Annotated in this window: 97 protein-coding genes, 1 tRNA gene, 1 rRNA gene and 1 other annotated feature (2 of these 100 cut by a window edge); of the genes, 71 read left to right on the forward strand and 28 right to left on the reverse strand. The window is 44.4% G+C overall.

Going from position 1 to position 115,343, the window contains the following annotated elements; translation table 11 throughout:
• Both BK026_RS15755 and BK026_RS15760 read right to left on the reverse strand, forming a co-directional pair.
• Nucleotides 1-148, reverse strand: the start of a protein-coding gene (locus tag BK026_RS15755) for a hypothetical protein (RefSeq protein WP_071816699.1). Its footprint begins 338 nt before the window's first position; only the first 148 of its 486 coding nucleotides appear in the window; its start codon is at nucleotides 146-148; its stop codon lies off the left edge, out of view.
• A 64-nt stretch (nucleotides 149-212) separates the two neighbouring features.
• Complete coding sequence (locus BK026_RS15760) at nucleotides 213-1,274, reverse strand: endonuclease/exonuclease/phosphatase family protein (RefSeq protein ID WP_083575104.1); 1,062 nt, start codon at nucleotides 1,272-1,274, stop codon at nucleotides 213-215.
• A 272-nt stretch (nucleotides 1,275-1,546) separates the two neighbouring features.
• Here BK026_RS15760 and BK026_RS15765 point away from each other — a divergent pair, with 272 nt between their 5' ends.
• Nucleotides 1,547-2,815, forward strand: coding sequence for a dienelactone hydrolase family protein (locus tag BK026_RS15765; RefSeq protein ID WP_071816700.1), 1,269 nt, complete (start codon nucleotides 1,547-1,549; stop codon nucleotides 2,813-2,815).
• Nucleotides 2,816-2,967: 152 nt separating this feature from the next.
• Nucleotides 2,968-4,065, forward strand: a complete 1,098-nt coding sequence (locus BK026_RS15770) for a lipopolysaccharide assembly protein LapB (protein ID WP_071816701.1) — start codon at nucleotides 2,968-2,970, stop codon at nucleotides 4,063-4,065.
• Nucleotides 4,066-4,113: 48 nt separating this feature from the next.
• Here BK026_RS15770 and BK026_RS15775 read toward each other — a convergent pair whose 3' ends face one another.
• From BK026_RS15775 to glpK, 6 genes are all read right to left on the reverse strand, one after another.
• Complete coding sequence (locus tag BK026_RS15775) at nucleotides 4,114-6,243, reverse strand: alpha-galactosidase (protein ID WP_071816702.1); 2,130 nt, start codon at nucleotides 6,241-6,243, stop codon at nucleotides 4,114-4,116.
• 270 nt (nucleotides 6,244-6,513) lie between these two features.
• Nucleotides 6,514-7,971 (reverse strand): SLC5 family protein, encoded by a 1,458-nt coding sequence (locus BK026_RS15780; protein ID WP_071816703.1) that lies wholly within the window; start codon nucleotides 7,969-7,971, stop codon nucleotides 6,514-6,516.
• 20 nt (nucleotides 7,972-7,991) lie between these two features.
• Entirely contained in the window at nucleotides 7,992-8,741 is a 750-nt protein-coding gene (locus BK026_RS15785) for a SapC family protein (RefSeq protein ID WP_071816704.1), read from the reverse strand.
• 13 nt (nucleotides 8,742-8,754) lie between these two features.
• Entirely contained in the window at nucleotides 8,755-10,287 is a 1,533-nt protein-coding gene (locus BK026_RS15790; RefSeq protein WP_071816705.1) for a tryptophan halogenase family protein, read from the reverse strand.
• A gap of 123 nt (nucleotides 10,288-10,410) precedes the next feature.
• The gene (locus tag BK026_RS15795) at nucleotides 10,411-13,221 is read right to left on the reverse strand and encodes a TonB-dependent receptor (RefSeq protein WP_256253858.1); all 2,811 of its coding nucleotides are present in this window, start codon (nucleotides 13,219-13,221) and stop codon (nucleotides 10,411-10,413) included.
• A 306-nt stretch (nucleotides 13,222-13,527) separates the two neighbouring features.
• Nucleotides 13,528-15,012, reverse strand: coding sequence for a glycerol kinase GlpK (gene glpK, locus BK026_RS15800; protein ID WP_071816706.1), 1,485 nt, complete (start codon nucleotides 15,010-15,012; stop codon nucleotides 13,528-13,530).
• A 161-nt stretch (nucleotides 15,013-15,173) separates the two neighbouring features.
• Here glpK and BK026_RS15805 point away from each other — a divergent pair, with 161 nt between their 5' ends.
• The 28 genes from BK026_RS15805 (at nucleotide 15,174) to tldD (ending at nucleotide 46,727) form a co-directional block, all read left to right on the forward strand.
• The gene (locus BK026_RS15805) at nucleotides 15,174-15,932 is read left to right on the forward strand and encodes a DeoR/GlpR family transcriptional regulator (protein ID WP_071816707.1); all 759 of its coding nucleotides are present in this window, start codon (nucleotides 15,174-15,176) and stop codon (nucleotides 15,930-15,932) included.
• A 433-nt stretch (nucleotides 15,933-16,365) separates the two neighbouring features.
• Nucleotides 16,366-17,901 carry a glycerol-3-phosphate dehydrogenase gene (gene glpD / locus BK026_RS15810; protein WP_071816708.1) on the forward strand — a complete coding sequence of 512 codons (1,536 nt, stop codon included), beginning with the start codon at nucleotides 16,366-16,368 and terminating at the stop codon, nucleotides 17,899-17,901.
• A gap of 265 nt (nucleotides 17,902-18,166) precedes the next feature.
• Nucleotides 18,167-18,673, forward strand: coding sequence for a hypothetical protein (locus tag BK026_RS15815; RefSeq protein WP_071817715.1), 507 nt, complete (start codon nucleotides 18,167-18,169; stop codon nucleotides 18,671-18,673).
• 180 nt (nucleotides 18,674-18,853) lie between these two features.
• Nucleotides 18,854-19,726, forward strand: coding sequence for an agglutinin biogenesis protein MshI (locus tag BK026_RS15820; protein WP_256253860.1), 873 nt, complete (start codon nucleotides 18,854-18,856; stop codon nucleotides 19,724-19,726).
• Entirely contained in the window at nucleotides 19,723-20,331 is a 609-nt protein-coding gene (locus BK026_RS15825; RefSeq protein ID WP_071816710.1) for a PilN domain-containing protein, read from the forward strand. The genes BK026_RS15820 and BK026_RS15825 overlap by 4 nt, the downstream gene beginning before the upstream one ends.
• Entirely contained in the window at nucleotides 20,324-20,971 is a 648-nt protein-coding gene (gspM, locus tag BK026_RS15830; RefSeq protein WP_071816711.1) for a type II secretion system protein GspM, read from the forward strand. The genes BK026_RS15825 and gspM overlap by 8 nt, the downstream gene beginning before the upstream one ends.
• 9 nt (nucleotides 20,972-20,980) lie before the next feature.
• Complete coding sequence (locus BK026_RS15835) at nucleotides 20,981-21,301, forward strand: agglutinin biogenesis protein MshK (RefSeq protein ID WP_143142135.1); 321 nt, start codon at nucleotides 20,981-20,983, stop codon at nucleotides 21,299-21,301.
• A complete protein-coding gene (gene mshL, locus BK026_RS15840; RefSeq protein WP_071816713.1) occupies nucleotides 21,285-23,033 on the forward strand; it encodes a pilus (MSHA type) biogenesis protein MshL in 1,749 nt (582 codons plus the stop codon). The genes BK026_RS15835 and mshL overlap by 17 nt, the downstream gene beginning before the upstream one ends.
• Before the next feature lie 2 nt (nucleotides 23,034-23,035).
• Nucleotides 23,036-23,938, forward strand: a complete 903-nt coding sequence (locus tag BK026_RS15845; RefSeq protein WP_071816714.1) for an ExeA family protein — start codon at nucleotides 23,036-23,038, stop codon at nucleotides 23,936-23,938.
• The gene (locus tag BK026_RS15850; RefSeq protein ID WP_071816715.1) at nucleotides 23,935-25,149 is read left to right on the forward strand and encodes a lipopolysaccharide assembly protein LapB; all 1,215 of its coding nucleotides are present in this window, start codon (nucleotides 23,935-23,937) and stop codon (nucleotides 25,147-25,149) included. The genes BK026_RS15845 and BK026_RS15850 overlap by 4 nt, the downstream gene beginning before the upstream one ends.
• Nucleotides 25,149-26,861 carry a GspE/PulE family protein gene (locus tag BK026_RS15855; RefSeq protein WP_071816716.1) on the forward strand — a complete coding sequence of 571 codons (1,713 nt, stop codon included), beginning with the start codon at nucleotides 25,149-25,151 and terminating at the stop codon, nucleotides 26,859-26,861. Before BK026_RS15850 ends, BK026_RS15855 begins: the two co-directional genes overlap by 1 nt.
• A complete protein-coding gene (locus BK026_RS15860) occupies nucleotides 26,861-28,093 on the forward strand; it encodes a type II secretion system F family protein (RefSeq protein ID WP_071816717.1) in 1,233 nt (410 codons plus the stop codon). The genes BK026_RS15855 and BK026_RS15860 overlap by 1 nt, the downstream gene beginning before the upstream one ends.
• Nucleotides 28,094-28,113: 20 nt before the next feature.
• The gene (locus tag BK026_RS15865; RefSeq protein ID WP_071816718.1) at nucleotides 28,114-28,599 is read left to right on the forward strand and encodes a hypothetical protein; all 486 of its coding nucleotides are present in this window, start codon (nucleotides 28,114-28,116) and stop codon (nucleotides 28,597-28,599) included.
• 47 nt (nucleotides 28,600-28,646) lie between these two features.
• Nucleotides 28,647-29,234 (forward strand): prepilin-type N-terminal cleavage/methylation domain-containing protein, encoded by a 588-nt coding sequence (locus tag BK026_RS15870; protein WP_071816719.1) that lies wholly within the window; start codon nucleotides 28,647-28,649, stop codon nucleotides 29,232-29,234.
• Nucleotides 29,235-29,256: 22 nt separating this feature from the next.
• Nucleotides 29,257-29,754 carry a prepilin-type N-terminal cleavage/methylation domain-containing protein gene (locus tag BK026_RS15875; protein WP_071817716.1) on the forward strand — a complete coding sequence of 166 codons (498 nt, stop codon included), beginning with the start codon at nucleotides 29,257-29,259 and terminating at the stop codon, nucleotides 29,752-29,754.
• A 4-nt stretch (nucleotides 29,755-29,758) separates the two neighbouring features.
• Entirely contained in the window at nucleotides 29,759-30,220 is a 462-nt protein-coding gene (locus BK026_RS15880) for a type II secretion system protein (RefSeq protein WP_071816720.1), read from the forward strand.
• Nucleotides 30,210-30,713, forward strand: coding sequence for an agglutinin biogenesis protein MshD (locus BK026_RS15885; RefSeq protein ID WP_071816721.1), 504 nt, complete (start codon nucleotides 30,210-30,212; stop codon nucleotides 30,711-30,713). The genes BK026_RS15880 and BK026_RS15885 overlap by 11 nt, the downstream gene beginning before the upstream one ends.
• On the forward strand, nucleotides 30,713-31,450 hold the full coding sequence (locus BK026_RS15890) for a type II secretion system protein J (RefSeq protein WP_071816722.1): 738 nt from the start codon (nucleotides 30,713-30,715) through the stop codon (nucleotides 31,448-31,450). Before BK026_RS15885 ends, BK026_RS15890 begins: the two co-directional genes overlap by 1 nt.
• Nucleotides 31,440-31,898, forward strand: coding sequence for an agglutinin biogenesis protein MshP (locus tag BK026_RS15895; RefSeq protein ID WP_071816723.1), 459 nt, complete (start codon nucleotides 31,440-31,442; stop codon nucleotides 31,896-31,898). Before BK026_RS15890 ends, BK026_RS15895 begins: the two co-directional genes overlap by 11 nt.
• Nucleotides 31,898-35,647, forward strand: coding sequence for an H-type lectin domain-containing protein (locus BK026_RS15900; RefSeq protein WP_143142136.1), 3,750 nt, complete (start codon nucleotides 31,898-31,900; stop codon nucleotides 35,645-35,647). The genes BK026_RS15895 and BK026_RS15900 overlap by 1 nt, the downstream gene beginning before the upstream one ends.
• Nucleotides 35,648-35,907: 260 nt before the next feature.
• The gene (locus BK026_RS15905; RefSeq protein WP_071816724.1) at nucleotides 35,908-36,951 is read left to right on the forward strand and encodes a rod shape-determining protein; all 1,044 of its coding nucleotides are present in this window, start codon (nucleotides 35,908-35,910) and stop codon (nucleotides 36,949-36,951) included.
• A gap of 36 nt (nucleotides 36,952-36,987) precedes the next feature.
• Entirely contained in the window at nucleotides 36,988-37,893 is a 906-nt protein-coding gene (gene mreC / locus BK026_RS15910; RefSeq protein WP_071817718.1) for a rod shape-determining protein MreC, read from the forward strand.
• The gene (gene mreD / locus BK026_RS15915) at nucleotides 37,886-38,362 is read left to right on the forward strand and encodes a rod shape-determining protein MreD (protein ID WP_071816725.1); all 477 of its coding nucleotides are present in this window, start codon (nucleotides 37,886-37,888) and stop codon (nucleotides 38,360-38,362) included. Before mreC ends, mreD begins: the two co-directional genes overlap by 8 nt.
• A gap of 36 nt (nucleotides 38,363-38,398) precedes the next feature.
• Nucleotides 38,399-38,989, forward strand: a complete 591-nt coding sequence (locus tag BK026_RS15920) for a nucleoside triphosphate pyrophosphatase (RefSeq protein WP_071816726.1) — start codon at nucleotides 38,399-38,401, stop codon at nucleotides 38,987-38,989.
• Nucleotides 38,986-40,452: a ribonuclease G gene (gene rng, locus BK026_RS15925; RefSeq protein WP_071816727.1), complete on the forward strand. Its 1,467-nt coding sequence runs from the start codon at nucleotides 38,986-38,988 to the stop codon at nucleotides 40,450-40,452. Before BK026_RS15920 ends, rng begins: the two co-directional genes overlap by 4 nt.
• 27 nt (nucleotides 40,453-40,479) lie before the next feature.
• Nucleotides 40,480-44,481 carry a YhdP family protein gene (locus BK026_RS15930; protein WP_071816728.1) on the forward strand — a complete coding sequence of 1,334 codons (4,002 nt, stop codon included), beginning with the start codon at nucleotides 40,480-40,482 and terminating at the stop codon, nucleotides 44,479-44,481.
• Nucleotides 44,474-45,292, forward strand: coding sequence for a carbon-nitrogen hydrolase family protein (locus tag BK026_RS15935; protein ID WP_071816729.1), 819 nt, complete (start codon nucleotides 44,474-44,476; stop codon nucleotides 45,290-45,292). Before BK026_RS15930 ends, BK026_RS15935 begins: the two co-directional genes overlap by 8 nt.
• Nucleotides 45,285-46,727, forward strand: a complete 1,443-nt coding sequence (tldD, locus tag BK026_RS15940; RefSeq protein WP_071816730.1) for a metalloprotease TldD — start codon at nucleotides 45,285-45,287, stop codon at nucleotides 46,725-46,727. Before BK026_RS15935 ends, tldD begins: the two co-directional genes overlap by 8 nt.
• A 105-nt stretch (nucleotides 46,728-46,832) precedes the next feature.
• On the opposite strand, the gene BK026_RS15945 is transcribed toward tldD, so the two are convergent.
• Complete coding sequence (locus tag BK026_RS15945) at nucleotides 46,833-47,261, reverse strand: hypothetical protein (RefSeq protein WP_071816731.1); 429 nt, start codon at nucleotides 47,259-47,261, stop codon at nucleotides 46,833-46,835.
• Between the two features lie 63 nt (nucleotides 47,262-47,324).
• Nucleotides 47,325-47,882, reverse strand: a complete 558-nt coding sequence (gene yjgA, locus BK026_RS15950; protein WP_071816732.1) for a ribosome biogenesis factor YjgA — start codon at nucleotides 47,880-47,882, stop codon at nucleotides 47,325-47,327.
• Nucleotides 47,883-47,954: 72 nt separating this feature from the next.
• Here yjgA and pmbA point away from each other — a divergent pair, with 72 nt between their 5' ends.
• Complete coding sequence (gene pmbA / locus BK026_RS15955) at nucleotides 47,955-49,286, forward strand: metalloprotease PmbA (RefSeq protein ID WP_071816733.1); 1,332 nt, start codon at nucleotides 47,955-47,957, stop codon at nucleotides 49,284-49,286.
• Here the strand turns inward: pmbA and BK026_RS15960 are convergent.
• A complete protein-coding gene (locus BK026_RS15960) occupies nucleotides 49,283-50,137 on the reverse strand; it encodes an AraC family transcriptional regulator (protein WP_071816734.1) in 855 nt (284 codons plus the stop codon). The genes pmbA and BK026_RS15960 overlap by 4 nt on opposite strands.
• A 104-nt stretch (nucleotides 50,138-50,241) precedes the next feature.
• Here BK026_RS15960 and BK026_RS15965 point away from each other — a divergent pair, with 104 nt between their 5' ends.
• The gene (locus tag BK026_RS15965; protein WP_071816735.1) at nucleotides 50,242-53,361 is read left to right on the forward strand and encodes a beta-galactosidase; all 3,120 of its coding nucleotides are present in this window, start codon (nucleotides 50,242-50,244) and stop codon (nucleotides 53,359-53,361) included.
• 210 nt (nucleotides 53,362-53,571) lie between these two features.
• Here the strand turns inward: BK026_RS15965 and arcA are convergent, their stop codons facing one another.
• The 6 genes from arcA to BK026_RS15995 form a co-directional block, all read right to left on the reverse strand.
• The gene (arcA, locus tag BK026_RS15970; RefSeq protein ID WP_071816736.1) at nucleotides 53,572-54,279 is read right to left on the reverse strand and encodes a two-component system response regulator ArcA; all 708 of its coding nucleotides are present in this window, start codon (nucleotides 54,277-54,279) and stop codon (nucleotides 53,572-53,574) included.
• 155 nt (nucleotides 54,280-54,434) lie between these two features.
• Nucleotides 54,435-56,081: a sensor histidine kinase gene (locus tag BK026_RS15975; RefSeq protein ID WP_071817719.1), complete on the reverse strand. Its 1,647-nt coding sequence runs from the start codon at nucleotides 56,079-56,081 to the stop codon at nucleotides 54,435-54,437.
• Nucleotides 56,082-56,198: 117 nt separating this feature from the next.
• Nucleotides 56,199-57,620: a glycogen synthase GlgA gene (glgA, locus tag BK026_RS15980; RefSeq protein ID WP_071816737.1), complete on the reverse strand. Its 1,422-nt coding sequence runs from the start codon at nucleotides 57,618-57,620 to the stop codon at nucleotides 56,199-56,201.
• Nucleotides 57,621-57,701: 81 nt separating this feature from the next.
• Entirely contained in the window at nucleotides 57,702-58,787 is a 1,086-nt protein-coding gene (locus BK026_RS15985) for a methyltransferase (RefSeq protein WP_256253862.1), read from the reverse strand.
• Entirely contained in the window at nucleotides 58,784-59,503 is a 720-nt protein-coding gene (gene trmB / locus BK026_RS15990) for a tRNA (guanosine(46)-N7)-methyltransferase TrmB (protein ID WP_071817720.1), read from the reverse strand. Before trmB ends, BK026_RS15985 begins: the two co-directional genes overlap by 4 nt.
• Before the next feature lie 91 nt (nucleotides 59,504-59,594).
• Nucleotides 59,595-60,299 (reverse strand): alpha/beta fold hydrolase, encoded by a 705-nt coding sequence (locus BK026_RS15995; protein WP_071816739.1) that lies wholly within the window; start codon nucleotides 60,297-60,299, stop codon nucleotides 59,595-59,597.
• A 132-nt stretch (nucleotides 60,300-60,431) separates the two neighbouring features.
• On the opposite strand from BK026_RS15995, the gene mutY reads away from it, so the two are divergent.
• The 3 genes from mutY (at nucleotide 60,432) to BK026_RS16010 (ending at nucleotide 62,058) form a co-directional block, all read left to right on the forward strand.
• On the forward strand, nucleotides 60,432-61,499 hold the full coding sequence (gene mutY, locus BK026_RS16000) for an A/G-specific adenine glycosylase (RefSeq protein WP_071816740.1): 1,068 nt from the start codon (nucleotides 60,432-60,434) through the stop codon (nucleotides 61,497-61,499).
• Between the two features lie 59 nt (nucleotides 61,500-61,558).
• Complete coding sequence (locus BK026_RS16005; protein WP_071816741.1) at nucleotides 61,559-61,831, forward strand: oxidative damage protection protein; 273 nt, start codon at nucleotides 61,559-61,561, stop codon at nucleotides 61,829-61,831.
• A gap of 151 nt (nucleotides 61,832-61,982) precedes the next feature.
• Nucleotides 61,983-62,058: transfer RNA gene (locus BK026_RS16010), tRNA-Phe, on the forward strand.
• A gap of 166 nt (nucleotides 62,059-62,224) precedes the next feature.
• Here BK026_RS16010 and BK026_RS16015 read toward each other — a convergent pair.
• Nucleotides 62,225-63,043 (reverse strand): hypothetical protein, encoded by an 819-nt coding sequence (locus BK026_RS16015; RefSeq protein WP_071816742.1) that lies wholly within the window; start codon nucleotides 63,041-63,043, stop codon nucleotides 62,225-62,227.
• 319 nt (nucleotides 63,044-63,362) lie between these two features.
• Here BK026_RS16015 and BK026_RS16020 point away from each other — a divergent pair, with 319 nt between their 5' ends.
• From BK026_RS16020 to BK026_RS16115, 19 genes are all read left to right on the forward strand, one after another.
• Nucleotides 63,363-64,049 carry a hypothetical protein gene (locus BK026_RS16020; RefSeq protein ID WP_071816743.1) on the forward strand — a complete coding sequence of 229 codons (687 nt, stop codon included), beginning with the start codon at nucleotides 63,363-63,365 and terminating at the stop codon, nucleotides 64,047-64,049.
• A gap of 867 nt (nucleotides 64,050-64,916) precedes the next feature.
• On the forward strand, nucleotides 64,917-65,588 hold the full coding sequence (locus BK026_RS19970; RefSeq protein WP_256253943.1) for a methyl-accepting chemotaxis protein: 672 nt from the start codon (nucleotides 64,917-64,919) through the stop codon (nucleotides 65,586-65,588).
• A gap of 56 nt (nucleotides 65,589-65,644) precedes the next feature.
• Nucleotides 65,645-66,010: a response regulator gene (locus BK026_RS16030; protein WP_071816745.1), complete on the forward strand. Its 366-nt coding sequence runs from the start codon at nucleotides 65,645-65,647 to the stop codon at nucleotides 66,008-66,010.
• A gap of 38 nt (nucleotides 66,011-66,048) precedes the next feature.
• Complete coding sequence (locus BK026_RS16035; RefSeq protein ID WP_071816746.1) at nucleotides 66,049-68,223, forward strand: chemotaxis protein CheA; 2,175 nt, start codon at nucleotides 66,049-66,051, stop codon at nucleotides 68,221-68,223.
• The gene (locus tag BK026_RS16040) at nucleotides 68,220-68,723 is read left to right on the forward strand and encodes a chemotaxis protein CheW (protein ID WP_071816747.1); all 504 of its coding nucleotides are present in this window, start codon (nucleotides 68,220-68,222) and stop codon (nucleotides 68,721-68,723) included. Before BK026_RS16035 ends, BK026_RS16040 begins: the two co-directional genes overlap by 4 nt.
• Nucleotides 68,724-68,774: 51 nt before the next feature.
• Complete coding sequence (locus BK026_RS19920; protein ID WP_083575105.1) at nucleotides 68,775-71,678, forward strand: methyl-accepting chemotaxis protein; 2,904 nt, start codon at nucleotides 68,775-68,777, stop codon at nucleotides 71,676-71,678.
• Nucleotides 71,679-71,681: 3 nt separating this feature from the next.
• The gene (locus tag BK026_RS16050) at nucleotides 71,682-72,512 is read left to right on the forward strand and encodes a CheR family methyltransferase (RefSeq protein WP_071816748.1); all 831 of its coding nucleotides are present in this window, start codon (nucleotides 71,682-71,684) and stop codon (nucleotides 72,510-72,512) included.
• 13 nt (nucleotides 72,513-72,525) lie between these two features.
• Nucleotides 72,526-73,155, forward strand: a complete 630-nt coding sequence (gene cheD / locus BK026_RS16055; protein WP_071816749.1) for a chemoreceptor glutamine deamidase CheD — start codon at nucleotides 72,526-72,528, stop codon at nucleotides 73,153-73,155.
• Nucleotides 73,130-74,176 carry a chemotaxis response regulator protein-glutamate methylesterase gene (locus BK026_RS16060; RefSeq protein ID WP_071816750.1) on the forward strand — a complete coding sequence of 349 codons (1,047 nt, stop codon included), beginning with the start codon at nucleotides 73,130-73,132 and terminating at the stop codon, nucleotides 74,174-74,176. Before cheD (BK026_RS16055) ends, BK026_RS16060 begins: the two co-directional genes overlap by 26 nt.
• Before the next feature lie 167 nt (nucleotides 74,177-74,343).
• Nucleotides 74,344-75,555, forward strand: a complete 1,212-nt coding sequence (locus BK026_RS19925) for a methyl-accepting chemotaxis protein (protein WP_071817722.1) — start codon at nucleotides 74,344-74,346, stop codon at nucleotides 75,553-75,555.
• Between the two features lie 64 nt (nucleotides 75,556-75,619).
• Entirely contained in the window at nucleotides 75,620-75,985 is a 366-nt protein-coding gene (locus BK026_RS16070; protein ID WP_071816751.1) for a response regulator, read from the forward strand.
• Between the two features lie 38 nt (nucleotides 75,986-76,023).
• Nucleotides 76,024-77,946 carry a chemotaxis protein CheA gene (locus tag BK026_RS16075; RefSeq protein ID WP_071816752.1) on the forward strand — a complete coding sequence of 641 codons (1,923 nt, stop codon included), beginning with the start codon at nucleotides 76,024-76,026 and terminating at the stop codon, nucleotides 77,944-77,946.
• Complete coding sequence (locus tag BK026_RS16080) at nucleotides 77,943-78,446, forward strand: chemotaxis protein CheW (protein ID WP_071816753.1); 504 nt, start codon at nucleotides 77,943-77,945, stop codon at nucleotides 78,444-78,446. The genes BK026_RS16075 and BK026_RS16080 overlap by 4 nt, the downstream gene beginning before the upstream one ends.
• Nucleotides 78,447-78,450: 4 nt before the next feature.
• Nucleotides 78,451-80,757 carry a methyl-accepting chemotaxis protein gene (locus BK026_RS16085; RefSeq protein WP_071816754.1) on the forward strand — a complete coding sequence of 769 codons (2,307 nt, stop codon included), beginning with the start codon at nucleotides 78,451-78,453 and terminating at the stop codon, nucleotides 80,755-80,757.
• 100 nt (nucleotides 80,758-80,857) lie between these two features.
• A complete protein-coding gene (locus tag BK026_RS19930) occupies nucleotides 80,858-83,773 on the forward strand; it encodes a methyl-accepting chemotaxis protein (protein ID WP_071817723.1) in 2,916 nt (971 codons plus the stop codon).
• Complete coding sequence (locus BK026_RS16095) at nucleotides 83,773-84,603, forward strand: CheR family methyltransferase (RefSeq protein WP_071816755.1); 831 nt, start codon at nucleotides 83,773-83,775, stop codon at nucleotides 84,601-84,603. The genes BK026_RS19930 and BK026_RS16095 overlap by 1 nt, the downstream gene beginning before the upstream one ends.
• A gap of 8 nt (nucleotides 84,604-84,611) precedes the next feature.
• Nucleotides 84,612-85,229 carry a chemoreceptor glutamine deamidase CheD gene (gene cheD / locus BK026_RS16100; protein ID WP_071816756.1) on the forward strand — a complete coding sequence of 206 codons (618 nt, stop codon included), beginning with the start codon at nucleotides 84,612-84,614 and terminating at the stop codon, nucleotides 85,227-85,229.
• Nucleotides 85,230-85,231: 2 nt separating this feature from the next.
• Complete coding sequence (locus BK026_RS16105; RefSeq protein WP_071816757.1) at nucleotides 85,232-86,278, forward strand: chemotaxis response regulator protein-glutamate methylesterase; 1,047 nt, start codon at nucleotides 85,232-85,234, stop codon at nucleotides 86,276-86,278.
• A gap of 399 nt (nucleotides 86,279-86,677) precedes the next feature.
• Complete coding sequence (locus BK026_RS16115) at nucleotides 86,678-86,938, forward strand: hypothetical protein (protein ID WP_071816759.1); 261 nt, start codon at nucleotides 86,678-86,680, stop codon at nucleotides 86,936-86,938.
• A gap of 69 nt (nucleotides 86,939-87,007) precedes the next feature.
• Here the strand turns inward: BK026_RS16115 and BK026_RS16120 are convergent, their stop codons facing one another.
• The 3 genes from BK026_RS16120 to BK026_RS16130 all read right to left on the reverse strand — a co-directional run bounded on the left by BK026_RS16120 (nucleotide 87,008) and on the right by BK026_RS16130 (nucleotide 90,626).
• Nucleotides 87,008-87,688: a haloacid dehalogenase type II gene (locus tag BK026_RS16120; protein WP_071816760.1), complete on the reverse strand. Its 681-nt coding sequence runs from the start codon at nucleotides 87,686-87,688 to the stop codon at nucleotides 87,008-87,010.
• 151 nt (nucleotides 87,689-87,839) lie between these two features.
• Entirely contained in the window at nucleotides 87,840-89,633 is a 1,794-nt protein-coding gene (locus tag BK026_RS16125; protein WP_071816761.1) for a diguanylate cyclase domain-containing protein, read from the reverse strand.
• Between the two features lie 108 nt (nucleotides 89,634-89,741).
• The gene (locus tag BK026_RS16130; RefSeq protein WP_071816762.1) at nucleotides 89,742-90,626 is read right to left on the reverse strand and encodes a DMT family transporter; all 885 of its coding nucleotides are present in this window, start codon (nucleotides 90,624-90,626) and stop codon (nucleotides 89,742-89,744) included.
• Nucleotides 90,627-90,797: 171 nt separating this feature from the next.
• Between BK026_RS16130 and BK026_RS16135 the strand changes: the two genes are divergently transcribed.
• The gene (locus tag BK026_RS16135; protein ID WP_071816763.1) at nucleotides 90,798-91,301 is read left to right on the forward strand and encodes an HAD family hydrolase; all 504 of its coding nucleotides are present in this window, start codon (nucleotides 90,798-90,800) and stop codon (nucleotides 91,299-91,301) included.
• Here the strand turns inward: BK026_RS16135 and BK026_RS19710 are convergent.
• The gene (locus BK026_RS19710) at nucleotides 91,298-91,462 is read right to left on the reverse strand and encodes a hypothetical protein (RefSeq protein WP_177247922.1); all 165 of its coding nucleotides are present in this window, start codon (nucleotides 91,460-91,462) and stop codon (nucleotides 91,298-91,300) included. The two genes, BK026_RS16135 and BK026_RS19710, sit on opposite strands and share 4 nt — an antisense overlap.
• Nucleotides 91,463-91,532: 70 nt before the next feature.
• On the opposite strand from BK026_RS19710, the gene BK026_RS16140 reads away from it, so the two are divergent.
• A complete protein-coding gene (locus BK026_RS16140) occupies nucleotides 91,533-95,384 on the forward strand; it encodes an ATP-binding protein (protein WP_071816764.1) in 3,852 nt (1,283 codons plus the stop codon).
• 182 nt (nucleotides 95,385-95,566) lie between these two features.
• On the opposite strand, the gene BK026_RS16145 is transcribed toward BK026_RS16140, so the two are convergent.
• Nucleotides 95,567-96,715, reverse strand: a complete 1,149-nt coding sequence (locus BK026_RS16145; RefSeq protein ID WP_071816765.1) for an iron-containing alcohol dehydrogenase — start codon at nucleotides 96,713-96,715, stop codon at nucleotides 95,567-95,569.
• 541 nt (nucleotides 96,716-97,256) lie between these two features.
• Nucleotides 97,257-98,914: a sequence feature (23S ribosomal RNA rRNA prediction is too short), on the forward strand.
• A gap of 118 nt (nucleotides 98,915-99,032) precedes the next feature.
• Between BK026_RS16145 and rrf the strand changes: the two genes are divergently transcribed.
• A 5S ribosomal RNA gene (gene rrf, locus BK026_RS16150) occupies nucleotides 99,033-99,148 on the forward strand.
• A 289-nt stretch (nucleotides 99,149-99,437) separates the two neighbouring features.
• On the forward strand, nucleotides 99,438-100,439 hold the full coding sequence (locus BK026_RS16155; RefSeq protein ID WP_071816766.1) for a branched-chain amino acid aminotransferase: 1,002 nt from the start codon (nucleotides 99,438-99,440) through the stop codon (nucleotides 100,437-100,439).
• Nucleotides 100,440-100,509: 70 nt separating this feature from the next.
• On the opposite strand, the gene gpmA is transcribed toward BK026_RS16155, so the two are convergent.
• Entirely contained in the window at nucleotides 100,510-101,256 is a 747-nt protein-coding gene (gene gpmA, locus BK026_RS16160) for a 2,3-diphosphoglycerate-dependent phosphoglycerate mutase (protein ID WP_071816767.1), read from the reverse strand.
• Between the two features lie 178 nt (nucleotides 101,257-101,434).
• Complete coding sequence (locus tag BK026_RS16165; RefSeq protein ID WP_071816768.1) at nucleotides 101,435-101,896, reverse strand: cupin domain-containing protein; 462 nt, start codon at nucleotides 101,894-101,896, stop codon at nucleotides 101,435-101,437.
• Nucleotides 101,897-102,311: 415 nt separating this feature from the next.
• Between BK026_RS16165 and acnA the strand changes: the two genes are divergently transcribed.
• Nucleotides 102,312-105,029, forward strand: coding sequence for an aconitate hydratase AcnA (acnA, locus tag BK026_RS16170; RefSeq protein WP_071816769.1), 2,718 nt, complete (start codon nucleotides 102,312-102,314; stop codon nucleotides 105,027-105,029).
• Between the two features lie 68 nt (nucleotides 105,030-105,097).
• On the opposite strand, the gene BK026_RS16175 is transcribed toward acnA, so the two are convergent.
• Nucleotides 105,098-107,314: a GspE/PulE family protein gene (locus BK026_RS16175; RefSeq protein WP_083575106.1), complete on the reverse strand. Its 2,217-nt coding sequence runs from the start codon at nucleotides 107,312-107,314 to the stop codon at nucleotides 105,098-105,100.
• A gap of 432 nt (nucleotides 107,315-107,746) precedes the next feature.
• Here BK026_RS16175 and rpsJ point away from each other — a divergent pair, with 432 nt between their 5' ends.
• Genes rpsJ through rpsQ form a run of 11 tightly spaced genes read left to right on the forward strand, consistent with a single transcriptional unit; the run spans nucleotide 107,747 to nucleotide 112,684 of the window.
• Entirely contained in the window at nucleotides 107,747-108,058 is a 312-nt protein-coding gene (gene rpsJ / locus BK026_RS16180; protein WP_010179497.1) for a 30S ribosomal protein S10, read from the forward strand.
• 18 nt (nucleotides 108,059-108,076) lie between these two features.
• Entirely contained in the window at nucleotides 108,077-108,715 is a 639-nt protein-coding gene (rplC, locus tag BK026_RS16185) for a 50S ribosomal protein L3 (RefSeq protein ID WP_014947975.1), read from the forward strand.
• A gap of 18 nt (nucleotides 108,716-108,733) precedes the next feature.
• On the forward strand, nucleotides 108,734-109,339 hold the full coding sequence (rplD, locus tag BK026_RS16190) for a 50S ribosomal protein L4 (protein ID WP_012516958.1): 606 nt from the start codon (nucleotides 108,734-108,736) through the stop codon (nucleotides 109,337-109,339).
• The gene (gene rplW, locus BK026_RS16195; protein ID WP_012516959.1) at nucleotides 109,336-109,635 is read left to right on the forward strand and encodes a 50S ribosomal protein L23; all 300 of its coding nucleotides are present in this window, start codon (nucleotides 109,336-109,338) and stop codon (nucleotides 109,633-109,635) included. The genes rplD and rplW overlap by 4 nt, the downstream gene beginning before the upstream one ends.
• Before the next feature lie 14 nt (nucleotides 109,636-109,649).
• Nucleotides 109,650-110,474 (forward strand): 50S ribosomal protein L2, encoded by an 825-nt coding sequence (gene rplB / locus BK026_RS16200; RefSeq protein ID WP_071816770.1) that lies wholly within the window; start codon nucleotides 109,650-109,652, stop codon nucleotides 110,472-110,474.
• Nucleotides 110,475-110,489: 15 nt separating this feature from the next.
• Nucleotides 110,490-110,765, forward strand: coding sequence for a 30S ribosomal protein S19 (gene rpsS / locus BK026_RS16205; RefSeq protein WP_012516961.1), 276 nt, complete (start codon nucleotides 110,490-110,492; stop codon nucleotides 110,763-110,765).
• An 11-nt stretch (nucleotides 110,766-110,776) separates the two neighbouring features.
• Nucleotides 110,777-111,109 (forward strand): 50S ribosomal protein L22, encoded by a 333-nt coding sequence (gene rplV, locus BK026_RS16210; protein ID WP_071816771.1) that lies wholly within the window; start codon nucleotides 110,777-110,779, stop codon nucleotides 111,107-111,109.
• 9 nt (nucleotides 111,110-111,118) lie between these two features.
• A complete protein-coding gene (gene rpsC, locus BK026_RS16215) occupies nucleotides 111,119-111,823 on the forward strand; it encodes a 30S ribosomal protein S3 (RefSeq protein ID WP_014947978.1) in 705 nt (234 codons plus the stop codon).
• A gap of 2 nt (nucleotides 111,824-111,825) precedes the next feature.
• Nucleotides 111,826-112,236 (forward strand): 50S ribosomal protein L16, encoded by a 411-nt coding sequence (gene rplP / locus BK026_RS16220; RefSeq protein ID WP_014947979.1) that lies wholly within the window; start codon nucleotides 111,826-111,828, stop codon nucleotides 112,234-112,236.
• Nucleotides 112,236-112,427: a 50S ribosomal protein L29 gene (rpmC, locus tag BK026_RS16225; protein WP_014947980.1), complete on the forward strand. Its 192-nt coding sequence runs from the start codon at nucleotides 112,236-112,238 to the stop codon at nucleotides 112,425-112,427. Before rplP ends, rpmC begins: the two co-directional genes overlap by 1 nt.
• Nucleotides 112,427-112,684, forward strand: coding sequence for a 30S ribosomal protein S17 (rpsQ, locus tag BK026_RS16230; RefSeq protein WP_014975444.1), 258 nt, complete (start codon nucleotides 112,427-112,429; stop codon nucleotides 112,682-112,684). The genes rpmC and rpsQ overlap by 1 nt, the downstream gene beginning before the upstream one ends.
• Before the next feature lie 69 nt (nucleotides 112,685-112,753).
• Here the strand turns inward: rpsQ and BK026_RS16235 are convergent, their stop codons facing one another.
• Both BK026_RS16235 and BK026_RS16240 read right to left on the reverse strand, forming a co-directional pair.
• The gene (locus tag BK026_RS16235) at nucleotides 112,754-113,839 is read right to left on the reverse strand and encodes a glycosyltransferase family 4 protein (RefSeq protein ID WP_143142137.1); all 1,086 of its coding nucleotides are present in this window, start codon (nucleotides 113,837-113,839) and stop codon (nucleotides 112,754-112,756) included.
• 16 nt (nucleotides 113,840-113,855) lie between these two features.
• The gene (locus BK026_RS16240; protein WP_071816772.1) at nucleotides 113,856-114,923 is read right to left on the reverse strand and encodes a glycosyltransferase family 9 protein; all 1,068 of its coding nucleotides are present in this window, start codon (nucleotides 114,921-114,923) and stop codon (nucleotides 113,856-113,858) included.
• Between the two features lie 129 nt (nucleotides 114,924-115,052).
• Between BK026_RS16240 and waaA the strand changes: the two genes are divergently transcribed.
• Nucleotides 115,053-115,343, forward strand: partial view of a lipid IV(A) 3-deoxy-D-manno-octulosonic acid transferase gene (gene waaA / locus BK026_RS16245; RefSeq protein ID WP_071816773.1) — the 5' end (the start) only. It continues 1,020 nt past the right edge of the window; 291 of the gene's 1,311 nt are visible here — the first part of the coding sequence; the start codon lies at nucleotides 115,053-115,055; its stop codon lies beyond the right edge, outside the window.

Below are 115,343 nucleotides of genomic sequence, written 5' to 3' on the forward strand. Positions count from 1 at the left end.
ATGAATGACAGTGAGCGGTAGCGGCGTACCAAGAAATGTAGGGGAACACCCACTTGTTGTGTGTCACAACAACAAAAGCGGCTAAGAGTAAACCTAGAATGGTTCGCTTAAGTTTCTCACTGTTCGTATATTCTTCAGCATAGTCCATTATAACAACCTCAAATGCTGATCATCTTTTCGCTTGTGTAGATGCGCGATAACGTGGCCATTTTTTATAGCTTGAACGACGCGACAATGGGCAAATGATCAGACAGCGCTAATGCTTCGCCTCTCAACACGTTGCCATGCGTATTTTCTAACGTCGGTGAGTAGAAAATATAGTCAATAGTCCGGCTAGGTAGCTTTTCTGGGCTGCTAGGGGATATATAAGTAAACCAAGGCTCAGGATCACGCTGGATGTTCTCTAGCGAGGGAATGGATGAGTATGTTGTTATGAGTGGCGTTAACTCCGTGCCCTGTTCATTGTAATGGCTTCGCTGTTCAGTAAAGCTTGCTATGGCTGCGTCATTAGGGAGCAGGTTGAAATCACCGCCTATTATCCAATGTGCATCTGAACCAAGTGAAGTTAGCTGCTCCATGACTTTTGCAACCTGCAAAGTCATAGTATTGCTACCTTTAGCGAATGCACTTAAATGGGTGTTAATAACCACAAGCTCTCCACCACCTTCTATTGGTAGATGTACCTGTTGCATAGCTCTTTTTAAATTAAATTGACGGCGAAGTATGTCATCTGTAGTTATGGCCGGAAGTGCTATCCGCGTTGCTTGGCTCAATGCGTATTTTGAGAGCACAACCAGTTTCATACCTACCCGTCCGTTTATATCGGGGTGCGGTACATAAGCGGCTTTCCAGTAAAAAGTTTGGGTAAACGCCGTATAGTCGGGAAGTCGAGATAGCAGGGCTTGTGTTTGATCTTGCCTATGCGTTCTGCTTGCAACATCGTCCACTTCCTGCAATAACACAATATCTGGGGCTTGCTGTTGAATGACGCGGGCAATACCATCTAGGGTCTGTTCTATGCTCTCTTTGCTCGGCCACGGATCAGTGCCATCATCGTAAAAAAAATGATTGTTGTGATTTCCAGCCATGAACTGCACGTTCCAATTCATTATTTTTATTGTTTGGCCTGGCTGGATTCTTGGGATTTGTTTTGGGCTATATACTTCCTGTATTTCAATCTCGCTAGGGTGGTAGGTGGTAAAATAAATCAAAAGCGATAGCAGTAAAGCGAGAGATACACACATCACTAAAAGTATTCTTATTATTTTCATCATTGGCGTTTGTTAAGTGGTGCATTGTTGAATTTCGTGTAAGTCAACATATCACATACCGTTGTAATTACCACTTAAGCGCAGATTCGTTCTAGCACGCCTAATTCTTCTGATACTTTTCTAAATAGTTATTTGTGTTGAAGGTTATACGTTTGCCCTTTTTATCATTCTTTTTTATTCACCTTAATTACCATTCTAAATGTCGTTATTCTTGTTTAGACCTTATGAAGGGGTATTATTAGTTTTGTTATAAATCTTACAAAGCCACCTTAAATATGAAAACGTTATCCCTGTTTTTTGGCATTGCCGCTCTTGCGTCTACGTCAGCCTTTTCCGCTCAAAAACTCTACAAACCCTTTCCCTCTGATGTCATGCCATCGCTCAGCGAATCAGGTTCGTTTAATGTTGGTGTGAAAACGCTGCGAGTTTCATATCCAGATGGAGCCAAAAATGTAGTGGGTGAACTTGGCGAACGTGAGTTAACTCTTGAGGTCTGGTATCCGTCTGAAAAGGGAGATGCCACAGCTGTTTATATCAACGAGACGCGAAGCGGCCAAGAGTTCGAAATTCAGGGAGATGCCTATCGAGATGCTCCTGTTGCAAAAAACGATTCTCGATATCCGGTTATCGTTGTATCGCATGGGTACACAGGGTATCGCACGCTGATGTATTACCTAGGAGAGCATTTAGCTTCCCACGGTTACGTGGTAGCTGCTATTGATCATACCGATTCAACCAATAAAGATGTCGACTTCGCTGTAAATCCTTTTTCGGGCTTTCCGAGTACGCTTTTGAATCGTTCACGTGACCAAGTCTTCACACTAAAAAGTATTGAGGCTCATGCGTTTTTCAAAGATAGCGTGGATGCTGAAAAGGCGGGAATTATAGGTTATTCAATGGGTGGGTATGGTGCAGTGAGTACTGTTGGCGGGTGTTATGCGTTCAACGAAAATCAAGCTGCAACGTTCACGGGAACACAAGAGCCAGCCACTATACCGTCAGTGAAGAAAGCGTTGAACACGTGTGCGGGTGGAAACACCACTCCTGAAGCGACATTACCGGCATGGAAAGCTGCGCTGGCACTTGCTCCATGGGGGGGGCAGCACCAGCTCTTTGATGTAGCGTCGTTAAACAATATTTCTGTACCTATTCTTTATGTAGCTGGTGATAACGATGATATTTCCGGTTACGAGGGTATTAAGTGGTTATTTGATAACACCGGCAGTAAAGATTCCAAACTCCTTACAGTTAAAAACGCCCGTCATAATGTTGCCCCACACCCAGCTCCCAAAGAAGCTTACAACAGTGAGTTTGATTTAGGCAGCTACATTGAACCGGCTTGGGAAGTGCAAAAGCTTAACGCCATAAATGAGCACTTTGCATTGGCACTTATGAACTGTCATGTAAAAGCGATGTCTGACGCTTGTGAACTTCTGAACGTTGAAGGCTCTAGTGCACAAGAGCCGATTGATGGCAAGAAACCTGAACCGTGGAAAGGCTTTGATGACCGATGGGCATTAGGCCTAGAAATGCAGGGCAAATAACGATTCAAAAGGGCGCTACGCGCCCTTTTTTATTTCTTGTTACATATTTGCGCAGAAATTCACATGTTACTGGTTTAACGTAGATTTTTAGCATTTCCTTTCGGCATTGCTTGACCAATGCTGTTACCTATTTAAATACATAAGGACTTGAAATGAAGATAAGCAACCTTGCTGCAATAGCGTTGTGTACGGTGTCGTTTTTAACCCCTGCTTCCTCCCCCTATGCTTACGCTAATGAAGATGAGCGTGCTGCTATTGAAAACACAACTGCGCAGGATGAAGCGCTAAAACAAAGTTTTGAGCGTGGTGAATTTTCAAAAATTGTTGAGACTCTTCAGCCCTTAAAGAATAAGACACCGAAACAGTACAATATGCTTATTTCAGCGCTAATGAATATAGATTTAGATGAAGCCGAAGAGGCCGCTGAGGATTTCATACATGTGCACGGTAACAATTTTAAAGCCTACCATATGCATGCAAGCGTGATGGGAGCGCAGGCATCCAGCAGTATTTTTTCCGCGTTGGGCTATGCCAAAAAAGCGAAGAAAAGCCTAGAAAAAGCGGTTGAGATTGCGCCTGACAATATCGCGGTGTACCAAGCGTTAATGCAATTTCATTTAATGGCGCCATCTATTGCTGGTGGCGATATGGATGAAGCGGTAAAGCTTACGCAAAAGATTGCTGAGCTAGATGCTACTGAGGGTCAGTTTGCGCTCGCTCGAGTTTATCTGGAAGACGGTAAAGAGACAGAGGCTAAAGCTGTATTCGAAAAGCTAATTGAAGATGAAGCTACGCAAATTCGAGGGCGCGTTGAATTAGGCAGCTTCTATCTGGGTGATAAACAGTATGCCTCTTCGTATGACATATTGACCCCCCTCGCAGATGTTGAAATAGCCGAAGTGGAAAAGAAAGAAAGCGAAGCATGGGAGGCTTATCAGGAAACCAAAAGCAATCTACTGTATGGAAAATATCGCTTAGGGCAGGTTGCGGTTGAAAGCGGCAAATATACGACTGTCGGCATTAATGCACTAGAAGGATATTTAGAAGACTATGCCACTACCAACATAGATAGAAAAAGCCTGCCGTCAACTAAGTGGGCGCAGCTGCGTTTGGCGGAACTTTACTTAAATGCCAATAGAATAGATGAAGCACAGCGCATGGTTAATTTGCTAGACGGTGAGCACGACGAACGGTTTTCAAAGATCCTTAAAAAAATTAATAAGGCAATAAAAAAACGAGCCGCGGTGTAGCACCGCAAAGCTCGATTTTTCGCATCTTTTAATCTAAGCGTTTATGCGCTAAAGCGCTTTAACGGTATAAATTAACGCTGTCTGAGGGAAAAGTACCGGCAGCTGCATACCGTATTTCATTAACACTTCGCCAGAGAACACTTGCCCGTCTGTTTGTTGCAAAATAGACGGGGTGTATTCTTTTAGCTTTTCAGGCCATACGCGTTCGATGGTGTATTGCTTGTTAGCATCAAGCCCCGCAAAGTAGAAACGGTTCGGCGTGGTGCGTACGGTTTCTGTAACGCTGTTATACGCAAAAATGCCTTCCTGCTTGTCTTTCGACACATAACCAAATTTCACGTTCATACCGTCATCGTCCATTCGGAATAGGTCGCCGCCGTGGGTAATATGTCGATACTTCTTATAAAGCGCAATAGCATTGGTGAGCACTTTTTGTTCGTGATCTGTTAGTTCACGTGGGTCCATTTCTATGCCCATGTGACCAAACAACGCCACCGCTGAGCGAATTTCGATAGGTAGGTTTCTACCCGTAATATGACAATCGCGCGGGCCTACGTGGGCGCCCATTACTTCTGATGGGAAGAAGTAAGAACAGCCGCGCTGAATGTACAAACGATCTAGTGCGTCGTTAGAGTCTGACGTCCAGAATCGGTCTGTATGTGGCAAAATACCCAAATCTACACGGCCACCGCCTGAACAGCAGCTTTCAATCTCAATGCCTGGTTTGGCCGCTTTAACGCGGTCAATTAAACTATACAGTGCAGCCATTTGACCGTGCATAGCAGGTTTACCGTGAAGATTTCCTGGATGGTTTACGTCGCGGTTCATGTCCCATTTGATGTAGCTTATTTTTGGATAGGCTTTCAGTACATCAGTAATCACTTTATACAGGTACTCAACCACTTCAGGGTTGGTTAAGTCCAATACATATTGGTTTCTGAATGGCACATGAGGGTTGTTTTCAGTTTGAAGTGCCCACTCAGGATGCGCGCGATATAAGTCGCTATCTGGGTTAACCATTTCTGGCTCAAACCAAATGCCGAATTCCATGCCAAGACCAGTAACATGGTCAATTAATCCATCTAGTCCTTCTGGGTAGATGGCTTCATCTACAAACCAGTCACCAAGCCCAGCTTTGTCGTTTCTGCGGCCTTTAAACCAACCATCGTCTAGAACGAAGCGCTCAATACCTAGCGGCGCTACCTTATCAGCCAAAGCTTTAAGCTCATCTTCGTTATGGTCGAAATAGATTCCTTCCCATGTGTTGTAGTGCACTGGGCGAGGCTTTGATTCAGCGGTATGGTTTAGCACATTACTGCGAATGAAATTGTGAAACTGTTGCGACAGTGAAGAAAAACCCTCACAGCCATAGCCAGTATATAGCACTGGCGACGTATAGCTTTCTCCGGCATTAAGTACCACTTCACCCGGGAAGAGTAATTCACCGAACTGAACATAGCTTCTACCGTCAGCCATTAGCTCTGCGCGAAGCTTATGGTTTGCTGAGGCACCAAGGTGGTAACCATAGCACTCACCGTTTAGTTCACCCGTTCCTTGAGGGAATGCAATCAGGCCAGGAAAGGTGTCGTGAGAGGTTTTGCCGCGGCGATTTTCACGTACATAACTTCCAAAGAAGAGGTCGTGATCTTTGGTTTGAAATTCAGCAGACCAACGACCTTCAAATGTTTTAATTTTACTCACCGTTGTAGGAAGTGGAAGGCTAGCGGCATTTAGGTAATTTAAGTTAAGTGGGGTATCACCACTATTTTCAATACGAGAAACGTATTTAACCACACTGGTATCTGCATCGAGTTCGGCAGTTGTAATAAGGCGCATACCGCGATGCGCATCTTCAGCAATGAAGGCAACCGATTGAGCGTCTTCATTTATCTCTACTAAGCTAAAGCCTGCTGACCACTGGTCCGCATCACCGGAAACTTCCAGGCCTGGCTGTCCTGTCCAACCTTCACCATGGGTTGGTACTAAAGTAATGGGTGGCTCGATTACTGGCGCACACTTAGCTTCTTGGCGTGTGTTTAAAACGCTAAGCATTTCAGGCGTTGTGCTGTCACTTAATGGCGCACCATAGTAAATGACTTTTGGCATACGACCCTGACAGTCGAATATTAAGGTGACTTTTTCGTTCGACAGGCGTACGAATTGAGAAAGTGACGACATAAAAACCTCAGCGTTAATAAAACGTAAATTAGGTGGTGATACAACTTTTTTACAACGTAAGCAGCGTCTTCTTACGCCATAATTTTGTATATTAAATCACGTTAACTATACCTATTCTACAATTTTAGGGTAAACGTTTTACTTTCAATGGTAGTCTGCATTGTGAAGGAAATGAAGTCTGACCAATAGTTGTAAAATATAGACAATATTAATTGTTAAAAACAAAAAAGGATGTCAAAAGACATCCTTATTCGACATGTTACTAATTTGTTAGGCTTCTTTTTTATAAAGCTCTAACGAAAACTCTGCCTTTTGGTTAAACACCACGCGGTTAACAATAAGCGCAAAGGCTACGCAGCCAATAAGGGTTGCAAACATAAGGTGTATATAATGAAGGCCAAACGGTGCATATAAAGGTGAAGCTTCAAAGCTCATTAATGCATAAATGGAAACGCCGAACAACACTGCACCAATGGCCGCAAACGCATGCACGTTTCTAAACAGTAGGCCAACAATGAATACCGAAAGAATAGGCATACTTAATAGACCGTAAAGCTTCTGCACTAGGTTAATAATACTATCAGCTTGTTGGTATACGGGGATTAGTGCTAGCGATACTAAGCACAATAAAATAGTCACGTAGCCACTTAGCTTAGACACATTAGGTGTTTTGTTAATATAGCTTTCGTGAATGTCGCACACATAGAGCGCCGTGGCTGAATTCAAGTTACTGTTGAATGTGGTTAATACCGCAGCTGCCATGGCCGCTGCGAATACGCCAGAAAGCCAATCGGGCAATACCGTGGCAACAATTTTTCCGTAAGCACTATCGCCAATATCTCCAAATAGCTTGTATGAAACGATACCTGGAATAACAATAATGGCAGGTACAATAAGCAAGCGGATGCCGGCTGCAGCGAATACACCTTTTTGTGCCTCTTTTAATGAGGGGGCCGCCATAGCGCGCTGAGTAATAACCTGGTTAGTTCCCCAGTAGAACATTTGAATGAAAATCATACCGGTAAGCAAGGTATGCCAAGGGATCGGAGATTCATCATCGCCAATTAACGTAAGGCGCTCCTGCGGAATGCCATCAAAGTTATAGTCGATGGCTTGAAGCGCCAGAATAACCACCAGTACGGCCATAGTTAAAAGAAGCACGCCCGAATAGGTATCAGATACAGCAACAGCTCGTAGACCGCCGAAGATAGCGTAAAGGGCGCCAACGATAACAAAGATAACCGCAATGTACATAAGCGGTAGTTCAACGTTAAACATAGACTGCATGAACAATGACCCAGAATAAATTACCGCTGGGCAGAAAATGAGTGCACTACCGGCGAAAAACAAAGCACTAATTACTGCTCGGATATGCTTGTCGTGATAGCGCTGCTCTAGTAGTTCTGTTGTGGTTGTACACTTGAACTTGTAGTACACAGGCAGAAATACTTTTGCCAGTACGAAAAGGCCTACGACGGCTGCTAGTTCCCATAGGGCTAACAAGGCCATTTGGTTACCGTTCATCCCTACTAGCTGATCGGTACTTAAGTTGGTGAGCGTAATACTACCTGCAACGAAATACCAAGCTAGACCACCGCCTGCAAGAAAGTATTCGCGGTTTTGGTTTTGTGCATTTCTATTTTGTCCGCGGCAACTTAAATAGGTTAGAAAACCAATTAAAGCAGTCACAAAGACAAAAACAGACACCTGAATAGTGCTGGAAAACATGTTTTACTCCTAGAGGACAGTTATGACTTGCTGGTTTCGAACTTAATGTTGTTTACAGCGCGATCAGGGAATTTAGTGTTATGAAGACGAATAACGCGGTTCACTTGCAAAATAGAGCCGAGAATATTGAAAAGCACGTTGAGCAGGCCCTTTTGATTCAAACTAGCCAGCTCTTCACCCGTAAGGCTTTGCAAGCGTTGTTCATTCACCGTAGCTAGCCCGCCTACACGCTGATTGGTGTTGTCTTTGTACTCTATAATCAAGTCAACGGTATGAATAAGCCCCATCTCGCTAATTTGATTCATCATTACAGCGGTTTGCTGCATGGCGGCAACGCGTTCTTCTAGCAATTTCTTTTTATTATCTAAGTATGCAGTAGGGCGCTTGGAAGGTAAAAAAAGTGCTTCACCGTTCTGAGAAGAAACAGCTGGCGAGTCGACATCAACTAATACTTCTTGCTGCTGAGCATCATTTCCCAATCGTACGATAAAAGGTAAGGTGCGAAGACTAAGCGGTGCATAGTGACCAAGCCATGTACCTTGTGTTTCAAACACGTTTTCTTGGGGAGCTAGGCCGCACAGGGCCGAAATTGTCCAATACTGTGCTTCAGTAGATTTACTGAAAAACAGAGGGAAGTCACTAGATGCTTGAACGGCCTCCTTTATCTCAATGTTGAGAAGATGAAATTTCGAATAAGTACTAGCAAGCTTGCTCTCATCAATAGTAAGAGCACTGTGGGTATCAGCCGATAAGGTTTCAAATGTTGGCATATTATAGTTCTCGTTAGCTTGCTAACCACTGCTCAATGTAGTCGCGGTGATTAGGTAAGCTGCTCAGTTTTTGCTGCGTGATTAGCTGATTTTGCTGGATGACCTTGTCAGCTAGGTCACGGTCGTTGTAGAAATGAGACTGCAAAGAAAAGTCTGGAGAAAATCCCATTCCATATAGTACGTACTGATAGCTGGCGGCAGGAAAAAGCTCTATTGCCGCTGAAAAATCAGCAATTTGAGGGCCGCGATACTTCCAAATTTCCAAATCTTCTTTTAAAGAGTCGGGGATAGAAGCCGCATCGCGATTGGCAACCCAGTAAGGTTCACTGCGTTGGTTGAAAATATAATGGAGTTTTAAAAAGTCGATAATGCGCTGCCAGCGATAGTTCATTTGCTTGTTAAAGCGCTGGCTAACGATAGGCATCGCTGATTCTGGCAATGGCATTTGCTCTGCAATATAACGTGCTGAAATCTCGATAAGCATTAGGGCTGTTGCCTCTAATGGCTCTACAAACCCTGCGGAAAGACCCACGCCAATGCAGTTGCCTTTCCAAATACGCTTTTTGTAACCAGAGTTAAAGCGAATTGTGCGCGCTTTTAAATCACCGTGTTTGTCACCCACGTACTCACGCAATACTTCTTCCGCTCGTTCGTCGGTAGTAAATTCGGTGGAATAAACATGGCCTACACCTCTTCGAGAAGATAAACCAATATCCCAAATCCAGCCTGCTTCTTGCGCTGTTGCTTGGGTATAGGGCTTTATTTCGAAGTCTTCTTCGTGGGGTACATGAAGGGCAAGTGCAGAGTTATTAAATAGCACATCGTCTGTGGAGACAACGCTTTCACCGAGGGTTTCGCCAAGCAATAGTGAGCGAAAACCAGAACAGTCGACAAATAAATCAGCTTTCAGAGCCATGCCGTTGTTAAGGGTAACGCTTTCAATATGTTCGTTTGAGGTTGCGGCTACGTTTTCTACCGTGGCGACAATGTGTTTAACGCCTAGCTCCGTTTTGCTGAAGTCTCGTAACATGTCAGCAAATGCACCAGCATCTAAATGGTACGCATAGTTAGACTGCGCGCTGCTGTATTCCTGTTCATTAAGCGTGCGAGGCGCCATGTTGCGCTCACAGACGTGCTGCTGAAAGTTAGTGGCGTTGGCAAAATTTGCAATATCGCCTACGTAGGGGGCCATCTCAACACGTCCATAGCCTAGCGGAACGGTAAAAGGGTGGTAATAAAAGTCACCGTCGCCATTTACCCAATTAACAAATTTACCGCCCTGCTTGAATGCAGCACTGCAGCGTCTGAATACTTCTTTTTCAGAAAGGCCAATGTCTTTTAGCGTGTTGCGCATTGTTGGCCACGTACCTTCACCTACGCCGACAGTAGGAATGTCACTGGATTCGACTAAAGTTATGTCTAAGCCACATTCACCCGCTGCTACCTTGTGTTTAGCCGCGACGATAGCGGCTGTAAGCCAGCCAGCGGTGCCGCCACCAACAATGACGATACGCTGTTTTTGAGATGTATGAGATGAATGGTTCATGAAACAACACTGCTTAAATGGAATTATGACTGTTTTCTACATTTATCCATAAACGTACTCGTTTTGCCAATAGGTTTATGGATAAATGGCAGGGTTTTACCCCTGCCAAAACACACACAAATCTTAGAAAGAGCCTCGGATACCTACAGAGTAGCGGGCACCGTTGTCTTCAATTGAGTAAATTTGGTCTGGGAAGCGGCCTACTTGCGTAAGTTCTTCTTCAGTCACGTTAATACCTTCAACGAATACTGTTAGGTACTCGTTGATGTCGTAACTAGCACTTACATCCCACTGACCGTAAGTTTCAGTAGTAATTGGCTCGCCTGTCGCGCCGCCAACTTCAGTGTTATCTAGTGCAAATAGGAACGACTCACGGTTGTTAAACGCTACACGTGCCTGGAACGCATCGCGCTCGTAGAACACGATAAGGTTTTGTGAATCACCCAGACCTGCTAGCGCAAACGTCTGCGTTGTATCGCCAGATACTTCTGCATCACTGTTAACTACAGTTGCGTTAGCGGTTACACCAAAGCCGTTGTCCCATACGTGGGTAATCGCTACTTCGTAGCCATTAACTGTTGCTGTTTCGCCGTTTTGAGGGCGAGTAACGGTATACACTTCGCTCGCACCATTAAGCTCTTCAGTGTCAGCCACTACGTCGCGGTCCGGATTTTGTGGGTCAAGCGATACACCAGGTGCACAGTCTGCTGCTGCGCATCGGAAGTCACCTGCAAGACGGTCTGTCATCGCGTAAGTTTCGTTGCCTGAAAGTGTAACAATGAAGTCTTCTACTTCTTTGCTAAATACTGCAAACGAGAATACAGAATCATCGCTGTAATACCATTCAAACGATAGATCCCAGTTTTCAGCGCTAAATGGCTTAAGATCAGGGTTACCACCGCTTGCTTGAAGGTTCTGACGTCGAGGCTCACCAAAAGTGGTAGCTGGAGACATCTGTGACATCGTAGGGCGCGTCAAAGAATCGTAGCGCGAGAAACGCACAATCATATCTTCCTGCACTTCTAATTTAACGTTCAAGCTAGGTAGAAGGTTAGCGTACGACGATGTGCCCGTAATCTCTTCTGCTGGGGCGAATACATTGGAGAATAAGGTTAAGTCAGTAGTTGGAACAATATCTGAAACAAATGCCTGTACCGCTGACACAGCAACGCTGGTTTCCTCATAACGAGCACCAAAGTTCATGGTTAACGGCATATCACCGATGTCATAACCAAACTCGAAGTTTGCATAAATTGCAGTCACGTCTTCTTCGATGTTGTAGTAGTTAGGTTGAAGCGTTGGTACTACTGGCGCGCCTTGAGAAGCAAGGTAATCTAGGTATGCATCGCCATCGTACGTGTACCACGTGTCAATCAGGCCGCTAAAGAAGTTGTTCGCGGTGAACGGACGAATGTTCAGCTCATCGATTGGCGCTGCTGTGCCATAACCACAGAATGCACATTGTGATGCAAACTCTTGGAAGACGAACTTCTCACGCTCTGAACGCAAAATACCGAAGTCAACTTTGCGGAAAACGTCAGAATCAGCTAGGTAAGTGAAGTCAGCTTTGTATTCTGTTACTTCGTCTTCAGACGCAACAACGTTACCTAAGTCATTATAGTGAAGGCGGTTTAGCGAAATATCAGGTAATTGACCATTGCCAAAGCCATCGTGAATTACAGTAGGTGTACCACCCGTGCTGTCAAACTCGTAGTTGTTAATAATACCTACAACGTTAAAGCGACCTTCGCCAGCAACGTCGTTTTCCGCTTCAGATGTTGATACATCGAACGTTGCTGAAAGGGCGTCAGTTACTTGCCAATCAACATTTAAACCGAACCCTTTGTTGGTAACATCACGTACACCACGGGTAGACGATACGAAGTCAGATGCTGGATTACCGCTACCTTGGTGTAGGTCAATTTCCTGCGTAAATTGTACAGCCGTACCAAACTCAGAAATAGTGGCAGAACCTACGCGGTCTGGCTCAAACCAAGACGCTAGGTCGGTTACTTGTGAATCCACTTCAAATTTCGATACAAAACCGTCTAAGGTAATCGTGACATCGTCAGATGGTGCGAACTGCGCTACAAGCGACGCATTGGTACGAGTTCTATCTTGCTGGTCAACAACCTGATCCCAGTTTCGAGGAAGGTAAACGTTTGAAGCGATGACACCGTCGTTCCTGTTTGACAACGTTAGGCCTGGACGCCAGCCCGCTGTTTGGATACGGTTAATTTGAACTTGACGCTCTTGGTGAGAGACCGCAAGAAGTAAACCGAATTTGTCATCGGCGAATGTGTTACTCACCAAGAATGAAGCCTGAGGAGAGGTTTCTTCTGATAGTGTTTCATAAACACCTTTAACACTACCTACTGCTTGGAAACCATCATAGTCAAACGGACGTGCAGTTGAAACATTGATGGTTGAGCCGATGCCTCCTGACTGAAGATTTGCAACGCCACTTTTATAGATGTTAGCACCAGTAATTTGGTCAGCAGCAAGTACGTCGAAATTAAATGCACGGCCTGCATCATCTGTAGCCAGTTGGCGACCGTTCACAAGTACGGTGTTGAATTGAGGGCCAAAACCACGAACCGTAACTTTTTGGCCTTCACCGCCATTGCGGTCGATAGAAACACCAGTGATACGCTGCAGTGACTCCGCAACGTTCAAGTCCGGGAATTTACCCAGATCTTCTGCTGCGATACCATCTGAAACAGCCAGGTTTTCCTTTTTGTCAGACATTGCTCTTTTCAAGCTGCTAACAATGCCGCGGACTTCAATAACTTCAACGGGTGCATCGTTTACATTTTGAGTGTCAGCGTCTTGTGAGAATGCAACTGGTGCGTGTAGGGCAGAGGCGATAGCAACACCTAAAAGTGAGCGTTTCGCGATAGGGCCTAACTGTGATGTGTTAATTTTATGTGTCACTCTGTTTTCTCCGTGAGTAGGCTACGTTTTAACGTACTTTGCACTTAAATTACGTTTTTAGTGTGTGCGGATCAAGCTTATTAACATTACTTTTACACATTTAACGTTATATTTTCTTGCTTATTATTTGTAACTATATGAAAAGTATAACATTTATTATTTAAGGTAAAAGGTGAAACGTTTACCTTAGATCCAATACTAGCACAAAATGACAATGTAATTACAATGTTATAAAAAAATTTTTTGGTATAAAAAAAGTGCGGGTTATTACCGCACTTTTTTAACAATCAGATATTTAAGCAGTTTTTAACTGCAACGGATGCGCTCGACCGCTTCTTTCCAGCTATCGTATGCTTTGTCGCGCTCTTGTTTTGATAATCTCGGTGTGAAAACGCTATCACTCGTCCAGCATTGCGTAAGATCATCGATTGAAGAGAAAACACCTGCTTGTAATCCGGCGAGAAATGCAGCACCAAGCGCAGTAGTCTCAGTAATTTCAGGGCGTTCTACCTCAGCGCCTAAAATGTCTGACAAAAATCCCATCACCCAGTCGTTGCGAGACATACCTCCATCTACACGAATGGTAGTGGGGCGTGCTCCGTCGCTTTCCATCGCTTTTTGAAGGTCCTTAGTTTGATAGCAAACGGATTGTAGCCCCGCCGCGACTATTTCACTGATCCCGGTATCTCGGGTTAGGCCTAAAATGGCGCCGCGAGCATCTGGGTCCCAATAAGGTGCACCAAGGCCTGTAAATGCGGGTACTAAAAATACGCCGTTATCTCGCCGTGCGCGTTGCGCCAAGGCTTCTGACTCTGCGGCATCGTCAATTAGTTTGAGACCGTCGCGAAGCCACTGAACGGTCGCGCCAGCCATAAATATACTGCCTTCGAGAGCATAAGTAGTTTTTCCGTCTAGTCGATAACCGACCGTTGTAAGTAATCGGTTTTTCGATTGAAGCGGTGCGTCGCCAGTATTAAGGATCATAAAGCAACCGGTACCGTAAGTACTTTTAGCCATGCCTTTTTCGAAACAAGCTTGACCAACTAACGCAGCTTGTTGATCTCCAGCAACACCTTGTATAGGAATAGCTTTTCCGATGATGTCTTCTTTAATTACACCGAAGTCTGCGGCACAGTCCATAACTTCTGGCAGCATTGCAGCTGGGATATTGAATTTTTCAAGTAGTTTGGCGTCCCAGCACTGATTGTGTATGTCAAATAGCATGGTTCGAGATGCATTGGTTGCGTCTGTTCTATGAGAAGTGCCGCCAGTTAGGCGCCATATAAGAAAGGTATCTACCGTACCGAAAAGTAAGTCACCGTTCGCTGCTTGTTGGCGCGCACCCTCTACATTATCTAAAATCCACGCAACTTTAGTGGCGGAGAAATAGGGGTCGAGCAACAGCCCTGTGGTGTCTGTAATATAAGAGACAAACCCCTCATCTTCGCTTAACTCACGGCAAAGTTGTGCAGTGCGCCTGTCTTGCCAGACAATCGCGGGGTATACGGGCTTACCTGTGCTTTTGTTCCAAACCAATGTTGTCTCGCGTTGGTTCGTTATACCAACAGACGCAATATCAGACGGCGCTAAATTACATTTTTTAAAAACTTCCTTCAGGGTAGTGACAACACTTTCCCAAATTTCCTCTGGATCATGTTCTACCCAGCCATCCTTAGGATATTTTTGCGAAAACTCCTGTTGAGCGATGGCTTCAATACTGCCTTTCGGAGAGAAAATAATGCTGCGAGAGCTTGTTGTGCCTTGGTCAATGGCAAGAATATGTTGTCCCATAAGGTCACTCCTAAAGATAATTTTCATAGAGTTTGCATCATTTACAGATGTTTAACAACGGCATATTTTCGAAAACGAACATTTGTTTTTCGTTTTATCGTGGGAACTTCGTCTTTAAGCACGTATAATTGATTGAATTTTGTTTTTTTTGAGGATGAATGATGAACCAAACACAAAGACACGAAAAAATTGTTGGGCTAATAAAGCAGCACGGTTTTATGTCTATTGATGATTTGGTTAGTGCATGTGACGTTACGCCTCAAACAATTCGAAGAGACTTAAATCAGCTGGCAGAAAATGGTGTAGTCAGTCGCTACCACGGCGGCGCGGGTTTGAACCGAAGCTGGGAAAACACACCTTACCAAGAGCGTAAAACACAAAATAGTGAAGTAAAAGAGAAAATTGCAGAAGCCGTAGCGGCTATGATCCCCGATGGTGCTTCTTTATTTATCAACATAGGCACTACCACTGAACTTATTGCTACAAAGCTGCTTAACCATAAAAACTTGCACGTTGTTACGAACAACATTCACGTAGCTACTATTTTGTCGGCTAAAGAAGACTTCTCCGTCATTATCGCTGCCGGTGAAGTACGTTACCGCGACGGTGGTATCATTGGTGAAGCAACCTGCGATTTTATCAGTCAATTTCGCATGGACTATGGCATTATCGGAATCAGTGGTATTAGCTCAGACGGCGCGTTGCTTGATTTTGACTTTAGGGAAGTTAAAGTTTCACAAGCCATTTTAGAACATACTCAACATGTTATTCTCGCCGCTGATTACAGCAAATTCGAACGTCGAGCTATGGTCGAACAAGGTCATATTTCACAAGTTGATTGCTTAGTTTGTGATAAAACGCCACCTGCTAGCATAAGCAAAATTATTAAAGAAAATAACATTACTTTTGTGAAAGCATAGTGAGAGTCAAACTTTGCTCGAGTTCATTTTTCAAGGTTACTAAACCATATTCGGTGTGCCTCGATCAAAATCGCATTCTTTCAACAAAACTCATACAGCAAAGCTCAACACACTCTAGTTGCCAACATACACCCTGTGAGCACTCCAAAGTCTAGTGTTCGTAGTCTGGCCTTCCTTACTTTTGCGTGCTTTATATAAAAACTGAACTCAGGTATCACGAAGTTTATATAAAGCCAGAATGCATAGATAACTGAACACGCATTATGCACTGCCAAGTATCCTACTTACTACGGAATGAACAATAAACAGCATGATTGCGTAATTTTCTTTAATGTTCGTAAATGTTCGTTTTGTGTTGACATGTTTTCTTTTTGGTTGTCAAATAGTCAACAATCTAACCAGAGTAATGTGAAGCGTAGTAGGGGCAAAAGCAATGAGTCACAGCAATGAATCTGAAAAAATAGTCGACGTTTTAGTTGTAGGCGGTGGCGTTAATGGCGTTGGAGTAGCGTTAGATGCAGCAGGACGTGGACTTTCGGTAGCATTGTGCGAAAAAGGAGATCTAGCCGGTGCTACGTCGTCATCTAGCAGCAAGCTTATTCATGGTGGGCTTCGTTACCTAGAACATTATGAATTTCGTCTTGTGAAAGAAGCACTGGCTGAGCGGGAAGTTTTGCTACGCAAAGCGCCGCACATCATGTGGCCTTTACGCTTTAGATTGCCACACCAAAAACATCTTCGACCGGCATGGATGATCCGTATAGGCTTATTTCTTTACGACTCGCTCGCAAAACGGAACATGCTTCCTCGTTCAAGAAAGCTCTCTACAGGTATTGATAGCCCCCTTGTAGATAATATAACAACGTGTTTTGAGTACTCTGATGGTTGGGTAGATGACGCACGTCTTGTTGTGCTTAATGCGCTTGCTGCACAAGAGCAAGGTGCTGAAATTTACACCAGAACAGAATGCATAAGTGCCGAAAAAGAGGAGCAATACTGGAAAGTAACATTACGCACGCATAAAGGGAAAACGTTTACAATAAGAGCGAGATCTATTGTCAATGCAGCTGGGCCTTGGGCAGTTTCTTTTCTTGATCGGCTAGTAAATGTGGAGAATCCGAATGCGATGCGAATGGTAAAAGGAAGCCACTTTATTGTGCCTAAACTGTACACCTCAGACGAAGCGTACATATTGCAAAATAAAGATGGTCGCATTGTTTTCGTTATTCCTTACGAGGGCGACTTTTCGCTTGTAGGCACAACCGACGAAGATTTTAAAGGTAATCCGATTGACGCTGCAATATCGAACGAAGAGACAGAGTATCTCATTGATGTGGTGAATCGGTATTTCAAATCAAAAATCACAAAAAGTGATATTGTACATAGCTATAGTGGTGTGCGACCGCTTTTAGAAGAGAAAAACGCGTCAGCGCAGGAACTGACTAGAGACTATAAAGTTGAACTGAATGGGGCCTCCGGTGAGCCTGCGCTATTGAATATATTCGGTGGAAAAATTACGACATATAGAAAGTTGGCTGAACATGCGGTTGATAAATTAGTGGCGTGTTTTCCAAAAGCAAGAAAAGCATGGACAAGAGAAGTACCTTTGCCTGGCGGAGCTTTTGAAAGCCAAGCACAGTTAGTCGATAAACTAATAAGTGACTTTCCATGGCTGAGCGAACAGGTTTGTCAACGATATGCGAGGCAATATGGTCTACTTTGCTACAAATTCCTGAAGAATGATTCAACACTGGCTTCAATGGGGAAAGACTTTGGAGCAAACTTATATAAAGCCGAAATCGATTATCTCATTGACTATGAATGGGCAATGACGGCAGAAGATATTCTTTGGCGTCGAACAAAGCATGGCTTACGCTTGACTGAGAGCCAGCAGGCAGTGCTGGGTGATTATGTACAGCAGCGATTAGCCGATGCAGAAGGTGAGCAAAACCTTCTCGCTTCGGCCTAGCGTTACAGGGCGTAAAAGGTAGTAATACTATGCCTTTTACGCCTTAAAACTTCCCTTCGAGTTCGATTTCAAGGCGTGTAGAGCGATTTTACGGTTTGAACGCCTTCATTTAAGCTAAAACTCGCCCACCAAACATCATCAAGCGCTGAGAACGCTAAATTTTTATATCATTCCCTTCATATATTTGCATAAATGGCGATAACCTAATATTGGACATCCATAGTTTTACGCACTTTACTCGGAATTTAGATGGGTGACAGATGATATGAAAAAAACAAGTAAACCAACATCTTCAATGTCAAATGTGTTCAAGGCACTTACCGCTTTAACTTTTGCGGTTGCGCTTGTATTCGCAATGACTCGGTTACATACCGCAGAGCCCAACACGGCAACTGATGCATTTAAACGTTTAGCAACATTGTTCGAAAGGCATGTAACGTCTTCACATTGGCAATGGCGGGTAAGCAATGCCACGCCAATGATCATGTTGGTCCACTACAACGACGAAGGAACTGAAACAGCAAGAACGCCCGTTTCAATAAATAAAAACGGATGGCCAACGGGAGAAAAGTCAGACCGTGGCTGTGAGAAAATCTGGTCTTCTCTTGTCGCTGCACCGTTGAATGTTGAGGAATTTAAAATCTACGCGAGATTTTATACAGAAGAACAAAAGGGTGCCAATATTCACTGGTGCCGCTTCAGTTTGCGCAGCGGGGCGTATTTCGATTACTTCCCGAATACCGGTTCGGTATCGGAGTTAAAACTTAATTAACATTAATAAAATTTTATGCATCTATTTGTTCTATTTAAATAATTAGTCTATTTTTTCATGAGCGTCATGTATCTGTTTGACACTTTCAGGTATTGTCTTTTATAAGATTGTACTGCGATTAATTAACGAAGTAGACATATGCCATTGAGCTTATTTGCATCCCGGAGAACTACCCCGTTGTTGACTGTCGGGATATCTGTAAGCAGTTCTGAACTACACATAGTGGCGCTTGAGAAGAGCGATGGCGATACTTTGCTGAATGCGTTTTCTAGTGAACCGCGAAACGACAGAATACCGCTTGCAGAGCAGATTATTCAAAGTCTTGAACCTTTTTCTCGAACGAAAGCTCAAGTATCCATTGTTTTACCCCATGACATGTATCATATGGTGCAGGTAGATAAACCCGAACTACCTGAAGAAGATATAGCAACAGCATTGCCATGGACGCTCGGCGATCTCGTACCTTACGATTCAGGCAATATGATTGCCGACTATATAGATAACCCAGTAAAGAGCCGTGCTGGAAAATCGAAAATAGACGTTTTTGCGGCTGAAAAGGCGCCACTTTTTGCTATAACTAAACCCATAAGCCGCAGCAAACAAACAACGCTTACTCATATACATACCAAAGAGGTGATGGCGGTGACGTTTGCGCCAAAAGATGACTATGCGCGCCTGCTTATAATTCAAGAGCCGGGATGTGACCCTTTTTTAGCCATCGTTCGCTCTGGGGCCCTATGGCTAGCAAGAAGATTAAGAGGCTTGGTACAAAAGAGCTCAACATCAACTGATGTGTCTCAACTCAGTGACACCTTAGGCCTTGAAATACAAAGATCAATGGATTTTTATGAGTCACAACTAAAACAGCCGCCATTAAAAGAAATTTTATTCACGACACAATTTGACTGCGAGCCAGTGATAGAGCGGTTGAAACCTTTTCAACCAGCGGCGATGAAAGCATTTCAACCAATGCTGCCTTTTGCAGAAGTAGTGAGCTCAAATAGTTATTTTGCGCTCGCAAGTGCGATTTCCGCCATGGATGACGCTAAATGAAAACCACCGTTAACCTTTTTCATGAATCACTCAAGCCTCAGAAAGAGAAACTTCCACTATCAATGGTGCTGCTGATAAACGGGAGTGTTTTCGTGGTCATGCTGTTTGCCGTGCTGATGCTTCAATTTTTTGAAAAAAATAAAGCGTCTGAAAGCGCGCAGCAAAGAGCCAGTGTTGAATCTGTAAAAAATGATATTGCGTTGTTGAGTAAAGCATTAGATGAAAAGCGCGATATCAAACAATTACAGACAGAGCTCGAGTCAGTAAACACCAAGATAAAGAATAGAAAAGATTTAGTCGCTTATCTTGAGGAAGGAGAGCTGTCATTTGACGCGACCGAGTTTGGCATGGTCATGGACGATTTAGCTCGCTATCACGACGTAAACTTGTGGTTAACGCAGATAACCATCGACACCCAGAGCGTTAGGCTACAAGGCGAGACGCTTGAACCGGCCTCAATTCCGATGTGGCTTAAAGGGTTACAGCAATCGCCGTTTTTTAAGGGGAAAAGTTTTTCAACCGTCACATTTGAAGAAATTGATGAGCGTGAAGATGTAAAAGCATTTGTTATATCCAGCAATTTCGAGGGAAAGAGAGATGAATAGATATCAATTGCTTTCCGATAAGTTTACGGCGTTACAAAGCAGAGAAAAGCACTTAATAATGTGGGGAAGTTTTGGGCTTATTGTTTATTTGTTCTACTGGTTTGGTATTTCGCCTGCTTTAGAAAAAATAGCCGTGTCAGAGAAAACGCTTGCGAGGCTTGAAAATGAATTACAGTCAGTTGCTATACAGCAGCAAGCGTTACAGGAGGCGCTTCGCCAGGACTATTCAGCGCGAAAACAAGCAGAGCTTGATGTTGCGCGAAAAGAATTATTGGCAATCGATCAACAACTTTCACTAGTGCAAGACAGTTTTGTTGCAGCTGACAAAATGCCTGAGCTTCTTGTGACGCTTCTAGGTCAAGAAAATGATATCAAAATCGTCAATTTCTATGTCGAGCCATCTGAAACCATTTCATTCGGTGATGAGGATGAAAAAAGGGCCACTGTTTATCGACATAATATGCGGGTAATACTTCAAGGAAGTTTCTTTGACTTGCGCGCTTACCTTGCACGTTTGCAGTCATCGCCAGAAAAAGTAGGGGTAACGCGGTTTGATTATACCGTTGAAGCATATCCACAGTCGCAACTTACACTTGAATTGGCCACGGTGAGTAATAATCAAACTTTCATCGCGCTTTAGGATTAAATCATGAGGCTTATTTTTATAACAGTTTTTGTGTTACTCACATGCTTTGCTCGAACAAGCGTTGCCACAATGGACCCGACTAAGCCGGCGGTAAATGCTTACACAAGCCAAAAGTCACAGCAAGAGGAGCGTGAAGTATTAGCGTTACAATCGGTGTTTAAACGCTCAAATGGTTACAGTGCGATTATATCAGGAAAATCTTATCGCGAAGGTGAAGTTATTGGTGACTTCACGCTAGTAAAAATTAATCCCAAAGATGTTGTTCTCTCCGATGGTCGACAGCAAAAGATACTAAGAATGTATGCATATGAAATTAAAAAATAGACTAGTTACATCAGGGTTTATCGTTACACTGGCTTTTGTAAGCACGGGATGCCAAACCTATGGCGTTGGTAAAGAAGTGCAGCCCCATATTCGCGATGAGTTACAACAACAGCCGCATTCGCCAAAGCCGAAACCGGCAATGCCACCGCAGCTGGAGCAAGAGCTGCTTGCCGAAGTAGGCCGATATGCGCCGCTTGCAGACGTTGAGACAACAAAAAATTTTGATATAGCCGCCAGTGATGTTGATGTTCGCCCTTTCTTCGATGCACTCGTAGACGAGACGCCATATAGCGTTGCCGTTCATCCAGCTGTATCCGGGAAGATTAGCCTTACGCTGAAGCAAGTGGCGCTAGAGGATGTGCTGAAAATTATATCTAGAATGTACCCTTTGGATGTATTTCTTGAGGGTAGCGTTATTCAGGTTATGCCGGCCCAGTTAAAAACCGAATCAATACCCGTCAACTTTTTAATGATAAAACGCTTTGGTGTGTCTAACGTTAGCGTGATAGCGGGCGGCGTAAGCGAGCAAGACCAGAATGGCAATGCGAACAACGGTGGCTTTAACGGCAACAACAATATTGGTGGTAACGGCGTTGGTGTACAAAACGGTATAGGTGGCCAAAATGGCTTCGGCGGCAACAATATACAACAGCTAAACGGCTCGAACATACAAACCACCAGTGAAAATGATTTTTGGAAAGACTTGAAAGAAGCGCTCAAAGTACTCGTTTCGCCAGCAGAAGGTCGACATGTTGTGGTGTCACCTCAGGCAGGCTTGGTCACTATTCGTGCTCTTCCCAGTGAGATAGCGGTGGTGAAAGACTTTCTAAACCAGAGTCAAGAAAGTCTTCAGCGCCAGGTAGTGCTTGAAGCGCGTATTATTGAAGTGACGCTCAACGATAGTTACCAGCAAGGGGTTCGCTGGGACCGAATTGCGAGTGGCCTAACGGGGAGTATGAATTTTGGATTCAGCGGCGGCAGTTTGGCGTCTAATTTTGCGGCCAACACCGCAGCAGGCATCGACCCAGCAATTAACGCTGTAAATGGAATTGGCAATAGCATAGCAACCGATATTGGTGGGGTGTCCACATTGCGAATATCGCGCGGCGATTTTGATGGCGTGATAAACATGCTGCAAACGCAGGGTGACGTGCAGATGCTGAGTAACCCTAGAGTCACCGTTACCAATAACCAAAAAGCGGTAATAAAAGTCGGCCAAGACGAATATTTTGTTACCGATGTATCTACCAGTGAAGATCAAAGCACAACGAGCACAGAAAATGAAAATGACATTGAACTGACGCCGTTCTTCTCTGGTATCGCACTGGACGTTACGCCGCAAATAGATCGGAATGGCTCGGTAATTTTGCACGTACATCCCTCTGTAACAGAAACTGCCGAGCAAACTAAAGTTATACAAGTCGGCGATCAGCAAATTCAGTTACCTCTTGCCCAGAGCAACATTCGTGAGTCAGACACGGTTATAAGGGCGAGAGATGGAGAAATAGTGGTTATTGGCGGTTTAATGGAAACGGTGACCAGTGATAAGGAGTCCAAAACGCCACTGCTAGGGGATATTCCTGTAGTTGGAAATTTGTTCAAAAACGTTGCTAAAACGCAGAGCAAGCGAGAGTTGGTCATTTTACTCCGACCATCTGTTGTTCAGCCTGATTCTTGGGAGCAGCAACGAGAGCGTACACAGTCTTTGCTTGATAAATGGTATAGAAACTAACGATGTACAAGCACTTTTTTCACTTCGAAACAATGCCGTTTTCGCTAACGCCAAATACCGCGTTTTTTTGTGCGTTAGCGCCTCATAACGAAGCGTTAAAAGTGATACTGTCTGCGCTGAGCATGTCCGAAGGCTTTATCAAAATTACGGGTGAAGTTGGTACTGGTAAAACGCTGCTTTGCAGAAAGCTAATAAACCATTTGTCGGATAAATTTGTTGCCTGTTATCTACCTAATCCTTATTTGTCACCAGACGAATTAAAAGTCGCATTTGCAAATGAATTAGGCCTTAACATAAGCGGTGAAGCTGAGAATGGCAATGTACACAGCGTTATTGAAAATAAGCTATTGTCACTTAAAAAAGAGGGCAAGCAGGCGGTGCTCATAATTGATGAAGCGCAGTCGTTAAATTGGGATGCTTTAGAGATGCTTCGGTTGTTCAGTAACCTAGAGACCGAACAAAGTAAGCTGCTACAAATCGTGCTATTCGGTCAACCCGAGTTAGATAAAAACTTGGGTAACGCTCGTGTACGTCAGATTCGGCAGCGCATTACGTTTTCTTACGAACTTCGTGCTATGTCGTGTGCCGAGGTGGACTATTACATTGGTCATCGTATAGAGACAGCAGGTGGTGATAGGAGGTTAATACCCAAAGGGCTGAGAGGTTTTATTGCGCTTGTTACGCGTGGCACACCCCGATTAGTGAATGTTGTTTGCCACAAAGTTTTGTTGCGTGCGTACGGTCAAGGCAAAGAGGTCGCAAAGTGGTCCCATGCAATAAGTGCTGCCCTAGACACTGAGGACTGCAGACGTTTACTTGTGCCACGTCAACGCGTTGTAGTCATGTCTATGACATTACTAGGTGTGTTTATCGCTCTTAATTTCTACGTAGGGAATGTAGCGTGAGCATTTTAAATGATACGTTGAAATCACTTGATAAGCGTAACCAAAGTGAAGATTTCGGGCTCGCGCCGACGGTTCAAATTAAATCGAATTTTTTATCGATGAAATCGCTTTTCGTCGTCGTTTTAACGATTGTCGTGGTTCTTGTTGTGGTTGTGTTTTTGCGAACCAACCAGGTTGACAATGAAGCAAAGGTTAACGATGCGCGTAGCCAGCCAGTTCCCCCCGCGACGATAAACATTGCGTCGAAAGCGTCGTCAGAGGCTACAGATGAGGTTGAATTTGAAGGGATGATTGCAACGCCCTTATCAAGCGATGATTTGGCCAGCAGGCAGAGTGTAGAACCGGTAGTAGCGCAGGTTTTTAATGCCGTTGATAGCGCAGCAACTGTTGAAGATGACGAACAAGCCTTTAAGCAAGTAGATAAAGCGCGACCAAAAGAAGTCTCTGTAGACAGTCAGCCAAGTTCAATTTTATCGTCACAGCAAAGTCGCGAAGAAAGTGTTGTAACTCAAAAGGTTAGCCCTGACACCTTGGTAAGAGAAAAACAGGCGTTAGAGGTAAAGGGTGAAGATAGTGCTGCGATGGTGAACCAGCGCAGTAGTGCAAATATAAAACCTATGTCAGCGCTTCAGCAGAGCAACGTTCACCTTGATGCAGGAATTGAGGCATACAGATTTGGAATGATAGATGCTGCGCGGGAAAACTTTGCGCTAGCGCTTGCCACCAATAAAGACAATAGCGAAGCGAGGCGACAACTCGCTGCACTTTACTTTGGGCAGAGTAATTCTCAGCAGGCGCTCAGATTACTCGCTGAGGGCATGGCAATTGAACCAAATAATCTAGAATGGCGTGAGCTTATGGCCAAAATTTTGGTTGCCGAAGGGCGTTTGAGCGACGTTATCGCGATAATGCCCGACGAATTAAATGACCAGGCAATAGATGAATCCCGCGCCGATTACCTCATCATTAAAGGTACCAGTGCACAGGCTACTAATAGACCGAAACAAGCTGTCTCTGCATTTCTAGCAATGACGAAACTTCAACCGGAAAATGGAAAATGGTGGTTAGCACTTGGTGTGAATTACGACGCCTTGAATGATTCGGCAAGGGCTTCGTTAGCTTATACAGAAGCACTTAATAAAGGTGGCCTTTCTTCTTCATCAGCGCAATACGCAAGTGAGCGCTTAACGGCATTACAGGAGCAACGTTAATGCGTCCTCGTCTTAAAATGCGCCTAGGCGACTTACTCGTTCACGAAAATATTATCTCAAGTGAACAGCTTGACCATGCTTTAACCGACCAAAGGAGTTCGGGGAGAAAGCTAGGTGACACGCTTATTGCACTGGGTTTTATTAGCGAGCCCCAATTATTACGATTTTTAGCGCAGCAGCTAAATATTCCGTTTTTAGACATTGCACAGCGGCAAATTAATGCTGAACAAGCACAAATAATCCCTGAAACTTACGCACGGCGCTATAGAGCAATCGTACTAGAAGCCGATGAAAATGAAGTCTTGCTAGGAATGAGTGACCCTACTGACTTAGGAGGTCTCGACCAGCTTGGGCCGCTTGTAGCACCGCGCACGATTGAACTTGCAATTGTTCAAGAGAATCAAATTCTTGAGGCGTTTGATGCCGTTTATCGTCGTACTCAAGATATCGCGTCTTTCGCTGAGAAATTAGACGAGGAGTACGCTGACGAGGCTGAATTTGAATTGTCAGCGCTTGATGATACTACCTCTGATGCTACTGTTGTTAAGCTATTGCACTCTATCTTTGAGGATGCTGTGCAGGTCAGAGCCTCTGATATTCATATTGAGCCTGATGAAAAAATCTTGCGCATACGTCAACGTGTAGACGGCGTGTTGCAAGAAAATACGTTAAATCAAGTGAAAATAGCCGCTGCGCTAGTATTGCGTTTGAAGTTGATGTCTGGCTTAGATATTTCTGAAAAGCGGATCCCGCAGGATGGGCGGTTTAATATTAAGGTTAAAGGGCATACGCTTGATGTTCGTGTGTCTACTATGCCAGTTGCCAATGGCGAAGCGGTGGTAATGCGACTGCTTGATCAGTCAGCAGGTTTGCTTACTCTTGAGCAAACAGGCATGCCGGATGCCATGGCAGAAAAGTTTCGCGCAGCGATTAATCGTCCTCACGGTATGATCCTTGTAACGGGTCCTACGGGTTCAGGGAAAACCACAACGCTTTATGGTGCTTTGAGTGAGCTGAATAAGCCCGACTTGAAAATCATCACGGCAGAAGACCCTATTGAATACCGATTGCCCAGAATCAATCAGGTGCAGGTAAATTCAAAGATTGGCCTCGACTTTGCTGCTATTCTCAGAACCACACTGCGCCAAGACCCTGACATCATTATGGTGGGCGAGATGCGTGATCAAGAAACCGTAGAGATAGGGTTGCGAGGCGCGCTTACGGGTCACTTAGTTTTAAGTACTTTGCATACCAATGATTCTGTAACAAGTGCAATTCGTCTAATTGATATGGGGGCTGCGCCTTATTTGGTCGCGACTTCTCTAAGGGGAGTGCTTGCACAGCGATTAGTCAGACGGATTTGTGAAAATTGTAAGGAGCCAAAAGCGCCGAGTGCACAAGAAAATGCCTGGGTTAATTTTTTGAATCCAGCACTTAACAATGCGACCTTTTGTAAAGGACGAGGGTGCAATAGCTGCAATCACACAGGCTATAAAGGTCGAATAGGTGTGTTTGAGTTTTTAGAGATGAACGAAGATATGATGAACGCGCTTCGTGACAACGACACCCAAGGCTTTGTTGACGCTACAAAGGCGAACAAAGATTTTGTCCCGCTTTCTCATATGGCACTTGAGTATGCCGCTCAAGGTAAAACATCATTAGATGAAGTGTTCAAAGTGTCAGAGTTTGTTCCTGAGGTTGTGAATCACTGATGCCACAGTTTAAGTATGCGGGTAAATCTTCAAGCGGAACATTAAATGGCACTATTGAGGCTGCCTCTGAGAATGCTGCGGCTCAGATATTGCTGTCTCGAAACATTGTGCCGCTTAGTATCACGAAAACAAAAGCAGAGACGAGCAGCGCAAGCGCGAACAACCTCCACATAAGCAACCTGTTTGAAGAAAAAATTGGTCTAGATGAGATGATCATTTTTTCGCGCCAAATGTACTCGCTCTTAAAAGCCGGCATACCAATAATACGCGCCATAAAAGGCCTCAGCGAGAACGCTTCCCACAAACGTTTCCAAGCTGTTCTCAAAGACATTGTGGAGCAGTTGGAGCAAGGGAGAAGCCTGTCTTCGGCGATGACAAAATACGAAAGCATATTTACCCGCTTAACTATTTCGGTTGTCGTTGTGGGTGAAAATACCGGTAAGCTCGATGACGTGTTTTTACAGCTGGCCATTTATTTTGAACGAGAGCAGGAAACGCGAAAACGCCTTAAGTCAGCCTTGCGTTATCCATCATTTGTGATGATCGCATTGGTTATTGCGTTGTTTATCTTAAACCTTTTTGTCATTCCTGTGTTTTCACAAATGTTCGAGCGATTCAACTCAGAACTGCCGCTTATGACTCGCGTATTGATCGGGACGTCAAACTTTTTCGTGAACTATTGGTGGCTCTTACTTTTCTTGATTGCCGGCGGAATTTTCGCAACGAAACAATACGTTAATTCGACTAATGGACGACTTAAATGGGACAGATTTAAACTAAAGTTGCCTGTTGTGGGCAGTATTATTGAGCGATCATTGTTATCGCGATACAGCCGAAGTTTTTCAATGATTTTAAAGTCTGGCGTGCCGCTAACCGCAGGGCTGTCACTGACTGCTGATGCAATGGATAACGCACATATGCAAATGCAGATTAAAGAAATGCGTCAGGGCATTGAGAAAGGTGAAAGTTTATTAAGAGTGTCGAAAAACAGTGAGCTTTTCTCTACGCTTGTGCTACAGATGATAGCCGTGGGCGAAGAAACTGGAAGACTCGAATCGCTACTTGAGGAAAGTGCCGATTACTATGAGCGTGAAGTTGATTTCGACTTAAAAAGTTTAACGGCGAAGATTGAACCTATACTTATAGGGTTTGTTGCTGTAATGGTTTTGATCCTAGCGCTAGGCATATTTACGCCAATGTGGGACATGATGTCGGTGGTGAAAGGCGGTTAAGCGTGTTTACGAGGTAAAACATGTCGAACGAGAAGACTGGTTTACTGAAGTTTATTGTGGTTGGTGTATCAATATTTATCGTTATTGCTGCGCAATTGCTTTACGTAATGCCGCTAGTAGAAGAAGCGCGGCAGATTAATAAAAGCAATGCAAGAGTACAGTTTCAGCGAATGGTTACACTTGCTCGGGCGCAATGGATAAAGAGTAAGAAAAATATCGTGACCATCTATGCAACGCGCATTGCGGAAGATGGACACATTTTTCAGGACAAGACGACCGGCACGGCGCTGCATGTTAATAAGCAAGGCTGGCCTGAAGGTCATGCTTCGAAGAGACGTAACAACTGTCAGTATTTGCTTTCTTTGTCAGCACCTGAAGCAATAAAAGATGCAAAATTGATACGCGCGTCAGACAAATACGAAAGTGGATTTTTACAATGTACTTTCTTTTTAGATGGCGAAGTGTGGTTTCAATACTTCGCTGAAAACGGTGTGGTAACGGCGTAAAACACGTTTTAATTCGGGCGAAAATATATCGCTATAGAGGAGTTTATATGAAAGTGAAGCAACACGGTTTTACACTTATAGAGCTGATCATTGTTGTTATTATTTTAGGTTTATTAGCTGCCACTGCGCTTCCTCGTTTCATCGACGTGACTGACGAGGCAAGAGAAGCGAGTGTTGAAGGTGTTGCCGGCGGTTTTGCGGCTGCTGTAGGACTTGTTCGTGCTCAATGGGAAGTAGAAGGGCGCCCAAGCGGTAATAACGGCAGTGAAAACAGTACGTTGGTAACGTATGACCAAACTCAGGTTGGCGTTGATGGAAACATTGGTTATCCAACGGGCAGCATCTCTGGCAGTACGCTTGTGGGTTCTGTAGACAACCAAGAGTGTAAAAATGTATTTGATTTGATACTACAGTCTGCGCCAACTAATACCGTTTCAACCAGCGATGACGTAGTGTCTGAATTTCGCTATGCCGTTCGCTCCGATACGTCAGGTGCGAATACCACATGCGTTTATTATTTAGTCGAGTCTATAGGACTACCTAATACAAGCGCGCCAGCTAATGGCGTGCCTGACGGCGCAAACCTTGATGGCTTTACCTACAACCCGGCAACAGGCCAAGTAACTGTATTTTAATTAACACGAAGGAAATATGACTATGCAAAAAGTGTCTATGCAAAAAGGTTTCACCTTAATTGAGTTAATTATTGTTATTGTGCTTTTGGGCATCCTAGCAGTAACGGCAGCTCCTAAATTCCTTAACCTGCAAGACGATGCGCGTGACGCAACCCTTGAAGGAATAAGAGGTTCACTTGAAACATCAACGTCGGTTGTAAATGGAAAAGCGCTCATTAATAGCGTGTCTGGAACAAGTGATACGCCAGCGACGTTAAACGTGGGTACGGGTAACGTTACGGTTGTTAATGGTTACCCAGAAGCGACGGCAGCGAATATGCAGGCACTGCTTGATATCGATGCGGATGATTTTGGCATTGCTGCAATTACTGGTGCGGTATTGATATACGCAAAAGGTTATAGCAACTATTCAGTCGCTGCAAATGCACCCGACGCCTCAGGTGCGAAATGTACAGTTGAATTCACTACGTCTGCTGGCGAAGGGCAGCGTCCAGAAATCGTTGTGAATAGCTGCGTTTAGTAATGTGAAAAACGGCGGTTTTACGTTTGTAGAACTCGTTATTACCATATTGATCATCGGGGTTCTGGCAGTAACTGCAGTTCCCCGATATCTGGGTAGTGACGACGAAGATGCAATAGCGCTTCGCGACAGAGCGTTGCAATTTATACACAACATGCAGCTGCGCGCGATGCAAAATGTGCGCGATATCAGCTGTGTAAAAATTACTGCAAAGATTATCGCCCCGCCTCTTAACCATAATTGCGCAAACGGTTTGTCTACCAACTTCGATGATGATCAGGTGGTCAATGCCTCAGACACAGACTTTATTTTTCAAGCCGTGGATGAGAACGGCAATAGCTTTTCACAAATTAGCTTCGATGGATTAGGCAAGCCTAACAACATAGCTTGCGCAAGCGTTTGCCGTATTCAGGTGGAGCAGTTCGCTGTATGTCTGCAAAGTGAAGGCGCTATTTATGCGTGCTAAGACCGGTATAAATGCGCAAGGCTTCACGTTACTTGAGCTCGTTTTTGGTATTGTGGTGTTTACCATTAGCCTAACGGTGGTACTTACACTTATTGTTCCCCAAGCTGCGCAAACCGCTGAACCTTTACGGCAGGTAAAAGCAGCTAAGCTTGGGCAATCTCTGATGAATGACATCTTAAGTCGCTCTTTTGATGAGTTGAGCGACAGCGGCCCGCCATTTGAAAGTTGCATTGAAAAAGGCGCATGTACGTCGTCATTAGGCCCCGAGGAGTCAGATGAAGCAGATTATGACGACGTTGACGACTACAATGGGTTTTCCGTATCTGATGTAGGCGGCATATATTCTCAGTTTAGTTATACCGTTCTCGTTGAATACGATACGAGTATTGATGATGCAGCATTTGACTCTCAACAATACAAACGTATCGATATCGCAGTGACGGCCCCGGATGGCGAGGTTTATCGTTTTAGCGCTTTCAGGGGAAGTTACTAATGAGGAGACCGACCAAGATAAAGGGTTTTACGCTTGTCGAGCTGATATTAGTTATAACCATTCTTGGCGTTATCAGTGTGTCAATTGTTCAGGTGATCGCGATTAGCGCCGAAATTTATATGACAGGGGCAGAACGCGCGAGGCTGGTTGCCCAAGCTCGATTTACCATTTTGCGCTTAGAAAAAGAAATTCGAAACACTGTACCAAATTCGATCACATTTGATGCTGCTTCCGGCTGTCTTTCATACTATCCGATAAAGGTAAGCGGAACGTATGTTGAAGATGCATTTCAAAATCCATTAAGAGCGGTTGTTTTTGACGCATCAATCAATGATGGCGATAGCCTGGTGATTTACCCTACCAGCCCGCAAAGTATAACCGACAATGGCCGGCGTATAGATGTGGCTACGGTAGACTTGAGTAAGCCTGCAGTGCCAGCTCAAATGGACTTGCTGCTAAACGCTCCCAACACCCAAACATCGCCGGGTAAGCGCTTTTTTGTGTATGACGATCAAGTGTCTATATGTTTGGCTTCAAATGCACAAGGCAATGTGCTTCAACGAACACAAAGTGGACAATCAGGCCTGTTAGCGACAAATATTACTCGTTGGGAAGCAAACGTGGTAACCGCAGACCTTAAAAGAAACGGATTAATAGCGCTTAGCTTAACGTTTGAAGGAAACGATAACGAGCAACTATCTGTTCAACATGAGGTACATTTCCCTAATGTTCCCTAAACGCGTTCGTTCAGTAAAAGTATTAGTCAACTCTCCTTTTCGCCAGAAAGGTGCAACAACAATTGTTGCTGTAATAATTAGTATTGTGCTACTCACGTTAGGCATAGCGCTATCAAACCAAATTTCATCGACCATTAGACAGCAATCGATAGAGTATTATGGCGCTAGAGCATATTTAGCAGCACAAACCGGGTTAGAGGTGGCGGTTTCCCGTTTGGTAGAAGCTGGCGATACCTCTTGCCCTCTAAGTGAGGAACTTTCAACAGAAAGTCCAAGTGTAGATAACTGCACAATAATTCTATCGTGTCGTGCAAGTGAAATTATTGATGAGCCGGAAGTGAGCTCGGGCGAGATTATTGTATATTTGCTTGCTTCAGAAGCGAGTTGTTCGTTCGCTCAGCTTGAAACATCTAGGCGGTTAGCTGTTGAAATAAGGCAGGAACAGTAATGCAAAACATCATGAACTTAGTTATGCGCTGTTTGTTTATAGCACTATTGATATTTTCCTTGAGTGTGAAGGCCGTACCTCAAATAGAAGGAAGATTCATAGAGCTTCAAAATACATACAACAAGGCTGAATGGACGACTATTAGTTTCTCTCAAGTATACGATGAACCTCCCGCTGTGTTTATGCTATCGACTAATCAGGGGGGAAACCCTGCTATCGTTAAAATTCGTAACGTCACGCGCACGGGTTTTGAAGCGCTTCCTTTAGAGCCGTCAGGTGAGGACGGCCCTCATATCACTATGGGTGGGCATTATTTGGCTATTGCTTATGGCGTTCACGAATTCCCCAATGGAGACATTGTTGAAGTTGGAAAAATGGAGTTAGATAGCACTACCGTTCAAGCGTCACCAAACTCTCCTTGGTACTTAGAAAATGGCGGCGTGCTTTTACCGGGGCAAGAAGCGTCGCGTTACGCTCAAGTGCCTTTACAAACTGACTTCGGCGAGCAGCCGGTATTTTTCCATTCTATTCAAACAGTGAATAATCAGGTCGATGTTAGAGGAGAGTCGCCGCCAAATACATACCTTTTGCCCTTTTTGACCGTTGCTGCCAAATATGATGCGGTAGGCAGCAACCAGACTCCTCCAACAGTATCAACAGAGCAGGCATATTTCATTGCTCTTGAGGCGTCTGAAACCGAATTCTCTCCTGTGACAAGAAGTGAAACGGTTGCTTACATGGCCACTACCGAGGGCTTCGATCGCAGATTTTTTGACGATAGTGGCGTTGAAGTGGTGTGGGAGGCCAGTTTTGCTGAGACAAAGATTAGGGGTTGGAGTGATGGTTGTTTCAGAAATAATTTTAAAAATAACTACGCACAAACCCCACTTGTTGCGGCCAGTAAGATTTCGCGAAATGGTACTGATGGAGGGTGGCTGCGCAGTTGTGGTTTAGATAGCAACCGGTTGGGCCTTAGAGTTGACGAAGACCGCAGCAGAGACAATGAGCGTAATCACGACCCTGAAGACGCGAGTATTCTGGCGATGACATCGGAATTCGTGTTCAGTGGTGAATTTCCAAGTTGTGAAGAAGCTTTTCCCGGTGCGCTCGCTACTTTCAATGGTAGCGGTATTTTTCTTGCCGCACGTAGTCGCATATTTGATGATAATAACGGAGCGCTAACGACAATTAGCGTTGACACCGACGCAACAGGTAATGGTGCTAATCGACCTAAGTGTGGGGTGAATGCGGTTAACTGTTTCCCCACCAATACTGATGCTTTAACTGCATCTCAGGCCAGAGCTATTCCTTCAATCACTATTGATGATGGGACGCAAACACTGTCTCCAGGAGAATTAGCCGGTGACTATTATTTTAAGCGCGCAGCCGTAAACATGGGGTTGGGTGTTTATAATGTTATTGCTCCCACTCGTATATATATTGATGATCCTGGCAACAACCCTGCGCAAGCATCTACTTTATTTACCATGCTTAATGCATCGATTACTGTCTCAGAAGGAGCCTATTTAGCCATTTATGTTAACGGAGACGTAATCATTGATGGCTCAAATCCGCGTGCCATTGTTTATGCGACGGGCAACATATCATTTTTCAACCTTACAGGTGAAACTATTGAAGGAACATTTACCGCGGGTGGCGGTATTGACGCTCCTGCAGCGCTGAGTCTTGTGCAGAGAGATGTTCCCAACAATATCCCGGGTATCTGTGGCAGAGAAGTCATTGAAGTACTCAATCACTATCGCTTTGAGTTAGCCGATAATAGAGGCAGCAGTTGTGCCGCCAAAGAGGTCACAATAAAAGCATGTGCTGACGTAAATTGTGATTTGCTTTATTCACAAAGTGCCACCGTTGGCCTACTTCCAAGTAGTAATAATTTCGTATGGTCACCAAGTGATAATGTGTCTTTTATTGGGCAAACCTCTGTCACCATTGATAGCGCAAACGGCAATAACCCTACCTTGGCCACATCTGGAGAAACGCCTTCGGCTCAGTTACGCTGTTTTATTGGTGGCAACGAGGTTAATTTAGATAATTGCAAAATTAACTTTGCAGCGGACGGACTGGTATTTAAAAATGTTACGGATAACGATGAGACTATTCAAACACAAATATCAGGGAAGCCATCAGATACTGGTTTTAATAGTAAAAACTATGCAATAGAAGCCTGCGGCAACACTGATTTACTTCGAAATCAAACCATAGATGTGGCTATAAACTACAATTGCGCTAGTGCCAGTAACTGTTCGAATACATTGATATTTAGCAACAGCGGTAACGATTATCCCATTGGGTTGGCGGCCCAGACATTCCCCATTCAGTTCGATAATGACTCGCGCGCGAGCTTTTCTATACAGTACCCCGATGCAGGCGAAATATCCCTAAGCGCGCAGTTGGCAGAAAGAAGCGCTATCTCGGGCTCATCAAATACGTTTATTGTACGTCCTTTCGGATTTGCAATGGACGTCCTTAATGATTCGGGAAGCGGCAGTAACCCAGATGGCTTTGCGATAAACGCAAATGGTTCTTTACTGAAACGAACCGGTGAAAACTTTGTTTTAGGGGTTCGCAGTGTTCAATGGGTAGAAGGAGAAGATAGTGATGATAATGGCGTGCCAGATGACTTCTCCCTTCTTAATAACAATTTATCGGCAGACCACTATTTCGGCACAGTAACGCTAACACCAAGCACGACATTGCCGTCAGGGGGGGCTGTAGGCGTACTTTCAGGTGCTGAATCTGGTATTGTTTTCAATGATGAAAGCACGCTGACAACAACCGTTAACTACAGCGAAGTAGGTATTCTTGCCATCGCGGCAGAAAGTGACTATTTATCAACAGAGCCCGTGCTCGGTCGTTTAGAAAACGTAGGCCGCTTCGCACCCGCTAACTTTTCTGTATCAGGTAATGTTGAGCCTGCTTGTAGCGTAGATAGTTCGTTTACTTATTTTGGACAGCCACTTGAAAGCGTCAGCTATTCGTTAGCAGCGTTGAATCACTTAGGTGCGGTTACTCAAAACTATTACGGCGGCTTTGACAAACTAGCGCCCGTGTCGCTTCAACTTGATCATGCCAGTGGTTTATTCAATCGCTTTGTGAACGTGGATCCTGTAGCGTGGCCACAATCAGGGGCGACGGGCGTCATTTCATTTACTGATTCGGATATCGTTTTCTCCCGCTTGAGTGACAATATTGATGATGTTGATGGACCGTTTCTGGATTCGTCAGTCGTTCTTCTATTTGATAGTGAGTTAGTTGAAGGGGCGACAGTGAACAATGCATCATGTGACGCAACCTGCATTGCTTCAATCGCAAACAATGTTGATTTTGCCTACGGACGAGCGACACTAACGAATAACTACGGTGCCGCAGATCAGGCACTATTATTGCCCTTGAAGACGCAATACTGGAATGGTGATAATTGGCGTATGAACTTCCGCGATAGTTGCACTGAGTTTTCAAGTAGCAACGTAATTGATAATTCGGGCGACCTCGTGGTCACAGAAAACGGAACGCTTTCTCAAGGCGGCTATGATGGAACTGAAGGACTGAGAGTGCGTTCACCAAACGGCGCAGGAAATTTTGACGTAAACTATTCTCCCAGCAGCTGGCTTCTATGGGACTGGGACGGAGATGAGGTTGCAGATAACCCACCAAGTGCAACGCTTACCTATGGTGTATTTAGAGGAAGCGATGACATTATTTACAAAAGAGAAGAAATCAACAATTAGAAATTGAACCTTCCTTAATTGAGGCGGTCACTAAATGCAGTGTGTCAAAATGATTTGCACGTTTTATGCGTTTAGTGCGCTGTCCATTTTCAGTATTTTAGCAGTGAACGGTATAGTTATTTTGGCACTATATTAAGGCATTACTTGCCCAAATTTGCCCCCATTGTTAAAGTGTGCGAATAAATATCGACTTCATGTTAAAGCGTCGTCATCTCACCTTTGCAAAAACGCGTTAACACAAGAACAGGAATACACTCTTCATGTTTAAAAAGCTTCGAGGCATGTTCTCTAATGATCTGTCCATCGACCTCGGAACAGCTAATACGCTGATTTATGTTAAAGACCAGGGTATCGTGCTAAATGAACCCTCAGTTGTAGCTATTCGACAAGAGCGTGCTGCCGGGCCGAAAAGCGTTGCCGCGGTGGGCGCAGACGCAAAGCGAATGCTTGGTCGTACTCCAGGCAACATACGTGCTATCAGACCGATGAAAGACGGGGTTATCGCCGACTTTTATGTTACGGAAAAAATGCTTCAACATTTTATTAAGCAGGTGCACGACAACAACTTTTTGCGCCCAAGCCCACGAGTATTGGTGTGCGTGCCATGTGGGTCAACCCAAGTTGAGCGACGCGCAATCAAAGAGTCTGCGCTAGGTGCAGGGGCACGCGAAGTTTACCTTATTGATGAGCCAATGGCGGCAGCCATCGGTGCTGGTTTGCCGGTATCCGAAGCTACGGGATCTATGGTAGTTGATATTGGTGGTGGTACCACTGAAGTTGCCATTATTTCACTTAACGGTGTGGTTTATTCATCATCCGTACGCATCGGTGGCGACAAGTTTGACGAAGCTATTATTAACTATATCCGACGTAATTTCGGCTCACTGATAGGTGAATCGACGGCTGAGCGAATAAAGCATGAAATTGGTGCTGCATATCCGGGTGAAGAAGTTCGCGAGATTGAAGTACGTGGTCGTAACCTTGCTGAAGGTGTGCCTCGCGGCTTTACACTAAATTCAAACGAAATTTTAGAAGCGCTACAGGAGCCGCTTACCGGTATAGTTTCAGCGGTAATGGTGGCACTTGAACAGTCTCCACCAGAGTTGGCGTCAGATATTTCGGAGCGTGGTATGGTGCTTACTGGTGGTGGCGCCCTATTAAAAGACTTAGACAGACTATTGATGGAGGAAACGGGTATACCGGTGGTAATTGCCGATGATCCGTTAACTTGTGTAGCACGTGGCGGCGGTAAGGCATTCGACATGATAGACCTTCACGGCGGTGACCTGTTTAGCTACGAATAAATAGGAATGGCAACCGCAAGGTTGCCTTCTTTTTTCATGGATACAATTTTTACTCGCGGTCCATCGCTTAATAATCGACTGGCACTGGCATTGATATTGTCGGTGTTGTTGATATTTGTTGATTTTAAACTCGATGGTTTTAAGTCAACACGGGTTTATTTGAATTCATTGATGAGTCCATTGCAATATCTCGCGAATCTTCCGGGGCTTATGCTGAACAAAAGTGCTCAGCGCTTCACCTCTCAAGAGCAGTTGCTCGCCGAAAATCAAAAATTAAATAATCAGCTGCTACTAATGAGCGAAAAGCTTCAGCAGTTTGACGTCATTATGCAAGAAAACTCTTATCTGAGAGATTTATTGCAAACCTCTGCACGCTCTGATTCACGCAAAATGGTAGCCGAGTTGATGGCCGTTGATAAAAATCCTTACAGTCAACAGGTCGTGATTAACAAAGGTGCGATTGATGGCGTTTATTTATCTCAACCGGTACTCGACGATAAGGGTGTTGTTGGTCAAGTGATGGAAGTGGGCTCGACGAACAGTCGTGTGCTGTTAATTGCTGATGTAACGCATGCCATACCCGTACGTTCATTGCGAAACAACATTCGCTTTATTGCGACGGGCAGCGGCGCACTGAACGAATTATATTTAGAGCATGTCCCGCATAGTGTTGATATTGAGGTTGGCGATACATTGATTTCCTCTGGGTTAGGAAAAGTCTTCCCAGAGGGATACCCGGTTGCAAGAGTGTCACAGGTCATACGTGATGAGAGTCGTCCTTTCGCGCGTGTTGTCGTAACCCCTTTAGCTCAGTTAGATCGACTTCGTCACCTTTTATTGCTATGGAAAGAGTCCTCTGCAATCGACGACGATAGCATTGAAGAAAAAGATCGGGGTGCGGAGAAAAACGCAAGTGCGACAAAAGAGGTAACGAATGCGTAAACGTAACCTCCTAATTTGGTTATGTATTGTCGTAGCCTTGGTTCTGCAGATAGTACCGCTGCCAACGCAAGTAGACGTATACCGTCCTGATTGGGTGTTAGTGGTATTGGCCTATTGGAGCATGGCACTGCCAAACAGAGTAAACGTGGGTGTAGCCTTTGTTACTGGGGTTGCGATGGATGTGTTGGTTGGCACCACGCTTGGTATCCATAGTCTTGGCTTGAGTTTGAGTGTTTACATATTGGCGGCTAACTACCAACGCTTACGTAACTATTCAGTTTGGCAACAAGCCATTATTATTGGTTTGCTGTCATCTCTTTATCATCTGTTAACCTTCTGGGTGCAGCACTTGTTAACTGATATATATTTCCAAGTAAATTATCTATGGCCTGTGTTGACGTCTATGGTGTTGTGGCCGTGGGTTTTTTGGTTGTTAAGGCGGACTAGACGTCAGTTTTCAATTTCTTAGATTCGCTCTCTAGCGCGCTATCCCAAAGGTAATTTTATGACCAAACCCGTTGTGTTGGCATCAGCCTCTCCAAGGCGTACCGCTTTACTCAAACAAATGCAAATACCGCACATTGTTTTTCCAGCAGATATAGACGAGTCGCCCCAGCCGAATGAAACACCGCTAGCACTTGTTTCACGCCTTGCATCAGAAAAAGCAGTGGCTGTGAAAGCCAAGCTTATTGCCAGCGGGCAATATGATGCTAACTCAGTTATTTTGGCAAGCGACACGTTAATATCATTTTGCGGTACGAGCGTAGGTAAGCCAACTGACAAAGCAGATTCAAAGCGTATTTTGAAAATGCTTTCGGGCAAAACTCATGAAGTGCTAACGTCAATTAGCGTATTAAGTAATGTAAAGCAAAATACGCAAGTTGTTACCACATCTGTGACTTTTGCAGCATTGACGGATGAGCAAATTGACGCATACTGGGAAACAGGAGAACCTGCTGACAAAGCAGGGAGTTACGCTATTCAGGGTATTGGGGGTGAATTTGTAGTGTCTATTAACGGCAGTGCGAGTGCCGTAATAGGTCTACCACTTTACGAAACCCGCCAATTACTTAATGCATTTGGAGTTGTGTCGTGAGTGCTGAGCTGCTTATTAATGTTACCCCGTCAGAGTCTCGGGTGGCGCTTATTGAAAACGGAATACTGCAAGAAATTCACGTAGAACGCCATACGAAACGTGGTTTGGTTGGCAATATCTATCGCGGTAAAGTAAGTCGCGTATTACCTGGCATGCAGGCAGCATTCGTCGATATTGGTTTGGAAAAGGCCGCGTTCTTGCACGCCTCTGACATTGTCATTCACAATGAAATTGCAGAAGAAGTATCGGCAAGCCATATCCAAAAGCAAGACATTCGCGAGTTGGTAAGAGACGGTCAAGATATCGTGGTTCAGGTGGTGAAAGATCCCATCGGTACCAAAGGTGCTCGCCTCACTACAGACATTACCATTCCCAGCCGTTATCTTGTATTTATGCCGTCGGTAACTCATGTTGGTGTATCTCAACGCATTGAAGAAGAGACAGAAAGAGAGCGCTTAAAGTCGCTGGTACAAGAATTTTGCGATGAAAATGGCGGCTTCATTCTGCGCACTGCGGCTGAAGGTGTAGGTAAAAACGAATTGCAGTCAGACGCAGCGTTTTTGCGAAGACTATGGGATAAAATTCAGTCGCGTATGAAAAAGCGCAAGTCGAACGTACTATACGAAGACTTACCGCTGGCACGACGGGTGCTGCGCGACTTTGTTGGTACAGAGCTTGACAGAATTCGTATCGATTCGAAGCTTTCATTCAATGAACTTCACCAGTTCACCAAAGAGTATGTGCCTGAAATGAACGGCAAGCTCGAATACTACCCAGGTGATAGACCTATTTTTGACTTATACGATGTGGAAAACGAGGCGCAGCGAGCCTTGGAGCGTCGCGTCGATTTAAAGTCTGGCGGCTACTTGATCATCGATCAAACCGAAGCAATGACCACCATTGATATTAATACGGGCGCTTTTGTTGGTCATCGGAACTTAGAGGAAACGATTTTCAACACCAATATCGAGGCGACGCAGGCGATTGCCCGTCAGTTGAGGTTGCGCAACTTGGGAGGGATGATCCTTATCGACTTCATCGATATGATTGAACCAGACCACAAACGACGTGTCTTACATTCATTAGAGGTGGCGACAAACAAGGACAGAGCCAAGATAAATATTCACGGTTTTACAGCGCTAGGGCTTATTGAAATGACCCGTAAACGCACCCGTGAGAGCATTGAGCATGTTCTGTGTGGAGAATGTCCAGTCTGTAAAGGACGAGGCACGGTAAAAACCATTGAAACCATCTGCTTTGAAATTATGCGAGAAATTGTGAGGGTGAATCGGGCCTACGACGCAGATAAATTTGTGGTGTATGCCTCACCCAAGGTGGCAGAGGCCTTAATGGGTGAAGAATCTCATATGCTGGCAGAACTAGAAGTGTTTGTGTCGAAACAAATCAAAGTTCAAACAGAAACACTGTACAATCAGGATAAGTACGACGTCGTCATGATGTAATGCATTAAATTATACGAAAGGCAAAATGTGACAAATTTTTCGTCGGCAGCCGCTTATCTACTTAAGAAGTTTTGGCTGCTACTTGCCGTGTTGCTTGTACTTTTCGCGCTTATTTTAAGTGCTGCACGCTATGCTCTTCCGCATATTGAGCACAACAAACATTTGTTGGAAAATTATATAAATGAGCAATATGGCGTTAGTTTATCTATAGAGAGCGTTCACGCGGTTTGGCAACGAAACGGGCCCAGTATCGTTCTCAATTCGGTATCACTTGCAAAAGATGACGCGTCTCCTGTTGCACTCGACATCCGACAAATATACGTAGAACTCGATTTTTGGGAGTCTTTACGGCTTCGCTTAATATCTTCTACACGATTTGAACTGCGTGGTATGAACGTTGACATAGACGCTGATCGATTGTCTGATAGCGGAAAAAATACCTTTCCAGTGATTAATGCGCTTGAAAGGTTATTTCTAGAGCAGCTACAAAGCTTTTCCTTAGAAGACGGCAAAGTTACGCTTTCGTTTTCAAATGACGTTAGTTCCTTCGATATAGAAAGTCTATCTTGGAATAATCAAGACGAACGACACCAAGGCCTTGGCAAGGTAAAAGTTGCAGATATAGCTGCCAACTCAGCATCATTTATCGTTGATATAAACGGTACGCGTGAAAAGTTTGATGGTGTACTTTACGCGAAAGCAGAAGAACTTGATATTTCCCCTTGGGTTAGTGATTTAATAAAAACTAAACGTCCACTTGCTAAAAGCCGCGCAAACTTTGAATTGTGGACAAATTTTACCGATAGTGAAATTACTAGTGTACAGGCCGAATTGGATAACAGTCTGTTGCAGTGGGGTAATGAAGCTGCAAAAACGGTAACGGGTATCACTGGCGGCAGCCTTCAGGCTTTACCGAATACCGAAAGTAAGTTTAACGAGTGGAATGTAAGAGTTGACCAGTTGGTGCTCAATTCAAGTAATGAAACGCTTACTACTGACCTTATTGGCAGCATAAATGCAAACGGCGATATTTTGGTCAACACCGTGAAGCCAGTGCAAATAAATCCATTCTTATTGCTATTGCCATTGTTCATGGATGACACCAGTGAAGAGGAGATCCGCGCTCTCAATCCAAAAGGCGAGTTAGCGACATTACAAGTACAATGGCACAATGGACATCCCTCTCTAGCCGCTAAAGTACTGGATTTGCAGTGGGCCAAAACTGATAAAGTTCCGGGTCTTTCATCCCTCGATGCCGACCTTTTTTGGTACAAGAATAACGGTGCTGTTTACTTAGAAAGTCAGGATAGTGTGCTAAGTGCTAATGGCGTTATTAAAAAAGACGTCAATATAAACCAGCTTAAATCGCAGTTTTATATCTATCCAGAGCAGGTCGATAGCGAAAACAAACAGTGGGTGATAAAAGGCAGCGATATGCTGTTCGATAGCGATGCAATTATCCTCAATCCGCAGTTCAAACTAAATACGGCAACGGGGTTCATGTCGCTTTATGTTGATATAAGCCCTTTAGCCTTAAATGAAGTCAGCAGCTTATTTCCTGTTTCTTTAATGGGGGCTAATACCGACAAATACCTCAGCCGTGCGTTTACAGGAAATGGAGATATCGCAAATGCACGCGTACTATGGCATGGCCGCATGAGTGATTTTCCGTTTAAAGATAATACCGGCATTTTTCAGGCTTATGTTGATATTGAGCAGGCGGATTTTATTTTTGCGCCTGACTGGCCGGCACTGAATAACTTAGATCTGTCTTTGTTTTTTGTAAACAGTGCATTAGTGATGGAAAGCCCAAGTGCAACGCTTGCTGGTATGAAAATAAGTAACATGTCAGCTGCCATTCCACGCTTTAGTCCAGATGCTCGCCTAGTTATCTATGCTACTGGCACTGGTACAGGGGATGCGCTAACCGCGTTAATGATGGATTCGTCCCTTAAAAACTCTTTAGGCAAAGTACTAAATGAAGAAGTACAAATTAGCGGGCCGCTATCTGCCGATATAAAGCTTGATATTCCGTTTAAAGGTAAAGACGTAGTGGCATCGGGAACAGCACATTTATCGGATAATCCGGTTTTAGTTGCGACCACCAATATGCTATTTGACAAGGCATCGGGAGACATATCTTTTGTTAATGGCGATATAGACGCAAGTGGGCTACAGGCGCAGTTTCTTAAACAGCCGGTGAATTTGTCACTATCAGGTAGGCAGGGCGACACGTACGATCTAAATGTAGAGTTAGGTGGACGATGGCATGTACATCCGCTGGCAAACTACGTGAATACGGATCTCACCGAATACATTGACGGTGAGAGTGATTGGAACACTACAGTCGACTTGATGCTATCAAGCAGTGGCTTTAACTATTCCGCTACTTTAACCGCAGACTTAACGGCGACACAAAGTGTGTTGCCTGCCCCCTTCGATACGCCAGCAGGCAGCAGTCTACCGCTTCGTATAATCAGTAAAGGTAACGGAACTGCATCAAACGTTGAGGCGTCACTTGGTGATGATATCCGTTTTGACGGCGTACTTCCGCACAAAGAAATGCAGTTTTCACGCGCACATTTGGCACTTGGCGAAAGTGATATAACCAATATCGGTACAGGTTTTAGTATTAGTGCGAATTTAGCTCAAGCAGATGTGCAAGAATGGTTTACCACTATCAATATGTTAGTTTCTGGCAAAGGAAAAGATACCAGCACTAGCATTGAGAAAGCACTTGCTCAATCCAGTAGCCAATCAAATGAAAGCGAGGGCAAAAGAGCGAATCTATTCGGTACTCCGTCGCGAATATTCGCAAAAGCTGACAAGCTTAATTTTACGGGTCACAGTATTAAAGATGCACAGCTTAGCGCAACAGAGCGCAACAAAGATTGGATCTTAGACTTAGCGTCGCCCCAGGCAAGAGCCACTATTCGTATTAATAGCGACCTAGATGAGCAAGGCATTGAAATAAATGCCGATTACTTGTCGTTAGAGAAGCCAATTGAAATAGAGGTGACACCAACGGCCAATACAGAGAGCAACGTCGAGTTGGTAACAAATAGGACTATGCCAAAAGAAAAGGGCGAGTCGCCCTATAATATCGACCCGAATACGCTCCCGCCCATTTATTTTTATTGTCAGTCCTGCGGCGTGCACGGCATCGATTTAGGTGAAGTTACCTTAGACATTGCGAAGGAAGAGAATGGTTTAGCCATTCGTCAGCTTCTAGTGAAATCGGATGAAACTAACGTTACTGCAACGGGTTATTGGAAGCACATGGGAGGCGAGATACAAAGCGCGTTAAACGGCACGTTAACGTCTCCCGACGTTGGGCAGATGCTAAAAGAGTACGGTGTTGAATCGGGCATAAAAGATTCCAGTGCAAACGTTGTGTTTGATATCACTTGGCCAAACGCGCCGATGGACTTCGGGTTTGAACAGCTTAACGGTAATGTTGAGTGGTCGCTGTCAGATGGGTATCTAACTGAGTTAAGTGACAAAGGTTCACGTATATTCACCCTATTTAGCTTGAACTCGTTAGTACGAAAGTTGAGCCTTGATTTTCGAGACGTTTTTGCGAAGGGGTTTTTCTATGACGATATGAGCGGAACGTTAAGCATTGTGGATGGCAAAGCGTATACCGACGATACTGAAATTGACGGCGGCGCGGGTGAGATAGAGATAACGGGTTACACCGACCTCAATACCGGAGGGCTAAACTACAACGTGTCGTTTGCGCCAAACGTAACTGGAAACTTACCGTTTTTAGTCTATTTCTTGGCTACACCGCCCACTGCACTAGCTGCTCTCGCCATTGACCAAGTGTTAACCTCTGCGAAAGTCATTTCAAATGTGAACTATCGGGTGACGGGCACCATAAAAGAACCTAAATTTGATGAAGTTGAGCGCAACAGCAAAGACATTAGCTTACCTGCGCAAAATGCCCCTGTGCCGGCCAATCCGCAAGACAGGCCATTAACGGAAGATGACGTTCGCAGGCTTAAAATGGAGGTGATCGATGGTTAACTTAGTTGCACTACAAATGACATCTGCGCCAAGCGTAAAAGAAAATCTCGACACCGTTGCAAATGAGATGGCATCGGCAAAAATTGAAAAAGACAGTTTAGTTGTGCTTCCAGAGTGCTTCGCCTACTTCGGCGGTAAAGACAAAGGTCAACTTGCCGTGGCTGAAACAAAAGGTGATGGCATTATTCAGCGCCGTTTATCAGCGCTCGCTGCAGAGCATCATTGCTATCTGGTTTCGGGCACGTTTCCTCTAAAAACCAACAATCCAGAGAAGTTTTCGGCAGCCTGCATGCTGTTTGGCCCTAATGGCGATGTGTTAGCAGACTATCGCAAAATTCATATGTTTGATGTATCGGTCAACGACAACACAGGCAGTTATCGTGAGTCGGCAACAACCGAAGCAGGGGATACGGTAGTGACTGTTGAAACGCCAATAGGCAACATTGGTCTTTCGGTGTGCTATGATGTACGCTTTCCAGGGTTATTCACTGCAATGGGCGATATCGATATTTTGGTGTTGCCCGCGGCCTTTACCCAGCGCACCGGAGAAGCCCACTGGCACGCGTTATTGCAAGCCAGAGCCATCGAGAAGCAGTGCTTCGTGGTAGCGGCAAATCAAAGTGGTGTGCATGCAAATGGCCGCGAAACATACGGTCACAGTATTATACTGTCGCCTTGGGGCGAGACCCTTGCCGAACGTAAAACCGACGTGGGGTTTGTATCGGCAAAAGTAGATATTGCAGAAAGAGAAACCATCAAACAGAATATGCCGGTTGCCGAACATAACCGATTCAGGAGTCACTTTGTCTAAATCTGTTGAGCGTCATTTATTATCTGACTCAGGGCTAGATATCACTAAGCTAGAGCGTGCTTTAGCGACTATTCATCGTCACGATACCGACTATGCCGATTTATATTTTCAGTCAAGCCAGCACGAAAGCTGGGTGCTTGAAGACGGCATTATAAAAGAAGGCAGCTATAACATAGAGCGCGGCGTAGGCGTGCGGGCTATTAGCGGCGAGAAAACGGGGTTCGCTTATTCCGACGAAATAAGCGAAGAAGCGTTGACCAAAGCGTGCAAAGCAGCACGTGGTATAGCGCCAAGTGGCGGTACACAGCAGGTTGCTTCACTAGGCCAAAAAACAGTGCAAGCGCGATACAGCGAAAATAACCCGATTCTTGCGATGCAAGACGCTGAGAAAATATCGTTATTAAAAGCCGTCGATGCTTATATTCGCAAACAAGAGCCGTCTGCCAATCAGGTAGTGGTGAGTTTAAGCGGTGTGTATGAAGAAATTTTAGTTGCTGGCAGTGACGGTACGCTGGCTACCGACATTCGCCCGCTGGTGCGCTTGAACTGCTCGGTATTGCTAGAACAAGGTGATAGACGTGAACGTGGTTCTGCAGGTGCAGGTGGTCGTTACGCCTACTCTTTCTTTAAACAAGACGAAAACGGCAAACCGTATTACGAAACCTTGGCAGAAGATGCCCTTCACATGGCACGCGTTAATATGCAGGCTGTGGCGTCACCGGCAGGCGCTATGCCTGTAGTACTAGGTAACGGTTGGCCTGGTGTATTGCTTCACGAAGCGGTAGGGCATGGTCTTGAAGGTGACTTTAACCGTAAGGGTGCATCAACATTTAGTGGCCGTATTGGTCAGCGCGTAGCAGCAAAAGGCGTGACGGTTGTTGACGATGGCACATTAAACGACCGTCGTGGCTCGTTGTCAGTCGACGATGAAGGCACACCAACAGCGCATAACGTGCTTATTGAAGATGGCATCTTGAAAGGTTATATGCAGGATAAACACAACGCCAAACTTATGGGCGTTGCACCTACCGGAAACGGTCGTCGTGAATCCTATGCGCACTTACCTATGCCCCGCATGACGAATACTTACATGTTGGAAGGCCAACACGATCCGCAGGAAATTATCGCGTCTATCGACAAAGGTATTTACGCACCGAACTTTGCTGGTGGGCAAGTCGACATTACGTCTGGCAAATTCGTATTTTCTAGCGCGGAAGCCTACTTAATTGAAAACGGTAAAATTACTGCACCGGTAAAAGGGGCTACCTTAATCGGTAACGGTCCAGAGGTTATGCAAAAAATCTCGATGATTGGCAACGACACTGCCCTGGATAAAGGCGTGGGTGTATGCGGTAAAGATGGTCAAAGCGTGCCGGTGGGTGTAGGGCAGCCTACACTTAAAATTGACGAATTGACGGTGGGTGGTACGGCTTAATTCAGCTCAAACCTGTACACTGGAAAACTAAAAAAGGTTGGGCCTAGGCACCAACCTTTTTTTGTATGTGAGTTTTTGATCTATAGGGACTGATGTAAGTCTTGGCTAGCTTTCAAATCCCTTTTCATTCAACCACTCAATAGCATCTTCCTCGTTGGTAAAAATACCTAGTTCAAGGCCTGCTTTATCGTAAATTCTTTGAAATTGCGCTCTCACAATTGGCTGCACGGTTGTATCACCAATAACGAGCGCACCTAGCTTCATACCGTGCTTTGCACGCCATTCAATTGAACGCTGTAGTTCTGCCTCGCCTGCCTTAGTAAGAAGGGCTGAGCCATGCAAAAAACCTAAAAACGCCCAACGATCTCCATCAAAGCTGTTAATTACATCCATCATATCGCGTGCGTAACGTTCAATGGCTGCAGCATCAGCCATGCCCTCAGCCGACACGCCAACTATGCTGCCAAGCACAGCAATTTGATACTGACCATACTTACTTTTTAGCTTCGCGTTAGGGTTAGAAAAAATTTTCATACTACCCCCTCATATTGATACTGAACTGGATGCAGACGCTAAAACTACTCTAAGTGTAGACCATTAATCTTCGTGAATAACGTCTTTCAAATACTGAAACAGCTCTCTGAATGCTCTGGGCGGCGCATTTTTTTCACGCTCTTTCTTAATTTGGCGGTGATATTGGCGCAGCTTTTGGCGGTCAAGTTCAGGGTGGGCTTCAATCAGCTTTTGAATAGCAGGGTCACCCTGCTCAATGACGGCTTCACGGGCTTTCTCTAATGCGTGAAAGGCCGCATTGCTTGCCTGATGCTGATGGGTAATTTTAGCCAACGCCTCTTCAATAGGCGCGGTGTCTCGCTGGCGCAATACCTTGCCGATAAACTGAAGCTGGCGGCGGTAACCGTCTTTTTTCTTGTTTACTTTGCGGGCAATAGCCACCGCGTCAGCAAGCTCTTCATCCATAGGAATTGTAGCAATGTGAGCATCGGTTAAGTTAACCAAGGTTTCACCTAGCTTGTGAAGTTCTTTAGCTTGACGCTTCAGCTCAGTTTTACTGATTAATTCTTCCTCTTCGAACTCATCTGCTTGCGCATCTTCGAAGTAAGGATCTTCAGGAGAATTGTATTTCTGATCACTCATTTCAAACTCATTAGTGTTACACTTTAGCTAAATTGTAACTATCACAGTCGAATTAAGACAGCGAAACTTACTATGCAAATTGAGCAGCAGTTAGCAGACATTCAAAATGTCGTAGATGATGTACTGAAATTAGCCCTTTCTAAAGGCGCAACACAAGCCGAAGCCAGCATGTCCAAAGTACAGGGCATCGCCGTTTCTTCACGTATGCAAGAAGTTGAAAACGTTGAATTTACCAACGACGGTGGCTTAGGTATAAGCGTATACGTAGGCAAGCGAAAGGGGAGTGCGTCTACCGCAGATCTGAGCAAAGCAGCGCTAACACTCGCGGTAGAAAAAGCCGTAGATATTGCACGCTATACCAGCGAAGATCCTTGTACCGGTTTGGCTGACGCCGACCTTATCGCCACAGAATTTCCTGATTTAGACCTGTATCACCCTGAAGAGTTAGATACTGAAAAGGCCATTAAAACTGCTATTGAAGCCGAAACGGCAGCAATGAATTACGACTCGCGCATTACTAATTCAGATGGCGCGTCGTACAACGCAAATTTAGGTATGCGCGTGTACGGCAATACTCATGGCATTAATGCTGGTTATACTAGCAGCCGTTATTCATTAAGCTGTATGGTTATTGGCGCACAAGATGACGACATGCAGCGCGATTACGCTTACACGGTAAGTCGTAAAGCTTCTTTGCTGCAATCAGCCAGTGCTGTGGGTATCGAAGCCGCTAAAGCTACCGTAGACCGTTTAGGCGCCCGTAAAATTAACACGGCCAACGTGCCTGTGCTTTTACACCGCGACATCGCATCTAGCTTGTTTGGCCATTATGTAGGGGCCATTAGCGGTGGTAGCCTTTACCGTCGCTCTAGTTTCTTGCTAGATAGCTTGGGTAAACAAGTTTTTCCTGAATGGCTTAATATTGAAGAACGTCCGTTCATTAAAGGCGGCTTAGCAAGCTCAAGCTTCGATAACGAAGGCGTGGCATGCTCTGACATGACCATTGTAGATGCGGGTAAACTGGCCACATATCTTTATACCACTTACTCGTCGCGCAAATTAAACACCCGCTCGAATGGCCACGCTGGTGGTATTCATAACTGGCTAGTAGGCGATACTGGCCATAGCGACGCCGAATTGCTTAAAGAAATGGGCACAGGTTTGTTTGTAACCGAGCTGATGGGGCAGGGCGTTAACGGTGTGACAGGTGACTACTCACGCGGCGCAGCGGGATACTGGGTTGAAAATGGCATCATCCAATACCCAGTTCACGAGGTAACGATTGCTGGCAACCTTAAAGATATGTTTAAAGGCATTGTGGCAATTGGCGCTGAAAAAGATGTGCGCGGTAGTGTACAGACTGGTTCTGTACTTATTGACCAAATGAAAATAGCGGGAAGTTAGCCCTCGCTTTCTCGAAACGCTGAAGGAGACAGCCCGGTGGACTTCTTAAAGCGTTTCGAGAACGTAAATACATTTGCGTAACCCACATAACTGGCGATATAGGATACGGGCCACTGCGTGCTTAGTAATAAGCTTTTGGCTCGTGTCATACGCAGATGGATAACGTGTTGTTTTGGGCTTCGCCCAAACACTTGTAAGCACAGCCTGTGAAGGTGAGGGGCAGAATAATGGGCTTTCTCACTTAAGCTTTCCATATCCCAATCAAACTGAAGCTGTTTTTCAACTGCAGAAAAAAGGCTGTGTAGTCTGCTTACCTGGCGTCGTTCTTTCTCATCGTGAGTATGTACGTCACTCAAAGGCGCATCAATAATACGATACAGATATTTAGACACAACTTGCATCGCTGAATTTCGATTCTCGACGTCACGCTCTAAATACAAAAGTTCCATTGCATGATGTAGCCCTTCCAGCATGGCGTTTTCTATTATCACCGCGCCACGCTTATTAAATGGTGTCCAGCGTTCGGAGTCTGCCAGGTTTACCCAAATAATATCCCATTGCTCACTGACTATTGTGACTTCGAAACTTTGCCCAGCGGGTAAAATAATTAGCTGTCCTTCAGCTAACAGCATCTCGCCTGAAGGGACACGAAACTTTCCTTGCCCATGTATGCTGTAAAACAAGGTGTGGTTAGGAGGCGAAACGCGACCTACCATATAGTTGCCTGATAAGTTAGAGCATCCTGCTAGTTCAATCTCTAGGTCACTGATTTCAGGCGCGTTACTACTATCAATAAAGCGTTCAAAGCACTTAGGGCCTATGTCTACAATGTCTCTGAAGCTAAGTTGCATAAATGTAAAATGATAGTTTTGGATAAATATATGAAAGATTAGAGCATAAAGGATTTAATGAAAGTTAGCTATATTGCGCTTAACCAAAAAGTAAAGGATATGACATGCTTAATGTTGCGCAAGTAGTGGCTCAAAACGATTGGCAAAACCCGGTTGTATTTCAGAGAAATCGCATCAATGCCCACAGTCCACATCACGGATATAAAACGCTAAAAGACGCATTGCACAATACCAATGCGCAAAAGCGTAGTTTAAACGGTCAGTGGGATTTCCGTTTATTTGAAGCTCCAGCAAACGTACCTGAAAGCCTGCTTTCTAAAACATTAAGTGATGACGAGTCTGCTAATTGGCAGCCTATTGCGGTGCCTTCTAACTGGCAGCTGCAAGGTCACGACAAACCGATTTACTGTAACGTTAAATATCCCTTCGCGGTGAACCCTCCAGTGGTTCCCAAGGAAAATCCAACGGGTTGCTACCGAACAACGTTCAACGTTACCAAGGATGAGTTAAAGCAGCGCAATCATATTGTCTTTGAAGGGGTAAATAGCGCGTTTCACTTGTGGTGCAACGGCGAATACGTAGGCTATTCCCAAGACAGTCGACTACCGGCTGAATTCGATTTGTCCGGCTACTTGGTTGAAGGTGAAAACCGACTAGCGGTAATGGTTATCCGATGGTCAGACGGCAGCTACTTAGAAGATCAGGACATGTGGTGGCTTAGCGGTATCTTCCGCGACGTGAATTTAGTCACCAAGCCTCAGCATCACATTCAAGATGTGTTTGTCACGCCAAGCCTTGACGCGTGCTACCGCGACGCTACGGTTTCAGTTCGTACAGCTATCAATGCGCCGTCTTCATTTAAAGTGGGTATCCAGCTTTTTGATGGCGATAACGCTGTCACCGAACAAGTCATTACCGGCACTAACAATAAGCGTATTGATGAAAAGGGCGGTTGGGATGATGTAGTTTTTCAAACGCTTAATGTGAAAGAGCCCAAACACTGGACTGCTGAAACCCCTAATTTGTACCGCATTGTGGTGTCGCTTATTGATGATCATGGCAACGCCGTCGATGTTGAGGCCTACAATGTTGGTTTTAGAAACGTTGAAATGAAAAACGGCCAGCTATTGGTTAATGGTAAGGCCGTGCTTATTCGCGGGGTAAACCGACATGAGCATCATCAGTTAAAAGGTCATGCGATCAACGAAGATGACATGCTTGAAGACATTAAGCTATTAAAGCAAAACAACTTCAATGCTGTGCGTACTGCACATTACCCTAATCATCCGCGCTGGTATGAGCTTTGTGACGAATATGGGCTTTATGTGGTAGATGAAGCGAATATTGAAACCCATGGTATGTTCCCAATGGGAAGACTTTCTCGCGACCCACTTTGGGCCGGTGCTTACATGGCGCGCTTCACCCAAATGGTCGAGCGAGACAAAAACCACCCTTGTATTATTATCTGGTCGTTAGGTAACGAGTGTGGTCATGGGCCCACCCACGACGCCATGTATGGCTGGGCAAAGTCATTTGACTCATCGCGCCCTGTACAGTACGAAGGCGGCGGCGCTGATACTTCGGCTACCGACATTATTGCGCCTATGTACGCAAGAGTTGATACTGACATTAAGGACGATGCTGTACCTAAATGGGCCATTAAAAAGTGGTTGTCTATGCCGGGTGAAAACCGCCCCGTTATTTTATGTGAGTACGCCCATGCTATGGGTAACAGCTTGGGCAGCTTTGACGAATATTGGAAAGCATTTAAAGAGTATCCGAGCCTTCAAGGCGGCTTTATCTGGGACTGGGTTGACCAAGGGTTAACTAAGTACACTGACAGTGGTGAAGCATACTGGGCTTACGGTGGCGACTTTGGTGATATCGATAACGATCGTCAGTTCTGTATTAACGGATTGCTGTTCCCAGACAGAACGCCACACCCCCACTTGTTTGAAGCAAAGTATTGTCAGCAGCACTTAAGTTTTTCGCTGGTTGAAAAAGACAACAAGTTTGAGCTTTCAGTAAGCAGCGATTACCTGTTTAGACGCACGGACAATGAGTTGTTGCGTTGGCAAGTGCTAGAAAACGGAAAACCGATTGCTGAAGCAACGGGCGAATGCGAAATCGATATAGCGCCACAACAAACACAAACGCTCAGCCTTACCCCAGATATTACGTTTAAAGCAGGCGCTGACTACCACTTAAATATTGATGTGGTACTGGCGAATGACTGCCCGTGGGCGAATGCGGGGCATGTTATGGACACAGCCCAGTTAGCGCTGGTCAATAAGCGTGGAATAGTGTCGTTTTCTTTTGATGATAACGACACAGCTAACGGCACAAGTGAGTTATCAATTGAAGCTCAAGACGGAATGGTGCTGGTACGTGCGCTAAACAACGTATTTAGCTTTAATAGTGAAAGCGGGCTATTAACCTCGTGGCTTCAAGACGCAGAGGAGGCACTTAGCACGCCGCTAGAAGATAACTTCTTCAGAGCGCCGCTAGATAACGACATTGGGGTAAGTGAAGTTGATAATCCCGACCCTAATGCGTGGGAGTCTCGCTGGCGTCGTGCTGGAATTGGTGAATGGACGCGCACTTGCACGGGCGTAAACGTTGAGCAGGGCGCGCAAGACGTGCGCATAACATCGTTATTTGAATATCACCATGTAGAAAAGCTGGTGGCGGCGACTAAATGGATTTATATCGTTAACGCGCAGGCCGAGCTTTCGGTAGAAGTAGAGGTGCTATTAGACGATTCTTTACCGCCGATGCCGCGTATTGGTATGCAAACGGCAGTGCCTGTATCGCAGGAGAATATGCCAGTAACCTGGCAAGGACGAGGGCCGTTTGAGAACTACCCAGATAGAAAAGCGGCGACGCGCTATGGTCACTACACGTTACCTATCAGCGATATGCAAACACGTTATATATTCCCTACAGACAATGGTTTGCGCAGTGACTGTAAAGCGTTGGCTCTTGGCAGCGTAACAGCAAGCGGGCACTTTCACTTCAGCGTAAGTGAATATGGGCAGGCACAGTTAGATGAGGCAAAACACACCTGTGATTTAACACCTCAAGACTGTGTATTTGTGTATATCGATTGTGCGCATATGGGCGTGGGCGGCGATGACTCGTGGAGCCCAAGTACACATAAAGCGTTCTTATTGGAAGAAAAGTACTACCGCTATTCGGTTTGCTTTAATGCCAAAGCCAAATAACACCAAGTGTGAAGAAAAGTGTTCAATCACCAATTATTTGCTTTGATATACCGCGGTATAACCAAGTTATGCCGCCACTAGAAAGGACAAATTGTTTCTAAGCGCTGCTTTGAAACGTATCCGTGTTTCAGCAAAAGTGAAAAAAGATTCAAATACAAAAAAGCCGCTACGTCGCGGCTTTTGTTTAATTCGAAATTTGTTAAGGCAGACTTAGCCGTCTACCTGACCGCAGAAACGGTAGCCCTCACCATGAATGGTGACAATCAATTCTTCGTCTGTTGGATCTGACTCGAAGTGCTTACGAATACGACGAATCGTTACGTCTACTGTACGGTCATTCGGACGAAGTTCACGTCCCGTCATCTCCATGATAAGCTGCTCACGGGTAAGGATCTTACCTGGATTGCTCAAGAAAAGGTGAAGAGCACGGAATTCGCTGCGTGGTAAACGGAACTCTTTTCCGCTAGGTGAAATCAATGAACGGCTATCACCGTCAAGTGTCCAACCGTTAAAGCTTACACGGCTTGGTAAATCGTCGTCTTCTGAAGAGTTGGTAGTACGAGACAGTAAGTTGCGCGCGCGAATAGTCAACTCACGAGGGTTGAACGGCTTAGTCAGATAGTCGTCTGCACCAATTTCAAGACCTAGGATACGGTCAACATCGTTATCACGACCCGTAAGGAAAATGAGGCCCACGTTTTTGCGGTCACGTACTTCACGTGCCAGAATTAGCCCGTTTTTGCCTGGTAAGTTAATATCCATAATCACCAAATTGATAGCGTGATTCTCGAAGAAATCATGCATCTGCTCACCATTTTCGGCTTCAAATACATTATACCCTTCCGCTTCAAATAAACTCTTAAGCGTGGTGCGGGTTACCACTTCATCTTCAACAATTAACACATTTGGCGTCTGCATGGTGTTCTACACTCTTTCTAAAAAAACGATTTAAGCAACTTACTGGTTAAATTTTAATATTCGCACACTTGATTGCAAGTAACTTGTGAATATTCTTACTGTTAAGGTATTGGGGTTAGCCAACAAATATCAAGAAAAGTTCATACTTTATACAGCTAGTCCGATGAATTAGCATTAACAACGGGAAATATAATAACAAATTCCACGCCGTTACCTTCTTCACTCGTCAGCGATATCGAGCCGTTCAATGCTTGAGTCACTAAGTTATACACTAAGTGCATACCCAGCCCAGAACCACCCTGACCGCGTTTCGTTGTTACGAAAGGGTCAAATATTCGCTTGCGAATTTCAGGAGGAATTCCTTTCCCATCATCGGTGTAAACTATCTTAAGTTTACTTTTATTCACTAATTCGGCTGATATGTTTATCGTGCCGGAATCAATATGTTCAAACCCATGAATAACCGAATTCATTATTAGGTTAATCAAAATCTGATTTATAGGGCCAGCCTTTGTATCAACAATTAAGGTAGGGTCGCAATCTACGTTGATTTTATGCTTTAATTTTTTAAGTCTAGGCTGCAAGGACAATAGTATCTCATTAACTAGCTGCTCGACGCAAAAACTTCGACTAGATTCTGACGATTGATCCACGGCTACCTGTTTAAAACTGCTTATTAGCTCTGCGGCGCGATTCAAATTGCGATAAATGATGTTTAAATTTTCATTACTCTCGTCTATGAAGCGCTTCATGGCACTGGCTTTCAGTGTTTTATTTTCGAAGTCCTGTTGGATAACAGCAAGACGGTCTAGCATCATGGTAGACGCTGTTACCCCAAGCCCTATTGGCGTATTTACTTCGTGGGCAACGCCCGCAACCATATCACCTAGAGAGGCCATTTTCTCATTCTGAACAATTTGCCGCTGAAATTGATGCAGTTTCTCTAACGTTTGAATAAGTTCTTGGTTTGCATCTTTCAAAGCAACGGTTCTGCTGTTAACCATGTCCTCCAAGCTTGCATTGAGCTTTCTGTGCTGCTCTTCAGATTGTCGCTGCTTCTGCACATACTCTTGCATGCGTAATAGAAGTATATTTAATGCATCAGCGAGCATGTCGAGTTCCCGAACGTCATATCCCTGGGCGCGTGCAGAGTAGTCGCGATGTCTGGAGGTTTTCTGTAGAAAATTTGATATTTTTTCCACTGGACCAGTAACTTTACGCTGCATACGGACGGCAAACATAAAGCTGATGATTAGAAGCGCAATGACAACAAAAACATTCAAGAAGATTGAGCGACCAACAAGTGCATTAAAATTTTCTGCAGAGACACGAAGATAAACCCATCCCAGCTGAATATTTGATTCACTATCGTATACTTTTGTACTCAGCTCAAGGTAACGACCTTTGTCAGACAGTACAGGTGCCATTTCTAATACCTGCAACTGGTTCTCTTTCCCACCAGTCAACAGCTGACCTTGTTTGTTGAAAGAGGCAAAATAGTCTGGAGTGGATGTGGAGCGATCGACTTTGTACACATGTGCATTAAGAACCTGATTTGCCGCTGCGAGATTTCCCAAGGCAATTTCTAATCGCTCTTCAGTATCGTCGTACAGGTATGGAGCTGAACTACTTGCAATGAGTTTTGCAAGCATGATTGCGTTTGACTCAAGCTCATGACGATAGGTTTTTATTTGCATGTGAATAGCCAGGCCGGATAAAACCAACAAAGAAAGGCACGTGATTGACATCACTACCCATAAAAAAAGGCTTCTTATTGAAAGCTTTGCTGCTTTATCCGTCATTATTTTGAGCGCAATCCATTCACGTCTGCTTTGATACAATATTGGCGTAAATTTGTATAAAAATAAAGCCATACAAAAGTAACGCGAAATATTTAGAATACCGAATCGCGATAGTAGCTAAATAATAGTGGAATAGAGTTCGCGATATTGTCTTGCCGATGCTTCCCATGTGAAGCGCGTTCTCATTCCACGTTGTTGCATTTCGCGAAATTTTACGGGGTCTTCGTAATAGGAAAGTAGCGCGCGACGAATGCAGGCCAGCAACGCTTGTGGGGTAGGTTCGTCAAACACAAAGCCAGTACCCAAGTCCTCACTTGCATGGTCAATCACAGTATCTTTAAGTCCGCCAACTGACCTTACTATAGGAATAGTGCCGTAGGCTAAGCTATACATTTGATTTAGACCACAGGGCTCAAACTGTGATGGCATCAAAAAAAAGTCAGCTCCTGCTTCAACCAAATGAGCAAACTCTGAACTAAATCCATTGATAAACGCAAATTGAGTTGGGTGTTGATGAGCGAATTCGCCCAAGTCCATACACACTGTAGGGTCGCCCGTCCCCACAATAACAAACTGGACGTTGTGCTTAATGACTTCATCAAGAATGGGCAGAATATAGCCAAAACCTTTCTGCTCAGTTAGTCTGCACACCATACCAATAAGTGGCACTTTTTCGAGTTGAGGTAGCCCTGATTTTTCTTGTAAAACACTTTTACAAGTTTGCTTTGGATGCAAGTTATCTACGCTGAAACCTTGTGGTAAGAAAGTGTCAGTTTGCGGGTTCCATTGCGTGTAGTCACAGCCGTTGAGAATACCTGTTAAATCGGCGCTTCGCTTTACCAATCGCTCGTGTAGCCCATGACTGCCGAGATCTGTAAGAAGTTCGTTAGCATAGTTTGGGCTTACTGTGGTAATTTTTGTCGCATACTCAATCCCACTTTGAAGCATATTTATATAGCCGCCGTGCACTTGAGATAAAATGTGCGGGTGGTGTCGTAAAAAAGGGATACTTTCTAATCTGTGAACGCCCTGAAATGCCGCATTATGTATTGTGAACACAGTTTTGGTGTTGGAAAAAAAACCTGATTTATCCGTTTCTAATAAAAATGGGAGCATCGCGGTATGCCAGTCGTGGCAATGAATTATGTCGGGCTTATTATCCATTGCTCTCAAAGCATGTAGCACCGCGCCACTAAAGAAACTAAATCGTTCACCATTATCTTCGTATGCATCATAAGCATCTGAGTATAAGCCGCCGCGCATGAAAAACTCGGGCAAGTCTATAAAGTACAGGTCGATTTGATTCCATTTTAAATGGCGTATATCAAAGTGATAAACCTGACCCTCAGTGAACAGCGTCTGTTTTTCTGTAGCGCAGGGCAACGCCAGTTGCTCAGCGAGGGCCTTATAGTAAGGCATAAAAATCGACACATTTTCGCCAAGCGCTTTAAGCGCTATGGGCAACGCCTTTCCTACGTCAGCTAGGCCTCCCGTTTTTACCAATTCTTCAACTTCTGAAATAGCAAATACAATATTCACAGAAAAGTCCTCTTAGGGCACGGAGCATTAGAAACGAGCTGGCAATGACGTTACCGTAGCACAAGCTTACTTACTTTTTAATCATAACGTGGCGTGGTAAACAGAAAACTGTGAGGTTTGTGCTGTTGTAAAAACGGTCTGAAAGTGCTCTGAAAGTAAACCAGGATAAGGTAGAAAGCGATTTGCAACCATTTGGATATTGCCGTTAGGCGTAAGTATAGCCTTCGCGTCGGTGATAAACCGCTTCGTTATCGTATAGTCCGTTTTAATGCCAGTGTGAAACGGAGGGTTGGTGACAATATGTTGAACCTTTCCCTTGATACCCTCTAGCCCGTTGGCAGCGTGAAGCGTAGCCGCGAGTTGATTTTCGGCTAAAGTTAATGCGCTGCAGTACACGGCAATTGCGCTAACATCTGTAAGCCTTAACTTCAAATGCGGGAACTTTAGCATTAGAAAGCTCGCAATTACGCCAGCGCCACAGGCAAAATCAAGCACATCACCTTTCATCGAATTAGACAGCTTGTCCAAAAGAAGCGCTGTGCCAGGATCTAATTCTTTGTGGCTAAATACGCCTGGTAATGACGCAACTTGCCACTGCAGGTTTTGTACTTCATAGGTGTTTATCTCAGTCCACGCCTGTGGTTCAAATGCGCCATGCTCTTGCTCTACCAACACAGTAATCAGGCTACAGTGACGCGCTGAATCTACTTTTTGTGTAGGTCCGTAATGTTGCATTAGCTTAGCAGCGCTTTTAATTCCGCCCTTGTTTTCACCTACAACGTGAATTCGACCGCCCTTGCCAACCATACCTGCCGCCATTCGAAGCAGCAATTGAAAATGATTTTTGGCTTTGGGTAAGAACACCATAACGTCGGTATGCGACTTTTCTAATAGTGTAAAAGGCGTAAAAATGTGAGTGTGGCTGCCCACTTTTTCGGCAATCTGAAAGCCTTTTTCAGTAATGTCTCTACTATCAAACGTGACGGAAGGAATTGACCCAACACTTTCCGCAAAAACATCAAAAAATTGATGAATCACAGTCACTTCTTTCGTCTTTAATGCGTCTAAAAAGTAAGCATCGGCGGGGTTGATAAATGCCCAACAACCTTGCTCAAAAAGCGAAAGGTTTCTCTCCAGCAGTTGACTTTGAGGAGATAGCATCATCATTCTGTGCGCTCATAAATTAAATCCCAAACACCATGTCCCAATTTTTGTCCGCGTGTTTCAAACTTAGTGATTGGTCGATAGTCCGGACGAGGCACATAGTCGCCGTCAACTGCTGTGTTGCTGTAACCGGCGGCGTTAGTCATGACTTCTAGCATGTGCTCAGCGTATTGCTCCCAGTCAGTTGCCATATGAAAGCAGCCGCCAATGGCTAACTTGGTGCGAACCAACTCAACAAATTCAGGCTGAACGATGCGACGCTTATGGTGACGCTTCTTATGCCATGGATCGGGGAAAAAGAGCTGTAAACGAGACAACGAACCGTCTGGAATCATGTTCTTAAGTACTTCTACCGCGTCGTGTTCCATCACGCGTAAGTTCTCGACGCCTTGCTCTTCGGCAGTAGCCAAACATGCGCCAACACCAGGACGGTGAACCTCAATGCCTATGAAATCTTTATCAGGTGCATTCGCGGCCATTTCAACCAATGACTTACCCATTCCAAAGCCAATTTCCACAATCACGGGGGCATTTCGGCCAAATGTATCTGGTAGCGATAACGGTGCTTCAGCATAGTCTATGCCTTTAGATGGCCAGTGATCTTTCAAGGCTTTTTCTTGTGCTTTGGTTAGCCTACCTTCACGTTTTACGAAGCTTTTTACCTTGCTTACGTATACTCCAGCGGCTTCTGCTTCCGCCTGACTTTTGAATTGCCTCATTTGCAATGCCTTTCTTACCCAATTTTCTGGTGGCGCATTATCCACTTACCCGCGGCTTATGCAACGCTATCGTGGTAAAAATGCTGTAATTTTATACGCTAATTTGTTTTGCAATAATAGACGCAACAACATCGGTTTGCTCAAGTACTAGCATATGCCCAGCATCACTTACGGTATGGAACCGTGCGTTAGGCAACACCCTTTTAAGTTGCAGTATTGCCTCTGCAGGGGCAATTGCATCCTGCTGAGCTGTAATAAACGTTACTGGCACATTGATCTTTGCAAGCGCTTTAACGGTACTTTCTCGTGGCGTGGTAGCTAGCGTGTGATTAAGCAAGGTTGTTTTGCCCAAATCTTGTGCCATCGATTTTACTACGCCAGCCACGTTTTCATCGTTCAAACGTGAAGGGTGTATAAATCGCGCCAGATAAGCATCGTTATCGGGCTTAAAGTGTCCTTGCTTAAGCATGGTAGTCAACTGCTTACGCTTGGCAATTTCTTCTTTTGATAAGCCCTCTGGGTTATAGCCGATTAACGTAACCGAGGCTATATTGGCGGGATTGCGCTGTGCCACCAGTGCAGCTACAAAGCCGCCCATGGAATAACCCACAAGGTGCACTTTTTCGTTTTCGAGAATGCGATCTTCACTGAGTGCTAGCATTTCTTCTAGCGATGCTGCCCATTGAAGTGGCACATAGCGACGTTGTGAGACAGATAGTGCGCGCCAAAGCGGCAGATACACGCGTTCGTCGCAAAGCGTACCGGGGAAAAATAAAACAGGTTGCTGCACAGACACGTGTGCTCCTTAACATTAAACTAGCTAGTTACATGCTACCATAGCGCGCCTCTTAATGATTGGTTTGCTATGCAGAATGTAGCCACGCTTTAATGACAAACGAATATTTAGCAAATACCCATACAGACAATTATGACAGAACAACAATATACCGGTGGCTTTTCTGAGCGAGTGCTCGCATGGTTTGATAAACACGGGCGAAAGCATTTGCCCTGGCAGCAAGAAGTAACGCCCTATAAAGTATGGGTGTCGGAAATTATGCTGCAGCAAACCCAAGTTACCACGGTAATTCCTTACTTTGAACGTTTTATGGCGTCGTTTCCCACCGTACATGATTTAGCGAAGGCATCTCAAGACGACGTGCTTCATCATTGGACGGGGCTAGGCTACTACGCAAGAGCCAGGAACCTCCATAAAGCTGCGAATATGTTGGTAGACAAATACAATGGCGAGTTTCCCTGTACTCTAGAAGAAGTCATGGATTTACCCGGTATAGGGCGCTCAACGGCAGGCGCAATACTGTCGCTGTCACGCAATATGCGCTTTCCTATATTAGATGGCAATGTGAAGCGTGTTTTGGCGCGTTACTACGCAATAAGCGGGTGGCCTGGGCAGAAAAAAGTTGAAAACCAACTTTGGGAAGTGGCTGAGAAGAATACGCCAACCGATCCAGAAGGTGGACGCTGTGCCAACTATACCCAGGTGATGATGGACCTAGGCGCGATGATCTGTACGCGAAGTAAGCCAAAGTGCGACGAATGTCCACTTCAAGCAGACTGTATTGCTTACGCCCAAGGCGCGCAAACTGACTACCCGGGTAAAAAACCGAAAAAGACGCTTCCGGAAAAATCTACCTATATGATGGTGGCCCAGTTTAATAGCCAAGTCTATTTAGAACAGCGTCCTTCAACAGGCCTGTGGGGCGGTTTGTATGGTTTTATCGAGGTACCTTCAATAGGAGAGGGTATTGAGCAATTGACCAAGCGGGGGATCAGTGTTGAAGAGACTCGAGCGCTAGCAGGCTTCCGCCACACCTTCAGTCATTTTCATTTAGATATCACCCCAGTAGTGGCCGTGGTAAACTCTGCTCCAACAAAGCGCGTAGCCGAATCGGCAAATCGTTGGTTTTCGTTGGACGAGCCTATTGAAGTTGGTTTAGCGGCACCTACAACCAAGATTATTCGGCAGTTGATACGTTAGGTATAGTAATTCTAACGTAGTATTTATTGTTAAGCAGATAGCGAACAAAAGGACATAACATGGCAAGAACGGTATTTTGTCGCAAACTTCAAAAAGAAGCAGACGGCTTAGATTTCCAACTTTATCCGGGTGAACTGGGTAAGCGTATTTTCGACAACATTTCTAAAGAAGCATGGGCCGAATGGCAAAAGAAACAAACCATGCTAATTAACGAACATAAGTTAAATATGATGGAGCCGAATGCACGTGCATTCTTAGAAGAAAAAATGTCGGCATACTTGTTTGACGACGTAGAGCCTACGATTGAAGGCTACGTTCCGCCTGAAAAATAAGCAAAAAAGCATTTTTTGAGCAAACAATGCGCAAACAGTAATAAAAGCGCAAAAAAAGCGAGAAAAACGGTTGACTTGTGAAGGCGAAAACCGTTTAATACGCACCCACAGCAGGACGGGCAGCAAACGCCTAGAACGCTAACAAGTTTCAGCCTCGATAGCTCAGTTGGTAGAGCAGCGGATTGAAAATCCGCGTGTCCCTGGTTCGATCCCGGGTCGAGGCACCATCATTTAAGCCCTTGCAGAAATGCGAGGGCTTTTTTGATTCTGGCGGTTGAAAAAACAGGCACACGCAAACGTGCCCCTGCGGCTGCGCCGCGCGTTACAATCCCGGGTCGAGGCACCGTCAGTGAACTATTTAGCAAAGTTCTTTTTTAAAGAATGTTTAAAAAATTAGTTAAATTCAAAGCGTTTTTGAACAGTCACTCTAAAAATGGCCTTATCGACCTCTGAGTGTTTTGTTCTAGATAACGTAAGGTAAAAGCCCTCTCTATCAGTTACAACGTTATCGTCAAAACTTAGTACTGACAAGGGGAACGAAACGCCAAATTCAGTTGCATGTCCATCGTCTAGAATTTCTGTGAAGTCAACGCTCTTTCCTTCATCAGACGTGTCAAAAGTTCGGAATTCTGAAAATAGTATTACTTTATTAAAGCTATAAGAAGCAAAAGCACTAAGCCCGTAGACTTCAGCATCTACGTCAATAATATTTGAAGAGCCTTGTTCAGCGCTAATTGCATCTGTAGAGAGCAAAGAATAAAAGCCTCCTAGCGAAAAGTCCCAATTGTTATACGACACTCTATAAGATAAATCGAACTCTATGTTGCCTCCGTCGGCAACATATTCGCTGATTATTTGGTCATTAGACTCTGTCGGATTCTCAAAGTCGCTAACTTCGATTCCTGAATTAGCTGTAAACTGAAACAGAAAATAGTTATCGAAAAATGGAGTGTCTTGACCCTTGTAAGTTCGGGTGAAAAGCGAATTGGAACGAGTGAATAAAGTTATAGCAGGCTTTAAAGTATTATCATCAACAGTCAATTGAGGTTGAAGCTTTAAGTCGTAAGCTTCACTCTCAGCATCGACAACATTTCCGTCTTTGTCTACCTCTGGAATATCATATTTGGGTATAACTGATTTTACATTGTTAGCGTAGGTGTGAGTTGTAAATGTAAAAAGTAACACCAATAATGCGTTTTTAAAAATTTTCATGATTGTTTCTCCAATGTAAGTTAACTACTCAGGATAACAACCAAACCTCTACATCCTTGTAGTGTGTGATAATTCTTCATAAAGTATCTATTATTAATAAGCTTTTGTACATAAAATAATCAGACCGTGGTCGTGACAACTTGGCTTTATTTTTCAGTAGCAAACTAGTGTTGTAGTAAAGCAATGATTGTTAATGGGTAACTTAGCGAAGAATATACCTGCGCTTAACAACGAAGCTGAAGTTTAATTCGCTGGTATTAACATGACTGGCTTATTGAAAGTCATTGATAAAGTTAAACTACGCAAGTGAAAAACTATTATGCTAATGTTTTATTCACATATCGTTTCTAAGTTTTTGCTTATGCGTTTAGCCAGTTTAATCACCTTCACTGTTGCGCTGCTGCTAATGCCTATGAGTAGTCAGGCAAAAACGGTAGACGTTCTCGCTATTGAGTATCCGCCATTTATGACGTCTGAAGAACCAGATAACGGCATCGCTTTTGAACTGCTTGAAAAAGCCGCGTTCAGCGACGCGATAACATGGCGAGCCCTGTTCGTACCGCCGGCGCGAGCGGCAGCCATCATCCGCTCTGGCGAATGGTGCGCGAGTTTCTACCCAGCAGTTGAAGGTATTGAGTCACAGTCAATTGTTTTATCAAAAAGTAAAATTAGCGTTGGTTTGGTGCGCTTGGCAGAAAAAAGTACATTCGTTTGGCAATCACTCAATGACCTGGCTGGCGAAAGCGTTGCGCTATTGCGAACAAAAGAGGATGCTGCTTTTGCGCAACAATTTACCGATGCTGGCTTTCGCATCGTGTTTGTTGAAGACATTGAAACGGGCATTCGTCTAGTAAGAAGTAATCGTGTAGATTATGCCTTAAGTGACAATTTGTCGTTTGCTCAGCAAAATGATGATGCGCTACAGTTTTCGAAAAGTGCGCTCGTTGTCACTCCTGTTACACTTTACCTCAATCCCATCTGCGACATTTTTGGACCGTTAGACTAGCTGCACTCGTAAAGCCGAATATCAGTGTAAGTGTCAATATTCTTTGTCTTGTAATTAGCAAGTTCGACACAAATGGCAGCGAAAACGCTTTTTTAATAAAAAACTTATGCATGTTCTTGCCTACTTTTCAAAATGGGTACTACGCTTTAGTCATAGGTACAGAGGCAGTCCGACATAACTTTGTTATCTAATTTTATCAACAAGACTATGTACCTGTTTGCAGGGGGAGGTCTGTCGTTTGGCGTTTACTCTTAATGTGCGAAACGCATTGTAATTAGCTAACAAATAACGAGCTTAAATAGGAATTAGCGTAGAAAGCTTTGAGCGGATACGTTTTTCCCGAGGAGAGTTTTTTTGTCATTTAATAACTTACCTTCAATGCAGCAAGGGGCCATAAAAAACGTATTGGTGCTTTCAGCGGTGGGGATCGCTGTTTCATGGGGGCTATTCTTTTTTGCATCTGCACTTAGTGCGCTAGCGGTGTTAACCGGTGTGCTTGTGTTCAGTTTTTTTGTTTACGCAAAAACTATGAGCGAAGATGAACAGATTTATCCCGATAGCAAATTGCCCGAACAAAACGGGCCACCTGAAAGCGCAGATATCGAAAAAGCCAGTGAAGAACTGTCTCTTTCTTTGGGTAAATGTGATAGCAACTTGTCTTCTATTAAATCTACGCAAGACGATGCAGTTGAAACCTTGTCACAAGCTTTTAGCAGTTTAAAGGCACTTGTGGCACAGCAAACACAATGTATTGATGCATTACTTAGCGTTGATGCTACGCAAACACAGTCCTACTCCGAACGCATGCGTACTTTTGCGCAAGAAACTGACGGAACGTTAACCCAATTTATCGGTTCAACCGAGCAAATGTCTTCGTCGACAAAACATCTAATGGAGCAAGTGCAGACTATTCAGCAGGCAATGCCCACGGTTATAGATGCGCTTAGCGGTATAGATGACATTGCCGCGCAAACTAACTTATTGGCGCTAAACGCTGCAATTGAAGCTGCTAGAGCGGGCGAGGCTGGTCGGGGTTTTGCGGTTGTGGCCGATGAAGTGCGCGCGTTATCAACTCGCTCAACTCAGTTTAGTGACGTCATTAAAACTCAAGTCGAGAACATTCGTAGTTTGGTAGACAAGCTTACCGACACAGCAGAATTTGTAGCCTCACAAGATATATCTCAAGTTGTTAATGCTAAATCACACATTAGTGAACAACTGGCCGAAATCATCAGAAAGGCAGAAGCAGATCTTGTCACTACAAAACAAATTGAAGATATAGGGGCACAGCTTGATGAGTCGATCAACGCGGCCATCAGAGGTATGCAATTTGGTGATATTAATGGCCAGCATATTCAGTATACCCAAGATATGATCACGTTCATTTTAGAGCAGTTGGCGACATTGAATGCTAACAATATCGACAGTTTCGTCAGTGCATTAAACGAGTATCAAAAAGGGATTGCTGCCAAAGGTAAAAATGATCATAACCCAGTATCAGCAACGTCTATGGACGCTGGGGAAGTTGAATTGTTCTAAGCTAAAAAGGAACAGGAAGCACCGTCAGTAACGACATAGTCTGGAGAAGTGAGCATATGAGCAAACACATTTTGGTTGTCGACGATTCGGTGTCGATTCGTCAAATGGTAGAAATGACCCTCAAGGGAGCAGGCTACACCGTGACCACAGCCCAAGATGGGCAAGAAGCGCTCGATAAATGTAAAAGCCAGCAGTTTAACTTTGTACTAACCGATCAAAATATGCCTCGCATGGATGGGTTAACCTTAATTAAAAACTTGCGCAGCTTGGGAGCATATAGCAGGACCCCAGTTGTAATGCTTACCACCGAAGCTGGCGACGATATGAAAGCAAAGGGCAAAGCAGCAGGCGCCACTGGCTGGATGGTTAAACCTTTTGACCCAAACAAACTGCTTGATGTCACTAAGCGGGTTTTAGGTTAAGCACAACTTTTCATACTTTAAGTCTGGAAGGATTCAGAATGAGCATCGATATTGAACAGTTCCATAGTGTATTTTTCGACGAGAGTGACGAGCATCTCGACGATATGGAACAGCTGTTGATGAATCTGGACGTAGAGTCCCCTGATCCTGAAGAGCTAAATAGCATTTTTCGCGCCGCCCATTCGATTAAAGGTGGTAGCGGCATTTTCGGCTTTAATGCGTTAATGAATTTAACGCATGTGATGGAGAACTTGTTAGATAAAGCCCGTAACAATGAACTCAATGTAACGGCTGAAATTGTTAACGTGCTTTTAGAGACCCTCGACGTTTTAAAAGACACCTTAAACGCCTACCGTGATGAAACTGAAATTCCACAAGAAAGCATCGATGAGCGCATAGATATACTTAACGGTGTGATTAACGGGCAACCCATAGATGCTGACTCAATTGGTAATAATGAGGCACCTGAAGTAAGCGCGAGCGCACAAAGCGAAAGTGAACAGGACGATAGTTTTGGTTTCTTTGACGACGAAATTACTCAGGCTAATGACACCTCTGACGATGGCTTTGGCTTTTTTGATGATGAGCCTGGTTCCAGTCAACTTGTTGAGAATAAGCAAGACAACGACGATAGTTTTGGTTTTTTTGATGATGTAACTGAAACAGTCGACCAAAATCGCGGTGAAAAGCCTTTGTTATCACAGCAAAACGACGACGGCTTTGGGTTTTTCGATGAGGAAGAAACATCTAACAATAGCACTGCCCCTCACGCAGTAAAATCTGAGGCAGCAAACGCCGAAAGCACTAAAAAAGAGGAAAGCCAAGGTTTTGGTTTTTTTGAAGACGTACCCTCAGCTAGCAACATTAATACTGCACTAGATAAGCCCAGCGATAGCAACGCGCAAAATGTAAGCGAACGACCAAATTCAACAACTGTAACTAACGATGGTCAGGCCACAAAGAATGGCGCTGTGCCTACGCCAGCTAAAACAGCAGCAAAGTCTTCTGCAAAGAAAAGCGCAGCCCGTGAATCGGCCTCGATACGTGTAGATACCACTAAAATCGATGCCATGGTTAACTTAGTGGGCGAACTGGTTATCACCCAATCCATGCTGTCTATGATTGGGCAAGACGTTGAAGGTCAAGTGGGTGAGCGGCTACAGCTTGCTATTGATGAGCTACAGCGAAACACCCGGGAAATTCAAGAGTCGGTCATGTCTATGCGCATGCTGCCGCTAACCGCAACCTTTAATCGTTTCCCGCGTTTAGTCAGAGACTTAGCAGGCAAGTTGGGTAAGCAGGTAGAGCTGGTGCTTCAGGGCGGCAGCACAGAAATTGATAAAAGTTTAATTGAAAAGATTGTCGACCCCCTTACCCATCTCGTGCGCAATAGTATTGACCACGGTATAGAAATGCCCGACAAACGCGTCGCTGCTGGCAAGCCAGAGAAAGGCACGGTTATTCTAAGTGCCGAACAAAAAGGCGGTAGCATTATTATCAGCATTATCGATGATGGCGGCGGTCTTCATCGCGACAAGATTCTTGCTAAAGCGCGAAGTAATGGGCTTGCCGTATCTGATGATATGCCTGACTCAGAAGTGTGGCAGCTTATATTTCAACCTGGATTTTCAACAGCCGAAGCCATTACCGATGTCTCGGGAAGAGGGGTAGGTATGGATGTGGTGCGCCGCAATATCGAGTCTATTGGTGGACGTATCGATATTGAATCGAGCGCTGGTGAAGGCTCAGCTTTCTTCATTCACTTACCCCTTACGCTAGCTATTGTCGATGGCATGTGTGTGTCGGTGGGTAAGCAAATCTTCGTGATCCCACTTTTAAACATTATTGAATCCTTCCAGCCAACTAAGCAACAGCTGAAAACCTTGGGCAACGACACTGTACTTTATATTCGAGATCAATACTGGCCTTTGGTCCCTCTTTACGACTTCATGGAAGTGGAAGGCGCTGCACTTTCTCCCACTGAAGGCATTGTGGTGTTACTTGAAAGCAGTAAAAAACGCTTTGGTGTTTTGGTTGATGCGCTTGTTGGTCAGCAGCAGGTCGTCATTAAAAGTCTAGAGGAACACTACCGCAAAGTGGCTGGAATAGCGGGGGCAACCATTATGGGTGACGGTAAAGTCGCACTAATTATCGATGCAGACTCCATTGCTACAACTTATACCTCCAGTCAAATAGAGGAGTTACTTTCATGAGTGAAACTGCCTTGCATCAAGCGGTTACTGGCGGACAAGACAAAGAATACTTGAGTTTTGTGCTTGGCGATGAGCATTACGCTTTGGACATCACCACAGTAAAGGAAATTAGAGGGTACGAACAAGTTACCAAAATTGCGAATGCGCCAGCCTTCATAAAAGGCGTGATTAATTTGCGTGGTGACATCGTTCCTATCGTGGACTTGCGTATTAAGTTTAACGTAGGTGAGGCCACATATAACGACTTCACAATAGTGATAATGCTGAACATTCAAGAGCGTATTGTTGGCATCGTGGTAGATGGTGTATCCGATGTTATTCGCTTGTCTGAAGACCAAGTACTTCCGCCACCAGAGTTTGGCGTAGCTTTTGACAGCAGGTATCTACACGGCTTAGCTGATGTAGATGAAAACATGGTCATTCTGGTGAACATAGAAAGTTTAATTACCAGCGAAGAGCTGGGTTTAGTCGCACCTGAAAGCGTAAAAGACGACGCGTAGTTACAAGGTCCTTCACTAAACACAAACACCTGACATTGGGAACTATTAGTTATGGGCGTATTTAATTTTCTTAACGGCGAAGAGTTAAAAATAGCGAAGCACGACGCGCTATTGAAGTCGAATATTCTAAAGGCCAGTGCCTCAAACTTGTTGGTTATCGACAAGTCGGGGGTTATTCACTTTCACACTCCCGCATTCCTGCGTATGGCAAAAGCCTACCCCAAAGACTTTTCTGTCAACGAGGGCGAATCTACACTAGTTGGCAAGCACATAGATGACATCGCTATTGGTTCTAATACGTCAGAAAATCCGTCTTATTTGCTCACACATGCTAGAGGGGATGACAAGCTGCTTGTTGTCCTTGCTGACCATAGTTTTTGTGTAAGTTCAGCTGCAACTACAATAGACGAGAACGGTACTCAGCTTTTCGTCACACAGTGGCAGGACAATACTGAAAACAGACGTAATAAAGGTATGGTCGATGCCATTATGCGAAGCCAAGCGGTGATATCGTTTACTACAGACGGCGAAATTTTGTCTGCTAACGGTAACTTTTTATCCGCAATGGGTTATAGCGAAAGCGAGGTGGTGGGAAAGCACCATCGTATTTTCGTTGACAGTGATTACGCACTAAGCGACGAGTATAGAGTGTTTTGGCAGAAGCTAAAAAGCGGTGACGTTCATAGCGGTGAGTTTTGTAGAATAAACAAGCAAGGCGAAGAAGTGTGGATCCAAGCAACCTATAATCCCGTGTTTGATGAAAAGGGTGAGGTAGATTACATCATCAAGTTTGCCTCTGATATTACGGCGCAAAAACAAAAAAATGCGGATTACGAAGGGCAAATCACAGCCATTAATAAATCACAGGCCGTTATCGAGTTTGATCTTGAGGGGAACATTTTAAATGCCAATGAAAATTTCCTCGCCGCAATGGGTTATAGCCTGTTAGAAATTAAAGGGCAGCATCACAGTATGTTTGTCGACCCAAGCCATAAATTAAGCGCTGAATATGCCGCTTTTTGGCAAAGCTTAAAAGCCGGAGAGCACAGCGAAGGAGAATACAAACGCATTGCAAAGGGCGGCAAAGAAATATGGATACGCGCATCTTACAATCCCATCTTTGATAGTACCGGTAAGCCATTTAAAGTGGTTAAGTTTGCTACCGATGTAACCCAAGACAAATTAAAAAATGCGTATTTTGAAGGGCAAATTAACGCTATCAGTAAATCGCAGGCGGTCATTGAGTTTGATGTAGATGGCAACATCATTACCGCAAACGATAATTTCCTTAACACTATGGGTTACCGCCTAGACGAAATTAAAGGTAAACATCATCAACTATTTGTAGATGAAGAAACCCGGCAGTCAGAGTCGTACCAGCGTTTTTGGTCTGAACTTAAGGCAGGTAAGTTCTTTTCAGGAGAATTTAAGCGCATAAGCAAGTCAGGTAAAAGTGTTTGGATCCAAGCCTCTTATAACCCTATAGAAGACATGAATGGCAACCCGTTCAGAGTAGTTAAATACGCAACCAACATCACTGAAGACAAGTTGAAAAACGCTTATTTTGAGGGCCAGTTGAACGCCATTAGTAAGTCTCAGGCGGTTATTGAATTTGATCTTGAAGGCGTTATTTTAAACGCGAACAGTAATTTCTTAGCGGCGATGGGGTACACCCTTGATGAAGTAAAAGGAAAGCACCACAGTATTTTTGTAGATCCTGCTTTTAAAAACAGTCCAGAATACGCGGCATTCTGGGAGCAGCTGCGCCAAGGCGTTTATGCAAGCGGTGAATATAAGCGTTTCAATAAATCAGGAAAACCAGTTTATATCCAAGCCTCTTACAACCCAATTTTAGACCAAAACGGCAAGCCGTTTAGAGTAGTGAAGTACGCCACAGATGTAACAGGAAGAACGTTAGCTGTTGAAAGCATTAAGTCTATTATGGCTAGCCTTACAGACGGTGATTTGCTGAAAACAATAGAGGAGCCATTAGAAGGCGACTTTAAGGTGCTTGGCGAATCTATTAATCACTTTATTGGTGAACTGCGCGACACCATAGTGAAAATTCACACCGCTGTGGAAACCATCGATACGGCTTCAAATGAAATCGCCACTGGCAACGCTGATTTGTCTAGTCGTACCGAGCAGCAAGCGTCTAGCTTAGAAGAAACAGCCTCTGCCATGGAAGAGTTGACGGGCACAGTGAAGCTAAATGCAGAGAATGCCGATCAAGCAAAAGGCTTGGCCAGCCAGGCATCAGAAGTAGCATCAGAGGGCGGCAAGGTTATTGAACAAGTGGTGCATACCATGGGTGAAATCAACGACTCTGCTCAGCGCATATCAGATATCATTGGTGTTATCGACGGCATTGCTTTTCAAACCAATATTCTTGCGCTAAACGCAGCGGTTGAAGCAGCAAGAGCGGGCGAGCAAGGTCGTGGGTTTGCCGTCGTTGCTTCTGAAGTCAGAACGTTGGCACAGCGCTCTGCCGAAGCGGCAAAAGACATTAAGGCGCTAATCTCTGCGTCGGTTGATAAAATTGGCGATGGCAATGTATTGGTGAATAAGTCTGGCGAAACCATGGCTAATATCGTCACTGCAATTAAACGTGTTAACGACATTATGTCTGAAATTGCTGCGGCATCATCTGAGCAAGCCACCGGAATACAGGAAGTGAGTAATGCGGTAGTTCAAATGGACGAAATGACCCAGCAAAATGCTGCATTAGTTGAGCAGGCAGCGGCGGCTGCCGACAGCATGAGACAGCAGTCAGGCGAACTTGCGCAGCGGGTATCGGTTTTCAAAGTAGGAAATAATCGAAAGGCCGAGCAGGCCTCTGAGGTACGCTCTTTAAACGGCAGTCATGCAGTACCCAAAGAGCGCGAAGTGCCAAAGCAGCGAATTAAAGCGCTTAATCCAGCCGCACCGGATGCGTCGGACTGGGAGGCATTTTAGTGTATGTCAGCAATACACAGCACGGAAGCGCAAAGGGAATTTCCATATAGCCGAAGAGACTTTGAACGGGTTAAAAGCCTGCTATTTAAACAAGCTGGCATTAATTTAGCCGACTCTAAAGATGCAATGGTCTATAGCCGCTTAGCTAGGCGGCTACGCACGCTCAATATTCACAGTTTTAAAGAGTACCTGGCGTATGTAGAAAGCTGTAAAGATGAAATGGAACACTTCATTAATGCGCTCACTACCAACCTCACGGCATTTTTTAGAGAGCCCCATCATTTTGAAGCATTAGCTAATTACCTTCGAAGTCGCCCTCAAACGAAGCGAATTTGGTGTGCGGCAAGCAGCACGGGTGAAGAACCATACAGTATTGCAATGACGGTTGCGTCTGTGTATGGCACCTTTACGCCAAACATTCAAATACTCGCCACAGATATCGACAGTAAAGTATTGCAGAAAGCTCGCCAAGGTATTTATGCCCAAAACAGCATCAGCCAGCTTTCCCACGATTATAAAACCCAGTTCTTCTACAAAGGTAAAGGCACACAAGCCGGAAGGGTCAGGGTGGTGGATGAGTTAAGAAAAATGGTGCAGTTCGAATCACTAAATTTGATGTCGCCAAACTGGTTTGTAAATGCACCAATAGATGTGATTTTTTGCCGAAACGTCATGATTTACTTCGACCGGCCCACTCAGCGTAAAATATTAGCACGAATGGTGAAATTGATGAGTGCTGACGGCATGTATGTCGCAGGGCATTCCGAAAACTTCACCATGTACCCTGAACTTGTCGCTCCTATGGGGAAAACAATTTACCGACCGGTTGTTTAGAGGGATAAGCAGTATGAGTCAGGATGAAAACCCCATACGATATTTTGATAACCGGCTCCAGAAAGAAGCGGTTAAGATTCTGCCAGGGCAGTACTATGCGACGGCCTCAGACAAAGCACTCGTGACCATTCTCGGTTCTTGCGTAGCAGCATGTATTTTCGATAAAGAAAAGAAAATTGGCGGTATGAATCACTTTATGTTGCCCGACCTTAATTTGACTACCAATCTCGACACCTGCTTAGCTACAAAATATGGCGTGCACGCTATGAATATGCTTATAGATCAGCTTGTTCACTTGGGAGCTCGTCGTAATAAATTGGTAGCCAAAGCGTTCGGTGGTGGAAAGGTGTTACCTGGGTTTGTGCAGCAAGACATCGGGCGAGTCAACGCCGAGTTCGTTCTAGACTATTTAGATAATGCCAACATCCCACTCATAAGCAGCGACTTAATGTCTACCTATGCACGCAAAATTTATTATTTTCCCGCCGACGGCAATGTTTATATGAAGCGAATTCGAGAGTTCCATAATGCCACGCTCTATGAACGTGAGTCTGCGCATCGCGTACTACTCTCTGAGCAAGCCAAAGCCGGTGTCATTTCATTTTCGGAACAGTCACATGCCTATAAAAGTTCTCGTGGTTGATGACTCTGCGTTAATTCGTCAAATACTTTCAGAAATAGTGGCGCAAGCACCAGAGCTATCCTTGGTTGGTGCAGCTCCCGATGCTTACGTAGCTAAGCGAATGGTTCAAGAATTTAGGCCAGATGTTATTACCTTAGATATTGAAATGCCAAAGGTAGATGGCCTACGTTTTTTAGAAGTTATGATGAAAGCAATGCCGACCCCAGTGGTAATGATTTCTACGCTGACTGAGCGAGGGGCCGATGCTACTCTGCGCGCATTGGAATTAGGGGCCGTGGATTTTATAGCAAAGCCAAAATTAGGTGTTGCGCAAGGTATGGCGGAATACGCTGCGATCATCATTGAAAAGATAAAAGCTGCAGCTCACTCCAAGCTAGGTCATCCAACTGAAGCCCGTTGCACTAAGCATGCTTCTATGCGCTACACCGGCACCGAAAAACTCATTGGTATAGGAGCGTCTACTGGCGGAACCGAAGCGATAAAGGATGTCATCATGCATTTTCCTCGCAATGCACCTGCTACGGTAATTTCCCAGCATATGCCGCCGGGCTTCACTACTACCTATGCCAAACGGCTTGATAACCTATGTGAAATAACGGTAAGAGAGGCACAAGGTGGAGAGCGTCTATTGCCGGGATTTGCCTATTTAGCACCGGGTAATAAGCACCTGAAAGTAGAACGAAGTGGCGCAGACTATCGTTTATTGCTTGATGATGGGCCTAAAGTATCAGGGCACAAGCCTTCGGTTGATGTGATGTTCGACTCGCTCGCTGAGCATGCTGGTGGAAATGCGGTGGGGGTACTGCTCACAGGTATGGGGCGCGACGGCGCAAAGGGGTTGAAAAACATGCATACCAAAGGCTCTATCACTTTCTGCCAAGATGAGCAAACCTGTGTGGTGTATGGTATGCCCAAAACCGCAGTAGAAATGAAAGCTGCAAGTTTTATCAAGCCTCTAGAAGACATCTCCGACGCGATACTAGATACCCTTGAAGCCTTAGGTGCAGGAAGTCGGCTTTAAGTGCTTTTCGGGGGCCTCATAACATTAAAAAAATGTCACTAATGTCACCAAAGCAATAGTTTAACAAAAATATTCAAAAGTATAATTGTTGGGGGTCAAAATTAGACCATACTTAGACTGTGTTTTGTGCAGCCGTTTACACGGCAGCAACAGTGAAAGGTGGAATCGTGGTCGCTATTGCATCAAATTATTTAGATAACTTTTTCTCTAGCAAGAGTAACGCGTTTATTGTTGCGTTTTTAATGATGTTAGCGAGCTGGAGCTTGTCTTTTACATCCGTTGCGCATTTAGGCCTTGCTCTTAGTTCAGTCTGTGTCGTTTTTTTGTTATTCGTTTTACTCAAAATAACGACCAATTCGCAAGCTGGTACCACTCACAAACCAAATCAACCTGCTGTTAACCAATCTTGTGTAAACAATACCTCGGCAAGTAACGAGTCGGTGGAGGTTGCAGTGTCTGAAGCAAGCAGCATCCTTACCGTCACTTCTTCGAATATTGCAGACATTTTTTCAACTCAAAGCGATGCAGTGGCTACGTTGAGCGAATCGTTTATTTCACTTCAGGCGCTGCTTGGGCAGCAAGAAGCCAGTATCAACAATCTGCTTAAAGACGATGACAACGACGATTGTGCTTATGCCGATAAAATGCGCACGTTTGCTTCAGATACTGACTCCACACTAACGCAATTTATCGCGTCAACTACCCAAATGACAGACTCTACAAGGGCGTTAGAAACTCAAGTACAAACCATACAGCAGGCAATGCCGACCGTCATTGAAGCCTTAAGCGGAATTGATGATATATCCTCACAAACCAATTTGTTGGCACTTAATGCTGCCATTGAAGCAGCACGTGCTGGCGAGGCCGGCCGCGGATTTGCCGTTGTTGCTGATGAAGTTCGTGCGCTATCAACCCGTTCTACACAGTTTAGCGATGTAATAAAAACCCAAATAGAAAACATCAAATCGCTTATCGACAAACTAACGGAAACCGCTGAAGTTGTTGCGTCTCAGGATATTTCTCACGTGGTTAACGCAAAAGATGCGATTAGCGCACAGCTTAGAGGCATCATCAAAAAAGCAGAATCCGACATACAAGGCGCGAGCGAACTCGAGGCCATCAGACAACAGCTGGCAGACTCAACTGCTGCGGCCATTAGGGGGTTACAGTTTGGTGATATCAATGGACAAAACCTTACTTATACCCGAGAAATCATCGAGTTCGTTATAGAACAGCTGTCAACGCTTAGCCCTGAAAGTGCAAGCCGAGTGCGAGAAAACTTAGAAAACTACCAACACTCGCTGACAGAAAAAGGTCAAGCAGATCACAACCCAGTTTCTGCCACTTCCATGGATGCAGGCGACGTGGAACTTTTTTAGCAGCAAGATAAATATTCGTAAAGAAACGTAAGAGCAACTCTGACAATTCAAAGGTGATTGAATTATGAGCAAAAGCATACTGATTGTGGATGACTCTGTGTCTATTCGCCAGATGGTTGAAATGACACTTAAGTCAGCAAATTACAACGTAACAACGGCCCAAGACGGACAAGATGCGCTAGACAAGTGCCAGGGGACCCGTTTCGATTTCGTTCTTACCGATCAAAACATGCCTCGCATGGATGGTCTCACGCTGATCAAGTCTTTAAGAGGTCTGGCTAACTTTCGTTCGACGCCAATTGTCATGCTAACAACGGAAGCTGGTGACGATATGAAGGCGAAAGGAAAAGCAGCTGGCGCTACAGGATGGATGGTGAAGCCCTTCGATCCGAATAAGCTGCTAGATGTGATGAAACGAGTTTTAGGTTAGTTAAGCGTTGGTTTAAATAGGGCGAATGGGAGTCAATCATGACCATTGATGTAAACCAGTTTCACGGTGTGTTTTTTGATGAGAGTGATGAACACCTTCAAGACATGGAGCAGTTGCTCATGACCTTGGACGTGGATGCTCCCGACCCCGAAGAGTTAAACAGTATCTTTAGAGCGGCGCATTCCATAAAAGGTGGCAGCGGTATCTTTGGCTTCGACGCTTTAATGAATCTTACCCATGTCATGGAAAACCTTCTCGACAAAGCGCGTAACCAAGAAATTCAAGTTACGGCGGATATTGTTGATATTTTTCTACAAACCCTTGATGTACTCAAAGACACCTTATCTGCTTATAAAGAACAAACAGAACTCCCTCAAGAACAAATTGATGCCAGTATTAAAGTACTTGAAGACACGCTTGCAAGCGCATCAGGGCTGCCGGTGCAAGATGCTCAGGACTCTCCCGAACCAAACGCAGAAGATGAAGCCAACGACATTGAGGGTTTTGGTTTCTTTGATGAAGAAGAGACTGCAGCCCAAGAGGAAAGTGAAAATGGCGCGGACGATATAGAAGGTTTTGGGCTCTTCGACGATGAAGCAACTCCTACCAAAGTAAATACTGACGCAGAAGCAAACCGTGACACTAGCAACGTTGATGAAGGTTTCGGTTTCTTCGAACCAGAAAACCTTCCCGTAAAAACAGAGGCCCCCCAGTCTGCCCCACCTAAACAGCCCATTGTGAAGCCGGTAAAAACTAAGCCAAAGGCCGTAGCAAAAGAAGCCGCATCAATTCGCGTAGACACTACCAAAATTGATGCAATGGTTAACTTAGTTGGTGAACTCGTTATCACGCAATCCATGCTTTCTAACGTAGGCCAGGAGGTTGAAGGGCAAGTAGGTGAACGCTTGCAGCTTGCAATAGATGAGCTTCAGCGCAATACCCGTGAAATTCAAGAATCGGTGATGTCTATGCGTATGTTGCCGGTGAATATGACGTTTAATCGTTTCCCTCGCGTTGTGCGCGACCTATCGTCAAAACTGGGTAAAAAAGTCGACTTAGTTATTCAAGGTGGCAACACTGAGATCGATAAGAGCCTTATCGAAAAACTGGTCGACCCGCTCACTCACTTAGTCAGAAACAGTATTGACCACGGTATCGAAAGCCCTGAAAAGCGCCTTGAGGCGGGTAAATCGGAAAACGGTACGGTTATTTTAAGTGCAGAGCAGAAAGGTAGCAGCATTATCATCGGCATTATTGATGATGGAGCAGGCTTGAACAAAGCCCGCATTTTAGAGAAAGCCACCCAAAACGGACTGGCGGTTACGCCCGACATGCCAGACAGTGAAATTTGGCAGCTTATATTCCAAGCGGGTTTTTCTACCGCAGCTGAGGTTACCGATGTATCCGGCCGTGGCGTAGGTATGGATGTAGTTCGCAGAAACATAGAATCGATTGGCGGACGCATTGAAATAGAATCATCGCAGGGTGAGGGCTCAGCATTTTATATCCACTTACCCCTAACGCTTGCCATTGTAGATGGCATGTGTGTTTCGGTGGGCGACCAAATTTTTGTCATTCCGCTACTTAATGTTATCGAATCCTTTCAGCCCACCGCTTCTCAAGTAAAAACACTCGGCAATGATAAAGTGCTGTGGATTAGAGATCAGTATTGGCCGTTAGTGTCGCTTACACAGCTTATGCAGGTTGACGACGGTATTACTGAACCGACCAAGGGCATAGTGGTACTTCTTGAAAGTAGCAAGAAACGCTACGGCGTGCTGGTGGACTCTCTAGTGGGGCAGCAGCAGGTCGTGATTAAAAGCTTAGAACAACACTACAAAAAGGTCGCAGGGATTGCCGGCGCCACCATTATGGGGGATGGCAAAGTAGCCATGATTTTGGATGCCGACTCGGTAGCGGCAAATTGTTCCACTATTCCAAATGAAGAGGTTTCACTATGAGCGAAGCAGCCCTACAGCAAGCCGTAAGTGCGTCGAAAGAGAATGAATTCTTAAGTTTCGTGTTGGGCGAAGAACACTACGCCTTAGACATCACGACGGTGAAAGAAATTCGCGGCTATGAGCAAGTCACTAAGATAGCTAACGCACCAAGCTTTATTAAAGGTGTAATTAATCTGCGTGGCGACATTGTGCCTATTGTGGATCTGCGCATTAAGTTCAACGTGGGTGAAGCCACCTACAACGACTTTACTATCGTCATCATGCTAAACGTTCACGAGCGTATCGTTGGAATTGTCGTTGACGGGGTGTCTGATGTTATTCGTCTTTCCGAAGAAGACATGTTGCCGCCACCAGAATTCGGTGTGGCGTTTGATAGCAAATACCTTCACGGGTTGGCAGATGTCGAAGAACATATGGTTATTCTAGTGAATATTGAGAGCTTAATTACAAGTAATGAATTGGGCTTAGTTGAAACAAAAACACAAGTGGTTGAGGGTTGAAACAATGGGAATTATGACGTGGTTGGAAGACTTCACCAAAGCAACGGATGTAAATCAAGCATTGAGAAACAAGCAGGCGCTTGATGCAACCACTTGCTGCATCATGATGGCCGATGCCGATAGAAACATCATCTATGCTAACCAGTCTGTGAAAACACTGCTCAAAGAGAATGAAAAGAAATTACAGGCTGTTCTTCCCAGTTTTTCTGCTGATAATTTGGAAGGTCAGAACATCGACCAATTTCATCGGAACCCTTCACATCAGCGCAATATCCTTGCTGAATTAAAATCGACAATGACTTCTACAATTAGTATTGGCGATTTGAATTTTAAACTTACGCTGACCCCTCTATTCGACCAAGACAATAAGAATATAGGTACTATGGTTGAGTGGGTCGATCAGTCTGAGTTGCTCATTAAAAGCACCATGTTAAATGTATTGAACGAAGCGCAAGCGGTTATCGAGTTCAACGCTGATGGTGTTATTCAAAATGCCAACGATAACTTTCTGAATGCGCTTGGTTATAGTCTTAATGAAATCGTAGGCAATCATCACAAAATGTTCTGCGATAACCAGTACATCCGCACTGAAGAGTACGCTCAATTTTGGCGTGAACTAAAAGCGGGCAAGCCACAAAGCGGTGAGTTTTGTCGTTTTAATAAAATGGGTAAAGAGATTTGGATCCAAGCTACCTACAATCCGGTCTTCGATGGTGATGGTAAGGTAATACGCGTGGTGAAATTTGCCACTGACATTACTGCATCAAAATTACGTAATGCATATTTTGAAGGGCAAATTGAAGCAATCAACAAGGCTCAGGCGGTTATTGAATTTGACCTTGAAGGAAAAATTCTTAACGCCAACGAAAACTTCACCAACACAGTTGGCTATAGCTTAGATGAAATCGTCGGCAAACATCACAGCATGTTTGTTGATGAAGAGTATAAGCGCAGCGTTGAATACAGTCAGTTTTGGGAGCAGCTACGCCAAGGCGTGCTGTTTACTGATGAGTTTAAGCGCATAGGCAAAGGCGGCAAAGAAATTTGGATCCAGGCATCTTATAACCCCATCTTGGATCAAAACGGCAGACCCCATCGCGTTGTGAAGTACGCTATTGATATCACGGGTAGAAAGCAGGCTATAAGCGATATCAAAACCGCCATGAATGAATTGGTGCAGGGTAATTTAGATTGCCGTATTGAGCATGAGTTTGACGGTGAGTTTAAGGAGCTTGGCACATCTATCAACCGCTTTATAGATGACATGCGCCGTATTATAGGGTCTATCAGCGATGTGATGACCCGTTTGTCTGGTGGTGATTTAACAGCTGAACTTGATGAGCAGTTTGAAGGCGAATTCCAAGTATTGAGCGATGCTATAAATCAGTTCGTTGGCGAAATGTCTGGCACTATTGGCTCCATCTACCAAGCAGTAGAAACCATTAATACTGCTTCATCTGAAATAGCCACAGGCAACTCTGACCTTTCAAGTCGCACTGAACAGCAGGCATCAAGCCTAGAAGAAACAGCGTCGAGTATGGAAGAGCTTACCGGTACAGTAAAACTCAACGCTGAAAACGCGGAACAAGCTAACAGTTTAGCATCGCAAAGTTGTGAAATCGCGTCGCGCGGCGGCGAGTTAATTCGTCAGGTCGTCGACACCATGTCGTCAATTAACGAGTCGGCTCAAGAGATCTCAGACATCATTGGTGTTATTGACGGCATTGCATTTCAAACCAACATTCTTGCGCTAAATGCCGCTGTAGAAGCAGCAAGAGCGGGAGAACAGGGGCGCGGCTTTGCAGTTGTGGCGTCAGAAGTAAGAAGCCTGGCTCAACGCTCTGCTGAGGCGGCAAAAGAGATCAAAGAGCTTATATCAGACTCGGTGAACAAAATTGATGGGGGCAATAAACTCGTCAATCAGTCTGGCGAGACAATGGAAGAGGTGGTGACCTCTATCAAGCGGGTCAACGACATAATGTCGGAAATTGCGGCGGCGAGTTCTGAACAGGCTTCAGGCATTGAAGAGGTGAGTAAAGCGGTAGTACAAATGGATGAAATGACGCAGCAAAACGCCGCGCTGGTAGAAGAAGCGGCGGCGGCTGCAGAAAGCTTACAGCAGCAAGCGGGCAATTTATCCGAGCGTGTATCGACATTTAACATTGGTGACAGAGCCACTATCACTGAGGCACTTCCTCAAAAAGTACATCAAGTAGTGAAGGAAAAAAAAGTGGCTTCAGTGGCCACGTTAAATACAAATAAAAAGCTGGCTCCTAAAGTACCGAACAACGATGAGTGGGAGTCTTTCTAGTTAACTAAAGGCGAATTTTTAAAAAGAGAATTCGCCTTTTTGTTACTTGAAGTTTATTTCAGCGCTTCAACACGTAGCGCGACAAAAAATAGGTGATGCTATGGGTGTTTTTAATATATTTCACAATGAAGAGTTGGTGGCTGCGCAAAGTCTTTCACGCTTTCAAGAGCAAGCGTTAAGCGAAAGTAGTGCATGCTTAATGCTGGTAAATGCAGAAGGAACAATAACGTTCGCTAATAAGGCATTCAAACAGCTTGCAGCAGAATATGAAGCGCAGTTCTCACGCTCGCTTTCAAACATTAACCTTCAAAACTTGACCGGCACCTCGGTTGCACGTTTTTTCGAAAATAGCAGCGATTTAAGCCAGCGTTATAACACCTGTAATAGTAGCGACACCTTTCTACTGCCTGTAGGAGACTTACTTTTTACATTGAACCTGACCACGATAAAAAGCGTGGAAGGTGAAAAGCTTGGCACAATGGTGGAGTGGATAAACGACCAAGAATTACAGCACAAGTCGGGGTTACTCGATGGCTTAGATCGTTGCCAAGCCATTATTTCATTTTCGCCAGAAGGCATAGTTGAAGATGCCAACGACAACTTTCTTAAAGTAACAGGGTACATGAAAGAAGATATTGTCGGTAAACATCACCGTTTGTTTGTGTTGCCAGATTATGGTGTGTCTGAAGAATACAGCCGCTTTTGGGAAGGATTAAGAAATGGTGAACGCAGCAGTGGTGAGTACTGTCGTGTAGCGAAAAACGGTGACAAAATTTGGATCCAAGCCTCTTACAACCCTATTTACGACAAACTGGGAAATATTGTTCGCGTAGTTAAGTTCGCAACCGACATCACGGCGCAAAAGCGTAAAAACGTCGACTACGAGGGGCAAATAAACGCAATCGATAAATCGTTAGCGGTTATTGAGTTTAACCTAGACGGTATTATCCAACACGCCAACGAAAACTTTTGCGCTACAACAGGCTATGACTTGAGTGAAATTCAAGGCCAGCATCACAGCATGTTTGTTGAACCCAATTATAAAATGAGCCCCGAGTATTCGGCTTTCTGGCGTGACTTAAAAAAAGGTGAGTTTAAGTCAGGTGAGTTCAAACGGGTAAAAAAAGATGGCAGTGAGCTTTGGATCCAAGCGTCTTATAACCCTATCTTCGACGAGTTTGGCAAGCCAACAAAAGTGGTGAAATATGCATCTGACGTCACTGAACAAAAGCTGCAAAATGCATTCAACACAGGGCAGATAGATGCAATAAGTAAATCTCAAGCAGTTATCGAGTTTGACCCTAATGGCAACATTGTGAGCGCTAACGATAACTTTTTGGCCACGGTTGGGTATGCACTAGACGAGATCCAGGGTAAACATCACCGTATATTTGTTACCAAACAAGAGCGTGAATCTGAAGAATATCGTACGTTTTGGAAAAAGTTAGCTGAAGGGCAATTTTACTCAGGGGAATTTCATCGTATTGCTAAAGATGGGTCTGACGTATGGATCCAGGCAACCTATAACCCCATTTTAGATATGAGTGGTAATGTTGTAAAAGTGGTGAAATACGCCAGCAACATTACCGAACAAAAAGTAAAAAATGCCTATTTCGAGGGGCAGTTAGCCGCCATTGGTAAATCTCAGGCAGTTATAGAATTTAACATGGACGGCATTATTCAAGATGCCAATGAAAACTTCTTGAATACTGTGGGCTATACCCTTGAAGAAATTAAAGGTAAGCACCACAGCATGTTTGTCGACCCCGCATATCGCGCAAGCCCAGAATATGCTGCTTTTTGGGATGCATTACGTAGCGGCACTTATTCTTCTGGTGAGTACCGCAGGGTTGGCAAAAACAGCAAAGAAATTTTCATTCAAGCTACCTATAACCCCATTTTAGATCACAACGGTAAGCCTTTCCGTGTCGTCAAATTTGCTACGGATATTACCGGCCGCACTCAAGCTGTAGATGAAATTAAACACGTAATGACTAAGCTTACAGAGGGCGATCTCACTGTTAACATCGACCATGCATTAGATGGCGATTTTGCTGTCTTGGGTGAAGCAATAAACCAATTTATTAATGAAATGCGAGGTACGATCACCAGCATTAATGAAGCGGTAGAAACCATTAATGTTGCATCGGGGGAGATTGCGACTGGAAATGCAGACTTATCGAGCCGCACAGAGCAACAAGCGTCAAGCCTTGAAGAAACAGCGTCGAGCATGGAAGAGCTAACGGGCACCGTTAAGCTTAACGCTGAGAATGCCGAGCAAGCCAATGGCCTTGCTGCGCAGGCAAGTCAAATAGCCTCTCAGGGCGGAGAGGTTATCAGTGAAGTGGTTGATACCATGACGCAGATAAATGACTCTGCTCAGGAAATTTCAGACATTATAGGTGTTATCGACGGGATTGCTTTCCAAACCAACATTCTGGCGTTAAACGCTGCGGTGGAAGCTGCGCGAGCGGGCGAGCAAGGGCGTGGTTTTGCCGTTGTTGCCTCTGAAGTTCGTAACTTAGCGCAGCGTTCTGCAGAAGCCGCAAAAGACATCAAAGAGTTAATTTCTGACTCGGTCAGTAAAATTGCAAGCGGTAATCAGCTGGTAGTGAAATCCGGTGAGACTATGGCTGAAGTGGTGACCTCGATTAAACGAGTAAATGACATTATGTCAGAAATTGCCGCAGCGTCTGCCGAGCAAGCCGCTGGCATTGAAGAGGTGAGCAAAGCTGTAATTCAAATGGATGAAATGACTCAGCAAAATGCAGCGCTGGTGGAAGAAGCGGCGGCCGCTGCGGATAGCCTTAAGCAGCAGTCTTTGCAGCTAAATGAGCGGGTGTCTGTTTTTGAAGTTGGAAAGGGGCTGAGCAGTGACCAACAGCATGTTGCGGCACTGACTCACGGTGATTTTCGACAACCTCAGCGCCTACCGACAGCACAGGTGCAGCGAGGGTCTCAGGCTAAGGCCCTCACGCCTGCTATGCCTGACGAAGCAGAGTGGGAATCATTCTGATGACTACGGTTGTTTCAAGACAAGATAGCACGAGGGAGTTCGCCTTTGAAAAGGCGGACTTCAAAAACGTGCAGCAAATGTTGTTTAAAAAAGCAGGAATAAACTTATCTGACGCAAAAGAAGCGATGGTATACAGCAGGCTAGCGCGGCGAATTAGGGCAAGAAATCTGCGCAGTTTTAATGAATACCTTGCTTTAGTGAATAAGTCCGAGTCAGAGTTAGAGCAGTTTATCAATGCGCTAACCACAAACTTAACCTCTTTTTTTCGCGAGCCGCATCACTTTACTGCCCTGGCTGATTATCTTAGCCAGCATAACGTTACCACTATTTGGTGCGCAGCGAGCTCTACCGGCGAAGAACCCTATTCAATTGCGATGGTAGTGGCAGAAGCGTACGGAAGTTTTAAAACGCCGGTAAAAATTATTGCGTCCGACATAGACAGCAAAGTTCTGGCTAAAGCTAGGGCCGGTGTTTACCCCTTAGCGTCTATTGCGAAAATCCCCCAACATCGACAAAAGCAGTTTTTCCACAAAGGAAAAGGGGCTAATGAAGGCAAAGTTAAAGTGGTGGACGAATTGCGCAACATGGTGCAGTTCAAAAAGCTGAATCTCACCGATGCGAAGTGGGACGTAAAGGGGCCGCTTGACGTGATTTTTTGCCGAAATGTGATGATTTATTTTGACAAACCAACCCAGCTAAAAGTACTACAAAAAATGGTCGGCATGCTGAAGCCATCGGGATTATATATGGCCGGACATTCTGAAAATTTCAATATGTATACTAATCTTGTGAGACCGGTGGGGAAAACCATTTATCGCCCCGTCGATTAGGAGAGACAGTGGCGTCGACCAATTTTGAACTGCCTATAAGCTATTACGACAAGCGCTTTTCTAAAGAAGCAGTAAAGCTGTTACCCGGCCAGTTCTTTGTAACCTCACAAGATAAAGTGTTGGTCACGGTACTCGGTTCTTGCGTTGCGGCGTGTTTGTTCGACCCTACTGCGGGAATAGGCGGTATGAACCACTTTATGCTGCCAACTGTGAATAAATCGGCAAGTGAATTCGAACAAGTTCAGGGAATGGCAGCAAAGTATGGTGTGCACGCTATGGAAATTCTTATTAACGAGCTTGTTAAAGTAGGTGCAAAAAAGGAACGTCTTAAAGCAAAGGTTTTTGGAGGAGGGAAGGTAGTGCCCTCTTTCGTCCAAAATGATGTGGGTAAATTTAATGCTGAATTTGTAACCCAGTTCCTAGATACCGAGGGCATACCAATTTTAGCGAGCGACTTGTGTGATGTTTACGCTCGTAAAGTGTACTTTTTTCCAAGTGACGGCAGCGTATTGATGAAGCGCATTCACGAACTCAACAACGCAACAATTATTGAGCGAGAAAGCCAGCACCGCTGGGAGCTATCGAAGCAAGCGCCAAGCGGCAGTGTAGATTTATTTGAGGACTAGTTATGACAATAAAAGTGTTGGTAGTAGATGATTCAGCGCTTATCCGCCAAATACTCAGCGAAATAATCAAAAGTGAGCCAGACATGGCACTCGTCGGTGCCGCACCTGATGCGTTTGTAGCCAAAAAACTGGTGCTTGAGAAGTCTCCTGATGTCATAACACTGGATATTGAGATGCCGAAAGTGGATGGCTTACGCTTTCTTGAAGTGCTTATGAATGCCAGGCCCACCCCCGTGGTAATGATTTCAACACTGACAGAAAAAGGGGCCGACGCCACCTTAAGGTCGTTAGAGTTAGGGGCGATTGATTTTGTCGCCAAACCCAAAATTGGTGTAGCACAAGGCATGGCGGAATATCACGAGTTAATCGTTGATAAAATTCGAACGGCCGCCCGTTCAAAAGTAAAGAAAGCGTCGCCAGCTAAGGCTGCTTCTGTAAATAAGGTAAGCTACTCGGGTACAGAAAAACTCATTGCCATAGGCGCTTCGACTGGCGGTACCGAAGCAATAAAAGAGGTGCTGCGAACCTTTCCTGCTAACGCCCCTGCAACGGTGATCACTCAGCACATGCCGGCAGGGTTTACCTCTACCTATGCACGTCGGCTAGACTCTGTCTGTCAAATGCAGGTTAAAGAAGCGAAAGGCGGCGAGCGTTTGCTTCCAGGTCAGGCGTATCTAGCGCCGGGCGATAAGCATATGGAAATAGAGCGAAGCGGAGCAGACTATCGCATTCGTCTAAGTGATGGACCAAGAGTGTCAGGGCATAAGCCCTCGGTAGATGTATTGTTCAACTCTATGTGCAAAAGTGCAGGAAATAACGCAATAGGGGTCTTGCTGACAGGTATGGGAAGTGATGGTGCAAGCGGGTTATTAGAGATGCGCAACGCGGGTAGCGAGACTTTTTGCCAAAATGAGGATAGCTGTATAGTTTTTGGTATGCCAAAAGTAGCCATAGAAAAGGGCGCAGCTAAAAAAATACTGGCGCTGGATGAAATGGGCAAAGCGATATTAAATACGGTAGAGAAGATGGCGGCCGGAAGTCGACTTTAGCTTAAAAGTTATCTTCGTTTTTTGTAGACGCTAATGTCATATTTTTGTTAATAGATTGCTTGTCCGATACAGTGTTAGGTGGTTTAATACCTGCGCTTGTTAAATCGTGACAATGCCACAGATTGCTGTTGATGTGGCTGATAAAAAGGATGTAAAGATTAGCAAGTGGAAAGCCGTTAAAATAAAAAAGCCAAGCTTGGTGAATTATTAAAAGCATTTCATTGTTAAAGTATGAATGTTCAATGGCAATGAAATTAAGCTAGTTTCATTGCCACGTATAATTTTTCACACGCAAATAATAAAACGAGACTGCTATATTTTCCTGACTTTCCGGGGTAATAACCTACCCACTTTTTAAAATACAAATGTGTAAAAAATAATGAGTAGTTGGGGACTCTTATGAAACAGCAAACACTTTTTGTGCTTTCTACTTTAATGTTTTCGTCAGCAGCTTTTGCAAATGGTGGATTTGAACCAAACAAAAAAGCTTGTGTTAATGTTGGGAAAGAAATCACACGCGTCAGTGGTGAAATGGATTTAGCTAAATCGGGAATACAGAAGGTGTGGTTGAAGCGACAGCTTAATGCACTGGAAACAAAGCGCAATTCATGCAGCAGTATGGGGTTTAAAGCAAAGCAAACTGAATTAGTAAAACTCTAGCGTCTGTCGTCATTGAGAGTAAAGCCTTACCTTAAGTAAGGCTTTTTACAATTTGGCTGAAAGGTATTACTAGGTTTTCATAGCTATTACGTTCTTTAGCTCTCCAAGTGTTGATATATGATGGTCCGGTGAGAGACCCAGTGGGTACATCATTTTCCCTGGCCTTGCTACGAATGTTGTTTGCATTCCAGCCGCCTTAGCGCCGCTGACATCCCAGCCGTGCGCAGCTACCATCATCGCCTTTTGGTTTTCAATTCCTACTCGTTCGCAAGCCCAGTTATAAACCTCTGCGTGAGGCTTATAACTACTTATACTCTCTACACTTAATATGTGTGCAAAATAATGGTCAATATTTGCGTAAGCAAGTTGCGCATCTAACCCAGCTTTTGATGAATTCGACAAAGCAACAATGAGTACGTTGTTCTGCTGGAGCCAGCGTAAAGTAGGTCCGACATCGCTATGAGAGGGTAATGTTGTAATGTGCTTACTTATGGTTGAAAGCGCAGTTTCACGGCTTACAAATATTCCCTTAGCATGTGCAACCATTTGTAGAGTCGCTGCGCCAATTTGAATGAAATCGTGATACTGAGAAGACGCGACATCCACAAGGCTGTGATGAAGTAGGTTTGCGAACCATAGGTCGACCAATGTATCGTCTGCCTCTAAAACTTCAGCTAAGCCACGCTTAAGCGGCCCCATATCTAAAAGAGTTTCATTTATATCGAAAAACACAGCAGAAGGCCTTGTCATTACGAATCCTTTATCAGTTTCTTTGGTTAAAATGATACTAGTAGTTCATAACGCGTATTGCATGCGTGTTAAAGTCTATATCGATAGTTCTACAAAACTTTGATGATAGAAAGTAGATAGCAAGATGTTTAGGTTGATAAATGACCGAAAATTAAGCGTGGCGACAGTCTATATCAATTGACATTGTCATTTCGTCGAGAATATCACTTAAGCCAGAAATTTTTTCTGACGTTATGAACAGGCTCATAGTGGATTTTATGATGATAGGGTCGACCTCTGAGGCTCTATCAAAAGTGTTGTCGAGAGCTTGCTGAGCTCTTTCAAAGAACTGTCGAGCGCTGCGCTCTTCGATATTGTGAAGGCATAAAATAAATTGCTCTGTGCCATACCGGCCCAAAATATCATTGCCTCGTGTTAGGTTTTGAAGTGTTTCTGCAAGCTGTCTAAGAACATTATTTCCTTTAGAGGAACCTAGCTTGCGCGTAACATCCCGAAAATTACTGATATCGAAAATAGCAATAGCAATTGCTCTTCCTGGCTCCGGTGACTCTAGACGATTAATACGGTTGATAACGGTTTCGGCGTTGAGGAGTTGCGTGACTGGGTCAACGGATTTGCTTGCTAGGTGCTTTTTGCGCAATGCGAAAGAAGCAACTAATGACAATAAAACAAAAACAGAGATAGAGGCAACCAATGTGTTCCTTCTTCTATTTTCCGCCGACTGTATTTGATTTTCTAAGTCATTTATTCTGGAATGGAACATGGCTGTACTAACAATACGTGCCGAATCTTGTGTTTCTATACGGCGGCGCTCTACTTCTTCGGCATAAAGTTCGTGAGACTCTTTTATCTTATTTAGATCGCCAAGTGCAATATGCATGTTTACGTTAAAACTCAGATAATCTAAATTGCTCCGGAAATTAGCGGGAATGGCTGTGTCATTGAGATCTCGCATTTTTGAAAGATAGGCTTTAATGCACGCCAAATCACCGCTTTGAAGGCAAATTTCTGCTTCGTGCCAATCAACAAGTAGCTTTCCAAAAGAGCTTGAAACCGCATCGCTAGTTTTGACTAAGTCGGGTAATGTATAGTTGAGGTTTACGTAATCGCGAGTTTTTCTATAGTAAATAGACAAAGCATACTGATAATGAAATTCCGTCAGCGGTGTACTTAGTTCACTATTTAAACGACCAAATTCCAACAGTCTCTTGTACGCTTCATCATGCTGCCCACTGCTAAGTAAAGAAACAATAGCACTTATGAGTATGGCGGTTCGATTACTGCCTTTATAAACCTTTAATCCCATTTCGTGTGCTTTTAAAAATTGTTCTGCTGCAAGAGCATGTTGTTCTATGCCGCCATATAACAAGCCAATGTTGTTGTGGATATGGGCGAGTTCGGCAGGTTGCCCGTCTTTCGAATAGCGCTCGACAAAGGCAAACATTTTACCGAGCCTTTCGCCTGCGTCTGTTGTGCCAGAGCAATAGTTTATTAGTGCCATGGAAGCACTTGTATAGATGTCACCATAGTGACTAGGCGAGCTTAACGACTGAGCTTGTTCGTAATACTTGCATCTAGCGGGGCTCTCTTGAACGTCGTATGTAAAACCTATTTGATAAATAGCGGAAGCAAAAGCATAGGAGTCTTCATCTACTTCGGTTTGTGTAATTGTTTTTAAAAGTAACTCCTGTGCTTCTTGAAATTTACCGCTACAAATCATGTAGTGCGTTTTCGCTACAGTTAAGTCGAATAACTGTGTTTGAGAAAGCAATTCACTGGAAAGAGCACTTTCAAGCGCCTGATAATTAGCTGGATCTGGACAGTCGTAGGTGGGAGCGCGAGCATTTTCAATTACAACTGCAATGTCGTCGCTTGCAACGCTTTCGGTTGCCGCGATAAAGAGAAATGTGCAAAAGAAAAAATGTAAAAAGCGCTCTACAAACATGGGTAAACGAAAATACTTTTTTTATAATAATACTTATTCGCGATAGTAAGTGCTACTGGGCATTTGCTAAAACGCGAATATAAACGTCAATTCTTTCATGCCCACTTGTCAGTGTACAGATGACGTACCGAAGGTTACCAAAATACCCACACCAACTAAAGCAATAGCAGACCATGCAAATATGCTTTTTGATGGTTTCTCACCAAGCATCCATGCCACACCAATTGACATTAATGCGCTGGTAGCTATAAGTGTTTGAACAACAGCTGCTTTAGCGTAAGCGAAAGCAAACATTTGTAAATATATTGCAGCCGTGGTGCCAAGTAGTGTAGCTAAAATAAATGCAGGCCACACTTTAGTTTCTCTGGAAACAACAGGGAGGAATTTAGTGTTGGTGAAGGCAATCAAAGGAACGACAAAAAGCATACCGCCTGTAAGGCGTAAAAATGCAGCGCTGGCAGCATCTATTTCGCCCGAACCCAAAATGTCGCGACTCACAACGGCTCCTATAGCCTGGCAAAGTGCGGCGCCTACGCCGAATAAGTAACCACTTGTAGCGAATATATGTGTTGCACTGCGTTTACGCGCCTTTATGACCATATCCACCGAAAAAAGCACTACAGCCACGCCAACCCACTGCTGCCAGGTAATCCATTCGCCAATAAAGGCCATAGCAAAAAGTGCGGTAAATAAAGGTGCAAGGGTTTCGGCTACCAGTACCGCTTGGCTATCGCCAATGCTCTGTAGGGCTTTAAAGAAACAGGTGTCGCCAATGCCTATACCAATGAAGCCACTTAATAACAGCCACAGTATAATATTGGTAGTTAATCCAGATGGTTGAACGAAAAACAGTACCACCGCTAAAATGACGATGGAAATTAAACCCTTCCAGAAATTCATGGTAAGCGGTGAAAAAGCATTGCCGGTTACGCGAAATAAACGAGCGGCAATTGCCCAACATAGCGCAGTTCCCAGCGCAGCAAAAACACCCATTAAACACCTGAAATTGAATGTAATAAAAAAAGAGCGGCTATGCTAAAGCATGCAGGCATAAGGGTAAACTTAATTTATATTTGCGCTCGTGTTGAACCCATAATTAGTTAATGTTCGTAACAGTTAACCTAAAAATGTTTCTAACAATAAAAGTAGTACAAAGGTAAAACCATGAACTTAACGGGCATAAAAGGCGTGATATTTGATTTAGATGGTACGCTGGTAGAGTCAAGTTTAGATTTCACAAAGATACGTGCCGACATTGGTTGCCCACAACATGAAGATATTCTTGGTTTTGTTGATTCCATCGTCTGTGCTAATTCAAGAGCGCGTGCTCACAGTACTATTTTAAAGCACGAACTAGAAGACGCTCAAAATGCAAAATGGCTCGATATCGGTAAGGAAATGGTTAAAAAGGTACAAGCTAGCAACTTGCCAATGGCGATAGTAACTCGTAACTGTAGAGAGGCTACAGCATTAAAATTAGCAAACAACAATATACCTATCGATTATGTACTAACTCGTGAGGATGCCCCCGCAAAGCCAGACCCCACAGCGCTATTAATGGTCGCGAATACATGGCAGCTACAGCCGGAAGACTGCCTGTATGTGGGCGACTATATTTATGACCAGCAAGCCGCTGAAAACGCTGGGATGAAGTGGTTATTGGTTTAGATATCCAAGTCTTTTTCAGTTGGTCTTTTGGGTTTTATTGGGCCTAATGGGTGCAGTGAAGGCCAGATACAAGAAGTATCTATGGGATTAACACCTCCATATACTTTAGTATATTCTTCTTCTTTTAGTTCTTGCATGTTTGTTTTTTGTTCGATATTCATGGTTTTTCCTTTTTATTAGTGAGTTGCATTACCGCAGATAAAAAGTAAATGAATAACAAGGATGTTATCTATGCAAGATGGGTCATATCACAGATTCTTACCTAAAATTGTATCTTTTGTCTCAATTTTAATAATTATAACTTACAGCATTCTTCCTACATGTCATGCTGTCGGTATTAATCTAGAGGGAAAAACCATATTTGATGGGATACCTTCAGGCGTAATTCGAGACCTTACCATCAGTGAAGATGTTGTTTACATAGCAGCAGAGAATGGCGTGTTCGAATTAATCGGTAATCGAGCAAGGAAACTGAATTACAACACTTTTAATGACCGAACTGGGATCATCTCAGATTTAAAAATAGATGGTGATGACTTATGGATAGTTGAATACGGTGTAGGTGTCTTTAAGTACAACCTCAAAAAACGAGTTGCAGAGCAAGCTTTTTTAGGACGAAAGTGGTCTAACTTTGCATGGACTATTGGATTGAGTCCAACTCACCTTTTTGTATCAACTGTAAGTAATGTATTTGTTATTAGTAGGAAAAATTTAACTGATGAGTTTTCAATAAATGAGAAGCTTTCATCTTTTAAATTAAGTGATGTTTACTCAATAAACACAACAAATAAAAAGGCGCTAGTTGCCTCGCTGGAGGGGTATGTTGAAATATTCTTTGACTCCTTACTACTTCGCGAACATAAAATTTCAAAACTTTACCCTAAACTGAATGATGCGACTTATGTAAACGAAATCGATGGTACCTTGTATTTAGGAGGGAGCAATGGTCTCTATATTGTTAATGATGCATCTAAATTCTTAAAGATAGAAAAATCAGAACATGCTTATATCCAAGATGTATATAAATCTAGTGACGGTGAAATATGGGTATCAGATGGTAGTCTTCGTAAACTAGAAGGAGATAAATTAGTTGTACCAAGGTTTATGAATCCAATCTTGGCTTCAGATTCCATATCAAGTATCACGAAGATTTCTCGTGGGCCGCAAGATACAATGTTATTAGCATCTTCCCAGCTAGGATTAATTACACTTTCCTCGAATAATCATGCTACGAACTTTGTGAGCTTAAATGAAGAGCCACTTCGTACGCATATAACAAAAAGTATCAACATTGCGAACGAATCTCTTGTGGAGACCAAGAATAAACTTTTTAAAATAGACATGGATTCAGCCAGTTTAACGCCATGGGAGCATAGTGAGGTTATAAATAATTGTCTTTCCGATCGTGAGAAGTTAGCAGGGAAATTGTTGCTACGATACGGGAAAAACTTCTGCAGTAGTAAATCCACGCACTTAGTTATCAAAGATGAGACAACCTTTTTTGCATATTTGGATGATGGTACTGAAGCGAACTTTTACTTGATTGAAAATAATACGATGTCAGATAAATTGGCAGCACCAAAAGAGTTAACCGACACTATATTACTCTCCAATGGTGGTCTTGCCGCATATGATGTTTACGACAATGTTCATTTTCAATTAACAAAAAATACATGGCGAACGATACATGCATCTGACGCAAAATGGTTTGGTATTCAGTGTTTGTTAGAGATAAATATAGAGTATCTGGTTTGCACGTCGGGTTCTGGTTTGAAAGCTATCGATAAAAAAACAGGTGCGATTAGTAAGTCCAAAATTTTTCAGAATAATGAGGTTAGATTTATAAGGGGTGTACATCTATCGGGAGATACCCATTTATGGGTGGCGTCGAATATGGGCTTATTTGTAAAAGATATAGATAGTGGCACGTTGAGAAGGGTAGACAGTTCTTTTGGTATCTATGACTCTGACTTCGAGTACAAAAGCTTTATAAAAGTTGGCACCAGATTACTAATCAAAGGCGATAAATATTCGTATTTAATTAATGAAGAATTGTTTTTCGAAAAAATTTTTAATAAGAGAAAAGTTGCTCCAAAGACGATCTTGAATGAAATGAAATGGCGCGACAGTTCAGGTATTCACAAAAAGCCTTTGCCTCGTCTAACGAACTTCACGTTTTCAAATGACTTTGAAGAATTAACGCTAGAATTCATTTCAAATGAATTCTTAGATAGTGCTCATAGCATGCTTGAGTTTAAAATTGACGGGGAAGAACAATGGCATCCGCACAATAATGATTTTATAACTATATCATTAAGTGATCTTGCGCACGGGCCGCATTCGGTAGAAGTCAGGGCTGTCGTAGGAAACGTTGCTGGCCAAACAAACCGAGTTTCATTTTCCATAGCCCCTCCTTTTTGGTTGGCGCGAGAAGGATTCTTATTTTACCTATTTATTGTGTTTACCTTTTTAATTGGTTGGAGATTTAAAATTGGTATTTGGTTATTCTCGCAATTCCAATCTACAGCACTCTACCGGAATATCACGCGTTACGAGATAACTGACGGTCAGTCAAAGTTTGAAAAAATGCTTAGAAGTAAAGAGCGCTATATCAGTAATATCGCTCACGAGCTTAGAACCCCAATGCAAGTGATTAAGGGGTGTTTGGAAAAGTTATCTGACGACAAAAATCAAAGCAGTAAAGAATTCATCTCAATCACGAATAACATGATGCGAGTAGAGAAGTTGCTTAAGCAGTTGCGTGATGAAACGCCACAAGCAATAGAAGCAGCAGATTACTACAAGTTGTATACCGTTGGTGACATTAAGTTTATTGTAAACGCTCTTGAGCCGTTAGCTAGGCAAAAAAGGCAAACTATTGACTTTAAGGTCAATGGTAAAAAGCGCATATCACTGATCAGCGATAGCTTAGAAAAAATATTAAGCAACCTTATTTCAAACGCTGTTAAGTACACACCAGAACGAGGAAATATCCGTATAGTATGTTCTCTCGATAGTAAAATATTGAAAATCGTTGTTCAAGACGACGGTGACGGTATAGATAAGGAATTGCAAGAAAAGATTTTCGAGAGATTTACTCGAGGAAATACGCTTCAAGATGGCGATGGAATAGGCCTCGCTACAGTAAGAAACTTAGTCGAGTTGAACCAGGGGAATATCTCGTTAGAGAGCAAAAAGGGAGTTGGCAGTAAGTTTACTATTATCCTTCCAGTGGACGATATTGATTTCGTCAACTCACGGGCTACCAAGATGCCTCTTAGCCCGTTCGACTCAAGAGAAAAAACCATACTGATCGTAGATGGCAATAGAGAGTTCCGTACCTATCTCTTTGATTTACTGTCTGAAAACTTTAGATGTTTAGTTGCAAAAAATGGCAGACAAGCCTTAGAGGTGTTGCAACATTATTTAGTAGATTTAGTACTCACAGATCAGTTTATGCAAGAGATGGATGGTATATCACTGGCAAACAGCATGAGAAATAGCCAACGACTATCAGCTATTCCAATCTTAATGCTGGCCGCGACAACAGGAAATGAATTAGAAAAACGCGCTTTGGAGGCAAAAATTGACTATTTCATTTCCAAACCGGCCGCCAGCGAAGAAATTATAATGCGAATAGAGCACCTCATTTTCATGAGGGGTAAAAGCTTAAAAGAAGAAGGGGAACAAACAACAATCTTCGAATATGGCTGTCTCAGCATACCTGAGTTTCTAAATGAAAAAGACGTTGCATTTTATTTAAACTTTCTTGCTGTCTTAGAAAAAAACTACCAAGACGAAAGGTTTAACAGAGAACAAGCAGCGTCTCAATTAATGATGAGCGCAAGAAGTTTAAACAGAAGAATGTCTGAACTCTTTGATTATAACTTCAATGAGTTCCTTTCTCGTTTTCGTATTGAAAAGTCAATTCCTCTTCTAATGAAGGGAAGTACTACCCTAGATGCCGGTTTAGATGTCGGTTATGGAACGGGGGCTTATTTTTCTACGTCTTTTAAAAAGTTTATGGGTCTGCCTCCTAAAAAATTCATTGAACAGTACAAAACGCCAGAACGTTCCTCTTAATACTAAGCTAACAGGTAGTGGTGTAGCGTCATAATAGCGAATTGCCGCTGCGTTACTGTCTCAGTAAACGTGGTGAAAACGTTTAGCAGCATTTGATTAGCTCTGTTTCGGAGTAGTTGATATTGATTTCCTCTTAATTATGTAACAAGGCTTTGTTAATCGTTATCAAGTCAACACGCTTTTTAAAAAGCAAGCCGATAGATATCTTCAATCTCTTCAATACTCAATTGTTTGGGGTTATTGCGAAGAAGGCGAGTTACTTTACTTGCCTCTTCTGCTAGTTCAACTACACAAGATGGTGGAATATTGAAGTAGGAGAGTGAAGCGGGAATGCCTACATCGCGACACAGTTTTTCAATAGCAACTAATAATAGTTTAATAGCTTCTTCTTTTGAGTGGTGGCGCTCACATACCTTTAAAAGTTTAGCTACACAATAAAGTTTGTCTTGGCAGAACGGCGCATTTATTTTCAATACATGGGGTAGCATTACCGCGTTACTCATGCCATGTGACAGGTGAAACCGTCCCCCTAGTGGATAAGCTAAGGCATGTACTGCCCCCACGCCCGCGTTTCCAAACGCAAGACCGGCCATTAAACTGCCGGTGGCCATATCTTCACGTGCTGATAAGTTCTCACCATTATTATAAGCGTGAAGTAATGAATTAAAGATAAGCTTCAGTGCTTTTTCTGCCAGAGCATCGGTTATCGGACTAGCATTTACACTTATATAAGCTTCAAGCGCGTGAACGAATGCGTCTATACCGCTTGCTGCTGTAATGGACTGTGGGCATGTTTTTGTCATCTCAGGTGCAACAATAGCTACATCGGGTAATAGGCAGGGGCTAACAATGCCTTTTTTCATTTGTGCTATCGGGTCTGACAAGATAGCAATGTTGGTAACTTCTGAACCTGTACCAGCGGTAGTAGGGATAACAATAAGAGGCAAGCGACGTTTCGAAAGCGTATTTTCACCGAAGAGTTCACTGAGGGGGCCTGCATGATCGTAGGTAGCTGCAAGTACTTTTGCGCTATCAATAGCGCTACCTCCACCAAGAGCAATAATTCCGTCTACTTGCTTCTCTCTAAGTACCGCTAACTTATCTTCTATGATATTCACTTCAGGCTCTGGTGGAATGTCGTCAATAATAAGTAAAGGTGAATAGGGTAACAGAGTGAGTAGTTGGTCAAGCAAACCAGATGAAGAAACGCCTTTGTCAGTAACGATGGCACAGTCCTTTATGGATAATCTCGCCATTTCATCAGTGAGGGCTTTTATAGCCCCAAGACCGGTTATGAGTTTTCCAGCAGTTTTGAATTCTGAAACTTTCATATAAACACTCGTAAAGGCAATGAGAAATTCAAATAGTGATACTTAAACTTATAGTACACGGTGAGACTTTCCAATTATCTAACCTTATAGAATGCTAAAAGTGAGCGTGATTAGTGGTTTTTATGAACGTATTGCACATTGTTTATGCAAACGATCGAAAAATAAGGATTTTTTTAAAATACTTGTTGACGTGAGCGCTCATTTCCCTAAAATGCGCATCCGCTTCGGGGGAAAAGCAAAACAGCAAGCCTCCTGAAGTAAGTCTCTACTACCTTTATAGGCCAGTAAAGACGGGAGTTTAGAAGAAGCGCTTCAGAAAATAAACTTTCAAAAAGTGTTGACAACGAAAACTTCCAGCGTATAATGCGCACCTCACTCGAACAGGGTGAGTCACTAAGAAGCAAAGCTTCTAGTGAATTGCGACGAAGTCGCAACGTTCTTTAAAAATTTAGACAAGACAATCTGTGTGGGCCATCACTAAGTGCCTTTAGTGATGTGACTCACAAAGTGCTAACCCTTGATATAACGATTAACGTTGACCTGCAAAGCAGCCAACGGTAAACCGCGAAAATCAAGCAGGGTGCTTAGTGATGGGGTGACTGCGTACCTTTTGTATAATGGGTCAGCGACTTGGTTTAAACAACGTTTAAGTGCAGTAAACTGAAGGCTTGTAGCTCGGATGGTTGCAGCCCTGCCCTCGAATAAGAGCGGTGAGGTCACAACGCCGACCGCCTCGCAAAATAGGCTTGTAGCTCAGCTGGTTAGAGCGCACCCCTGATAAGGAATTTTAGGTAAATCCGGAATTCTAAGGCCGAGACACGAGACGAGCTCCCAAGGGAGTGAAGTTGTTGATGCCCTGCTTCCAGGAAAAGCTTCTAAACTTATGATTATATGAACCGTACCCCAAACCGACACAGGTGGTCAGGTAGAGAATACTAAGGCGCTTGAGAGAACTCGGGTGAAGGAACTCGGCAAAATTGTACCGTAACTTCGGGAGAAGGTACGCCTCTGTTTGTGAACACTTCGCGTGGTAAGCAAGTGGAGGCCGCAGTGACCAGGTGGCTGGGACTGTTTATTAAAAACACAGCACTCTGCAAACTCGTAAGAGGACGTATAGGGTGTGACACCTGCCCGGTGCCGGAAGGTTAATTGATGGGGTTAGTTTTCGGACGAAGCTCTTGATCGAAGCCCCGGTAAACGGCGGCCGTAACTATAACGGTCCTAAGGTAGCGAAATTCCTTGTCGGGTAAGTTCCGACCTGCACGAATGGTGTAACCATGGCCACGCTGTCTCCACCCGAGACTCAGTGAAATTGAAATCGCAGTGAAGATGCTGTGTACCCGCACCTAGACGGAAAGACCCCGTGAACCTTTACTACAGCTTGGCACTGAACATTGAACCTACATGTGTAGGATAGGTGGGAGGCTTTGAAGCACAGTCGCTAGATTGTGTGGAGCCGTCCTTGAAATACCACCCTTGTATGTTTGATGTTCTAACATTGGTCCCTAATCGGGATTGTGGACAGTGTCTGGTGGGTAGTTTGACTGGGGCGGTCTCCTCCCAAATAGTAACGGAGGAGCACGAAGGTTAGCTAATCACGGTCGGACATCGTGAGGTTAGTGCAATGGCATAAGCTAGCTTAACTGCGAGACAGACACGTCGAGCAGGTACGAAAGTAGGTCATAGTGATCCGGTGGTTCTGTATGGAAGGGCCATCGCTCAACGGATAAAAGGTACTCCGGGGATAACAGGCTGATACCGCCCAAGAGTTCATATCGACGGCGGTGTTTGGCACCTCGATGTCGGCTCATCACATCCTGGGGCTGAAGTCGGTCCCAAGGGTATGGCTGTTCGCCATTTAAAGTGGTACGCGAGCTGGGTTTAGAACGTCGTGAGACAGTTCGGTCCCTATCTGGTGTGGGCGTTGGATGATTGATGGGAGCTGCTCCTAGTACGAGAGGACCGGAGTGGACGAACCGCTGGTGTTCGGGTTGTCATGCCAATGGCATTGCCCGGTAGCTATGTTCGGAACGGATAACCGCTGAAAGCATCTAAGCGGGAAGCCGGCCCAAAGATGAGTCATCCCTGAACTTTAAGTTCTGGAAGGGTTGTTATAGACGATGACGTTGATAGGCAGGGTGTGGAAGCGTTGTAAGGCGTTAAGCTAACCTGTACTAATTGCCCGAGAGGCTTAACCATACAACGCCCAAGAAGCTTTAGGCTTTTGAGTGTTGTAGACAAGCTAAAGTAAGTAGAGTGAAAAGCAGTTACTCACGATTGAATTGATATCCAGTTTTCTAGATTGTTACCAGTTTTTCCTGGCAGCCATAGCGATACGGTACCACCTGACTCCATTCCGAACTCAGAAGTGAAACGTATTAGCGCCGATGGTAGTGTGGGGCTTCCCCATGTGAGAGTAGGACACTGCCAGGTCCCATTAAGAAAAACCCGCCTAACGGCGGGTTTTTTGCTTTCTGCGCCAAAAAAAATGCGGTCATAGTACTTTATTACGCTAACCATCAAACCATAGTAATTACCTTCTCCCCCAGCGCAACTAATCAAGAAATTTGGACTTTGCCCCCATTATTTTTGTGTTGTCAGTATTTATAGACATTCTTATTCGATAAAAGCCTTAATAGAATCGACTTACTTTTAGCAAAATGAAGGTTTTTTGGTAAACTCTGTCGAGTATTTTTCTAGTCGAAGTAAATAGGACGAACTAATGGCCGTATTCGGTACAGTATTCATGCCACAAATGGCACTTGCTACCTTTGTCAACGATAAGTGGACTGACACCGAATTTGTCAGTGCAGACAGTATTCAGCTTCACCCTGGTGCACACGTGCTTCACTATTCGAGTACATGCTTTGAAGGTTTAAAAGCATTTAAGCATGAAGATGGCAGCATCAATATATTTAGAATGGATAAGAATATTGAGCGCTTTGCTCAAAGTAGCCGCCTTTTAAATTTGCCTGAAATAGATAAAGCGCAAGTTGAAAAGATGATTATCGATATTGTTGCAAAGTATGCTTCTGAAGTTCCTGAGCCTCCTGGTTCTATGTACATTCGTCCTACCCACATTGGTACAGAGGCATCTATTGGCAAGGCAGCAGCACCGTCAGCAGATTCGATGCTATACGTATTATTGTCTCCAGTGGGTGATTACTTTGCGGGCGGAGCAAAGCCGCTTCGATTGTTACTAGACGAAACAGGGATGCGGTGCGCTCCACATATGGGAATGGTAAAAAGTGGCGGTAATTATGCCAGTGCATTACCACCTATTCTGAAAGCCCGCGCAGAAGTTCAGGCTGATCAAATACTGTTTTGTCCTAATGGTGACGTTCAAGAAACTGGAGCAGCAAACTTCTTACTTATTGACGGTGACGAGATCATTACAAAAGGGTTAGACTCTAGCTTCTTACACGGAGTAACCCGTGCAACCGTTCTTCAAATCGCTAAAGATCACGGCATGAAAGTAAGTGAGCGTGATATTACAGTTGAAGAGCTATTAGAACGCTCTGCAAAACCAAATACAGAAGCGGCGCTGTCTGGTACAGCGGCTGTGCTTACGCCGGTAGGTACTTTTATTCATAACGACAAAGAGTATCAGGTTGGAAGCGGCGAAGCTGGCCCGGTCACTATGAAACTTAGACAGGCGTTAAATGATATCCAATGGGGTAAAGCCGAAGATACCCACAACTGGCTAGTCAAAGTGCCAAACTAAACTAGTCATAATCAGATACCCATAAAAAAGCCTGCTTGAGCAGGCTTTTTAGTATTTAAAAGGTTTACGCTTATTTCGCTTGGCCTTGTTTAGCAACTGCATCCATCATTGCTTTAATTGCATCAGCATCGCCAAGATACTCTTTAGAGATTGGCTTAAGGTTTTCATCTAGTTCGTATACTAGTGGCACACCTGTAGGGATGTTAAGACCTAATACTTCTTCGTCTGACATACCATCTAGATACTTAACGAGGGCACGAAGACTGTTGCCGTGTGCGGCAATAATCACACGCTTGCCGGCTTGAATGTCTGGACGGATAACGTCGTGCCAGTATGGTAGTACACGCTCGATAGTTAGCTTCAAGCTCTCGCCACGTGGCAAGATAGCAGCATCTACATTGTTGTAACGCGGATCGTGACCTGGGAAGTGCTCGCTATCATCTTCAACGGCCGGAGGTGGGATGTCGAAGCTACGACGCCAGATTTTAACCTGATCTTCACCATGCTTAGCGGCAGTCTCTGCTTTGTCTAGACCTGTTAACGCACCGTAGTGACGCTCGTTCAGACGCCAGTGTCGCTCAACTGGAAGGTAGTGCTGACCCATCTCTTCAAGTGCAATGTTAAGTGTTTTGATTGCGCGAAGAAGCACAGACGTATAAGCCTGATCAAATGTAAATCCAGCATCTTTAAGAAGCTGACCTGCGGTCTTTGCTTGTGCTACACCAGTGTCGGTCAAGTCAACGTCGTGCCAGCCTGTGAAACGGTTTTCTAAGTTCCACTGACTTTCTCCATGACGAATAAGTACCAATTTATACATAGTTGGGTTACCTGCGGCGTTAGAGTGAAATAGTCTGAGATAATTCCAGAAATTGGACGTTCAGACGTATATTTAAAAATCTGTCATTATCATCCTTGATTGGCGTTTAAAAATCCAGTTTATGCTGGTACAAAATCGCAGGTAAGACGTGTATTTATCACTATTTTCTGATGAATTATCATATAAAACGTGCAAGGTCTGGGTGAGCAACTTTTATCCACTCTTGCATTGATGGCTCTTCAATGAAATTAAAGTCCTCAAAATCAAACCCCGGTGCAACGGTACAACCAACAAGAGAGTAATCACCCATAGTAGCGGCTGCTTGAAAATTCCCCGCTTTTACTACTTCGACATAATCATTGTTCTCGCCACCAATACGACGTTCCCACAATTGTTGCTTTTCAAGTTGAAACAGCTGAAGCGGAGCCCCTTCATAGTGATTCCAGACTTCATCATGTAATACGCGATGGAAACGACTGACTTGCCCCTTCAGTAGAAGAAAATAGATATGAGTAAGCGCTGGTCGATTGGCGTTATGAACATAGGACTTCGTCTCGTTCCCTGACTTGAAAATTTGACGATAGAACCCGCCCTCTGGATGAGGCTCGAGTTTGTACTTACTTACTAATGGATGCGTCATAGTTGTTTTATTATTCTTTTTCTAAAAAGTTTATGTTGGGTGCAACTACCATTTAACTAGTAACCCAATAACGTTGCTCTTCTGGCGTATTGGTTTGCTTACCGAAATTATCGCCCTACAAGCATATCGCTTGCGAGCATATAAGAGAATACAAATGTTATTTATTTGTAAATAAAAATGGTTAAATATAGATTCTAGTAACGCAATGCTAGGTTAACTCTTTCCATAAGATGCTGAGTAGCAATTAGGAAAACGCGTTTGTTAGTTACACGCCAACTCGCAAACAATCTTAGGTGAACTTTTTTTCATATTTACACCGTACAAATCAACGTTACAACATCAATAAAATTACGTTTTTATGTACCTCATAAAAACGTACTTACGTATATAAACAGGCAAAGAAGGATGAGAGCGTATGACATATAAGTCTTTTTCGAAGCTTGAGGTTAACGGCAAAAACTTCAAGGCAGTTAATTTTGACAGTATAGGTAGTAAATATGCGCTCGATAGGCTTCCCTTTTGCATCAAAATTTTATTGGAGAACCTGATTCGTCATGAAGACCAAGAGTTTGTAAACAGCGACGATATAGAGCAGGTCGCAAAGTGGGATACAGACAATCACGTTGACCACGAAGTGTCTTTCGTACCAGCACGAGTCATTCTCCAAGACTTTACGGGTGTGCCGGCTATTGTTGATTTAGCAGCTATGCGTGATGCGGTTAATCGTTTAGGTGGCGATGCTCAGGCAATTAATCCATTAAACCCAGTAGAGTTGGTTATTGACCACTCGGTAATGGTGGACCACTTTGCTGAAGAGAATGCACTTGAAAAGAATACCGACATTGAAATTCAGCGAAATAAAGAGCGGTATCAATTTCTAAAATGGGGGCAGTCTAGCTTTGACAATTTCAAAGTGGTTCCCCCTGGTCGCGGTATCGTGCATCAAGTTAACCTAGAGTATCTTGCTCGTTGCGCATTTACCAAGGAACAAGACGGGGAAACCTTGGTTTACCCAGACACCCTGGTGGGAACAGACTCGCACACCACTATGATTAATGGCCTTGGCGTTTTAGGCTGGGGCGTGGGCGGTATTGAAGCGGAAGCGGCGATGCTGGGACAGCCAGTAACCATGCTGCTGCCTAAGGTCGTTGGCTTCAGGCTTTCAGGTAAGTTGCCAGCTGGTGTAACTGCCACCGACATGGTGCTAACTATTACGCAACAATTACGCGAACATGGTGTAGTCGGAAAGTTTGTAGAATTCTATGGACCGGGTCTTAAGCATCTTACGACGGCGGACCGCGCAACTATAGCAAATATGGCACCTGAATATGGCGCTACTTGCGGTATTTTCCCTATTGATGATGTAGCGCTAGATTACCTGCGACTCACCGGTCGAGACGAAGATCAAATCGCCCTTGTGGAGGAATATGCAAAGTTCAGCCATCTATGGCATGACGATCACTCGAAAGATGCGCAATACCATGAAACCCTTGAACTAAACTTAGACGACGTTGTTCCTTCACTAGCTGGACCGAAACGCCCTCAGGATCGCATTGCCCTCGACAAAGCAGCCGAAGCATTTAAAGAATGGCATCGTTCGCAAATTGACGTAAAGGTTCTTGACGAAGAAACCGATCTCATCGCAGAAGCGGGGTTAGGCACAACAAACGAGGTAAACGAAGACCACGACTCATTCGTGGAGTTCAGAGGAAGTAAGTTCAACCTTGAAGATGGCGCTATTGTAATTGCTGCTATCACAAGTTGTACTAACACGTCGAATCCATCAGTGCTCGTAGGCGCAGGCTTGCTTGCGAAGAAAGCCGCGGAAAAAGGGCTAACTCGTAAGCCGTGGGTTAAAACTTCATTAGCACCTGGTTCTCAGGTTGTTACTCAGTATCTAGAAGATGCTGGTCTTATGGACCCGCTTGAAACACTAGGTTTCAATTTGGTTGGCTACGGCTGTACTACGTGTATTGGTAACTCCGGGCCGCTACCTGATGCGATTACTGACGCTATTAGAAAAGCGAAACTTACGGTTACCTCGGTGTTATCTGGTAACCGCAACTTTGAAGGGCGTATTCACCCTGATGTGGCTGCAAACTACCTTGCATCACCACCACTGGTTGTTGCATACGCGTTGGCTGGGAACATGAATGTAGATATCACGAAAGAGCCGTTGGGGCAGGCGAGTGATGGTTCTCCGGTATATCTAAAAGACATTTGGCCTACCGAAGACGAAATTCAGCAATATATAGCTGAAAACGTCACCGGTGATTTGTTTAAAGAAAAGTACGCAGATGTATTTAAAGGAAGCGGTGAGTGGAATGAACTCCAGGTAAGTAAAACATCGGTCTACGACTGGCCAGAATCAACCTATATTAAGCATCCACCTTTCTTTGAAGTAATGGGTAAAGAGCCAGAGGCGTTAACTGCAATTGAAAACGCACGATGCTTGGTTAAGGTGGGCGATTCGATTACTACTGACCATATTTCACCTGCGGGGGCCATCGCAGAAGATAGCCCAGCCGGAGAGTACCTGCAGGCCCAAGGGGTTGAGCCCAAAGACTTTAATTCTTATGGGTCTCGCCGTGGTAATCATGAGGTTATGATGAGAGGGACGTTTGCGAACGTGCGTCTTCAAAACCAACTAGCGCCTGGTACAAGAGGCAGTGCAACCACACACTTCCCAAGTGGTGATAGTATGTCTATTTTCCACGCTGCGATGCGCTACAAAGATGACGGCGTACCTGCCATCGTGATTGGCGGAAAAGAATACGGCACTGGTTCAAGCCGAGACTGGGCAGCAAAAGGACCTTCTCTTATGGGCGTGAAAGCGGTGTTAGCAGAGAGCTTCGAGCGTATTCATCGTTCAAACTTAATCGGTATGGGAATTTTACCACTTCAGTTCAAATCAGGTGACAGTGCAAGTTCTTTAGAGCTTAAAGGGAACGAGTCGTTCTCTATCAGTGCAGTTGAACGCGGGCAGACCGAGGTTGAAGTAAAAGCCGTGTCGGATGAAGGGAAAAAAACTACCTTTATGATGGACATCAGAATTGATACATCTAACGAGTTTACTTACTTCGAAAACGGAGGAATTCTTCACTACGTAATTCGAGAGTATTTAAAACGGTAAGCATTTATAAGATTAAGGCTGCGATTAGTTCGCAGCCTTTTTATTTATGGCACTCATCTGGGGCTCATTTACTCACCGCCAATAATTTGAACTTGTGCTATATCGGTATCGCCCTTGATTACTTTGAAAATAGCATCTTGAACCAGGGTTCTCATTCCATCCGTTGCCGCCTGTGCCTTCATTTCTGATACGCTTGCTTCTTTATAAACAAGCGATCGTAGTTCTGGCGTCATACCGAGCAACTCATGAACACCTGTTCTCCCTCGATAGCCGGTATTACCACAATCGTTACATCCCTTGCCTCTATAAAGCATCAGAGGCGTAGGTAGGTTTAATTCGTGTAAATATTCGCTACCGTACTGGCGTTCTATAAACGCCATGTCTTTTTCGCTCGCTGGGTACTGTTCTTTACAATTAGGACATAGCGTTCGAACAAGACGCTGTGCCAATATACCTACGCAGGCATCAGAAAAGTTCACTGGGTCGAGCCCAAGATCTAGCAAACGCGTAATGGTTTCGGGCGCAGAGTTAGTATGGAGGGTAGAAAGTACTAAGTGACCCGTAAGTGAAGCTTCTATACCTGCATGAGCAGTTTCCTTATCACGCATCTCACCAATAAGGATAATGTCAGGATCGGCACGAAGAAATGCGCGAAGTGCATTAGCGAATGTAAACCCAATTTTGGCGCTTACCTGAACTTGTTGTAGCCCCGCCTGTGTAATCTCGACGGGATCTTCAGCTGTCCAAATTTTCTTTTCGGGAGTATTTAAGTAACCTAAAATAGCGTGAAGTGTGGTGGTTTTACCCGAACCTGTAGGGCCTACTACTAGTAAAATGCCGTGAGGCTTTTTAATCATATGCTCCAATCGTTGCCTGTTCGAAGGCGCGAGATTCATTTTATCAATTGGCATTGCACCGCCCGATGCCAATATCCGCATAACGACACCTTCGCCAGCGACCGTTGGTATAGTCGCAACACGTACTTCCACTAACTGCCCGCCCATCCTAAAGGCAAGTTTTCCGTCCTGAGGCACGCGCTTTTCTGCAATATTTAAGTTCGACATTATCTTTATACGCGCTATAACTGCATTGTGATGCGAATTTGGCACTTGGTTCATGTCTCGGCATACGCCGTCAACTCGCATTCTCACTCGAGTAGGCGCATTTTTTTCTGGATCTATATGGATGTCCGATGCATTAAGACGTTTAGCATCGTGTAAAATACGGCTTACTAGTCGAACTACGGCTGGTGCATCATCAGATAACTCGTCAAACTGCTCGTCATTATCTTCTACAGAGGAGCCAATCTCATCGAGGATCTCACTCATTTCGCCTGGGCCCGCGTTAGACCCTTTTTCTCCCAAGTATTGTAAAATTATACTTGGAAGGCTGACCGCTATTTCATAGCTATCGATACCCATAGCACTCTCTATTTCCATCAAGAGTGCAGCGTTGTTAGGCTCAGCCATCAAAACGATAGGCTTTTCGTGTACATCGGCAAGAACCGCAACGTAGTTCCGTTTTAGGTAGCTTACGTTTAATTTACTTTCATTTTCAAACTGGTGATATTTTTCTGGTAGATAAGGGAAATAGGGAACCTGATAATGAACCGATAGCGAGTTTCCAATTTCTTCTTCAGAAATTTGGTGCTCTGTCATTAATACTTGAATTAGGCTACGTATATCGGACGTTGTTGATTGTAGGTCGACTAACGTTTGCTCGTCTAATAGGCTTTTGTGAACGAGTAAGTCAAACGGATTATTAGTACCGCCGAGTTCGAATCTGAATTTATCGCCTAATATAAGTGCCAGTGAATTGCACAGCTTAATGTCGTCATTATCAAACGGGCCGTTACTTTTGTTGATAATTTGAATAACACCCATTAAAACACCCGCGTTCATAATAGGAACGCACAAAATATTTCGTGTTTTAAAGTCACTGTCTTTATCGAATTTATCCGCAAAGCGAAGACGGGGGTGGATGCCTTTTAACTGTTTCGCATCATAAGGGTCATCTATCGTGATAGGGTTCTGTGAAAGCGCGACATAACCAGCTATTGACATCGGGCTGATAGGCACCTTGATTTCGAGTGTCTCTTTACCTGTTTTAAAACGCGCAACTAAATCTTGATGCTGACGTCGACGCTGAAAGATACTCATACGAGTCGCGTCGAATATACCTAAAATCATAGGCTCAATTACGCTGTAAGCGTCTAGCAACGTTGAGTGATTATTCAAAATGCGTCTTATCTGCGCAAAGGTCTGCTGATTGTTTACTGCTTCCATAGATACACTTTTATTTTATGTTAAAACCCATAGCCTTGGTTAACATGCGCGTTAACTTTGATATGTAACTGCACCGTAAGGTAAAAAGTATACAATAAAACCATGGTAAGCGCCTCAACACAAACATTACACTAAGTATTAAATGAAATTATGTGTATAAAAAGCAAACTGCCTCTTGCATTGCCTCCTGCTTTCTGTATAATTCGCGCCCACTGCCCAATTAGGGCATGTAATTTTTAGCCGCGACCTCACTGCTTTTAGGGTGGTTGCCGAAGTAACGGATTCATCATCACTGATTAGCCTGTTGCTGGCGTGCTAGAAAAAAGAACAGGGTTCCGATTGGGAACCATCGGTTTACGCACATCCTTTCTTTCCGGACAAAATGGAAGAGAAAGGGTGAATTTTTTTGTTCTTTCGATTGGAGCTTAATCGATGCCAAATCAAAGAATTCGCATTCGTTTGAAAGCGTTTGATCACAAGTTGATCGATCAGTCTACGGCTGAAATCGTTGAAACTGCGAAACGCACTGGTGCTCAGGTAAGTGGTCCTATTCCTCTACCTACTCGCAAAGAACGCTATACAGTTCTGATTTCTCCGCACGTTAACAAAGACGCGCGTGATCAATATGAAATCCGTACTCACAAGCGTTTGGTAGACATCATCGAGCCAACTGATAAAACAGTTGACGCGTTGATGCGTTTGGACTTGGCTGCTGGCGTTGATGTTCAAATCAGCCTGGGCTAATAAGAGAGGGTTATAACAATGGCGATTGGTCTAGTCGGTCGTAAAGTGGGTATGACTCGCATCTTCACTGAAGATGGTACGTCTATCCCTGTGACTGTTATTGAAGCGACCCCAAACCGCGTTACTCAGCTTCGTACTGAGGAAACTGACGGTTATCGCGCTCTTCAGGTTACTGCTGGAACTAAGAAAGCTAACCGCATCAACAAAGCTGAAGCAGGTCACTTTGCTAAAGCTGGTGTTGAAGCTGGACGCACTCTAGTAGAATTCCGCCTAGAAGAAAACGAAGGTGCCGATATTGAAGTAGGCAGTGAAATCACTGTTGAAATCTTTAACGACACTAAGAAAATTGATGTAACTGGTACATCAAAAGGTAAAGGTTTCCAAGGTGCTATCAAGCGCTGGAACTTCAGTTCTCAGCGTATGACACACGGTAACTCTTTGTCACACCGTGCGCCTGGTTCAATTGGTCAAAACCAATCACCAGGTAAAGTATTCAAAGGCAAGAAAATGGCTGGTCAGCTTGGTAACAAGCAAGTGACTACTCAGTCTTTGGAAGTTGTACGTGTTGACGTAGAGAACGGCCTTATCCTAGTTAAAGGTGCCGTACCTGGCGCAACTGGCAACGATGTAATCGTAAAGCCAGCTGTTAAAGCGTAACGTCTGGGGAGTGAACTGATGGAATTAACATTGAAAGACGCGCAAAGCGCTCTTGAAGTATCCGAAGCGACCTTTGGACGTGAATTCAACGAAGCCCTGGTACACCAGGTAGTTGTAGCTTACGGTGCAGGTGCTCGTCAGGGTACAAAAGCGCAGAAAACTCGCGCTGAAGTTCGTGGTGGCGGTAAGAAGCCATGGCGTCAAAAAGGTACTGGCCGCGCGCGTGCTGGTACAATCCGTAGCCCAATTTGGGTTGGCGGTGGCCGTGCTTTCGCAGCAAAGCCTCGTGACTTTGACCAAAAAGTTAACAAGAAAATGTATCGCGGTGCGATCAAGAGCATTCTGTCTGAACTAATCCGTCAAGACCGTTTGGTTGTTGTAGAGAAGTTCGGTGTTGACGCACCTAAGACTAAAGCTCTTATTTCTGCACTTAACGAATATGAACTAAATGACGTTCTAATCGTTACTCCTGAAGTTGATGAGAACTTGTTCCTAGCGGCGCGCAACTTGTACAAAGTTGACGTACGTGACGTAGCAGGCATCGACCCAGTGAGCTTGATTGCATTTGAAAAAGTGCTAATGACTGCTGATGCGGTTAAACAACTTGAGGAGGCGTTAGCATGAAAGAAGAACGTCTACTGAAGGTGCTAGTAGCACCTCACGTTTCAGAAAAGTCTACAATGGCTGCTGAAGCGAACAACACAGTTGTATTTAAAGTAGCTAAAGACGCGAACAAAGCTGAAATCAAAGCTGCAGTTGAAAAACTGTTTGAAGTTGAAGTTGAAGGTGTTCGTACTGTGAACGTTAAGGGTAAAACCAAGCGTCACGGCATGTCTTTCGGTAAGCGCAGCGACTGGAAAAAGGCCTACGTGGTTCTTAAAGAAGGTCAGGACATCGACTTTGTCGGTGGTGCTGAGTAAGAAGGGGATTAGAAATGCCATTATTGAAAGCTAAGCCAACTTCTGCCGGTCGTCGTCACGTTGTTCAGGTCGTAAATCCTGACCTGCACAAAGGTGCACCGTACGCACCTTTGCTTGAAAAGAACAGCAAATCTGGCGGTCGTAACAACAATGGTCGTATTACCACTCGTCACATTGGTGGTGGTCATAAGCAACACTACCGTGTAATCGACTTTAAACGCAACAAAGACAGCATTCCAGCTAAAGTTGAGCGTTTAGAATACGATCCAAACCGTTCTGCAAACATTGCACTAGTATTGTACGCAGACGGTGAACGTCGTTACATTCTGGCTCCTAAGGGTATGCAAGCGGGTGATGCAATCCAGTCTGGTTCGGATGCTCCGATCAAGTCTGGTAACACTCTACCTATGCGTAACATCCCTGTAGGTACTGTTGTACACGCAATTGAAATGAAGCCTGGCAAAGGTGCACAAATCGCACGTTCTGCTGGTGCTTATGCTCAGATCCTAGCACGTGACGGAAACTACGTTACCTTACGTCTACGCTCTGGCGAAATGCGTAAAGTTCTATCTGATTGCCGCGCCACTATCGGTGAAGTTGGCAATGCAGAGCACATGCTTCGTTCACTAGGTAAAGCTGGTGCTACACGCTGGCGTGGTGTTCGTCCTACCGTTCGTGGTGTTGCCATGAACCCGGTTGATCACCCACACGGTGGTGGTGAAGGTCGTACATCAGGCGGTCGTCACCCAGTAACTCCTTGGGGTGTTCCTACCAAAGGTAAGAAAACCCGAAGCAACAAGCGTACTGATAAGCTTATCGTACGTCGTCGAAACAAGTAATAGCGAGGATTCACCATGCCACGTTCTCTCAAGAAAGGTCCTTTTATTGACCTTCACTTGCTGAAGAAGGTAGAGGCTGCAGTGGAAAAGAACGAACGTAAACCAATCAAAACTTGGTCTCGTCGTTCTATGATCATCCCAGATATGATTGGGTTGACCATTGCGGTCCATAACGGTCGCCAACATGTACCTGTCATTATTAGTGACGAAATGGTCGGCCACAAGTTGGGCGAATTTGCGCCAACGCGTACTTACCGCGGCCATGTCGCGGATAAGAAAGCTAAACGTTAAGGGGTAGGAAGATGGAAGCATTAGCTAAACACCGTTTTGCCCGCACGTCGGCTCAAAAGGCACGCTTGGTTGCGGATCAAATTCGCGGAATGCACGTTGAGAAAGCTTTAGAGCTTCTTACGTACAGCCCGAAGAAAAGCGCAGCGCTAGTAAAGAAAGTATTGGAATCTGCGATTGCTAACGCAGAGCACAACGAAGGCGCAGACATCGACGAATTACGCGTGTCTAAAGTTTTCGTTGACGAAGGTCCAACTATGAAACGCATCAAGCCACGTGCTAAAGGCCGTGCTGATCGTATCTTCAAGCGCAGCAGTCACATCACTGTGGTTGTAGCGGATAACTAGGAGTAGATAATGGGACAGAAGGTACATCCTACAGGTATACGCCTGGGTATCAGCAAACCATGGACTTCTACCTGGTACGCTAATACTGCAGACTATGCAGACAACCTGTATAACGATCATCAGGTACGTCAGTATCTGACTAAGCAACTAAAGAACGCTTCACTTTCTAAGATCGTGATTGAGCGTCCTGCTAAGAGCATCCGTGTGACTATTCACACTGCTCGTCCAGGCGTTGTAATCGGTAAGAAAGGTGAAGACGTAGAGAAGTTGCGTAACTACGTATCTAAGCTAGCCGGCGTGCCAGCTCAGATCAACATCGCTGAAGTACGTAAGCCAGAGCTAGATGGCCAGCTAGTAGCTGACAGCATCTCTAGCCAGCTAGAGCGTCGTGTTATGTTCCGTCGTGCTATGAAGCGCGCAGTACAAAACGCAATGCGTCTAGGCGCGAAAGGTATCAAAGTTGAAGTTAGCGGCCGTTTGGGCGGTGCAGAGATTGCACGTTCTGAATGGTACCGTGAAGGTCGCGTTCCTCTGCACACTTTCCGTGCGGATATCGATTACGCAACCTCTGAAGCGTCAACTACTTACGGTATCATCGGCGTTAAAGTATGGATCTTCAAAGGTGAAGTTCTAGGTGGTCTACCTACAACTCAAGAGCAAGCACCAGCTGCTCAACCTAAGAAGAAAGGCCGCAACGCTAAGCGAGAGGGCTAATCATGTTACAACCAAAACGCATGAAGTTCCGTAAGATGCACAAAGGTCGCAACCGCGGCTTAGCAGCGGGTAATACTGTTGCCTTTGGTACTTACGGCCTTAAAGCAGTTGGTCGTGGTCGAATGACTGCGCGCCAAATCGAAGCAGCGCGTCGTGCTATGACTCGTCACGTTAAGCGTCAAGGTAAAATTTGGATTCGAGTTTTCCCTGACAAGCCAATTACTGAGAAGCCTCTAGAAGTGCGTCAAGGTAAAGGTAAAGGTAACGTTGAGTACTGGGTATGCCAAATTCAGCCTGGTCGTGTGCTATACGAGATGGAAGGTGTTCCTGAAAATCTTGCACGCGAAGCGTTTGAATTGGCAGCGGCTAAACTGCCATTTAAAACAACCTTTGTAACTCGGACGGTGATGTAATGAAAGCGACTGAACTGAAAGAAAAGAGCGTAGAAGAGCTGAACGCAGAGTTGATTAACCTGCTACGCGAACAGTTCAACCTACGCATGCAGCACACAACAGGTCAGCTTGAAAAAACTGATCAGTTGAGAAAAGTGCGTCGTAACATCGCGCGTGTTAAAACCATTCTGACTCAAAAGGCTGATGCGTAATGACTGAGCAAAAAATTCGTACAGTACAAGGTCGTGTGGTTAGCAACAAGATGGATAAGTCTATCACTGTTGTAGTTGAACGTTTTGTTAAGCACCCAATTTACGGGAAGTTCATCAAGCGCTCTACTAAGCTTCACGCCCACGACGAAAACAACGTATGCAATAAAGGTGACGTAGTAACAGTACGTGAATGTCGCCCGCTATCTAAGAGCAAATCTTGGATGCTAGTTGACGTTGTTGAGAAAGCTGGCGTTTAATCGCTAACTTTTTTCAAAGTCTAAAAAAAGCCGCTCTCGAGCGGCTTTTTTGTGCGCAATTGTTTATGCTCACTGGTAAACACTTTGATACAAATCAGCATAACTCGCTGTCATCTTATCGATACTAAACACCTCTCTAACATGCGCGCTGATCGCCTCTCCGTAGGTTTTTGCTACGTCAGGATGTTCAAGCAAGTATATGATAGATTCCCCAAGCCCTTGGATATCGCCGGGCGCTACCATTAAACCTGTTTCTTTATGTTTTATTATTTCAGGTATGCCCCCTACTGGGCATGAAATGATAGGACATTTGTTGATTCCAGCTTGAAGCAAGATGACGCCTAGACCTTCTGCATAAGCTGGGTGCACGAGCATGTCGATGTTAGGGAGAATTTTTGCAACGTTGTTTGTAAACTCGCAAAGTCTGACATTTTCTGCCAAATTATGCCGGTCAATTAGTGCTTGATAACTTTCTTTTAGTGCTCCCTGCCCAAAAAGAAGGCAGGTTACCTTGCTGTTCTTCTTCAATACTTCTCGCATGGCAAGAATGATGTCTGCTTGTCCTTTGCGAGAGATGTATTGTGCAAAATTGGCAATGACTTTATGACCTTTTGGAATAGCAAATTCACGACGAAACCACGTTTGATTTGCACAAACTCCGTATTCAACAGTATCCACTGCTGAAGGAATCACTTTTTGATGCTTTACGCCCTCGCAATGCATTGATACAACACCTGACACGCCTTTCGATATGCTCACAACACCCGTGTATTGTCGGTATTTATAGTACGCAAAGCGGCTTTCAAGGTTATCAACTCTACGGGTGCATATTGCAGGTATTTGATAAAGTTTAGCTGCCAACGCTCCAATAACATCAGCCCCACGTCTACTGTGAACATGTATTATATGGGGCGAAAGGCGTTTTATTTCTTTTAAAATACGCATCATCCCGAGAATATCCACCTCGCCACCGTACCGAATTGGATGAATGAGGCATCTAGTAAATTGCGCATCACGAATTTCGCTATCGTGTGTGCACAACAAATGCTGCTCGAAGTTGGTAGATTTATCGAGTCCTTTGATAAGGTATGTTACCTGTTTTGCGCCGCCATACAGATGTCTGCCAAGCTCTAAATGTAGAATGCGAGTTTTCAAACAACGTCCTTTGTGTTTAATTTCTGTTTATATACGGGCGAAGCTGATTTAAGACCTTTTCAGGGTGCAAGGCTTGCATGCAGTCGAAACGACCTTCACACGAAGGTTTCCGCTTACAAGGGGCACAATCAAAACTTTCATATAGTACGTGGGTATGTGGGTTGTCGGTGTAGGTGTAAGGTCGTGTTGACCCGAAAAGTGCAACTGTTGGCTTGAAGTAGGCCGTTGCTGCGTGTGTCAATCCAGTATCTACGCCGATAAAAATACTACAAAGTGAAACCATCTTAAATGATGTAACCAAACTGATTTTACCTGCCATTGAAGTTATATTGTCATCATTACCCGTCAATATCTCTGCGTAACTCACGTCCGCTGGTCCCCCTAAAACAACAATCGGCATTTTAGTAACTTGGCGTAATAGTTTGATAAGGGTTAACCAATGCTTTTCTGGCCAGTGTTTTTGAGGCCTTGTAGTAAAAGGTGCGAGCGCTATGAAAGGCTGGTTAAGGCTGAATTCGGTCGGCGATGGCAGCACATCTTGGCTAACTGGAATTGTCATCTTATATAGCGGGGGAGTGCAATTAGGTGAGCTGGTTGTTATAGCGTGAATAGTTTTAGCTAATTGTCGGTATTCGCTGCAAATTTGATTGGATTTCGGTTTTTCAACAACGTGTGTTAATAATTTTTGGCTGCGCTCTTTACTCTTAAATCCAATACGTTTTGGCGCACCACTTATGAATGTAAAAACAGCACTTTTTAGTAGCCCTTGAGCTTCAATTGCAACGTCGAATTTTTGTGCTTTTAGCTGTTTTCTAAAAGCGAAAATAGCTTTGAAAAGAGGCCAGTATTTCTTGCTCTTGAGAAGCTGCTGCCACTCACTTTTTGGCCAAGTGATAACTTTGTCAACGTTAGGGTTGTATTTAACAATTTCTGTGTATGGTTTTTCAACTAACCAAGTTAGTTCAGTGGTAACGCCAATTTGAGAGTAACTTGCTTTGATGCTAGACGGCAAACCAGAAGCCATTACAATATCGCCAATGGCGCTAAGTCTTATAAAAAGAATTCGTTGAACGTGATGCGGCATTTAATTACGCTTCTATTGCTACAGTCATATGAGCTTGCAATAAATAGCAACACATTTTCACGACAGTTTGATGACGAGATTAGCATTACCTTTGACGTCATTATAGGTAAAGAATACTGAGGATTATTTATGCTTGCTGCCGAACGAAACGGCTACAAACCCTCCATTGCTGAGGATATATGCCGTTGGGCCTACTCGTTTGTGCTTGTGCTCATCATCCCGATTGCTTTTTTAATGTTGATGTTGAGAGGGAAGACGAAAAACAAAGCCTACAATAGGCGAAGGTTCGAACGCTTCGGCTTTGTCGCTCATGCGCCGGCTAGTGACGGTTACTTATTTCATTGTGTTTCAGTAGGAGAGGTTGTCGCAGCTTCTTGTTTAATAAAGCGCCTTATGCGTGACGAACCAGGCTGTCAGATA

Source organism: Alteromonas sp. V450 (assembly GCF_001885075.1).
Taxonomy (GTDB): domain Bacteria; phylum Pseudomonadota; class Gammaproteobacteria; order Enterobacterales; family Alteromonadaceae; genus Alteromonas.

Coding starts and splice junctions, on each gene's coding strand:
- arcA (WP_071816736.1), bottom strand. CDS start 54,279: ATGCAGACGCCAAATGTGTTAATTGTTGAAGATGAAGTGGTAACCCGC.
- BK026_RS19920 (WP_083575105.1), top strand. CDS start 68,775: ATGGGCGTATTTAATTTTCTTAACGGCGAAGAGTTAAAAATAGCGAAG.
- BK026_RS15775 (WP_071816702.1), bottom strand. CDS start 6,243: ATGTCGTCACTTTCTCAATTCGTACGCCTGTCGAACGAAAAAGTCACC.
- BK026_RS15965 (WP_071816735.1), top strand. CDS start 50,242: ATGCTTAATGTTGCGCAAGTAGTGGCTCAAAACGATTGGCAAAACCCG.
- BK026_RS15765 (WP_071816700.1), top strand. CDS start 1,547: ATGAAAACGTTATCCCTGTTTTTTGGCATTGCCGCTCTTGCGTCTACG.
- BK026_RS19710 (WP_177247922.1), bottom strand. CDS start 91,462: ATGAATATCGAACAAAAAACAAACATGCAAGAACTAAAAGAAGAAGAA.
- BK026_RS16060 (WP_071816750.1), top strand. CDS start 73,130: ATGCCTATAAAAGTTCTCGTGGTTGATGACTCTGCGTTAATTCGTCAA.
- BK026_RS15770 (WP_071816701.1), top strand. CDS start 2,968: ATGAAGATAAGCAACCTTGCTGCAATAGCGTTGTGTACGGTGTCGTTT.
- BK026_RS15890 (WP_071816722.1), top strand. CDS start 30,713: ATGAGGAGACCGACCAAGATAAAGGGTTTTACGCTTGTCGAGCTGATA.
- mreD (WP_071816725.1), top strand. CDS start 37,886: ATGCGTAAACGTAACCTCCTAATTTGGTTATGTATTGTCGTAGCCTTG.
- mutY (WP_071816740.1), top strand. CDS start 60,432: ATGACAGAACAACAATATACCGGTGGCTTTTCTGAGCGAGTGCTCGCA.
- BK026_RS15935 (WP_071816729.1), top strand. CDS start 44,474: ATGGTTAACTTAGTTGCACTACAAATGACATCTGCGCCAAGCGTAAAA.
- BK026_RS15905 (WP_071816724.1), top strand. CDS start 35,908: ATGTTTAAAAAGCTTCGAGGCATGTTCTCTAATGATCTGTCCATCGAC.
- BK026_RS15895 (WP_071816723.1), top strand. CDS start 31,440: ATGTTCCCTAAACGCGTTCGTTCAGTAAAAGTATTAGTCAACTCTCCT.
- yjgA (WP_071816732.1), bottom strand. CDS start 47,882: ATGAGTGATCAGAAATACAATTCTCCTGAAGATCCTTACTTCGAAGAT.
- rplW (WP_012516959.1), top strand. CDS start 109,336: ATGAAAGAAGAACGTCTACTGAAGGTGCTAGTAGCACCTCACGTTTCA.
- BK026_RS15900 (WP_143142136.1), top strand. CDS start 31,898: ATGCAAAACATCATGAACTTAGTTATGCGCTGTTTGTTTATAGCACTA.
- gpmA (WP_071816767.1), bottom strand. CDS start 101,256: ATGTATAAATTGGTACTTATTCGTCATGGAGAAAGTCAGTGGAACTTA.
- BK026_RS19930 (WP_071817723.1), top strand. CDS start 80,858: ATGGGTGTTTTTAATATATTTCACAATGAAGAGTTGGTGGCTGCGCAA.
- BK026_RS15985 (WP_256253862.1), bottom strand. CDS start 58,787: ATGATGATGCTATCTCCTCAAAGTCAACTGCTGGAGAGAAACCTTTCG.
- BK026_RS15960 (WP_071816734.1), bottom strand. CDS start 50,137: ATGCAACTTAGCTTCAGAGACATTGTAGACATAGGCCCTAAGTGCTTT.
- mshL (WP_071816713.1), top strand. CDS start 21,285: ATGAAATTAAAAAATAGACTAGTTACATCAGGGTTTATCGTTACACTG.
- BK026_RS15870 (WP_071816719.1), top strand. CDS start 28,647: ATGAAAGTGAAGCAACACGGTTTTACACTTATAGAGCTGATCATTGTT.
- BK026_RS16175 (WP_083575106.1), bottom strand. CDS start 107,314: ATGGAAGCAGTAAACAATCAGCAGACCTTTGCGCAGATAAGACGCATT.
- glpD (WP_071816708.1), top strand. CDS start 16,366: ATGAGTCACAGCAATGAATCTGAAAAAATAGTCGACGTTTTAGTTGTA.
- rplB (WP_071816770.1), top strand. CDS start 109,650: ATGCCATTATTGAAAGCTAAGCCAACTTCTGCCGGTCGTCGTCACGTT.
- rpsC (WP_014947978.1), top strand. CDS start 111,119: ATGGGACAGAAGGTACATCCTACAGGTATACGCCTGGGTATCAGCAAA.
- rplD (WP_012516958.1), top strand. CDS start 108,734: ATGGAATTAACATTGAAAGACGCGCAAAGCGCTCTTGAAGTATCCGAA.
- BK026_RS16030 (WP_071816745.1), top strand. CDS start 65,645: ATGAGCAAACACATTTTGGTTGTCGACGATTCGGTGTCGATTCGTCAA.
- BK026_RS15790 (WP_071816705.1), bottom strand. CDS start 10,287: ATGAACCATTCATCTCATACATCTCAAAAACAGCGTATCGTCATTGTT.
- BK026_RS16240 (WP_071816772.1), bottom strand. CDS start 114,923: ATGCCGCATCACGTTCAACGAATTCTTTTTATAAGACTTAGCGCCATT.
- BK026_RS16130 (WP_071816762.1), bottom strand. CDS start 90,626: ATGGGTGTTTTTGCTGCGCTGGGAACTGCGCTATGTTGGGCAATTGCC.
- BK026_RS16075 (WP_071816752.1), top strand. CDS start 76,024: ATGACCATTGATGTAAACCAGTTTCACGGTGTGTTTTTTGATGAGAGT.
- BK026_RS16165 (WP_071816768.1), bottom strand. CDS start 101,896: ATGACGCATCCATTAGTAAGTAAGTACAAACTCGAGCCTCATCCAGAG.
- BK026_RS15815 (WP_071817715.1), top strand. CDS start 18,167: ATGAAAAAAACAAGTAAACCAACATCTTCAATGTCAAATGTGTTCAAG.
- BK026_RS16095 (WP_071816755.1), top strand. CDS start 83,773: ATGACTACGGTTGTTTCAAGACAAGATAGCACGAGGGAGTTCGCCTTT.
- rplC (WP_014947975.1), top strand. CDS start 108,077: ATGGCGATTGGTCTAGTCGGTCGTAAAGTGGGTATGACTCGCATCTTC.
- BK026_RS16005 (WP_071816741.1), top strand. CDS start 61,559: ATGGCAAGAACGGTATTTTGTCGCAAACTTCAAAAAGAAGCAGACGGC.
- BK026_RS19970 (WP_256253943.1), top strand. CDS start 64,917: ATGTCTTCGTCGACAAAACATCTAATGGAGCAAGTGCAGACTATTCAG.
- BK026_RS15785 (WP_071816704.1), bottom strand. CDS start 8,741: ATGCCAACATTTGAAACCTTATCGGCTGATACCCACAGTGCTCTTACT.
- BK026_RS16070 (WP_071816751.1), top strand. CDS start 75,620: ATGAGCAAAAGCATACTGATTGTGGATGACTCTGTGTCTATTCGCCAG.
- gspM (WP_071816711.1), top strand. CDS start 20,324: ATGAATAGATATCAATTGCTTTCCGATAAGTTTACGGCGTTACAAAGC.
- mreC (WP_071817718.1), top strand. CDS start 36,988: ATGGATACAATTTTTACTCGCGGTCCATCGCTTAATAATCGACTGGCA.
- BK026_RS16085 (WP_071816754.1), top strand. CDS start 78,451: ATGGGAATTATGACGTGGTTGGAAGACTTCACCAAAGCAACGGATGTA.
- BK026_RS16125 (WP_071816761.1), bottom strand. CDS start 89,633: ATGTTTGTAGAGCGCTTTTTACATTTTTTCTTTTGCACATTTCTCTTT.
- BK026_RS15975 (WP_071817719.1), bottom strand. CDS start 56,081: ATGACGGATAAAGCAGCAAAGCTTTCAATAAGAAGCCTTTTTTTATGG.
- rpsJ (WP_010179497.1), top strand. CDS start 107,747: ATGCCAAATCAAAGAATTCGCATTCGTTTGAAAGCGTTTGATCACAAG.
- rplV (WP_071816771.1), top strand. CDS start 110,777: ATGGAAGCATTAGCTAAACACCGTTTTGCCCGCACGTCGGCTCAAAAG.
- BK026_RS16020 (WP_071816743.1), top strand. CDS start 63,363: ATGCTAATGTTTTATTCACATATCGTTTCTAAGTTTTTGCTTATGCGT.
- BK026_RS15855 (WP_071816716.1), top strand. CDS start 25,149: ATGCGTCCTCGTCTTAAAATGCGCCTAGGCGACTTACTCGTTCACGAA.
- BK026_RS15865 (WP_071816718.1), top strand. CDS start 28,114: ATGTCGAACGAGAAGACTGGTTTACTGAAGTTTATTGTGGTTGGTGTA.
- BK026_RS16135 (WP_071816763.1), top strand. CDS start 90,798: ATGAACTTAACGGGCATAAAAGGCGTGATATTTGATTTAGATGGTACG.
- pmbA (WP_071816733.1), top strand. CDS start 47,955: ATGCAAATTGAGCAGCAGTTAGCAGACATTCAAAATGTCGTAGATGAT.
- BK026_RS15825 (WP_071816710.1), top strand. CDS start 19,723: ATGAAAACCACCGTTAACCTTTTTCATGAATCACTCAAGCCTCAGAAA.
- BK026_RS16105 (WP_071816757.1), top strand. CDS start 85,232: ATGACAATAAAAGTGTTGGTAGTAGATGATTCAGCGCTTATCCGCCAA.
- BK026_RS16050 (WP_071816748.1), top strand. CDS start 71,682: ATGTCAGCAATACACAGCACGGAAGCGCAAAGGGAATTTCCATATAGC.
- BK026_RS16040 (WP_071816747.1), top strand. CDS start 68,220: ATGAGTGAAACTGCCTTGCATCAAGCGGTTACTGGCGGACAAGACAAA.
- cheD (WP_071816749.1), top strand. CDS start 72,526: ATGAGTCAGGATGAAAACCCCATACGATATTTTGATAACCGGCTCCAG.
- rpsQ (WP_014975444.1), top strand. CDS start 112,427: ATGACTGAGCAAAAAATTCGTACAGTACAAGGTCGTGTGGTTAGCAAC.
- BK026_RS15780 (WP_071816703.1), bottom strand. CDS start 7,971: ATGTTTTCCAGCACTATTCAGGTGTCTGTTTTTGTCTTTGTGACTGCT.
- rpmC (WP_014947980.1), top strand. CDS start 112,236: ATGAAAGCGACTGAACTGAAAGAAAAGAGCGTAGAAGAGCTGAACGCA.
- BK026_RS15875 (WP_071817716.1), top strand. CDS start 29,257: ATGCAAAAAGTGTCTATGCAAAAAGGTTTCACCTTAATTGAGTTAATT.
- BK026_RS16080 (WP_071816753.1), top strand. CDS start 77,943: ATGAGCGAAGCAGCCCTACAGCAAGCCGTAAGTGCGTCGAAAGAGAAT.
- BK026_RS15845 (WP_071816714.1), top strand. CDS start 23,036: ATGTACAAGCACTTTTTTCACTTCGAAACAATGCCGTTTTCGCTAACG.
- rpsS (WP_012516961.1), top strand. CDS start 110,490: ATGCCACGTTCTCTCAAGAAAGGTCCTTTTATTGACCTTCACTTGCTG.
- BK026_RS15885 (WP_071816721.1), top strand. CDS start 30,210: ATGCGTGCTAAGACCGGTATAAATGCGCAAGGCTTCACGTTACTTGAG.
- BK026_RS15805 (WP_071816707.1), top strand. CDS start 15,174: ATGAACCAAACACAAAGACACGAAAAAATTGTTGGGCTAATAAAGCAG.
- BK026_RS16140 (WP_071816764.1), top strand. CDS start 91,533: ATGCAAGATGGGTCATATCACAGATTCTTACCTAAAATTGTATCTTTT.
- rplP (WP_014947979.1), top strand. CDS start 111,826: ATGTTACAACCAAAACGCATGAAGTTCCGTAAGATGCACAAAGGTCGC.
- acnA (WP_071816769.1), top strand. CDS start 102,312: ATGACATATAAGTCTTTTTCGAAGCTTGAGGTTAACGGCAAAAACTTC.
- BK026_RS16145 (WP_071816765.1), bottom strand. CDS start 96,715: ATGAAAGTTTCAGAATTCAAAACTGCTGGAAAACTCATAACCGGTCTT.
- BK026_RS15860 (WP_071816717.1), top strand. CDS start 26,861: ATGCCACAGTTTAAGTATGCGGGTAAATCTTCAAGCGGAACATTAAAT.
- BK026_RS15945 (WP_071816731.1), bottom strand. CDS start 47,261: ATGAAAATTTTTTCTAACCCTAACGCGAAGCTAAAAAGTAAGTATGGT.
- BK026_RS15760 (WP_083575104.1), bottom strand. CDS start 1,274: ATGATGAAAATAATAAGAATACTTTTAGTGATGTGTGTATCTCTCGCT.
- BK026_RS16115 (WP_071816759.1), top strand. CDS start 86,678: ATGAAACAGCAAACACTTTTTGTGCTTTCTACTTTAATGTTTTCGTCA.
- BK026_RS16015 (WP_071816742.1), bottom strand. CDS start 63,043: ATGAAAATTTTTAAAAACGCATTATTGGTGTTACTTTTTACATTTACA.
- BK026_RS15920 (WP_071816726.1), top strand. CDS start 38,399: ATGACCAAACCCGTTGTGTTGGCATCAGCCTCTCCAAGGCGTACCGCT.
- BK026_RS16120 (WP_071816760.1), bottom strand. CDS start 87,688: ATGACAAGGCCTTCTGCTGTGTTTTTCGATATAAATGAAACTCTTTTA.
- glpK (WP_071816706.1), bottom strand. CDS start 15,012: ATGGGACAACATATTCTTGCCATTGACCAAGGCACAACAAGCTCTCGC.
- trmB (WP_071817720.1), bottom strand. CDS start 59,503: ATGAGGCAATTCAAAAGTCAGGCGGAAGCAGAAGCCGCTGGAGTATAC.
- BK026_RS16035 (WP_071816746.1), top strand. CDS start 66,049: ATGAGCATCGATATTGAACAGTTCCATAGTGTATTTTTCGACGAGAGT.
- BK026_RS15835 (WP_143142135.1), top strand. CDS start 20,981: ATGAGGCTTATTTTTATAACAGTTTTTGTGTTACTCACATGCTTTGCT.
- BK026_RS16155 (WP_071816766.1), top strand. CDS start 99,438: ATGGCCGTATTCGGTACAGTATTCATGCCACAAATGGCACTTGCTACC.